The 110,484-nt window shown below is 63.2% G+C and carries 116 protein-coding genes, 1 tRNA gene and 1 pseudogene (1 of these 118 only partly in view); 59 read left to right on the top strand and 59 right to left on the bottom strand.

What is annotated here, in order from left to right:
- The 6 genes from NKJ20_RS17340 to lepA form a co-directional block, all read right to left on the bottom strand.
- On the bottom strand, positions 1 to 368 hold the beginning of the coding sequence (locus NKJ20_RS17340) for a malate synthase G (protein ID WP_352745629.1). Its footprint begins 1,804 nt before the window's first position; 368 of the gene's 2,172 nt are visible here — the first part of the coding sequence; the start codon lies at positions 366 to 368; its stop codon lies off the left edge, out of view.
- A gap of 137 nt (positions 369 to 505) precedes the next feature.
- Positions 506 to 2,533 (bottom strand): hydantoinase/oxoprolinase N-terminal domain-containing protein, encoded by a 2,028-nt coding sequence (locus NKJ20_RS17335; protein ID WP_352745626.1) that lies wholly within the window; start codon positions 2,531 to 2,533, stop codon positions 506 to 508.
- Positions 2,534 to 2,778: 245 nt separating this feature from the next.
- Positions 2,779 to 3,402, bottom strand: coding sequence for a CDGSH iron-sulfur domain-containing protein (locus NKJ20_RS17330; protein WP_352457281.1), 624 nt, complete (start codon positions 3,400 to 3,402; stop codon positions 2,779 to 2,781).
- A gap of 426 nt (positions 3,403 to 3,828) precedes the next feature.
- Positions 3,829 to 4,203 (bottom strand): hypothetical protein, encoded by a 375-nt coding sequence (locus tag NKJ20_RS17325; RefSeq protein ID WP_352745623.1) that lies wholly within the window; start codon positions 4,201 to 4,203, stop codon positions 3,829 to 3,831.
- Between the two features lie 284 nt (positions 4,204 to 4,487).
- Positions 4,488 to 5,000 carry a hypothetical protein gene (locus NKJ20_RS17320; protein ID WP_352745621.1) on the bottom strand — a complete coding sequence of 171 codons (513 nt, stop codon included), beginning with the start codon at positions 4,998 to 5,000 and terminating at the stop codon, positions 4,488 to 4,490.
- Between the two features lie 260 nt (positions 5,001 to 5,260).
- Positions 5,261 to 7,066 carry a translation elongation factor 4 gene (gene lepA, locus NKJ20_RS17315; RefSeq protein WP_352745618.1) on the bottom strand — a complete coding sequence of 602 codons (1,806 nt, stop codon included), beginning with the start codon at positions 7,064 to 7,066 and terminating at the stop codon, positions 5,261 to 5,263.
- Positions 7,067 to 7,224: 158 nt separating this feature from the next.
- Here lepA and NKJ20_RS17310 point away from each other — a divergent pair, with 158 nt between their 5' ends.
- The 4 genes from NKJ20_RS17310 to msrA all read left to right on the top strand — a co-directional run bounded on the left by NKJ20_RS17310 (position 7,225) and on the right by msrA (position 10,408).
- Positions 7,225 to 8,289: a TadE/TadG family type IV pilus assembly protein gene (locus NKJ20_RS17310; RefSeq protein WP_352745615.1), complete on the top strand. Its 1,065-nt coding sequence runs from the start codon at positions 7,225 to 7,227 to the stop codon at positions 8,287 to 8,289.
- A 213-nt stretch (positions 8,290 to 8,502) separates the two neighbouring features.
- Positions 8,503 to 9,213 (top strand): DUF1223 domain-containing protein, encoded by a 711-nt coding sequence (locus tag NKJ20_RS17305; RefSeq protein ID WP_352745613.1) that lies wholly within the window; start codon positions 8,503 to 8,505, stop codon positions 9,211 to 9,213.
- Positions 9,214 to 9,289: 76 nt separating this feature from the next.
- Positions 9,290 to 9,604, top strand: coding sequence for a hypothetical protein (locus NKJ20_RS17300; protein WP_352745610.1), 315 nt, complete (start codon positions 9,290 to 9,292; stop codon positions 9,602 to 9,604).
- Positions 9,605 to 9,679: 75 nt separating this feature from the next.
- Complete coding sequence (msrA, locus tag NKJ20_RS17295; RefSeq protein ID WP_352745607.1) at positions 9,680 to 10,408, top strand: peptide-methionine (S)-S-oxide reductase MsrA; 729 nt, start codon at positions 9,680 to 9,682, stop codon at positions 10,406 to 10,408.
- Between the two features lie 199 nt (positions 10,409 to 10,607).
- Here msrA and NKJ20_RS17290 read toward each other — a convergent pair whose 3' ends face one another.
- The 3 genes from NKJ20_RS17290 to NKJ20_RS17280 form a co-directional block, all read right to left on the bottom strand.
- A complete protein-coding gene (locus NKJ20_RS17290; RefSeq protein ID WP_352745604.1) occupies positions 10,608 to 13,142 on the bottom strand; it encodes a mechanosensitive ion channel family protein in 2,535 nt (844 codons plus the stop codon).
- A gap of 102 nt (positions 13,143 to 13,244) precedes the next feature.
- A complete protein-coding gene (locus NKJ20_RS17285) occupies positions 13,245 to 14,249 on the bottom strand; it encodes a cytochrome d ubiquinol oxidase subunit II (protein ID WP_352457875.1) in 1,005 nt (334 codons plus the stop codon).
- A complete protein-coding gene (locus NKJ20_RS17280; RefSeq protein WP_352457876.1) occupies positions 14,246 to 15,619 on the bottom strand; it encodes a cytochrome ubiquinol oxidase subunit I in 1,374 nt (457 codons plus the stop codon). The genes NKJ20_RS17285 and NKJ20_RS17280 overlap by 4 nt, the downstream gene beginning before the upstream one ends.
- Before the next feature lie 263 nt (positions 15,620 to 15,882).
- Here NKJ20_RS17280 and NKJ20_RS17275 point away from each other — a divergent pair, with 263 nt between their 5' ends.
- From NKJ20_RS17275 to NKJ20_RS17260, 4 genes are all read left to right on the top strand, one after another.
- Positions 15,883 to 16,809 (top strand): ABC transporter ATP-binding protein, encoded by a 927-nt coding sequence (locus NKJ20_RS17275; protein ID WP_352457877.1) that lies wholly within the window; start codon positions 15,883 to 15,885, stop codon positions 16,807 to 16,809.
- Between the two features lie 14 nt (positions 16,810 to 16,823).
- Entirely contained in the window at positions 16,824 to 17,585 is a 762-nt protein-coding gene (locus NKJ20_RS17270) for an ABC transporter permease (protein ID WP_352451914.1), read from the top strand.
- A gap of 170 nt (positions 17,586 to 17,755) precedes the next feature.
- Entirely contained in the window at positions 17,756 to 18,247 is a 492-nt protein-coding gene (locus NKJ20_RS17265) for a MarR family winged helix-turn-helix transcriptional regulator (protein WP_352451845.1), read from the top strand.
- Positions 18,244 to 18,924: a GNAT family N-acetyltransferase gene (locus NKJ20_RS17260; protein ID WP_352457878.1), complete on the top strand. Its 681-nt coding sequence runs from the start codon at positions 18,244 to 18,246 to the stop codon at positions 18,922 to 18,924. Before NKJ20_RS17265 ends, NKJ20_RS17260 begins: the two co-directional genes overlap by 4 nt.
- Before the next feature lie 104 nt (positions 18,925 to 19,028).
- On the opposite strand, the gene NKJ20_RS17255 is transcribed toward NKJ20_RS17260, so the two are convergent.
- Positions 19,029 to 21,020: a PhoX family protein gene (locus NKJ20_RS17255; RefSeq protein WP_352702101.1), complete on the bottom strand. Its 1,992-nt coding sequence runs from the start codon at positions 21,018 to 21,020 to the stop codon at positions 19,029 to 19,031.
- A gap of 200 nt (positions 21,021 to 21,220) precedes the next feature.
- Here NKJ20_RS17255 and NKJ20_RS17250 point away from each other — a divergent pair, with 200 nt between their 5' ends.
- The 3 genes and pseudogenes from NKJ20_RS17250 to NKJ20_RS17240 form a co-directional block, all read left to right on the top strand.
- Positions 21,221 to 21,559 carry a hypothetical protein gene (locus NKJ20_RS17250; RefSeq protein WP_023679017.1) on the top strand — a complete coding sequence of 113 codons (339 nt, stop codon included), beginning with the start codon at positions 21,221 to 21,223 and terminating at the stop codon, positions 21,557 to 21,559.
- Between the two features lie 14 nt (positions 21,560 to 21,573).
- Complete coding sequence (locus NKJ20_RS17245; RefSeq protein ID WP_352745599.1) at positions 21,574 to 22,275, top strand: phosphatase PAP2 family protein; 702 nt, start codon at positions 21,574 to 21,576, stop codon at positions 22,273 to 22,275.
- A gap of 259 nt (positions 22,276 to 22,534) precedes the next feature.
- Positions 22,535 to 22,759, top strand: a pseudogene (locus tag NKJ20_RS17240) (sodium-independent anion transporter); the annotation flags it as partial.
- Between the two features lie 36 nt (positions 22,760 to 22,795).
- Here the strand turns inward: NKJ20_RS17240 and NKJ20_RS17235 are convergent.
- Positions 22,796 to 23,656, bottom strand: a complete 861-nt coding sequence (locus NKJ20_RS17235; protein WP_352745596.1) for an SMP-30/gluconolactonase/LRE family protein — start codon at positions 23,654 to 23,656, stop codon at positions 22,796 to 22,798.
- Between the two features lie 115 nt (positions 23,657 to 23,771).
- On the opposite strand from NKJ20_RS17235, the gene NKJ20_RS17230 reads away from it, so the two are divergent.
- Positions 23,772 to 24,575 carry a helix-turn-helix domain-containing protein gene (locus tag NKJ20_RS17230; RefSeq protein WP_352745594.1) on the top strand — a complete coding sequence of 268 codons (804 nt, stop codon included), beginning with the start codon at positions 23,772 to 23,774 and terminating at the stop codon, positions 24,573 to 24,575.
- 98 nt (positions 24,576 to 24,673) lie between these two features.
- Here the strand turns inward: NKJ20_RS17230 and NKJ20_RS17225 are convergent, their stop codons facing one another.
- Genes NKJ20_RS17225 through NKJ20_RS17215 form a run of 3 tightly spaced genes read right to left on the bottom strand, consistent with a single transcriptional unit; the run spans position 24,674 to position 26,924 of the window.
- Complete coding sequence (locus NKJ20_RS17225; protein WP_352745591.1) at positions 24,674 to 25,471, bottom strand: C40 family peptidase; 798 nt, start codon at positions 25,469 to 25,471, stop codon at positions 24,674 to 24,676.
- 41 nt (positions 25,472 to 25,512) lie between these two features.
- Positions 25,513 to 26,454 (bottom strand): CHAD domain-containing protein, encoded by a 942-nt coding sequence (locus tag NKJ20_RS17220; RefSeq protein ID WP_352745588.1) that lies wholly within the window; start codon positions 26,452 to 26,454, stop codon positions 25,513 to 25,515.
- Positions 26,451 to 26,924, bottom strand: a complete 474-nt coding sequence (locus NKJ20_RS17215) for a CYTH domain-containing protein (protein WP_023679010.1) — start codon at positions 26,922 to 26,924, stop codon at positions 26,451 to 26,453. The genes NKJ20_RS17220 and NKJ20_RS17215 overlap by 4 nt, the downstream gene beginning before the upstream one ends.
- A gap of 88 nt (positions 26,925 to 27,012) precedes the next feature.
- Between NKJ20_RS17215 and NKJ20_RS17210 the strand changes: the two genes are divergently transcribed.
- From NKJ20_RS17210 to NKJ20_RS17195, 4 genes are read left to right on the top strand one after another with little or no spacing between them, the layout of a single operon-like run.
- Positions 27,013 to 27,729, top strand: coding sequence for a CerR family C-terminal domain-containing protein (locus NKJ20_RS17210; RefSeq protein ID WP_352451915.1), 717 nt, complete (start codon positions 27,013 to 27,015; stop codon positions 27,727 to 27,729).
- A complete protein-coding gene (locus NKJ20_RS17205) occupies positions 27,726 to 28,679 on the top strand; it encodes an HlyD family secretion protein (RefSeq protein ID WP_352702107.1) in 954 nt (317 codons plus the stop codon). Before NKJ20_RS17210 ends, NKJ20_RS17205 begins: the two co-directional genes overlap by 4 nt.
- Positions 28,676 to 29,596, top strand: coding sequence for an ABC transporter ATP-binding protein (locus NKJ20_RS17200; protein ID WP_352745585.1), 921 nt, complete (start codon positions 28,676 to 28,678; stop codon positions 29,594 to 29,596). Before NKJ20_RS17205 ends, NKJ20_RS17200 begins: the two co-directional genes overlap by 4 nt.
- A gap of 8 nt (positions 29,597 to 29,604) precedes the next feature.
- On the top strand, positions 29,605 to 30,741 hold the full coding sequence (locus NKJ20_RS17195; RefSeq protein WP_352702278.1) for an ABC transporter permease: 1,137 nt from the start codon (positions 29,605 to 29,607) through the stop codon (positions 30,739 to 30,741).
- Between the two features lie 36 nt (positions 30,742 to 30,777).
- Here NKJ20_RS17195 and NKJ20_RS17190 read toward each other — a convergent pair whose 3' ends face one another.
- The 3 genes from NKJ20_RS17190 to NKJ20_RS17180 all read right to left on the bottom strand — a co-directional run bounded on the left by NKJ20_RS17190 (position 30,778) and on the right by NKJ20_RS17180 (position 33,024).
- Positions 30,778 to 31,431 (bottom strand): glutathione S-transferase family protein, encoded by a 654-nt coding sequence (locus NKJ20_RS17190; RefSeq protein ID WP_352702109.1) that lies wholly within the window; start codon positions 31,429 to 31,431, stop codon positions 30,778 to 30,780.
- Positions 31,432 to 31,522: 91 nt separating this feature from the next.
- Positions 31,523 to 32,500 carry a threonine ammonia-lyase gene (locus NKJ20_RS17185; RefSeq protein WP_352457886.1) on the bottom strand — a complete coding sequence of 326 codons (978 nt, stop codon included), beginning with the start codon at positions 32,498 to 32,500 and terminating at the stop codon, positions 31,523 to 31,525.
- Between the two features lie 206 nt (positions 32,501 to 32,706).
- Positions 32,707 to 33,024 carry a hypothetical protein gene (locus NKJ20_RS17180; RefSeq protein ID WP_023679003.1) on the bottom strand — a complete coding sequence of 106 codons (318 nt, stop codon included), beginning with the start codon at positions 33,022 to 33,024 and terminating at the stop codon, positions 32,707 to 32,709.
- Between the two features lie 182 nt (positions 33,025 to 33,206).
- Here NKJ20_RS17180 and mbfA point away from each other — a divergent pair, with 182 nt between their 5' ends.
- Complete coding sequence (gene mbfA, locus NKJ20_RS17175; RefSeq protein ID WP_352745581.1) at positions 33,207 to 34,190, top strand: iron exporter MbfA; 984 nt, start codon at positions 33,207 to 33,209, stop codon at positions 34,188 to 34,190.
- 6 nt (positions 34,191 to 34,196) lie between these two features.
- Here mbfA and NKJ20_RS17170 read toward each other — a convergent pair whose 3' ends face one another.
- The 3 genes from NKJ20_RS17170 to NKJ20_RS17160 form a co-directional block, all read right to left on the bottom strand.
- Positions 34,197 to 34,541 carry an antibiotic biosynthesis monooxygenase family protein gene (locus tag NKJ20_RS17170; protein WP_023679001.1) on the bottom strand — a complete coding sequence of 115 codons (345 nt, stop codon included), beginning with the start codon at positions 34,539 to 34,541 and terminating at the stop codon, positions 34,197 to 34,199.
- Entirely contained in the window at positions 34,538 to 34,870 is a 333-nt protein-coding gene (locus NKJ20_RS17165) for an NIPSNAP family protein (RefSeq protein ID WP_352451858.1), read from the bottom strand. Before NKJ20_RS17165 ends, NKJ20_RS17170 begins: the two co-directional genes overlap by 4 nt.
- Before the next feature lie 96 nt (positions 34,871 to 34,966).
- Positions 34,967 to 35,182 carry a DUF1127 domain-containing protein gene (locus NKJ20_RS17160; protein ID WP_352451859.1) on the bottom strand — a complete coding sequence of 72 codons (216 nt, stop codon included), beginning with the start codon at positions 35,180 to 35,182 and terminating at the stop codon, positions 34,967 to 34,969.
- A gap of 69 nt (positions 35,183 to 35,251) precedes the next feature.
- On the opposite strand from NKJ20_RS17160, the gene NKJ20_RS17155 reads away from it, so the two are divergent.
- Positions 35,252 to 35,926: an ArsR/SmtB family transcription factor gene (locus NKJ20_RS17155; protein WP_352745578.1), complete on the top strand. Its 675-nt coding sequence runs from the start codon at positions 35,252 to 35,254 to the stop codon at positions 35,924 to 35,926.
- 119 nt (positions 35,927 to 36,045) lie between these two features.
- Here NKJ20_RS17155 and ligD read toward each other — a convergent pair whose 3' ends face one another.
- The 3 genes from ligD to NKJ20_RS17140 all read right to left on the bottom strand — a co-directional run bounded on the left by ligD (position 36,046) and on the right by NKJ20_RS17140 (position 40,036).
- On the bottom strand, positions 36,046 to 38,550 hold the full coding sequence (gene ligD, locus NKJ20_RS17150) for a DNA ligase D (protein WP_352745576.1): 2,505 nt from the start codon (positions 38,548 to 38,550) through the stop codon (positions 36,046 to 36,048).
- Positions 38,551 to 38,559: 9 nt separating this feature from the next.
- Complete coding sequence (gene ku, locus NKJ20_RS17145) at positions 38,560 to 39,411, bottom strand: non-homologous end joining protein Ku (protein ID WP_352539795.1); 852 nt, start codon at positions 39,409 to 39,411, stop codon at positions 38,560 to 38,562.
- Positions 39,412 to 39,529: 118 nt separating this feature from the next.
- Positions 39,530 to 40,036, bottom strand: coding sequence for a YciE/YciF ferroxidase family protein (locus NKJ20_RS17140; RefSeq protein ID WP_352473615.1), 507 nt, complete (start codon positions 40,034 to 40,036; stop codon positions 39,530 to 39,532).
- A 406-nt stretch (positions 40,037 to 40,442) separates the two neighbouring features.
- Here NKJ20_RS17140 and NKJ20_RS17135 point away from each other — a divergent pair, with 406 nt between their 5' ends.
- The 4 genes from NKJ20_RS17135 (at position 40,443) to NKJ20_RS17120 (ending at position 43,043) form a co-directional block, all read left to right on the top strand.
- Positions 40,443 to 40,589, top strand: coding sequence for a hypothetical protein (locus tag NKJ20_RS17135; protein WP_023718851.1), 147 nt, complete (start codon positions 40,443 to 40,445; stop codon positions 40,587 to 40,589).
- 257 nt (positions 40,590 to 40,846) lie between these two features.
- A complete protein-coding gene (locus tag NKJ20_RS17130) occupies positions 40,847 to 41,227 on the top strand; it encodes a thiol-disulfide oxidoreductase DCC family protein (protein WP_352745634.1) in 381 nt (126 codons plus the stop codon).
- 63 nt (positions 41,228 to 41,290) lie between these two features.
- Positions 41,291 to 42,502, top strand: coding sequence for a saccharopine dehydrogenase family protein (locus tag NKJ20_RS17125; protein ID WP_352745574.1), 1,212 nt, complete (start codon positions 41,291 to 41,293; stop codon positions 42,500 to 42,502).
- On the top strand, positions 42,495 to 43,043 hold the full coding sequence (locus NKJ20_RS17120; protein ID WP_352745571.1) for a DUF4166 domain-containing protein: 549 nt from the start codon (positions 42,495 to 42,497) through the stop codon (positions 43,041 to 43,043). Before NKJ20_RS17125 ends, NKJ20_RS17120 begins: the two co-directional genes overlap by 8 nt.
- Here NKJ20_RS17120 and NKJ20_RS17115 read toward each other — a convergent pair.
- The 3 genes from NKJ20_RS17115 to NKJ20_RS17105 all read right to left on the bottom strand — a co-directional run bounded on the left by NKJ20_RS17115 (position 42,932) and on the right by NKJ20_RS17105 (position 46,528).
- A complete protein-coding gene (locus NKJ20_RS17115) occupies positions 42,932 to 43,315 on the bottom strand; it encodes a DUF1850 domain-containing protein (protein WP_352451865.1) in 384 nt (127 codons plus the stop codon). The two genes, NKJ20_RS17120 and NKJ20_RS17115, sit on opposite strands and share 112 nt — an antisense overlap.
- The gene (locus NKJ20_RS17110) at positions 43,312 to 45,408 is read right to left on the bottom strand and encodes a TRAP transporter permease (protein ID WP_352745569.1); all 2,097 of its coding nucleotides are present in this window, start codon (positions 45,406 to 45,408) and stop codon (positions 43,312 to 43,314) included. Before NKJ20_RS17110 ends, NKJ20_RS17115 begins: the two co-directional genes overlap by 4 nt.
- 160 nt (positions 45,409 to 45,568) lie before the next feature.
- Entirely contained in the window at positions 45,569 to 46,528 is a 960-nt protein-coding gene (locus tag NKJ20_RS17105; protein ID WP_352457892.1) for a TAXI family TRAP transporter solute-binding subunit, read from the bottom strand.
- A 253-nt stretch (positions 46,529 to 46,781) separates the two neighbouring features.
- Between NKJ20_RS17105 and NKJ20_RS17100 the strand changes: the two genes are divergently transcribed.
- Positions 46,782 to 47,135, top strand: coding sequence for a YciI family protein (locus NKJ20_RS17100; RefSeq protein ID WP_352451868.1), 354 nt, complete (start codon positions 46,782 to 46,784; stop codon positions 47,133 to 47,135).
- Positions 47,135 to 48,391 (top strand): RNA polymerase sigma factor, encoded by a 1,257-nt coding sequence (locus NKJ20_RS17095; RefSeq protein ID WP_352745566.1) that lies wholly within the window; start codon positions 47,135 to 47,137, stop codon positions 48,389 to 48,391. Before NKJ20_RS17100 ends, NKJ20_RS17095 begins: the two co-directional genes overlap by 1 nt.
- Positions 48,392 to 48,406: 15 nt before the next feature.
- On the opposite strand, the gene NKJ20_RS17090 is transcribed toward NKJ20_RS17095, so the two are convergent.
- The 6 genes from NKJ20_RS17090 to hrcA all read right to left on the bottom strand — a co-directional run bounded on the left by NKJ20_RS17090 (position 48,407) and on the right by hrcA (position 53,815).
- Complete coding sequence (locus tag NKJ20_RS17090) at positions 48,407 to 49,027, bottom strand: glutathione S-transferase family protein (protein WP_352451870.1); 621 nt, start codon at positions 49,025 to 49,027, stop codon at positions 48,407 to 48,409.
- 134 nt (positions 49,028 to 49,161) lie between these two features.
- Complete coding sequence (gene cysK / locus NKJ20_RS17085) at positions 49,162 to 50,142, bottom strand: cysteine synthase A (RefSeq protein ID WP_352457895.1); 981 nt, start codon at positions 50,140 to 50,142, stop codon at positions 49,162 to 49,164.
- 166 nt (positions 50,143 to 50,308) lie between these two features.
- Positions 50,309 to 50,926, bottom strand: a complete 618-nt coding sequence (locus NKJ20_RS17080) for a LysE family translocator (protein WP_352451872.1) — start codon at positions 50,924 to 50,926, stop codon at positions 50,309 to 50,311.
- Between the two features lie 87 nt (positions 50,927 to 51,013).
- Positions 51,014 to 52,369: a PQQ-dependent sugar dehydrogenase gene (locus tag NKJ20_RS17075; RefSeq protein WP_352745562.1), complete on the bottom strand. Its 1,356-nt coding sequence runs from the start codon at positions 52,367 to 52,369 to the stop codon at positions 51,014 to 51,016.
- A gap of 99 nt (positions 52,370 to 52,468) precedes the next feature.
- On the bottom strand, positions 52,469 to 52,666 hold the full coding sequence (locus NKJ20_RS17070) for a hypothetical protein (RefSeq protein WP_023678983.1): 198 nt from the start codon (positions 52,664 to 52,666) through the stop codon (positions 52,469 to 52,471).
- 36 nt (positions 52,667 to 52,702) lie between these two features.
- Entirely contained in the window at positions 52,703 to 53,815 is a 1,113-nt protein-coding gene (gene hrcA / locus NKJ20_RS17065) for a heat-inducible transcriptional repressor HrcA (RefSeq protein ID WP_036239090.1), read from the bottom strand.
- 146 nt (positions 53,816 to 53,961) lie between these two features.
- Here hrcA and rph point away from each other — a divergent pair, with 146 nt between their 5' ends.
- From rph to NKJ20_RS17040, 5 genes are read left to right on the top strand one after another with little or no spacing between them, the layout of a single operon-like run.
- A complete protein-coding gene (rph, locus tag NKJ20_RS17060; RefSeq protein WP_023678981.1) occupies positions 53,962 to 54,678 on the top strand; it encodes a ribonuclease PH in 717 nt (238 codons plus the stop codon).
- A 32-nt stretch (positions 54,679 to 54,710) separates the two neighbouring features.
- Positions 54,711 to 55,121, top strand: a complete 411-nt coding sequence (locus NKJ20_RS17055) for a VOC family protein (RefSeq protein WP_352457897.1) — start codon at positions 54,711 to 54,713, stop codon at positions 55,119 to 55,121.
- The gene (gene rdgB, locus NKJ20_RS17050; protein WP_352457898.1) at positions 55,121 to 55,783 is read left to right on the top strand and encodes an RdgB/HAM1 family non-canonical purine NTP pyrophosphatase; all 663 of its coding nucleotides are present in this window, start codon (positions 55,121 to 55,123) and stop codon (positions 55,781 to 55,783) included. The genes NKJ20_RS17055 and rdgB overlap by 1 nt, the downstream gene beginning before the upstream one ends.
- On the top strand, positions 55,780 to 56,943 hold the full coding sequence (gene hemW / locus NKJ20_RS17045) for a radical SAM family heme chaperone HemW (protein WP_352451877.1): 1,164 nt from the start codon (positions 55,780 to 55,782) through the stop codon (positions 56,941 to 56,943). The genes rdgB and hemW overlap by 4 nt, the downstream gene beginning before the upstream one ends.
- A 4-nt stretch (positions 56,944 to 56,947) precedes the next feature.
- The gene (locus tag NKJ20_RS17040) at positions 56,948 to 57,271 is read left to right on the top strand and encodes a low molecular weight protein tyrosine phosphatase family protein (RefSeq protein WP_352745558.1); all 324 of its coding nucleotides are present in this window, start codon (positions 56,948 to 56,950) and stop codon (positions 57,269 to 57,271) included.
- A 263-nt stretch (positions 57,272 to 57,534) separates the two neighbouring features.
- On the opposite strand, the gene NKJ20_RS17035 is transcribed toward NKJ20_RS17040, so the two are convergent.
- Positions 57,535 to 57,720, bottom strand: a complete 186-nt coding sequence (locus NKJ20_RS17035) for a hypothetical protein (RefSeq protein ID WP_352745556.1) — start codon at positions 57,718 to 57,720, stop codon at positions 57,535 to 57,537.
- A gap of 176 nt (positions 57,721 to 57,896) precedes the next feature.
- On the opposite strand from NKJ20_RS17035, the gene rsmI reads away from it, so the two are divergent.
- The 4 genes from rsmI (at position 57,897) to NKJ20_RS17015 (ending at position 60,674) form a co-directional block, all read left to right on the top strand.
- Positions 57,897 to 58,823 (top strand): 16S rRNA (cytidine(1402)-2'-O)-methyltransferase, encoded by a 927-nt coding sequence (rsmI, locus tag NKJ20_RS17030; protein ID WP_352745553.1) that lies wholly within the window; start codon positions 57,897 to 57,899, stop codon positions 58,821 to 58,823.
- Positions 58,816 to 59,193: a YraN family protein gene (locus NKJ20_RS17025; RefSeq protein WP_352451879.1), complete on the top strand. Its 378-nt coding sequence runs from the start codon at positions 58,816 to 58,818 to the stop codon at positions 59,191 to 59,193. The genes rsmI and NKJ20_RS17025 overlap by 8 nt, the downstream gene beginning before the upstream one ends.
- 204 nt (positions 59,194 to 59,397) lie before the next feature.
- Complete coding sequence (locus tag NKJ20_RS17020; RefSeq protein ID WP_352745550.1) at positions 59,398 to 60,354, top strand: complex I NDUFA9 subunit family protein; 957 nt, start codon at positions 59,398 to 59,400, stop codon at positions 60,352 to 60,354.
- Between the two features lie 83 nt (positions 60,355 to 60,437).
- Complete coding sequence (locus NKJ20_RS17015) at positions 60,438 to 60,674, top strand: metallothionein (RefSeq protein ID WP_254817997.1); 237 nt, start codon at positions 60,438 to 60,440, stop codon at positions 60,672 to 60,674.
- Between the two features lie 322 nt (positions 60,675 to 60,996).
- On the opposite strand, the gene NKJ20_RS17010 is transcribed toward NKJ20_RS17015, so the two are convergent.
- Both NKJ20_RS17010 and NKJ20_RS17005 read right to left on the bottom strand, forming a co-directional pair.
- Positions 60,997 to 62,247: a flavin-containing monooxygenase gene (locus tag NKJ20_RS17010; protein ID WP_352745547.1), complete on the bottom strand. Its 1,251-nt coding sequence runs from the start codon at positions 62,245 to 62,247 to the stop codon at positions 60,997 to 60,999.
- Between the two features lie 94 nt (positions 62,248 to 62,341).
- Complete coding sequence (locus NKJ20_RS17005; RefSeq protein WP_352473563.1) at positions 62,342 to 63,148, bottom strand: undecaprenyl-diphosphate phosphatase; 807 nt, start codon at positions 63,146 to 63,148, stop codon at positions 62,342 to 62,344.
- 161 nt (positions 63,149 to 63,309) lie between these two features.
- On the opposite strand from NKJ20_RS17005, the gene NKJ20_RS17000 reads away from it, so the two are divergent.
- From NKJ20_RS17000 to NKJ20_RS16960, 9 genes are all read left to right on the top strand, one after another.
- Positions 63,310 to 64,002, top strand: a complete 693-nt coding sequence (locus NKJ20_RS17000) for a glutathione S-transferase family protein (RefSeq protein WP_023678968.1) — start codon at positions 63,310 to 63,312, stop codon at positions 64,000 to 64,002.
- Positions 63,983 to 65,143 carry a tRNA epoxyqueuosine(34) reductase QueG gene (gene queG / locus NKJ20_RS16995; RefSeq protein WP_352745544.1) on the top strand — a complete coding sequence of 387 codons (1,161 nt, stop codon included), beginning with the start codon at positions 63,983 to 63,985 and terminating at the stop codon, positions 65,141 to 65,143. Before NKJ20_RS17000 ends, queG begins: the two co-directional genes overlap by 20 nt.
- Complete coding sequence (locus NKJ20_RS16990) at positions 65,140 to 66,048, top strand: SDR family oxidoreductase (protein WP_352745541.1); 909 nt, start codon at positions 65,140 to 65,142, stop codon at positions 66,046 to 66,048. The genes queG and NKJ20_RS16990 overlap by 4 nt, the downstream gene beginning before the upstream one ends.
- A 56-nt stretch (positions 66,049 to 66,104) precedes the next feature.
- The gene (gene mepA, locus NKJ20_RS16985) at positions 66,105 to 67,202 is read left to right on the top strand and encodes a penicillin-insensitive murein endopeptidase (protein ID WP_502895015.1); all 1,098 of its coding nucleotides are present in this window, start codon (positions 66,105 to 66,107) and stop codon (positions 67,200 to 67,202) included.
- Between the two features lie 121 nt (positions 67,203 to 67,323).
- Positions 67,324 to 68,349, top strand: coding sequence for a glucokinase (locus NKJ20_RS16980; protein WP_352473558.1), 1,026 nt, complete (start codon positions 67,324 to 67,326; stop codon positions 68,347 to 68,349).
- 119 nt (positions 68,350 to 68,468) lie between these two features.
- On the top strand, positions 68,469 to 70,328 hold the full coding sequence (locus NKJ20_RS16975; RefSeq protein WP_352745538.1) for an ABC transporter ATP-binding protein: 1,860 nt from the start codon (positions 68,469 to 68,471) through the stop codon (positions 70,326 to 70,328).
- Positions 70,325 to 71,158 (top strand): 4-hydroxy-tetrahydrodipicolinate reductase, encoded by an 834-nt coding sequence (dapB, locus tag NKJ20_RS16970; protein ID WP_352473556.1) that lies wholly within the window; start codon positions 70,325 to 70,327, stop codon positions 71,156 to 71,158. The genes NKJ20_RS16975 and dapB overlap by 4 nt, the downstream gene beginning before the upstream one ends.
- 59 nt (positions 71,159 to 71,217) lie before the next feature.
- Positions 71,218 to 71,838, top strand: coding sequence for a 2,3-bisphosphoglycerate-dependent phosphoglycerate mutase (locus NKJ20_RS16965; RefSeq protein WP_352473555.1), 621 nt, complete (start codon positions 71,218 to 71,220; stop codon positions 71,836 to 71,838).
- A gap of 73 nt (positions 71,839 to 71,911) precedes the next feature.
- Positions 71,912 to 71,996 (top strand) — tRNA-Leu (locus tag NKJ20_RS16960).
- A 129-nt stretch (positions 71,997 to 72,125) separates the two neighbouring features.
- Here the strand turns inward: NKJ20_RS16960 and NKJ20_RS16955 are convergent.
- The 7 genes from NKJ20_RS16955 to NKJ20_RS16925 form a co-directional block, all read right to left on the bottom strand.
- Positions 72,126 to 72,563 (bottom strand): DUF4087 domain-containing protein, encoded by a 438-nt coding sequence (locus tag NKJ20_RS16955; RefSeq protein WP_352745533.1) that lies wholly within the window; start codon positions 72,561 to 72,563, stop codon positions 72,126 to 72,128.
- A 23-nt stretch (positions 72,564 to 72,586) separates the two neighbouring features.
- On the bottom strand, positions 72,587 to 73,087 hold the full coding sequence (locus tag NKJ20_RS16950) for a hypothetical protein (RefSeq protein ID WP_352745530.1): 501 nt from the start codon (positions 73,085 to 73,087) through the stop codon (positions 72,587 to 72,589).
- A 117-nt stretch (positions 73,088 to 73,204) separates the two neighbouring features.
- On the bottom strand, positions 73,205 to 73,612 hold the full coding sequence (locus NKJ20_RS16945) for a lysozyme inhibitor LprI family protein (protein ID WP_352745527.1): 408 nt from the start codon (positions 73,610 to 73,612) through the stop codon (positions 73,205 to 73,207).
- Positions 73,613 to 73,712: 100 nt separating this feature from the next.
- Positions 73,713 to 76,025: a lysozyme inhibitor LprI family protein gene (locus NKJ20_RS16940; RefSeq protein ID WP_352745525.1), complete on the bottom strand. Its 2,313-nt coding sequence runs from the start codon at positions 76,023 to 76,025 to the stop codon at positions 73,713 to 73,715.
- Between the two features lie 39 nt (positions 76,026 to 76,064).
- Positions 76,065 to 77,060 (bottom strand): Do family serine endopeptidase, encoded by a 996-nt coding sequence (locus NKJ20_RS16935; protein ID WP_352745522.1) that lies wholly within the window; start codon positions 77,058 to 77,060, stop codon positions 76,065 to 76,067.
- Between the two features lie 113 nt (positions 77,061 to 77,173).
- Entirely contained in the window at positions 77,174 to 77,614 is a 441-nt protein-coding gene (locus NKJ20_RS16930; RefSeq protein ID WP_352745519.1) for a hypothetical protein, read from the bottom strand.
- 37 nt (positions 77,615 to 77,651) lie between these two features.
- Positions 77,652 to 78,041 (bottom strand): hypothetical protein, encoded by a 390-nt coding sequence (locus NKJ20_RS16925; RefSeq protein ID WP_352745518.1) that lies wholly within the window; start codon positions 78,039 to 78,041, stop codon positions 77,652 to 77,654.
- A gap of 889 nt (positions 78,042 to 78,930) precedes the next feature.
- Here NKJ20_RS16925 and NKJ20_RS16920 point away from each other — a divergent pair.
- The 3 genes from NKJ20_RS16920 (at position 78,931) to NKJ20_RS16910 (ending at position 80,947) form a co-directional block, all read left to right on the top strand.
- The gene (locus NKJ20_RS16920; protein WP_352745517.1) at positions 78,931 to 79,902 is read left to right on the top strand and encodes an ABC transporter substrate-binding protein; all 972 of its coding nucleotides are present in this window, start codon (positions 78,931 to 78,933) and stop codon (positions 79,900 to 79,902) included.
- A complete protein-coding gene (locus NKJ20_RS16915) occupies positions 79,899 to 80,591 on the top strand; it encodes a L,D-transpeptidase (RefSeq protein WP_352745516.1) in 693 nt (230 codons plus the stop codon). Before NKJ20_RS16920 ends, NKJ20_RS16915 begins: the two co-directional genes overlap by 4 nt.
- A gap of 137 nt (positions 80,592 to 80,728) precedes the next feature.
- The gene (locus NKJ20_RS16910) at positions 80,729 to 80,947 is read left to right on the top strand and encodes a hypothetical protein (RefSeq protein ID WP_031212349.1); all 219 of its coding nucleotides are present in this window, start codon (positions 80,729 to 80,731) and stop codon (positions 80,945 to 80,947) included.
- A 122-nt stretch (positions 80,948 to 81,069) separates the two neighbouring features.
- Here the strand turns inward: NKJ20_RS16910 and NKJ20_RS16905 are convergent, their stop codons facing one another.
- On the bottom strand, positions 81,070 to 83,100 hold the full coding sequence (locus NKJ20_RS16905) for a transcriptional regulator (RefSeq protein ID WP_352745515.1): 2,031 nt from the start codon (positions 83,098 to 83,100) through the stop codon (positions 81,070 to 81,072).
- Positions 83,101 to 83,313: 213 nt separating this feature from the next.
- Between NKJ20_RS16905 and NKJ20_RS16900 the strand changes: the two genes are divergently transcribed.
- Positions 83,314 to 84,399 carry a PLP-dependent cysteine synthase family protein gene (locus tag NKJ20_RS16900; protein ID WP_352745513.1) on the top strand — a complete coding sequence of 362 codons (1,086 nt, stop codon included), beginning with the start codon at positions 83,314 to 83,316 and terminating at the stop codon, positions 84,397 to 84,399.
- Between the two features lie 25 nt (positions 84,400 to 84,424).
- A complete protein-coding gene (locus NKJ20_RS16895) occupies positions 84,425 to 85,957 on the top strand; it encodes a pyridoxal phosphate-dependent decarboxylase family protein (RefSeq protein ID WP_352745510.1) in 1,533 nt (510 codons plus the stop codon).
- 139 nt (positions 85,958 to 86,096) lie between these two features.
- Here the strand turns inward: NKJ20_RS16895 and NKJ20_RS16890 are convergent, their stop codons facing one another.
- The 7 genes from NKJ20_RS16890 to NKJ20_RS16860 all read right to left on the bottom strand — a co-directional run bounded on the left by NKJ20_RS16890 (position 86,097) and on the right by NKJ20_RS16860 (position 95,251).
- Entirely contained in the window at positions 86,097 to 87,737 is a 1,641-nt protein-coding gene (locus NKJ20_RS16890; protein WP_352745508.1) for an ABC transporter substrate-binding protein, read from the bottom strand.
- A 321-nt stretch (positions 87,738 to 88,058) separates the two neighbouring features.
- Positions 88,059 to 89,036, bottom strand: a complete 978-nt coding sequence (locus NKJ20_RS16885) for an alpha/beta hydrolase (RefSeq protein WP_352745505.1) — start codon at positions 89,034 to 89,036, stop codon at positions 88,059 to 88,061.
- Positions 89,037 to 89,052: 16 nt separating this feature from the next.
- Complete coding sequence (locus NKJ20_RS16880; protein ID WP_023678943.1) at positions 89,053 to 89,730, bottom strand: isochorismatase family protein; 678 nt, start codon at positions 89,728 to 89,730, stop codon at positions 89,053 to 89,055.
- 20 nt (positions 89,731 to 89,750) lie between these two features.
- On the bottom strand, positions 89,751 to 91,055 hold the full coding sequence (locus NKJ20_RS16875; RefSeq protein WP_352745502.1) for a M24 family metallopeptidase: 1,305 nt from the start codon (positions 91,053 to 91,055) through the stop codon (positions 89,751 to 89,753).
- A 291-nt stretch (positions 91,056 to 91,346) separates the two neighbouring features.
- The gene (locus tag NKJ20_RS16870) at positions 91,347 to 92,324 is read right to left on the bottom strand and encodes a GlxA family transcriptional regulator (RefSeq protein ID WP_352745501.1); all 978 of its coding nucleotides are present in this window, start codon (positions 92,322 to 92,324) and stop codon (positions 91,347 to 91,349) included.
- 324 nt (positions 92,325 to 92,648) lie between these two features.
- Positions 92,649 to 93,830: a cystathionine gamma-synthase gene (locus NKJ20_RS16865; protein WP_352745499.1), complete on the bottom strand. Its 1,182-nt coding sequence runs from the start codon at positions 93,828 to 93,830 to the stop codon at positions 92,649 to 92,651.
- Positions 93,827 to 95,251, bottom strand: a complete 1,425-nt coding sequence (locus NKJ20_RS16860) for a pyridoxal-phosphate dependent enzyme (protein WP_352745497.1) — start codon at positions 95,249 to 95,251, stop codon at positions 93,827 to 93,829. The genes NKJ20_RS16865 and NKJ20_RS16860 overlap by 4 nt, the downstream gene beginning before the upstream one ends.
- A 275-nt stretch (positions 95,252 to 95,526) precedes the next feature.
- Here NKJ20_RS16860 and NKJ20_RS16855 point away from each other — a divergent pair, with 275 nt between their 5' ends.
- Positions 95,527 to 95,856, top strand: coding sequence for a hypothetical protein (locus NKJ20_RS16855; protein WP_023718782.1), 330 nt, complete (start codon positions 95,527 to 95,529; stop codon positions 95,854 to 95,856).
- Positions 95,853 to 96,500, top strand: a complete 648-nt coding sequence (locus NKJ20_RS16850) for a cysteine hydrolase family protein (protein WP_352745495.1) — start codon at positions 95,853 to 95,855, stop codon at positions 96,498 to 96,500. The genes NKJ20_RS16855 and NKJ20_RS16850 overlap by 4 nt, the downstream gene beginning before the upstream one ends.
- Before the next feature lie 117 nt (positions 96,501 to 96,617).
- Here NKJ20_RS16850 and NKJ20_RS16845 read toward each other — a convergent pair whose 3' ends face one another.
- From NKJ20_RS16845 to NKJ20_RS16830, 4 genes are all read right to left on the bottom strand, one after another.
- Entirely contained in the window at positions 96,618 to 96,971 is a 354-nt protein-coding gene (locus NKJ20_RS16845; RefSeq protein WP_352745492.1) for a winged helix-turn-helix transcriptional regulator, read from the bottom strand.
- Positions 96,972 to 97,301: 330 nt separating this feature from the next.
- Complete coding sequence (locus NKJ20_RS16840; RefSeq protein WP_352745489.1) at positions 97,302 to 98,648, bottom strand: FAD/NAD(P)-binding protein; 1,347 nt, start codon at positions 98,646 to 98,648, stop codon at positions 97,302 to 97,304.
- Between the two features lie 49 nt (positions 98,649 to 98,697).
- Positions 98,698 to 99,150 (bottom strand): RrF2 family transcriptional regulator, encoded by a 453-nt coding sequence (locus NKJ20_RS16835; RefSeq protein ID WP_023675902.1) that lies wholly within the window; start codon positions 99,148 to 99,150, stop codon positions 98,698 to 98,700.
- A gap of 147 nt (positions 99,151 to 99,297) precedes the next feature.
- Complete coding sequence (locus NKJ20_RS16830) at positions 99,298 to 99,630, bottom strand: hypothetical protein (protein ID WP_352453655.1); 333 nt, start codon at positions 99,628 to 99,630, stop codon at positions 99,298 to 99,300.
- Between the two features lie 197 nt (positions 99,631 to 99,827).
- Between NKJ20_RS16830 and tauA the strand changes: the two genes are divergently transcribed.
- The 4 genes from tauA (at position 99,828) to NKJ20_RS16810 (ending at position 102,791) form a co-directional block, all read left to right on the top strand.
- Complete coding sequence (gene tauA, locus NKJ20_RS16825) at positions 99,828 to 100,841, top strand: taurine ABC transporter substrate-binding protein (RefSeq protein WP_352745486.1); 1,014 nt, start codon at positions 99,828 to 99,830, stop codon at positions 100,839 to 100,841.
- A 108-nt stretch (positions 100,842 to 100,949) separates the two neighbouring features.
- Positions 100,950 to 101,723, top strand: coding sequence for a taurine ABC transporter ATP-binding protein (locus NKJ20_RS16820; protein WP_352453653.1), 774 nt, complete (start codon positions 100,950 to 100,952; stop codon positions 101,721 to 101,723).
- Entirely contained in the window at positions 101,720 to 102,583 is an 864-nt protein-coding gene (locus tag NKJ20_RS16815; protein ID WP_352745483.1) for an ABC transporter permease subunit, read from the top strand. The genes NKJ20_RS16820 and NKJ20_RS16815 overlap by 4 nt, the downstream gene beginning before the upstream one ends.
- Positions 102,584 to 102,602: 19 nt before the next feature.
- A complete protein-coding gene (locus tag NKJ20_RS16810) occupies positions 102,603 to 102,791 on the top strand; it encodes a hypothetical protein (protein WP_352473982.1) in 189 nt (62 codons plus the stop codon).
- 59 nt (positions 102,792 to 102,850) lie between these two features.
- Here NKJ20_RS16810 and NKJ20_RS16805 read toward each other — a convergent pair whose 3' ends face one another.
- Complete coding sequence (locus NKJ20_RS16805; protein WP_352745480.1) at positions 102,851 to 103,036, bottom strand: hypothetical protein; 186 nt, start codon at positions 103,034 to 103,036, stop codon at positions 102,851 to 102,853.
- Between the two features lie 305 nt (positions 103,037 to 103,341).
- Between NKJ20_RS16805 and NKJ20_RS16800 the strand changes: the two genes are divergently transcribed.
- From NKJ20_RS16800 to NKJ20_RS16790, 3 genes are all read left to right on the top strand, one after another.
- Entirely contained in the window at positions 103,342 to 103,701 is a 360-nt protein-coding gene (locus tag NKJ20_RS16800) for a septal ring lytic transglycosylase RlpA family protein (RefSeq protein WP_352745478.1), read from the top strand.
- Positions 103,702 to 103,956: 255 nt separating this feature from the next.
- Entirely contained in the window at positions 103,957 to 105,234 is a 1,278-nt protein-coding gene (locus NKJ20_RS16795) for a polyhydroxyalkanoate depolymerase (protein ID WP_352473986.1), read from the top strand.
- A 215-nt stretch (positions 105,235 to 105,449) separates the two neighbouring features.
- Positions 105,450 to 106,067, top strand: coding sequence for a transglutaminase-like cysteine peptidase (locus NKJ20_RS16790; RefSeq protein ID WP_352453647.1), 618 nt, complete (start codon positions 105,450 to 105,452; stop codon positions 106,065 to 106,067).
- Positions 106,068 to 106,076: 9 nt separating this feature from the next.
- Here the strand turns inward: NKJ20_RS16790 and NKJ20_RS16785 are convergent, their stop codons facing one another.
- From NKJ20_RS16785 to NKJ20_RS16770, 4 genes are read right to left on the bottom strand one after another with little or no spacing between them, the layout of a single operon-like run.
- Positions 106,077 to 106,445: a helix-turn-helix domain-containing protein gene (locus NKJ20_RS16785; RefSeq protein WP_352453646.1), complete on the bottom strand. Its 369-nt coding sequence runs from the start codon at positions 106,443 to 106,445 to the stop codon at positions 106,077 to 106,079.
- Between the two features lie 53 nt (positions 106,446 to 106,498).
- Positions 106,499 to 107,032 (bottom strand): Smr/MutS family protein, encoded by a 534-nt coding sequence (locus NKJ20_RS16780; protein WP_352453645.1) that lies wholly within the window; start codon positions 107,030 to 107,032, stop codon positions 106,499 to 106,501.
- The gene (gene mltA / locus NKJ20_RS16775; protein ID WP_352453644.1) at positions 107,029 to 108,135 is read right to left on the bottom strand and encodes a murein transglycosylase A; all 1,107 of its coding nucleotides are present in this window, start codon (positions 108,133 to 108,135) and stop codon (positions 107,029 to 107,031) included. The genes NKJ20_RS16780 and mltA overlap by 4 nt, the downstream gene beginning before the upstream one ends.
- 23 nt (positions 108,136 to 108,158) lie before the next feature.
- Entirely contained in the window at positions 108,159 to 108,866 is a 708-nt protein-coding gene (locus tag NKJ20_RS16770) for a Tim44/TimA family putative adaptor protein (RefSeq protein WP_352745631.1), read from the bottom strand.
- A 199-nt stretch (positions 108,867 to 109,065) separates the two neighbouring features.
- Here NKJ20_RS16770 and NKJ20_RS16765 point away from each other — a divergent pair, with 199 nt between their 5' ends.
- The 3 genes from NKJ20_RS16765 to NKJ20_RS16755 all read left to right on the top strand — a co-directional run.
- Positions 109,066 to 109,557, top strand: a complete 492-nt coding sequence (locus NKJ20_RS16765) for an FxsA family protein (protein WP_023675916.1) — start codon at positions 109,066 to 109,068, stop codon at positions 109,555 to 109,557.
- A 113-nt stretch (positions 109,558 to 109,670) separates the two neighbouring features.
- Positions 109,671 to 110,174, top strand: coding sequence for a protein-export chaperone SecB (secB, locus tag NKJ20_RS16760; RefSeq protein WP_352453643.1), 504 nt, complete (start codon positions 109,671 to 109,673; stop codon positions 110,172 to 110,174).
- Between the two features lie 103 nt (positions 110,175 to 110,277).
- Positions 110,278 to 110,484 (top strand): hypothetical protein (locus tag NKJ20_RS16755; RefSeq protein ID WP_352745475.1); only part of this gene is annotated, 207 nt, incomplete at its 3' end.

The following is a 110,484-nucleotide window of genomic DNA, read 5'->3' as shown; positions in this document are numbered from 1 at the left end:
GCGTTCATCACCGGCACCACCAACTGCGGCCCGGCAACCAAAGCGATTTCCGGGTCGACATTTTCGGTGGTCACGCCGAACGCCGGCCCCTCGGGCAGCAGATAGCCGATCTCGCGGAGGAACGTCTTGTAGGCCTCCATGTCGACGGGCGCGCCATTGTCGCGATACCAGCGGTCGAGCTTGTCCTGCATGGCATCGCGCTTTTCGAGCAGCGCCCGGTTTTTTGGCGAGAGATCATGGACGATCGCCGAAAAACCGTTCCAGAATGCCTCCCCCTCGATGCCGGTGCCCGGCATCGCTTCGTTCACGACGAAATCATGAAGCTCGCGGGCAATCCGCAATCCGGCGATCTCGACGCGATCGGTCATCAGGGCTTCTCCAGGGCTTGGTCGGCTTGCCGGCCTCGGGCCTTTGACATGGCAAGGTTGTAGGGTCAACTCGGCCTAAGGTGAAGGTAGGGCGTTTTCGCTGCCGATCTCCCCCCTTGAGGGGGGCGATTACGCGCTCACACCGCAATCCTTGGCCGTCCCGACGCCACCGCCACGACATGCGCCTCGATGAACATGCGCTGGCCCTCTACGGTGGAGACGCGGAACTCGCTGGCGATTTCGATCTCGGCGCTGTCGGTGCCGGCGTCCTTAGCCCGCCCGGCGGCAATCGCCCGCACATCTTTCTCCGCTGCAGCCATCGCCGCTGCTTCGTCGTTGAAATCGCGCACGCTTTCACCGGAGGCGACGCGGAATAGCCCTTCCTTGGGCTGGCTGACCCGCGCCTTGGCCGATACCCGGACCTGGCCGACGACGGCGCCGAGCGCGTTGGCGACATCGGTATCCTGCGGCACCACGCATCGATTGCCGACCAGCTCGGTCAGGCCGGCATAATGCAGCGGCGCCGAGGCGCCGAGGCCGACCACCGGACGGTCGAGCGCGACGCTGAGCCGGGCGATGCCGGGATGCGCGTCGACGGCGCGCTGGACCAGGGCATGGGCGACGGTCGCAGCGCCATCCAGCCCGTCCTCGGCAAAGGCGGTCTCGAGGATGACTTCCGCCGACAGGCGGGTCAGCGCGGTCAGCACCCGTTCCGAGATCGCCTCCGGCGAGGCGGCGATGAACTGGCCGCGGCCGTCGCGCCTGCGCGCGAACAGCTCGGCACCCAGACGCGCCGCGGCCGCATCCCAATTGGCCTGCCTGCCCAGCACATGCGCGGCGTCCGACGGCGTGAAGCCGGCGACATGCACCAGCCCGCGCGACACCAGCCGGTTCAAGGTGGCGTTCTGGGCGTTCGAGGACAGCAATCTGTCGAGAGCCTGCGGCACGGCACCGATCAACTCGTAAAGCTTGGCTTCGGCACCGGTCAGTCCGGCCGCCAGCCGCTCCGGCACGCCGGTGCGCACAGCCAGCCGGCCATCCATGCGGCCGGGGTTGGGCGCGCGCAGCTGGCGTTCGAGCTCTGATGTGACGGCCTCGCCATGTATCATGCCGGCCAGCGCCAGCGGCACCAGGCGGCGCGGGCCGAGCAGGATTCTCGGATTGAGCACGCCGTCCTCCAGCGCCACTTCGGAATCGCCGCCGAGGCCAAAGGTGCGCATGGCGACGGCCTCGACCATGGTGCGGAACCCGCCGACGGTGGCGCCTTCCGGATCAAGCCGCGGCCGGCCCTTGTCGAGCACGGCAACGTCGGTGGTGGTGCCGCCGATGTCGGAGACCACCGCATTGTCGAGGCCGGTCATGTGGCGGGCGCCGACGAGGCTGGCGGCCGGGCCGGACAGGATGGTCTCGATCGGCCGCTGGCGGGCAAAGGCGGCCGAGACCAAAGCGCCGTCGCCGCGCACCACCATCAGCGGGGCGGCGATGTTGCGCGCGGCCAAAAAGCCTTCGGTTGCCGCGACCAGCCGGTCGATCATCGAGATCAGCCTGGCGTTGAGCAATGTCGTCAGCGCCCGGCGCGGGCCGCCGAGCTTGGCCGACAGTTCGTGGCTGGCGGTAACCGGCAGGCCGGTCCTGTCGCGGATCAGGTTCCGCGCGCTTAGCTCATGCGCCGGGTTGCGGGTGGCGAAATAGGCGCAGACGGCAAAGCCGGATACCGACTTTTCCAGTTCCGGCAAAGCTGCCTCCAGCCCGGAAAGATCGAGCGTTGCCGCATTGCCATGGACATCGTGGCCGCCGGGGCAGAACACCACCGGGTCGGTGCCGAGCGCCGCCTTCAGCCCGTCGCGGGCAAGGTCGCCTTCGGCAAAGCCAATCATCACCAGCGCCACGCGGCCGCCCTGGCCCTCGACCAGCGCATTGGTGGCTAGCGTCGTCGACATCGACACCAGTTTGATCGCTGCCGGGTCGGTGCCGGCCATTTCGAGCACCGCATCGACCGCGCCGGAGATGCCGACCGCCAGATCGTGCCGTGTCGTCAGCGCCTTGGCCTTTGCCAGCACCTTGCCGCTTGGCCCGCCGGCCTCCGACCACAGCACGGCGTCGGTATAGGTGCCGCCGGTGTCGATGCCGAGGAACAGGGGTGGCGATTTGGTCTTGGCGGTCATTGGCGGGTCCGGAGAATTCTCTTGCCCCGCCCCTTACCGGATATGAACGGGCCGATAAAGCCGCGATGGCTGGGCCAAGGCAGCGTAATCTCCCCCCTCGAGGGGGAGATGGCCGGCAGGCCAGAGGGGGTCGTCTCGCGTGGAGCCCCGGCATTCTCTGGCCGCGATGGCGTTGGCGTCAGGACGTACCGACCCCCTCTGTCGCCTTCGGCGACATCTCCCCCTCAAGGGGGGAGATCGCTAGGCTACCCCACAAACCCCACGCGCTTGTGCGAGCCATCGCAGAACGGCTTGTTGGCGGAGTGGCCGCAGCGGCAGAGGAAGGCGCGTTGCGTACGGTCGACCGTGTGGCCGGTGCCGGTGACGATTTCGACATTGCCTTCGAGCTTGAGCGGGCCGTTGGTCGTCGGCGTGACGGTGAGCGGGCCATCTCGCACTTCCAGCGCCGGCGTGTCCTTCAGCGCCGGCTCGCCGGTGGCGATGAAGCCCGTCTTGGCGTGGCTGCCGTCGCAGAACGGCTTGTTTTCCGAGGCGCCGCAGCGGCAGAGCGTGGCGCGGTAAGACGTTTCGCCGCCCAGCACGATCTCGGCATGCAGCGCCAGCGGACCGTTTTCCCTTATGCGCACAATGTTGACCACCGGCGGCTGTTCCTGCGGCCCGCCATCCTTGCGGATATAGGTGATGGCGCCGGACGGGCAGGCTTCGGCGAGCGCCACGATCTTCTCGACGCTGGCCGCCTCGGGGTGGATCCACTGGCCGGGCGCGTTGGGCACGAAAACATGCGGATCGCCAAGCACGCAGTTGCGCGAATGGATGCAACGTTTTCCCGAAAAGCCGATGTCGATGTTCTCGCCTTCGACCACTGCCATGGGTGGGTCTCCTGTCGGACTACGCTATGGCGACAGTCGGGACGACGTCAAGGCAGCATTCTCCCCCTCGTGAGGGCCGACCTCGGGCGCGGCGGTAAGGGAATTCGCATTTTTTGCTCGCAGCACCACATTTTGTTCTTGCTTTGTGCCGGCAGCTATGCTATTAATTTACGCATGGTGCCAATTGGCTCCAACGACCCGCCCGCCGAGGCGGGTTTTTTGTTTCAGCTTTGAATTCCGTTGCCGGCCTGCACTCGCGGGACGGCCCTCTCCCCCCTCGAGGGGGAGATGGTCGCGCAGCGGCCAGAGGGGGTCGGCACGACCGGACTCGGCCTACTACTGCAGAACAGGTTGGCGCTCTATGCGCGGCGACCCCCTCTGTCGCCTTTGGCGACATCTCCCCCTCAAGGGGGGAGATCTGCCACGTCACGGAACCAGATCGATTTCCTCGGTCTCGCCGCCACTGCAGGTGTAGCAGCAATCGTCGCACTTTTCCGTATTGCCGGGGCCGACGCCCCAATAGGTGTTCTCGTCGCCGTCGACCCAGGCGCCGTAGCAGATCGATTCGCCGTCACTGCAGGACAGCGGGATCGACTTGGTCTCGCCATCGTTGAGATAGTAATCCTGATTGTTGCCCGGCCAGACATGATCGCGGTCCTGGCTGTAGAGCTCGACGCGCATGGCGTTCGGATGGCTGTTCTTGATCTCGAAGGTGACATCGCCGGCATGCGCGACGGGCGCAAACAGCGTGACAATGAACAGCGACGCGGCGACGCGGCGCGCGAAAGCGTAGGACGACATGATGATTTCCCCCCGGAATGAAGCGGCCTGCCCGGCCGCGAGGGGGAACATGGCATGGCGGCGGGATGGGTGGAAGGGGGTGCGCCATTTGCACATCGCGAAAGGCGCAGCGTTGCCAAGGAAGACCCCTCTCCGGCCGCTTCGCGGCCACCTCTCCCCGCTTGCGGGGCGAGGAACCCAAGTCTAGCGAGGGCGCGGCTTCGCGGCTGGCGTTTCCTCGCCCCCACAAAGTGGGGGAGAGGTGGTTTGCGCAGCAAACCGGAGAGGGGGCGGTCCGACCGGACTCAACGCCCGGGCTTCAGCAGCGTCCAGATCCAGCCGATGAATGTGAGCACCAGGAAGGGATATCCGGCAGCGGGCAGCGGCTCCGAGGTCGGCAGCAACGGCGCCCCCCACAGGATCAGGCCCGCCGACGCAACAAACAGCAAGGCGGCGACGAGAGCCGTGAGCCGCATCCACAGCGCGAAGGTTTTCGGCGCGCTGACCATGACCAGCGCAGCCGCCCAAAGCGAGATACCGCCGACATAGGAGGGCACGCTGGCCTCAAGCCCGGCCGCATTGCCGGCCAGCAGCAGGCTTTCGCCGGCGAGAAAGGTCAAAAATCCAGCCGCCACCCAGTCATTGCCCTGCCGCTGATACTTCATCGTCAGCAGCGCGGTCGCCACCACGAGCGCCACGCCGTCGATCGTCCAGAGCGTTTCGCGAAGGGGCGCGCTCTCGACGAAGGTGCCGGCGAGTCCGAAAGCGCCGCCGATAGCGAGGCCGATCGCGGCGACGAGGTCCAGAGTGGAGCGCATGTGATGTCTCCCCCGAAGCCGCAAGGATACTTCAAGGCGGGACATTCTCCAATGATGGTCCGCTGTCCTGAAGGGGTCGCAATGGCCGGCGCGTATCCAGCTTGCTGACCGGTCGCACGCTTCTGCCCAATCTCCACCATGCAGCTTCAGCGCCGCGCTGGCGAGTGGCCCGCTGCTTCCGGCAGCTCCCCCGCTTTCGAAGCCAAGCCATCGATCCACTGGATCGATGGCCTGGCGCGCTGTGCGCGCCAACCGGCTTCTCAATCGCCCATCTTCAGCGCCTGGATAAACGCCTCCTGCGGGATGTCCACCTTGCCGAACTGGCGCATCCGCTTCTTGCCCTCTTTCTGCTTGTCGAGCAGCTTGCGTTTGCGTGAGACGTCGCCGCCGTAGCATTTGGCCGTGACGTCCTTGCGCAGCGCCGAGATGGTCTCTCGGGCGATGACCTTGCCGCCGATCGCCGCCTGGATCGGGATCTTGAACAGATGATGCGGGATCAGCTCCTTCAGCTTCTCGCACATCTGGCGGCCGCGCTTTTCCGCCGCCGTACGGTGGACCAGCATCGACAGCGCATCGACCGGCTCTTCGTTGACCAGGATCGACATCTTGACCAGGTCGCCTTCCTTGTAGTCGGTGAGGTGATAGTCGAAGGAGGCGTAGCCCTTGGAGATCGACTTCAGCCGGTCGTAGAAGTCGAAGACCACCTCGTTGAGCGGCAGATCGTAGATCAGCATGGCGCGTTTGCCGACATAGGAGAGGTCGGCCTGAATGCCGCGCCGGTCCTGGCAGAGCTTCAGGATGCCGCCGAGATAGTCGTCGGGGGTGAGGATGGTGGCGCGGATCCACGGCTCCTCGATGGCCGAAATCTTGACCACGTCGGGCATGTCGGCTGGGTTGTGCAGTTCCTTGACCGAGCCGTCGTTCAACAGCAGGCGGTAGACGACGCTAGGTGCGGTGGCGATGAGATCGAGATTGAACTCGCGCTCCAGCCGCTCCTGGATGATTTCGAGATGCAGCAGCCCGAGGAAGCCGCAGCGATAGCCGAAGCCGAGCGCGGCGCTGGTTTCCATTTCAAAGGAGAAGGAGGCGTCATTGAGGCGCAGCTTGCCGACAGCGGCGCGCAGATCCTCGAAATCGGCGGCGTCGACCGGGAACAGGCCGCAGAACACCACCGGCTGTGCCGGCTTGAAGCCGGGCAGGGCTTGCGCCGTCGGGCGCTTGTCCTCGGTGATGGTGTCGCCGACGCGGGTGTCGGCAACCTCCTTGATCGAGCCGGTGAAGAAACCGAACTCGCCGGGGCCGAGCTCGTCGACATTGATGCGGGCAGGCGTAAAGACGCCGGTGCGCTCGACCAGGTACCTGGCGCCAGTGCCCATCATGCGGATGGTCTGGCCCTTCTTCAGCACGCCGTCGATGATGCGGACCAGCACGATGACGCCGAGATAGGCGTCGTACCAGCTGTCGACCAGCATCGCCTTCAGCGGGGCCGTGATGTCGCCCTCGCGCGGCGGCGGCAGATCGTTGACGATCGCTTCCAGCACGTCGGGAATGCCTAGCCCGGTCTTGGCCGAGATCAGCACGGCGTTGGAGGCGTCGATGCCGATCACCTCCTCGACCTGTTCGCGGATGCGCTCGGGCTCGGCGGCGGGCAGGTCGACCTTGTTCAGCACCACGACGATCTCATGGTTGTTGTCGATCGCCTGGTAGACATTGGCCAGCGTCTGCGCCTCGACGCCTTGCGAGGCGTCGACGACCAGCAGTGAACCTTCGCAGGCAGCGAGCGAGCGCGACACTTCATAGGCGAAGTCGACATGGCCGGGCGTGTCGATCAGGTTGAGGATATAATCCTGGCCATTGTTGGCGTGGTACTTCAGCCGCACCGTCTGCGCCTTGATGGTGATGCCGCGCTCGCGCTCGATGTCCATCGAGTCCAGCACCTGCTCCTTCATGTCGCGCAGCTCCAGCCCGCCGGTCGACTGGATCAGCCGGTCGGCAAGCGTGGATTTGCCATGGTCGATATGGGCAACGATGGAGAAGTTGCGGATGTTTTTGATCGGCGTGGTCATGCGGCGCGCTTTAGCAGGGGCACGCTACATCGGCAAGCGGCGGGGCGCGGGTGCGGCGGCGGGGCGGCAAAGTCGTTAAACTTTGATCCATGAGATTAGAGCATAGTTCGCGCCCGGCGTGATAGCCCACCGGTCTATCGCCGTTCGGGGGGATCGGAATGCCGTTGTCAGCACGCAAATTTCTCAAATCGGTGAGCGGCTCGTTCGCGCCATTGCTCGCCATCATGCTTATCCCGATGGTTGCCGCATTGGGTTTTTCCATAGACTATACCTCTGCGGTTTCAACCAGGGTATCGATGCAGAACGCCCTCGATGCAGCGTCGCTGTCGATCACGACGCTTGCGACGGACACCTCACTGGCGGACCGCCAGGTAAAACTGCAGGAGGCATACCTGGCCAATGGCGGGCAAGGCACGGCCAAGCTCGACAGCTTCGTCGTCGCCACCGACGGCGCCGCCAGCATCAAGGCTTCGGCCGGCTTTGCCATGCCGACGAATTTCATGCAGATCGCCAGGATCAACACGGTGCAGGTCGGCGTTGCGTCGGCAGTGACAAAGCGGCCGGCATTGGTGCAAGCCACGTTCAAGGTGACCAAGATCTCGGGCTGGTGGGGCAAGACAATGACGCTCTACGGCACCAAATTCGGGGACACGGTGGCCAACAAGCTGATGAAGATCACCTACACATACAACGGTTATGGCGATCCGAAAGGCTATGGCACGGCGACCGTCTCCACCATCAACGGAGCGACGATCACTATGGTCCAACAGCAGGTGTGTACGACCACCACGGTGCTCAGCTTCTACGGCTTGCCTAGCACCACGATCGTCCAGACCGACTCATACGGCAGGAAATACGCGACCACCTGTGTCAACACAATGTATCCCGCGACCGGTGCCGGCGCGGTGATCGACGTCAGCCAGATGGACCAGCTATATCTGCAGATGGATGTCCCGTCAGGCAATCCAACGGTGCTCAAGTCGAACGATCCGGCAACATCGAACCGCCTCTACGCGAACGGCGTCGAGATCGCCAGTGGCCAAACGGTCGATATCTTCACGCTGGTGCCGTGCGGCCAGACCAGCACACAAGCGTGGGAAGACGGGGGATCATCGGTGCCGACATCTCCGACCATCACCGATTCCAACGCCGACTTTTTCTACACAGTAACCGGCAAGTGCGCCTTCAATCAGCGGGCATCGGAAACGCTGTTGACACAATAGGCCGCCGCAGCTGAGTGCGAGGGCAAGTCGCCCGCTTAGGCTGCAGTCCATCACACCGCCGCCCCGGTCACACCGGGTGGCGTGTTGGTTGCGAGCGACCGTCTTCCCTTCGCCCCCTGTGGGAGAGCTGCGAACGATCACGAAGCGGTGATGCTGTAACGAACCGTGTGTCGGCGGCGAAGTGTGGACATGGAACCGCACAGGAGAACAGCGATGACCGGATCGGAACGAAGCACAGCCCTGATGGGGCTCGCCGCGGCACTGTTTTCCGCGACTGTGCTGTCGGCAACCAGCGCGGCCGCCGGCCAGACGATGACCGTCGTCGAGCTGTTCACCAGCCAGGGCTGCTCGTCCTGTCCGCCGGCCAACGCCAATCTGATCAAGGTCAAGGACCGGCCCGGCGTGCTGGCGCTGTCCTTCAACGTCACCTACTGGGACTATCTCGGCTGGAAGGACACATTCGGCAAAGAAGAATTCACGCAGCGCCAGGTCCGCTATGAACCGTCGCTCGGCCGTTCCGGCCCGTTCACGCCGCAAGTGGTGGTCAACGGCAGGGCCGATGCCGTCGGCGCCAGGCCGGGCGAGATCGAGCAGCTGATTTCGAGCGGCGGCCACGATGACGGACCTTCGTTGTCGCTCGCCGGCGGGAAGGTCAGCATCGGCGCCGGTCCGGTGCCCGGCGGCAGGGCCGACGTCTGGCTGGTGCGTTATGGCAAGGGCGTCGTCGAGGTGCCGGTGGCGCGCGGCGAAAACACCGGCCGCACGCTGCCGCACGCCAATGTCGTGCATTCGCTGACCAGGCTGGGCAGTTGGACCGGCGACGCCACCGCACTGCCGCTGCCGGCGGCGACGGGCGGCCTCAGCACAGCGGTGCTGGTGCAGGTGCCGGGCGGCGGGCCGATCCTTGCTGCCGCTACGAACTAGAAACCCTGCCGAAATTTTCACAACGCGCAGCGGCGTCGCCGCATGCAGTCAACCTGCCAAACCCAAGGAGATCATCATGACCAATCGTTTGACCAATCGCCCGACTCTGGCGGCACTCGCCTTCGCACTTTGCTCGACGGCGCTGTTCGCAGGAGGCACGGCGCGGGCCGAAGATGCGATGAAGCCGGCGATGGCGACAAACGTCATGAAGCCGGCAACGGATGCCATGAAGCCGGCCGGCGCCATGGCGGCTGACGCGATGGCCACGACTGCGATGAGGGCGGGCGATCCGATGAAGGCCGACTGCATGAACAAGGCCGATGCCGAGACGGACGCCATGAAGAAGGCAGAGGCGACCAAGGCCTGCGATGCCATGGCTCCGGCCAAATAGGCGATGCGCACAGCAATGTGAGAGCCCGGCGGACCTATCCGTCGTATAATCCACCACCATCATGGGAGATCAGACATGACCGGAGCCCTGAAACGATCGTCGATTTTCGCAAAGGCAGCGCTTGCCGCGCTCATCCTCACGGCCGCCGCGGCCGTGTTCTGGCAGACGCCGGCAGTTTCGGCCGAAGACGCGGTGGTGATCCCGCCGCCGGCAATGGACGAGAAGGCCACCGCCGGCACCGAAAAGGCGGTCTTTGCCGGCGGCTGCTTCTGGGGCGTGCAAGGCGTGTTCCAGCACGTCAAGGGCGTCACCAGCGCCGTTTCCGGCTATGCCGGCGGCGACAAGGACACGGCCGTCTATGAAATGGTCGGCACCAGCCGGACGGGCCATGCCGAATCCGTCGAGATCACCTACGAGCCGTCCGAGGTGACCTACGGCCAGCTGCTGCAGGTGTATTTCTCGGTGGCGCACAACCCGACGCAACTGAACTACCAGGGTCCGGACAGCGGCACCCAGTACCGTTCGACGATCTTTGCCGAAAACGACGCACAGAAAAAGATCGCCGAAAGCTACATCGCCCAGCTCGACAAGGCCAAGGTGTTTCCCAAGCCGATCGTGACGACGCTGGAGACCGGCAAGACCTTCTATCCGGCCGAGGACTATCACCAGGACTTTCTGACGCTCAACCCGACCTATCCCTATATCGTCTACAACGATCTGCCCAAGGTCGAGAATCTGAAGCGGCTCTTCCCCAACCTCTACCGCGAAAAGCCGGTACTGGTGCTGGCCGCCAGCAAGAGCTGAGTTTTGCGGCGGGGCTTGCTGATCTCCCCCCTTGAGGGGGAGATGGCCGGCAGGCCAGAGGGGGTCGGTTCGGTTGGCGCGACGCGGTCCGGCATATCGAGGAAGACGAAGCTGGCACTCCACACGCGGCGACCCCCTCTGTCGCTTTCAGCGACATCTCCCCCTCAAGGGGGGAGATCAGCAGTTTCCGCGCTTCGCACTACTCCCCCTTTTTCCAGGGCAGGCTCCAGCGCACCTTCTCCAGCGTCGCCTTTGCCTCGGCCGAGTCCGGGTCGGGCTCTGTCTCGCGATAATGCGCCGAGCCCTCAGGCGGGTAGGCAAGTGTGTTGTTGAGGGCGAATTTGTCGATCTGGCTGAAGTCGGGGAAAGGCAGGTTTTGCGCCTCGCGCCAATCGCTGACCCTTTTCTCCGCGGCGATGCGTTTTTCGTCGTCGACCGGAAGGTCGGTGGCTCTGTATTCCAGTGACGAAGGGAAGGCGAACTGCGCGCCGGCATCATCCATGATGTTGATCATGGACAACAGGATGTCCTCGCGGATGGCTTGAAAATCGGCCACGTCGGCGGTTTTGATATAAGTGAACACGTCGATATCGAGCGAATAGGCGCCGAAGCCGACAAAGCGCACGCGGCACGGCTCGTCGATAACGCGCGGATGGGCGATCAGCAGCTTGCGCAGCTCGGCCAGGACGTAACGTAGCTGATCGGGCGTCGTCTCGTAGCGCAGCTGCAGCGTCGCCGCGAACCGGGTGCGGTCGCGATGGGCGTAGTTCTCGATCTGCATGCCGGCGAAATCCGAGTTCGGCACCGAGATGATCGTGCGGTCGAGCGACCGGATGCGCGTCGAGCGCATGCCGATATGCTCGATCGTGCCGGACTGGTCGCCGAACTTGCAGAAGTCGCCGACGCTGACCGGCCGGTCGGCATAAAGCGTCAGGCCGGAGAGGAAGTTCTGCAGCGTCGGCTGCGCGGCCAGCGCCACCGCCAGACCGCCGATGCCGAGACCGGCAATGACGCCTTCGTAGGGGATGGCGAGCACTTCGGCCAGCAGCAGGAAGGCGACGACCAGCACGGCGACGCGCGCCACGCCGGTGGACAGCGAAATCAGCGTGTCGTGATAGCCGGGCACCTGCCACAGTCCACGGTAATGGTCGGCGACCTTGCCGATCAGGTGCCAGACCACCGGCACGGCGCCAATCACGACCAGGCTCCAGGCGATTGCCTTGACCGGGGCGGCGACCACTTGCGGCAGACCGAGCGGGCGCAGCGTCAACAGCAGGAAGAAGCCAAGCACGATCGAGCGCACCGCCCATTCGACAATGCGGAAGAAGGCCGGGCTGTCCGTCCTTCGCACAAGCAAGGAAATCAGCGCATTGGCGATGAAGCCGAAGAGGATGCCGGCCAGTGCGGCAAGGCCGAGCATCGACCATTGCCAGCGCTCCATCGGGCCGGCGCGGGTAAGCAGGCCGGGGCTGATCTCGCGGGCGAGGCCACGGGCGATGAAGAACGGGTCGGTGCTGGCGAAGGCGGCGAATTCCGGCGCCACCGGCACGTCTTCGACATCGGCGTAGAGCGCGCGGATGTGGGCGAGCGTCTCGGGCGTGAACTGCCAGATCTTGCCCTTCTCAGTCTCGACCGGGCCGATGACGATGTTGCCGGCGGGATGCTCGAAATAGACGAAGGGGGTGTTGCTCTTCGGATCGTCGGGGATCTCCTGCCAATAGACGTAGCCGATGCGGTCGATGACCTTTTTGAGATAGCGCTCGAGCAGGAACGCCTCGTCGCCACGCACCGCCTGACTGTAGTTGCGCAGGTCGAGCGCCGCCTGGGCCGGGTCGCCGGCTTCGGTGAGGCCGCTCAACAGTACCTTGAACGTGTCGCGCGGCGAGGCGAGCCTGCTCGGATCGTCGACCATGTCGACGGCTTCGCCACGCGCTTCCTGGAATTCGGCGAGCTTGGCCTGGAGCTGGGCAAGTGGCGGCCCGACGATGAACCAGTCGCCATTCTTGCGACGAACAGTGACGTCGAAGGAGATCCTGGTTCCGTATTGCGGCAGCGTCGACGTCACCTCGTCTCCGGAAATCGCATCATGCGGCAGGCTCCACAGACGGAACGTCGCGTTGTCGATGACGGTGAACAGAAGCTTGGTGTAATCGGGCATGTTGAGGCCGCCGCGGTCGGCCTCGGTGACGTCGACGAGACCCGCTGCCAGACCGGCAAGACCCATGCCGCCGCCGGTGGCGCGCGGCACGTTGTCGGCGCCGCTCTCGTTCATCGTCTGCAGGAACGAGCGCATGGTGCTCATCGGGCTCGACTGGTCGACGCGGACGTCCTCGACGGCGCTGACGCGCACGCCTGTCCACCATTCGGCGGTGGCGGCGTCGAAGCGGCCCATGAAGCTGCCGCCGTCGGGCGATTGGACGAAGGTGAAGGCGCCCTGGCGGGCGCCTTCGAACCAGTGGCCGACAAGCTTGTCGCCTTCGGCCTTGGCCTCGATACGGCCGTTATAAAGCGGGTACATGCCCTTTACGTCAGTGCCCGTCTGCTCGAACTTGATCTGGGCGCCGCCGCCGCGCCACTTCGTGTCCCACACGCCCGTCCAGTTGGCCGCGTCCTGGGCATGCGCCTGCGGCATGGCCGGCAGCAGGCCGGCAAGCGCGAGTGCGCCGATCAGCGCGACCGTCCGGATCAGCAAAAGCAGCAGCCGATCCTGTCCTGCCGCAGAAAAGGGGGTCATTCTGTTGCCCTTCTTCTTGCCGGCGATTCTGCTGGGCCGGCCAGAGAAGGTTATTCCGCTTGAAGATGAATATTCTGTTTCAGGCGGCGGCGACGATGCCGGTCAGTCATAGGTCAGGTCCGTCGCCTTGCCGGCGAATACCCGGTAGGCAAAGAACGAATAGAAGATGATGATCGGCAACACGACGACCGTCCCGACCAGGATGACGGCCAGGCTTTCGGGTGCCGAAGCAGCCTGCCAGATGGTCAGCCGGTCGGGCACCACGAAGGGGTAGAACGACCAGGCGAGGCCGGCAAAGCCGAGCGTGAAGATCGCGGCCAATGTCAGGAACGGGAGCAGCGCGTGGCGGTCGCCGGGTTTCGGCAGATGGAAGGTCTGGCGCCACAGCCACAGGAACAGCACTGCCGACAGGATCGGGAGCGGCGACAAATAGAGCATGGCCGGCCAGACGAACCATTTGTCGAAGATGCGCGCGCTGGCAAAGGGCGTGGCCAGCGATACCGCGACCATGCCGAGCGCGGTCAGCACCAACGCCGTGCGCAGCCACAGCACCGCCTTCTTCTGCAGATCGCCTTCGGTCTTATAGATGACCCAGGCCGCGCCCATCGCCGCGTAGGCCGCGGCAAGGCAGAGCGCCACCAGTGCGCCGAAAGCGACGCCGCCAGGGCCGACGTCGAGGCCGAGCACATAGACGCCGAGCATATAACCTTGCGCCAGCGACGCGATGACCGAGCCGAGGAAAAAGATGCGGTTCCAGCGGTGCTTCCTGCCGGCAGGCACCTTGGCGCGGAAATCGAAGGCGACGCCGCGCAGGATCAAGCCGACCAGCAGCACGAAGACCGGAATGTAGAGCGCCGTCAGGATGGTGCCGTGCGCCAATGGGAAGGCGACCAGCAGCAAGCCGACCGCCAGCACCAGCCAGGTCTCGTTGGCGTCCCAGAACGGGCCGATGGCGGCGATCATCGTATCCTGCTCGGTGTCTTCGGCCGCGGCGAACAGGATGCCGATGCCGAGATCGAAGCCGTCGAGGATGACGTAGATCAGGATAGCGAGGCCCATCAGGCCGGCGAAGATCAGAGGCAGCAGGGTCGGCCAGTCGACGCTCATGATGTTTCTCCTGGTTGCGCAACCGGCTGCGACAGCGGCCTGTTCATGACGCCCGGCAGCGGCGAGGTGTCACCATCCTTCGCCGCCTTCAATGCCAGATGCACCAACACGCCGAGATAGGCGATCAAGAGCAGCACATAGAGGATGAGATAGACCGCGAGCGACAGCGCGACATGGCTGCCGGCGACGGGGCCGACGGCATCGGCGGTACGCAGCACGCCGGTGACCAGCCAGGGCTGGCGGCCGATCTCGGTGGTGTACCAGCCGGCCAGCGTCGCCAGCCAGCCGGACAGCGCCATCGGCACCATGATCAGCGCCAGCGGCTTTGGCAGGCTGTGGCGGCGCTTGAGGAAGAAGGCCGCCGACCAGGATACGCCGAGCATCAGGAGGCCGGTGCCGACCATGATGCGAAAGCCCCAGAACACCGGAAATACCGGGGGATGGTTGCCGGCATAATCGTTCAGCCCCGGTACGATGCCGCCGGCGCTGTGCCTGAGGATGAGGCTGGCGCCATCGGGAATGGTGAGCTCGAACCTGTTCTCCTTGGCCGCTTCATCGGGAAGCGCAAACAGCACCAGCGGCACGTTGGGACCGGTGTTCCAGTTGGCCTCCATCGCGGCGATCTTCTGCGGCTGGTGTTCCAGCGTGTTGAGGCCGTGCTGGTCGCCGGCAAAGATCTGGATGGGAATCAGGATCGCGGCGGTGAAGACGCCGGTGCGCAAGGCCTTCCACATCGATTCCGAGCGATCGCCGTAGAGATAGCGGAGCGCCGACAGGCCGGCGACCAGGAACGAGACGGTCAGCCCCGAAGCAAGCAGCATATGGACGAGCCGGTAGGGCATGGACGGATTGAAGACAACGGCCCACCAGTCGGTGGCGTGCGCTACACCATCGCGCATCTCGAAGCCGGCCGGCGTCTGCATCCACGAATTGAGTGCGATGATCCAGAAGGCGGACAAGGTGGTGCCGCCAGCCACCAGCACCGTCGCCAGCGTGTGGACGCGGTTCGAGACGCGGCGGAAGCCGAACAGCATGATGCCGAGGAACGCCGCCTCGAGGAAAAAGGCGGTCAGGATCTCGTAGGCCAGCAGCGGGCCGGCAATGTTGCCGACCGTCTCCATATAGCCCGGCCAGTTGGTGCCGAACTGAAAACTCATGGTGACGCCGGAAACCACGCCCATGGCGAAGGACAGCGCGAATACCTTAACCCAGGTGAAATAAGCGCGCATCCAGGCGGAATCGTTTGTCGCGTTGTAGCGGAGCTTGAAGAACAGCAGCACCCAGCCGAGCGCGATGGTGATCGCCGGGAACAGGATGTGGAACGAGATGTTCGCGCCGAACTGTATGCGCGACAGAATGAGCGGGTCCATGGCGGCTCCGGCTGCTGCTTGTTTGTTGAAGGATAGGCTTGATGCACCGGACGGTCAAAGCGGCGTCCCGCCGCGAGGCGGAACGCCGCAGTGCGGTTAATCTGCTTTTACGTGGAATTTGGCTGGACGACCGGGCAGGTGTTGCCTATTCCGGCGAACCTCGATGGTCCAGAACTGTCAGGAGCGCCATTGACATCCGGATTTGCGAACCGACATTCAGCGGATTAAATCAACAACTCTGTTTCAAGCAGTCGTTTTCAGCCATGCAGCCGATCATCTCGATTTCCGGGGTCACCAAGACCTACGCCACCGGCTTCAAGGCGCTGAAGGAGATCAATCTCGACATCGTGCGCGGCGAGATCTTTGCGCTGCTCGGGCCGAATGGCGCCGGCAAGACAACGCTGATCTCGATCGTCTGCGGCATCGTCAACCGCTCGTCGGGTTCCGTCACCGTCGACGGCCATGACATCAACCGCGACTACCGCGCCGCGCGCAGTCTGATCGGGCTGGTGCCGCAGGAACTGACCATCGACGCCTTCGAGAGCGTGTGGGCGACGGTCAACTACAGCCGCGGCCTGTTCGGCAAGCCGGCGGACAAGGCGTTCGTCGAAAAGGTGCTGCGCGACCTGTCGCTCTGGGACAAGAAGGACGCCAAGGCGATCACGCTGTCCGGCGGCATGAAGCGCCGGCTGATGATTGCCAAGGCGCTGTCGCACGAGCCGCGCATCCTGTTCCTCGACGAACCGACGGCAGGCGTCGATGTCGAGCTGCGCCAGGACATGTGGGCGATGGTGCGCCGGCTGCGCGAAGACGGCGTCACCATCATCCTGACCACGCATTACATCGAAGAAGCCGAGGCGATGGCCGACCGCGTCGGCGTCATCAACCGCGGCGAGATCGTGCTGGTGGAGGACAAGGCCGAGCTGATGCGCAAGCTTGGCCGCAAACGGCTTGTGCTGGAACTGCGCAGTCCCCTGGCCACCGTTCCCGATACTTTTTCGCACTACGCGCTGGAGCTTTCGCCGGATGGCGGACAGCTGACCTATACTTATGACAACCAGAGCGAACGGCCGGGCGTCGCCTCGCTGATCCGCGAGCTCGAGGCGGCCGGCATCCAGTTCCGCGACATCGATACGGAAAACAGCTCGCTCGAGGAGATCTTCGTCAATCTGGTGAGGAAACCGGCATGAACCCGCGCGCGGCCATGAATCTTCATGCGGTATGGGCGATCTATCGGGTGGAGATGGCGCGCGCCCTTCGCACTGTGCTGCAGAGCATCGTTTCGCCGGTCATTTCGACGTCGCTCTATTTCGTCGTCTTCGGTTCGGCCATCGGCTCGCGCATCACCGAGATCGACGGCATCAGCTACGGCGCCTTCATCGTACCGGGGCTGATCATGCTGTCGCTGCTGACGCAATCGATCTCCAACGCCTCTTTCGCCATCTATTTTCCGAAATTCGTCGGCTCGATCTACGAATTGCTGTCCGCGCCGGTGTCCTATCTGGAGATCGTCATCGCCTATGTCGGGGGCGCGGCGACAAAGTCGATCGTGCTTGGCCTGATCATCCTGGCGACGGCCTCGCTGTTCGTGCCGCTGACGATCGAGCATCCGTTCTGGATGCTCGCCTTCCTGGTGCTGACGGCGGTGACCTTCAGCCTGTTCGGCTTTATCATCGGCATCTGGGCGAAGAGCTTCGAGCAGCTGCAGCTCGTGCCGCTGCTGATCATCACGCCGCTGACCTTCCTCGGCGGCAGCTTCTATTCGATCAACATGCTGCCCGGCATCTGGCGCACGGTGACGCTGTTCAACCCGGTGGTCTACCTGGTCAGTGGGTTCCGCTGGAGCTTCTACGGCAAGTCCGACGTTTCAGTCGGCGTCAGCCTCGGCATGACGGTGGTCTTCCTGCTCATCTGCATAGCGATCGTCGCCTGGATCTTCAGGACCGGCTACCGGCTGCGCAACTGATCGAACGGGCCTCGTCCAGGCGAAGCAGCCTTATCGATCGACCTTTCCTTGCCGAAGGCGACATAGGCCTGCGCACGATGCCTGGAACTCGCGCTTGAACGCCTCGATCTTGCTTTTCATGCATTGTTATATATCATGTTATCGATGTTCACGGGGATGAAAATTGACCTATGGAAGACGTCATACGATCGCTTGGCTTCCTGTGCCTGGGCAGCAGGCTGAAGCGTATAGGCGAGCAACTGCAAGCGGAGGCGCAGCGCCTGCTCGACAGGCTGGATGTCCCGGTTCAGGCGAGCCAATACCCGCTGCTGGCCGCGCTCGACAGGCTGGGCCCACTGCCGGTCGGGGAACTGGCGCAATCCCTTGGGATCGCGCAGCCGGGTGTGACGCGAACCGTCTCGCTTCTGGCCGGATTGGGATTGCTCGAGGTCAGTCCGTCGAACGATGACCAGCGGCGCAGGATCGTCTCGCTTACTCGGGACGGCCGGCGGCTGGTCGATGTCGCAAAGCGCGACGTCTGGCCTTGCATCGAGAACGTGGTCGCGGATTTGTGCGCAGGTTTTTCGGGGCCGCTTCTTGAGCAGCTGGCTGCCATCGAGGACGGCCTCGCCGCTGCCCCTCTCGACCGTCGTGTAAATAAGCCTGAGGGTGCCGCGCAATGAGACATCTGCTCGACCGCCCTATCTGGAGCGCGCTTCAGACGCGACATCGGGCCTTCGCGGAGGGTGACAACCTCGCCATGCGATATCGGCCGTCGATCGTCCCTTTCGCCGCCACTGGCGCGGACGACCCGGAAAGCCTGCGGGCGCTCGAAAACCTTGTCTCCCCGGGCGAGAGTGTGATCCTGCTTCAAGCGGACGCGATTGCTCTGCCCACGGGGCTTTCCGCGACTTCGACCGCAGCCGGGGTTCAGATGATCGCCGAGCAGCCATTGCAGATCGTCTCCGACCCGCGCGTGCATCGTCTGACCCGAGACGATGCTGCTGAGATGCTCGCCCTGGCATTGCTCACCAAGCCTGGCCCATTCACGCTCGAAGCCTTGAGCCTGGGCGATTTTTGGGGTGTGAAAATCGAGGGCAGGCTTGCGGCAATGGCCGGCGAGCGCATGAAGCAACCTGGTTATACCGAACTCAGCGGGGTGTGCTCACATCCGGAATTTCGCGGCGGTGGCCTAGGAAAGCTGCTGTCCCTATTCGTGGCAAACCGGATAGTGGCGCGCGGCGAAGTTCCCTATCTCCACGCCTATGCCAGCAACGCCGCGGCCATAGCGTTATACGAGTCCATCGGCTTCAGGTTGCGAAGCACAATGAATGTCGCCGTGGTTCAGCGCAGCGAATGATTAGTCGGCGTATGATGCGCAGCATGGATGCATCCGCGCATCGGAAAAGGAAGGATTTCGTGTCGCCGAAATCCTTCCTTGAGACTGCAAGATCTTGCTGCGTGTCAGACCGCGATCTTGCCGCCGCCTTGCCTGGTGATGGCAACGACCGCCGGGCGCACCGGCATGTCCGGCTTGAAGTCGGGCCAGCGCGTCGACAAATCCTCATAATAGGACGGACGGCCGAAAGCCTCCCAGTCCTCGCCGCCGTCGCCCGGATGCTGGACGGCAACGAAGGCGGTCTGGTCGTCCGGCGCAAACAGGGGACCGCACATTTCGGCGCCGATCGGCACGCGGAAGAACAGCTTTGATGTCGCCCGTGCCGTCCCTTCCGTATCGACAGCCCACAGACCGTCGGTGCGGCCGGTGGCTTTCGGGCCCTGGCCGTCGGTGGCGACCCAGAGGCGGCCGGCCGAATCTACCGTGCAATTGTCCGGCATGCCGAACCAGCCATTGGCGGTGGTTGCGGTCGAGAAGGTGGCGCCGACGTCGGCCACAGCGGGATCGCCGCATTTCAGCAGGATTTCCCACCTACCCTTTGTCGCGGTGAAATCACCGCCGTCCTCGACGATCTCGATGATGTGGCCAAAGGCGTTCTCGGCACGCGGGTTGGCGGCGTCGACCTGGTCGGCCTTGCGCTTCGAATTGTTGGTCAGCATGACGTAGACCTTGCCGTTGGTGGCATTGGGCTGGATGTCTTCCGGGCGGTCCATCTTGGTGGCGCCGAGCAGGTCGGCGGCGCGGCGCGTCTCGATCAGCACGTCGGCCTGGCTGTCGAAGCCGTTCTCCGCCGTCAGCGGCCCCTGGCCGAAGACGATCGGCAGCCACTCGACCGAACCGTCGTCGGCAAACTTGGCGACATGCAAGGTGCCGTCGTCGAGCAAATCCATGTTGGCGGCGCGGTCGTCCGGATCGAACTTGCCTGTGGTGACGAACTTATAGACATAATCGAAGCGCTCGTCGTCGCCGAGATAGAAGACGACACGGCCATCCTTGGCGACGATCGATTCGGCGCCCTCATGCTTGAAGCGCCCCATCGCGGTGCGCTTCCTCGGCGCCGAAGTCGGATCCTGGACGTCGACCTCGACGATCCAGCCGAAGCGGTTCGGCTCGTTCGGCTCCTTGCCGATATCGAAACGGTCGTAATGCGCTGCCCATTCATAGGCACCTTCGGGAATGCCGAGGCGCTTGTAATTGGCGGCTTCCTTATGCCCCTGCGGCAGCTCGCCCGAGAAATAGCCGTGGATGTTCTCCTCGGCCATGACATAGGTGCCCCATGGCGTGACGCCGCCGGCGCAATTGTTGATGGTGCCGATGACTTTCGTGCCGGTCGGATCGGCGCTGGTCTTGACGCGGTCGTGGCCGGCGACCGGGCCGGAGAGCGCGATCTCGGTGTTGGAGGTGATGCGGCGGTTGAGCTTGCCGTCGCGAACGACCTGCCATTTGCCTGATACCTTGCGTATCTCGACGATAGTGCCGCCATGCGCCGTCATCTCGACGTCGACTTGTTCCTTGCTGAGGGGCGCCTGCTTGGCCTTGCCGTCGATGATGGTGACGAGGCCCGGAAACATCAGGTGCGGATTGGTGTATTCGTGGTTGACCACCAGCAGGCCGTGCTCGGCCGAGCCGTCGATCGGGATATAGCCGACATAGTCGTTGTTGTAGCCGAATTGTCTGGCCTGGGCTTCCGCCGACTGTTTTGTCGGATCGAATTCCGGCGAATCGGCGAACAGCGGATCGCCCCAGCGCAGCAGTACATCGGCGTCATAGCCGGGTGCGACGTGATGCTTGTCGTCGATGCCGGCCTCGAGCTCGTCAAAAGCGAAGGCGGAGCCTTCGGCGGCGCGGGCATTGTCGGCGGTGATCAGCGCCAGCGGGCTGACGGTAGCGGCTATGGCCGAGACGGCAAGCGAACCCTTGAGGAAGCCGCGGCGTGAGAACCGCGCGGCGATGATCTCACCCATGGTGCGGTTGTCGGTGGGATTGGCTCCTGGCCCATCGTTTTCCTCGAGCAGGCTGGTGCGGAAATGGGCGTCAGGGGTGCGATGTTCGGTCATAGGGCCTGCCTCTGGCTGGATGGATTGCTGGAGCGTGTTGCCTGGCCAATCCGGTATTACCGGCAGGTCACAGTTTGATGACATGCCGGCTAATTGCCACCTGCGATTTCGTATCCAACATCGGCCCCGCTTGACCGCGACCGGCGCTTCGGAAACAAGAGCTGCGGCAGGCGGTAGGGACCGCATCGGGAGGAACAAAAGTGAGTTTCTGGGGACTTGGGCAGCTCTGCGTTTCGACGGTGATCTTCCTGCTGGCGGCGATGGCCGCAAAACAGTGGGGGCTGGCGCCGAGCCTCGGCAAGATTGTGCTGACGTTGGCGCTCTATTCGCTGGGCAATCTGATCATGCTGAGGCTGATCCGTGAATTCGGCATGTCGGTGTCGTTCAGCCTGTCGGCGGTGATCCAGCTGGTGTCGGTGAATGTGGTGGCGCTGGTCTTCTTCGGCGAGCGCGTCAATGCCTTGCAGGCAACCGGCATCGTGCTTGCCATCGCAGCTGTGGCGCTGATCACGCTCGGGCCCTATCTGCAAAGGCTGTAACTGCGATCGGGCCGATGAAGAAGATTGCAAGCAGACTGCCCAACTGGCTGGAGTTCCCGGTTCTGCTGGCCGGGCTGGTCATTGCCGGCGGGCTGTGGGGGTTCGAGGAGCTGATGGAGCTGGCGCGGGCGACCACGCCGCATGCCTTCGACACCGAAATCCTGCTTGCCTTCCGCAAGGCCGGCCAGCCCGACAATCCGATCGGACCGGCGTGGCTGGAAGGGGCGATGCGCGACATCACCAGCCTCGGCAGCGCCAGCGTACTGCTGCTGATCACGGCAGCAATGATCGTCTATCTGCTTCTTATCCGCAGGCCAGGCGCGGCGCTTCTCATGTTCGTCGCGGTAGCGGGCGGCCAGCTCCTGTCAAGCGTGCTGAAATTCGACATCGACCGGCCGCGCCCTGATCTGGTCTCGCATCTCGCCGATGTGGCATCGCTTTCGTTTCCGAGCGGCCACGCCATGCTGTCGGCGGTGACATATTTGACGCTGGGCAGCATGGCGGCGCGGTTTTTGCCCGGGCGGACAACGAAGATCTATGTACTCGGGCTGGCGGTGCTGACGACGGTGGTGGTCGGCATCAGCCGCATCTATCTCGGCGTCCACTGGCCGTCCGACGTATTGGCCGGCTGGTGCGCCGGCTTTGCCTGGGCGATGCTGTGCTGGCTTGCGGCACGGTTCCTGCAGCGATGGCTTGGGCGGGCCGACGGCACCTGACTCAAATCAGCCTGTTGACCAGGCCATGACCGCAGCCTGCCAGCAGGAAAACCATCGACAGCAAGGCTGTCGAGGTCGCCAGCGCTTTGAATATCTTCACCCGCTCATCCTTTTGAAGTCGTGCCTGTGAAATCGGGATCGCAGTGGATGTCCCGGCAAACGATGCCGAGGTTTGTAGCATCACAGTGCATCGGCTGGCAAAGAGTGCTGCATGTTTGGAGGCAGACCATCAATCCTTGGTGCAGGAAGACGTCGCCGACCGCGCCAGCGCAGGAACTTCATCCTCGACTGTTCGGCGATGCCGTTCTTCGATTCAACGGCGGCCAATGTCATCGAGGGTGCGGCCCACAAGGCGAGCCGCGCCGGCGTTCGCTTCATTATATCAGGCGCTTCGCCGCAGATACGCCGCATGCTGATCAACCACGGCGTCAAGCGGCCGCTGGTGACTTATGCCGCCTCGATCACGGATCGCGGGCGCAGCTGAAGAAAGCCGCGCCCGCCGCCTGAGCCGATGGCTGGCTTAGTCGAGGCCCAATGCCGCGATCTCGCCGTCGTTCATCAGCGGCACGAAGATTGTCGACTTGCCGTCGGTGCCGATGTCCGCGCTGCCCGGCTTGAACGTCGCAACCGCTTGCGGCGTGCCGCCGGCTTTGTAGCGGTAGAGCGTGCCGGTCATATACGCGGTGGCGTAGATGCTGCCGCCGATGGCAACGACGCCATCGAGGTTGGCAAATTTTTCCGCGCCGGGCAGTGGCGAAACGGCCTTGGTGGCAAGATCGACCGAGAGCAGGCCGCCCGGCTCCGCGGTGCTGAAGTCGGGCTTGATGCCCTTGCCCCAGGAAGCGACGATCAGCCGGCCGCCATCGGCGAAGATGCCATTCGGCGAAGCAAGCGCCGCATCCCTGACGAACAGTTCGGGCCGGTCGCCGTCGATGCGATAGATCGTATCGGCAAGCATATCCGTGACATAGATCTTGCCGGACGCGTCGGCGGTCACGTCGTTGAGGAAGACCGCGTTCGGCACGTCGATCGTCGATGTTAGCTTGCCGCTTGCGAGATCGACGACGCGCACATGGGTGAGGTCGGCGACGTAGAGTTTGCCGCCGTCAATCGCCATGCCCTTGGGCGCGTCCATGCCGTCGGTCCAGTGTTGCGTGACTAGCTTGCCGTCCATCGACAGGATCGACAGATAGCCGTTGCCGTCGGCTTCGCCGGGATTGCCGACGATGTTCGAGACAACAACGCGCTGGCCGGCGGCGTCGAACAGCGCCGACTCAGGCTGCTCGAGGCCGCCGGTGCGCCAGAGTTCAGCGGCCTGAACTGCCGGCGCGGCTGCGATGCCGACCAGGGCGAGAAGTATCGAGGTGAAGAGGCTCTTCATGGCTAGTCTCCTGTAATGGACTGGCGGAGAGCTAGGCCTTTCGATACTTTTCGGGAAGAGCTATCAGGACTAGTACCGAAGGCTGATACCAAATCGTGCAAAAGAGGTGCATCCCATGAACGGCCTGATCTTCGAAGCGCAGAAGCGGACGCTTAAGACAAAGGGCATCACCTATCGCGTCCTTGCCGAGCGGATGGGTGTTTCCGAGCCGACGGTGAAGCGCATCTTCCACGAGCGCAACTGCAAGCTCGACCGGCTGATGGAGATCTGCACTGCCGCCGGCGTAGAGTTGGAGAACGTGCTCGGCTCTATGAACAGAGGACCAGGACCCGCCAACCAGATCGCGCCGGAGATCGAGCGCAAGCTCGCCGGGCGGCCGGCACTGCTGTTCGTCTTTGTCATGCTTTCCGAGAAATTCACGCCCGAAGGCATCATGCGCTCACAAGGGCTGAGCGAGGCTTCGATGTTCCTCTATCTGCGCGAGCTCGAGGAACTCGGCCTGGTCGCGCTCGGTCGCGGCCTGTCGGCAAGGCTGCTGATCGAGGCGCCGATCCAGTGGAATTTCGAGGGGCCATTGCGGCCGCTGTTCGAGACGACCAACAAGAATTTCATCGGCTGGGCCATCACCCATCTTGAGCGCGAGTCGACGTTCGTCAGCTTCTCCAGGCGGATGCGGCCGGAAACGGCGGAAATGGTCAGGCGCGAGGCGGAGGAATTGGCGGAGCGCGCCAAATTGCTTGCTCATCACGACCAGCACACGACGCCTGAAGACCGACTGGTCGGCTACAAATGGACGTTTGCGTTCGGCGCAACGCCGTTCCCGGTGATCATGCCGATCGGGCCGCATCCGCGCGACGCAGGCGCACGGACCGACGATCGAGTTGCGGCTGCCGCAAACGGACGACGTCTGCCGGCCTAGGTCAAAATGCAGAACGACCGAGTCCGGGCTGTTGGCGGCAGCCAGTCTGACTGAGCTTCTTACCCCTGAGTATCGGCCGCAAACACAAGATCGAGCGGCTATTCGGCGGTCTTGTTCGCCACCTTGTCATCCCAGACCATCTGCCGGTAGTCGAAGCCGTATTCCAGCGTCGGCTTGACAATACGGAAATAGGGCGACAGGTCGAAATCGCGCGGCGTGTAGAGCGAGTGATGGCGGATGTGCAGGATTTCCCTGCGCGAATAGCTCGACTGGGCCGAGGCACGGCCAGGCGCCCGGGTAATCTCCGGCAGGATCGGGTAGCGGATCAGGCCATACGCCTCGGCGATCAGCGACGAGCAGATGGCGCGCGTCGGGTCGCCGGAACCGAAAGCCAGCATGCGGCGGCGCCAGCGCACCGGCACCGGCGGCGTCGGCAAGAAGTAGCGCAGCATGTCGAATATGTTCTTGAGATCGTATCTGAAACCGAGCCTGCCGATCATGAACGCGACGACCGCTTCGCGGTCATCCGGAGCCAGGCCACTCGCACGGCAGATGCGGGTGTTGTAGCTGCGATAGCGCGACAGCGGCACGGCGATGCAGCCATCGCCGAGCGTGACCTCGATCAGGCGCCGCCGCTCCGATCCGTCCTCCGGCTCCGGCAATGCATCGCCGATATAGAAGGCGGCATGCGACCAGGTCGACTGGGTGAGGTATTTGATCGCCGCCGAGATCTTCTGGTTGCCTTCGATGAGCAGGATGTCGCCGGGCTCGAGCGTGCGGCGCAACGTTTCGGCGTCCGACGGCGTGTAAGGCTCGTAGCCGGACGATTCCTCCTGCAGCCGGCCGGCAAGCCAGCGGCCAAGTCGGTCCAGAAGCGTGTCGCCGGGCTCGGTCATGCCAGACGGCGATTACCACAGGGCGGCAAGTTAGACCATGATCAGCCCACGCCAGGCGTACCGGCGTCTTCGTGCGCAACTGTGAGATCTTCGCGCGCCTTACGGGCGAGCTTCCTCGTCGAGCGCTTCGGGCTGTCGCCGAAAAGCTCGACCGCCTCGGCGAGGCAGGTCTTTTTCAGGCTCTTTTCCGAACGCTTCAGCAGCTTGGCAAGCAACCGCGTCTCTTCAGCAGGACCGAGCGGCTGGTCCTCGGCATCTAGAAGCGCGCGCATGACGAACACATCGTGCAGCTCGCCAAGCCGCTCGCCCAACTCGTCGACGGCCTTGCGCCGCGTCTTGATCGGCGTCGGCCACAGCCTGCCGAGCAGCGACAGGTGCATGCCATGCGTCTTGGCCGCCTTGCGCAGATCGTGAAAGTCATCGGCTTCGCCGCGCGAAGCCGCCTTGTCCAGCGCTTTCCTGGCGCGGCGCAAAGTGGTGCGCGCGCCTTCGGCGAGCACGTCGGCAGCCTGCTCCGGCTGGTCGGGCAGAGCGAGCTTGTCGATCCGGGCGACACCTTCCTCGCAAACCGAAATCGCCGCGCCTATCGCAGCATCGAGGCCTGCTCCGCCATGCAGTTCATGCTGGCGCGCGACGAGCCTGTCACGCACGGCATCGAGGCCATCGCCGGCACTTTGCTCGGAAAAGCTTGCCGCCAGCCGGTCGATTGTTTCCACCAGTGCGGTCGCCTCGCGCGGGCCGGCAAGCAGGGCCGCCACCTGGCGGTAGCACTGATTCTCCGTCACGCAGAATGTTTCGTCTCCGGAACGGACAAGGCGCAGCAAGGCGCGGACGTTCTTCAGCCGTTTGCGGCATTTGTGCAGCCCCTGTTCGGGCCTGTCACGCGCGGCGTCCAGATGGACAAGCGCCTTGCCGATCTCCTCGGCGAGGATGCGCCTGACCTCTCCGGTCAGCGACATGCGCGGATCGATACGAAAGCTCATGCGACGATCTCCGGAATCCCCCCAAGGGCGAGCGACGCGTTGTAAAATCTTGGCTCGCCGGTGACTTCACGGCCGAGCCAATGTGGCAGCATTTCGTCCTGTACATCATCCGGCGTCTCGAGCTCGGCGATCACCAACCCCGCAAGCGTCCCGCCGAAGACATCGACTTCGTAGCGATAGCCGCGGTGTCTAACATGGTGGCGTGTCTTCTCGATGACATGTCCGATGGCAAAGGCCTGCATCTCCTGCGCCTCCGCCAAAGGTACCGGATATTCGAATTCATCGCGCTCGCGTGCCTGGCTGCCGAACTTGAGCGTCAGCTTGGCGGCCGCATCGTTGCTGATGCGCACACGCACCGTGCGGCTGGGTTCGGCGACTAGATAGAATTGACGGATATGAATGTCCGCCTCGACCATTGCCCGCCATTCCTCACCTGAGACCAGGAACTTACGCTCGATTTCCTTGCCCATGGCCAGGCACTAAAGCGCGCACGGCCAGAGTTGGCAAGCCGCTTGACCGCACTTGACTTTAATCATTCGATTGATTAAATTGTTGACCATGATCAAATCGCCCAGCGCCAGCGGCCTTCCTCATGAGGCGCCCAAGACCGCCGCGGATGTGACGCGGACGGCACTCGTGCGCGCGGCGCTGAAGCTGTTCGGACGCCAGGGTTTCGACGGCACGTCAACGCGCCAGATCGCGGCCGAGGCCAAGGCCAATATCGGCTCGATCGCCTATCATTTCGGCGGCAAGGAAGGGCTCCGCAACGCGGCGGCCGACTACATCGTCGACACCATCCAGATCGTTGCCGGCCAAGCGATCGGCAATCTGCAAGCGCCGGCCGCGGCATTGGCGGACACCGAGGCCGCGCGGGCGCATTTGGCCGTCGCACTGGAGCGGATGGTCGCCTTCATCGCGGCAAGGCCGGAAGCCGGCGAGATTGTACAGTTCGTCCTGCGTGAGCTGTCGCATCCAACCGCCGCGCTCGACCGTATCTATGATGGCGTGTTCGAACCGGCGCATCACCGACTCTGCCTGATCTGGGAACAGGCGACGGGCGAGCCGGCCGAGAGCGAGCGCACAAAACTCACTGTGTTCACGCTGATTGGCCAGGTCGTCTATTTCCGCATCGGCCGCGAGGCGGTTATGCGCCGGATGGGCTGGCGCGAGATCGGCAATGACGAGGCCGGAAAGATCGCGGCGGTGGTGACGGATAATCTCAGCGCGATTTTGGCTCGGCGCGATTTGGCTGCCCGAAAGGATCGTGGATCATGAGCCTGCTCTGTTCTTTGCCGCTTGCCGCCCAGCTTTTCAGCGCCTGCGCGCCGGCAGCACCGCTCGCCGTCGGCTACGTCGAGGGCGATTATGTCCTGCTGGCGCCGATCGAGGTGGCGCAGGTCGAGACGATTGCGGTCAAGCGCGGCGACCGCGTCGCGCCCGGCACGCCGGTGGTGACGCTGGAAAACGCCGACGCCAAGATCGCCATCGCACAAGCCGAGGCGGCCCTTGCGCAGGCCCAGGCGCAACTTGCCGACCTGCAGGTCGGCAAGCGGCCGGAAGAGATTGCGGTGCTCAAGGCGCAGGTGGACATGGCCAAGGCGCAAGCCGCCGACGCCAAACGCCGTTACATCCGCGCCAGCGATCTGTTCAAACGCGGCACCGGCACACAGGCCGACTACGACACGGCTTCCGCGACGCTGGAGACGGCCAACGCGCAGGTCGGCCAGGCGGAGGCCAATCTCGCCGTCGGTGGCCTGCCGGCACGGCCGGAGACGATCAAGGCCGCCGACAATCAGGTCAGGCAGGCGCAGTCGGCGCTGGAGCAAGCGCAATGGCGGCTGTCGAAGCGCGTGCTGACGGCGCCCTCGCCCGGCCGGGTCAACGATGTCATCCGCTATCCCGGCGACACGGCCGGGCCGACCGCGCCGGTCATCTCCATACTGCCGGATGGCGCGGTGAAGCTCAGCGTCTATGTGCCGGAAAGCGCGTTCTCCTCGGTCGATGTCGGCACGCTGCTCAACGTCCATTGCGACGGTTGCGGATCGGGCGTGAAGGCTCGCGTCAGCTACGTGTCGCCGGATCCGGAATTCACGCCGCCGGTGATCTACTCGCTCGAGACCCGGCAAAAGCTGGTCTATCTGGTCGAAGCGCGGCCGGAGGGCGACGCCAGCGCATTGCAGCCCGGGCAGATCGTCGACGTCGATCTGGCGGACATCGGAAAATGAACGTCATCGACGTGCACGGCCTGGTCAAGCGCTTCGGCGACAAGACCGTCGTCGACCATGTGACTATGGCTGTGGCCGAGGGCGAGATCGTCGGCTTCCTCGGGCCGAACGGCTCGGGCAAGACGACGACCATCCGCATCATGTGCGGCTTGCTGACGCCGGATGAGGGCGAAGGCACGGTTCTGGGCTTCGACATCCGCACCGACAGCCTGCGGATCAAACGCGAAGTCGGCTACATGACGCAGAGATTCTCGTTCTACGAAGATCTGACGATCGGCGAGAATCTCGAATTCGTGGCACGGCTGTACCGGCTGAAGCCGCTCGACGAGCACGTGGCTAAGACGCTTGAGGAGCTCGGCCTGACATCGCGCAGGAACCAGTTGGCCGGTACCCTGTCCGGCGGCTGGAAGCAGCGGCTGGCGCTGGCCGCCTGCATCATGCACAAGCCGAAACTGCTGCTGCTCGATGAACCGACGGCGGGCGTCGACCCGAAGGCCAGACGCGAATTCTGGGACGAGATCCACCGGCTGGCGAGCGGCGGCCTGACCGTGCTGGTCTCCACCCACTACATGGACGAAGCCGAGCGCTGCCACCGCATCAGCTACATCTCCTACGGCAAGATGCTGGCCACCGGCACGGTCGAGGACGTGGTGAGGAATGCCGGGTTGACCACCTTCGTCCTGCAAGGGCCGCGGCTCGATCAGATCGCTGCCGCACTTCATGGCCGCCCCGGCGTCGACCAGGTGGCGCCGTTCGGCGCGACGCTGCATGTCGTCGGCTCCGACAGTACGGCACTTCAGGCAGCGCTCGCCGATGTCGAGAAAGAGCACGAGGGCGTTACGGTGACGCCCGGCGAGACCAGCCTGGAGGATGTGTTCATCCAGTTCATGTCCGGTTCGAAGGACAACATGGGATGAAAAATGGGATAAACAGCATCTTTTCGTTCGCCAGGCTAGGCGCGCTGCTGATCAAGGAGTTCATCCAGATGCGGCGCGACCGCATCACCTTCGCCATGATGCTCGGCGTGCCGTTGATGCAGCTGGTGCTGTTCGGCTATGCCATCAACAACGATCCGAAGAGCCTGCCGGCAGCGCTGGTGGCGATGAGCAGCGATCCTTACACACGAGCCATGGTTTCGGCACTGCAGACCACCGGCTACTACCGCTTCGACCATGTCGCGCAAAGTGCCGTCGAAGCCGAATTCCTGATGGCGCGCGGCGATGTTGCCTTCGTCGTCACCATTCCCGCCGATTTTGCCCGGCGGGTCGAGCGCGGCGACAGCCCGCAGATCCTGATCGAGGCGGATGCGACCGACCCGGCCGTCGCCAGCGGCGCCATCTCGACGCTCGGCACCGTCGCCAACCAGGCGCTGCTCAGGGCACGCGGCATGCAGGAAACGGCGGCCGAGGCTGCCCGGGGCCAGCTCCAGGTGGTGGTGCACCGGCGCTACAATCCGGAAGCCGTCTCGCAATACAACATCGTGCCCGGCCTGCTCGGCGTCATCCTGCAGATGACGATGGTGATGATGACCTCGATCGCTCTGACACGCGAGACCGAGCGCGGCACGATGGAGAACCTTCTGGCGATGCCGTCAAGCCCGCTCGAGATCATGCTGGGCAAGGTGCTGCCCTATCTGGCGGTCGGCGCCGTGCAGGTGCTGGTGGTGCTGGCGGCCTCGAAGCTTCTGTTTGCCATCCCCTTCACCGGGTCGATGTCGCTGCTGTTGACGGCGGTCCTTATCTTCGTCTTGGCGCTGGTGCTGCTCGGCTACACGATCTCGACGATCGCCCGCACGCAAATGCAGGCCCTGCAGCTCACTTTCTTCTTCTTCTTGCCGTCGATCATGCTGTCCGGCTTCATGTTCCCCTATCGCGGCATGCCGGACTGGGCGCAGGTCTTTGGCGAGGTGCTGCCGCTGACCCACTTCCTGCGCATCATCCGCGCGGTGATGCTGAAGGGCGCCGAACTGCCGGCGGTGGCAACGGAAATCGGCTGGCTGGTGGTGTTCGTGGCGCTGTTCGCCGGTATTGCGCTGGTGCGGTTCCGCCGGACGCTGGATTAGGGTCGAACTCGATCCGCTTGTGCAAAAGATCGAGATTCACACGGACTTGGCCTGGCCCGGGACCGGTGTCAATTCAGGCGCATTGAGCCCTTCGAAGGGATCGCGCCAGGCGTCGATTTCTTCGAGTTGAAGATACCAGCGACTGACAGAGGGATAGTCATCGAGCGGCAATCGGGCGACATCGTTGAAGGGCAGAAACGTCGCCATTCGAAAGTCGGCATAGGAAACCGAAGCGCCGACCAGCCATTCTCGCTGGGAAAGCTCGGCATCAAGTATGGCAGCGGCCGTGCGGAAGTCGCTCAGGCCCTCCTCAACCCGCGCCTGATCTATCGGGCCGAGCCCATAGCGCTGTTTGGTCCCGCGTTCGAAATGCACGACATCGCAGGCTCTTGCGAAGTTCTCTTTCCCCCAACTCAGCCATCGGATCATCTCGGGCTCGTCGTCGCCAGCGCGCCAGAAATCCGAATGCATATCGCGCGAAAGCCGACAGGCTATGGCGTCGGCCTCCCAGAGGCTTTTTCCCGAACCTATAAGGATGGGCAATGAAAGATTTGGATTGAGCGGCCGAAATCGCTCGGCCTGGCCCGGAGCGAAGGGAGAGGCAAATTCAAACTCGACCTTGGCGTTGAGATACCGTGCCACCGCGACCGCGAGGCGAGGATTGGGATTGCGGCTGAAGAACAGTTTCATTGATCTCAGTCTTTGAAGGTACCGGTTCGACCGGGTGCAACGGACGCTTGAGCACCTCGAATCGGCACATGAGCTGGAACTGATTGCTATCCTAGCCGGCAGCAATAATCTCGGCATAGGTGCTGAGATCGACATTGCCGCCGGAGAGCACCACGGCAATGCATTTGCCGGCAAGGTCGATTTCGCCTGACGACAGCGCGGCCAAGCCGACGCAACCGCCAGGTTCGACCACCAGCTTCAGACAAGCCATCGCGTCGCGCATCGCCTGTGTCACCGCGCTGTCGGAAACGGCGATGGCGCCGGCGAGATTCTTGCGGTTGATTTCGAAAGTGATCGCGCCCGGCTCGGCGACGAGAAGGGCATCGCAGATCGAGGTGTGGCCGGGCGCGTTCGACACCCTGGCGCCTTTGATCAGCGAACGGCGTGTGTCGTCGAAATGCTCGGGTTCCACGGCCCAGACGGCGGTGCCCGGCGAGGCGTCCTTGACCGCGATCGAAATGCCGCTGCTCAACCCGCCGCCGCCGCAGGGAACCACCACCGCATCGAGGCTGACGCCAAGCGCTCTTGCTTGGCGCATCAATTCGAGGCCGATCGTGCCCTGGCCGGCGATGATAGCCGGATCGTCGTAGGGCGGCACCAGGACCATGCCGTTTTCCACGTAAGAACGGACGACGGCAGTGCGATCGTCGCGGACCCGGTCGAAGGTGATCACTTCGGCGCCCATCTTCCTGACATTGCCGACCTTCATCGCCGGCGCATCGGCGGGCATGGCGATGACGGCCTTGACGCCGAACATCGCCGCTGCGGCGGCAACGCCTTGCGCGTGATTACCCGACGAGAAGGCGACGACGCCGCGGGCGCGTTCTTCCGCCGAGAGCGAGGAGAGCTTGTTGTATGCACCGCGGAACTTGAACGAGCCGGTGCGCTGCAACGTCTCGGGCTTGAACAGGATCCTGGCGCCGAAGCGCTTGTTCAACTCCGGCGATTCGATCAGCGGCGTTTCGACGATCAGTCCGGACAATCGCGCTGCTGCGCTGTGAATATCGGCGATGCCGGGAGGGGTGGTCATGGCTAGGGTCCTGCAAGAGATGAGACCGCCTATGCTGCACGGAAAGGGAGGCGGCGCACCAATGAAAAAATGTGACCGTTACAATTCGTCCTTGGAGGCAGGAGAGTGGGGCGTGACTGTCCCCACCGCCTCCTCAGCCCTCTGCCATGCATTCGTCGCTTCAGTCGACAAATCGTTGTCGATTGACCGGCATAGCCTGCCGCTCCTCACCCCAACAGCGTCTTTTGCCGTTTGGGGCCGCCCATCTTGCGCCAGGTGTTGAAGCGGTGGGTGGCGGCGGCGAAGGAGATCTTCATCTGTTGGGCGACCGAATAGCGCGACTTGCCCTCGTCGAACAGCCGATAGCAGCACTCGACGCCCTCCTCGGTCAACTTGCCGTCGGGAGCCTTGTTGTGCGGATTGGCGGGATCAAATTTTTCGACCTGCTGCTCGACTAGGCCTTTCAGGCGCTGCAGATCCGCCTCAATATTAGCGATAAGGTCGAGAACCGGTTTGGGATCAAACAGCTGCTGTTTTTCCGGCATCTGCGGCGTTCCTTTCTCTTGGTTGAGATTCGGTTATATAAGTGAACGTTTGCCGATAGCAACGGCGATGTGTTCGGAATTTTTGAAGCCTGTACCTTTTGAGCATGAGTGGAGCGCACACGATTGACCGGCGACGTGCGAGGTCATAGTTTAGAACTATTCTAAACTAGGGTGAATTTCTCATGCTTTCCCGCGTTTTCGGCTTCGGCCGCCGTCCCTTTGAATCGCTCTCGGAACAGGAGATCCTGGCGCTCGCCATCTCCTCCGAGGAGGATGACGGGCGCATCTATCGCGCCTATGCCGACGGGCTGGCGGAGAGCTTTCCGCAATCGGCCAAGGTGTTCGAGGAGATGGCGGAGGAGGAGGACGGCCATCGCGATTCGCTGATCGAGCTTTACCGCAAGCGTTTCGGCGAGCGCATACCGCTGATCCGGCGCGAACATGTGAAGGGCTATTACGAACGCAAGCCGGACTGGCTGGTGAGGCCGCTCGGCATCGATCATGTGCGCAGCCAAGCCGAGGCCATGGAGCGGCAGGCCTACCTGTTCTATATCGAGGCGGCCAAACGCACAGGCGATGCGTCGACGCGAAAGCTGCTCGACGACCTGGCGATCGCAGAACAGGGCCACGAGACACTGGCGCAGCGGCTGGAGCAAAAGCATGTGCCGGGCGAGGTCAAGGACGAAGAAACAGCAGCCGAGCAGCGCCAGTTCATCCTGACCTATGTCCAACCGGGGCTGGCCGGGCTGATGGATGGCTCGGTGTCGACGCTGGCGCCGATCTTTGCCGCCGCCTTTGCCACGCATGATACGTTCCAGACCTTTCTGGTCGGGCTTGCCGCCTCGATCGGCGCTGGCATCTCGATGGGTTTCACCGAGGTGGCTTCCGACGACGGCAAATTATCGGGCCGCGGCTCGCCGGCAAAACGCGGGCTGACCGTCGGCGTCATGACGACGCTGGGCGGGCTCGGCCATGCGCTGCCCTATCTAATCCCGCTTTTTTGGACGGCGACCATTGTCGCCGCCGTGGTGGTTTTCTTCGAGCTGTGGGCGATCGCCTTCGTGCAGAACCGCTACATGCAGACGCCATTCTGGCGCGCCGCCTTCCAGGTGGTGCTGGGTGGCGCGCTGGTGTTTGCGGCAGGGGTGCTGATCGGGAATGCCTAACAGTCCTTAACCATTTACCGCCTGGCTGTCCTGAGGCGCCTCTGCGCGTTCGGTCAGGCCGTAATCGCGCACGACATGGGCGATGCGCAAACGATAGTCCGCAAAGATACCGCCGCGCCCGGCCTTCTGCGCCTGCCGATGTTCCTGCGTGTTGCGCCAGGTCTTCACCGCGTCCTCGTCGCGCCAGAAGGACAGCGACAGGATGCGGTTCGGATCGGCAAGGCTCTGGAAGCGCTCGATCGACAGGAAACCGTCGATGCCGTCGAGCAGTGGGCGTAGGTCGGCGGCGATGCCGAGATAGGCATCGCGCTTGCCCGCCGCCGGCTCGACCTCGAAGATGACGGCGATCATGGCTTCACCAAAGGAGCATGCGGCCCGGAGGCCAGCTTGAGGAAGATGCGGTCCTCCTTCAGAATGAATTTTTCCCGTCGGGCGAACTCGTAGTTCGCCTTGCCGGCGGGATCGGCGGCGAGCCGGGCGCGGTAGGCTTCGTAGGCCGCAAGACTGTCGATGTTGTAGGCGGCATAAGCCGTGGTGGCCGAGCCTTCGTGCGGCGCGAAATAGCCGACCAGATCGGCGCCGCAGCGCGGGATCGCCTGCCCCCAATTGCGTGCATATTCCTCGAATGCCGCCTTGCCGAACGGATCGATCTCGTAGCGGATGAAGCAGGTGATGGTCATTTTCGCCTCCTTGGCGGTGGATGTTTTCTTGCGGTCACAGTTCGAGCCGGATCGAAACGTTCCGAAGATCGATATGCTAGGCAAATCCCTCGCTGATCATGCCTGCCAGAACGATTTCGCGCATTCGCGGCGGACGTCTTCAGGTGTCAGGCCAAGGTCACGCAGCAGATGATCGTCGATCTCGGCGAGGTCGAGACGCTGCAAATGACGGTCGTACCACTGCTTCAGGAGCCGCAGCCGCAAGCGGCGCAAGACAATGAACGGGAACGGCCGGCGAGCAGGCGCGGCGCTGAGAATGGTCCTTGCAGGCATCGTTGTTTCCTTGATTTGCATCGAGACTAATGCTTTATCTGACGAGGATGCTTCGATGAGGAACGAACTATGCGCGAAGGACCTGACATAGCCCACATTGCCAGCCTGGTGGGCGATCCGGCGCGGGCAAACATGCTGTCCGTATTGATGGGCGGCACGGCACTGACGGCGAGCGAACTGGCACTCGAAGCCGGGGTGTCGCTTCCGACAGCGAGCTCGCATCTGTCGAAGCTGATGGAAGGCGGGCTGCTGACACTGGCGAGCCAGGGGCGGCACCGCTATTACGGCCTCGCCGGCCCGCAGGTGGCGGGAATGATCGAAGCCATCACCGGCGTTGCCGCTGCGGTCGGACCGCAGAGGGTGCGACCCGGCCCTCGCGACGCGGCCATGCGCGTGGCGCGGGTCTGCTACGATCACCTCGCCGGCGAGCGGGCGGTGGCGATGCTGGACCGTCTTGTGGCTCGACAAGTGCTCCTGCGCGACGACAAGGTGATCCAGCTTGGGCCGTCGGCCGCCTCGCATTTCGCCGCGATCGGCATCGACATCCATACCAAAGCGCGGCGACCGGTGTGCCGCGCCTGCCTCGACTGGAGCGTGCGGCGTTCGCACCTCGCCGGCACGCTGGGCGCCGCCATTCTCGACAAGATCCTCGCCGAGAAATGGGCGCGGCGCGAGAAGGACAGCCGTGCCGTGATCTTTTCACCGGTAGGCAAGCAGGCCTTCGAGACGACGTTTCTCGCCTGACGGCTCGCTTCAATGCGCTAGAACGGTTCGTCGTTTCACGGAAACGCCGAACCGCTGTATCTTTTTGTTTTGAAGCATGTCGTTGTCGCAAACCGCTGCACATTTTTGCGCGACATGCATTAGCCGCGCTTGAGCGGCTTAGCCTGCTTGAAAAAATCCGCCCAGGGATCGGCTTGCCCGAGCCGCTTCAGCGTCGTCTTGTCGCCGATCGGAAAGGCGTTCGGCGGCAATCCGGCCTCGATTTCCGCCCAGGTCACTGGCATCGATATCGTGGCGCCTTTTTTGGCGCGCGACGAATAAGGCGCAACCGTGGTGGCGCCGCGGCCGTTGCGCAGATAATCGACGAAAATCTTGCCGGTGCGCGCCCTCTTCGACAGCGTCGCCGTGTAGCGGTCGGGCGCGGCCTGTTCGAGCGCTCGGGCGAACTCATGGGCGAAGCCTTTGACCTCGTCCCAATCCGCCGACGGCTTCAGCGGCACGACGATGTGATAGCCCTTGCCGCCCGAGGTCTTGACGAAATTCGGCAGGGACAGTTCGTCGAGCCGGCCGCGGATATCGAGCCCCGCGGCACGCACCGCCTTTACGTCGACACCCTCGTCGGGATCGAGATCGAAGATGATCTGGTCGGGTTTTTCCAGTTCGTCCGTGGTCGAGCCCCAGATGTGGATCTCGACGACGCCGAGCTGCACCAGGGCCACGACACCGTCGAAATCGCGGATGAACAGGATTTCCTCGCCGTCCGTCGGATCCTTCATCACGGCTATTTTTTCACTCATGCCCGCTGAGGCATGCTTCTGGAAAAAGCGTGGGCCGCCGACGCCGTCCGGCGCCCGCACCAAGCTGAGCGGCCGATTGACGATGAACTGCTTCATGCGCGGCCAGACAAGCGCATAATGATCGACCAGATCCTGCTTCGATACCTTCTCCTGCGGCCACAGAAGCTTGTCCGGGCGAGACAGCGTAACCGACGTTTTCGCCGTCCCGGCGGGTTTGGCGGGCTTTGCCTTGGGCTGCTCTGCCGGCGCTGAGTGTGCTTTCGGTTTCTCCTGCACGACTTCCTCCGCCGGCTTGTCCTCGCGCAGTCCCTGGAACGACGCGTGGCGTATTATACGGTCCGACGTCCAACTGCGAAACTCCACCTCGCCGACAAGTTCGGGCTTGACCCAGACCAGCCCCTTGCCCCTTGGCACCGCCCCGTCGAAGGGCGAGGACGTCGTCTTTAGCGCATCAAGGCTCGTCTTCAGCTCGTTGGTGCTTTTGGCCGTGAAGCCGGTGCCGACGCGGCCGGCATAGCGCAGCTTGCCGCCCTCGTGATAGCCGACCAGCAACGAGCGCAGGCCGCGCCCGGTCTTGTCCGACGGCATATAGCCGCCGATGACGAACTCCTGGCGCGCCGTGCATTTCGACTTCACCCACGAGGGAACACGACCGCTGCGGTAGGGCGCATCGGCGCGCTTGGAGACGACGCCTTCGAGGCCCAGGCGGCAAGCGTGCTCCAGCATAATCTTGCCGGGCTCGGCAAAGTGGTCGCTGAAGCGCACGGCCTGATCCTCGACCTGTCCGGGGAGCAAGGTGCGCAGCCTTTCCTTGCGCTCGACCAGCGGCTCGGAACGGATATCCTCGCCGTTGAGACGCAACAGGTCGAAGACATAGTAGATGAAACGATCCGTACGGCCCGCCGACAGATCCTGCTGCAGCAGCGAGAATGACGAGACGCCATTATCCGCCAGCACGACGATTTCGCCGTCGATGATGGCGTCGGTGCATTTCAGGCCGCCAAGTGCGGCGACAATCGCGCCACCGAATTTGTCGGTCCAGTCGAGGCCGGTGCGTGTCAAAAGCCGCACCTCGGTGCCGGCAAGCTGCGCCTGCATGCGATAGCCGTCGAACTTCACCTCATGCAGCCAGTCCTTGCCGGGCGGGGCGTCCCGCTCCAGCGTTGCGAGCGCCGGTTCGATGAATTCCAGCCGCCTTGCCGCGACGGCCTTCGCTTTGCTGGCGGCCGGCCTGTCGGACTGCCAGACGCTTGGCTTCTTGCCGTCGGCGGTCTTGCCTTCGCCGACCTCCTCGATGGTCAGGCCGGATTTCACCGATTGTGGCGCCTCCTGCAAAATATCCTCGCCTGGGCGTGCGGCGGCATCGTCGGATTTGATCAGCAACCAGTTGTCACGCTTTTCGCCCGGACGCGGCTTCAGCCGCACCAGATGCCATGCGCCATGCAATTTGTGGCCATGCAGTTCGAAACTGATATGGCCTTTCTTCATCGCCTTTGCCGGGTCGCCATCGGGGACCCAAGTTCCCTCATCCCAGACAATGACCGAGCCGCCGCCATATTGGTCCTTCGGGATGGTGCCTTCAAACGGCGCATAGTCGATCGGGTGGTCCTCGACATGCACGGCGAGTCGCTTTTCGTGCGGGTCGAGGCTCGGGCCTCGCGTCACCGCCCAGCTCCACAGCACGCCGCCGTGCTCGAGACGAAGGTCGTAGTGAAGCCTGGTGGCGGCATGCTTGTGGATGACGAAGATGCCACCCGGCACGGCTTTCTTGCCGCGCGAAACCTTGCCGGCTGGTTCGGCCGTCTTCTTGAAATTGCGCTTGGCGTGATACTGCTCGAGGCTGGCCATGGGCGGATCCTAAGCAGATTTGCGCCGGGCGGCTTTGGACTTGGCGCCTTTTCCCGGGCGTCCGGTCTTTGCCGGCGCACCGGCTTCCGACGAAAGGCTCTTCTTCAGCGCATCGAAGAGGTTGACGACGTTGGAGGGCCGTGGTTCCGCCTTGGCCTTCGGTGCCTTCTTGCCGGCCTTCTTGGCGCGGACCAGCTCGATCAGGGCATTTTCGTATTTGTCCTCGAATTCGGAAGGATCGAACGCCGCCTGTTTCTCATCGACGATGTGTTCGGCCAGCCTGATCATCTCGGCGTCGGTCTTCACCGTCTTGATGTCGCCGAACACTATCTCGGGCCTGCGAACCGTATCGCCATAGCGCAAGGTCGTCAGCAGCAGACCCTTGCCCAACGGCTCGATGACCACCGGACGTTCGCGGCGATAGAGCACAATGCGGGCCAGCCCCGCCGTCTTCTTGGCGGCCATGGCGTCGCGGATGACGGCGAAGGCCTCTTCCGAGACCTCGTCCGCAGGCGTCACATAATAGGGCGCGTCGAGATAGATCTGCTGGATCGAGGATTTTTCGATGAAACCATCGAGGCTCATCGTGTGCGAGGATTCGATCTGCACGGCTTCGATCTCCTCCTCCTCGATTTGGACGAAGTCGCCGTCGCCGATTTCGTAGCCCTTGATCTCGTCGCCTTCATCGAGCGGCTTGCCGCTTGCCGAATCGACATAGACGCGCTTGACGGTATTGCCGGTCTTGCGGTTGAGCACGCGGAATGAGACTTTCTCCGCCTGGGTGACGACATTGGTCAGTTCGACGGCGCAAGTGACCAGCGAAAGCTTGAGATACCCTCTCCAGGCCGGGCGCGGCGCCATGACAAACTCCCTGCACGACAATGTTCAACCGAGAACGGGCAAAGTCCGTTCCGGTTCCGGCAGCGCAAAGGCAAGTCCGGGCTTTCAACCCAGCCTTGCCTTGTTCTCACTCACTGCGCTACTCGGCGGCTTGCAGGTTGACCTTGCTTTCCGCTATCTCGGTAAGCTTGCGGTCGGTTGCCTGCTCCTCCTTGAGGTTGTTGGCCAACACATTGGCGCAGTCGCTGCGGCCCAGTTGCTTGGCCCAAGCAATCAGGGTGCCGTAACGGGTCATCTCATAATGCTCGACCGCCTGGGCAGAGGCGATCAGCGCAGCGTCGAGGACCTCCTTGTCGGCGATGTCGCCGCTGACGTCGTCGGCTTCTTCGAGAATGCCGTCGATGGCTGGGCAGTCGACCTGCTTGGCCTTCACGCCGTGCAGTTCGAACACCTGCTCGACACGCTGGATATGACCCTTGGTCTGAGCGAGATGTTTCTCAAAGCCGGCTTTCAGCTGCGGATCACTCGCCTTGTCGATCATCTTCGGCAGCGATTTCTCGATCTGTTTTTCAGCGTAATAGATGTCGCGCAGCGTGTGCACGAAGAGGTCGTCGAGGGTTTTGATATCCTTCGAAAAGAAACCCATGGCCTTTGCCTTTCCATTGCTCTTGCGGTTTCGGATTTTTGGCTGCGGCCCACCCGAGCACCACAGCCTGTGGAGCCGGTTCGTCCCGGCACTGGGAAATCAACGTGCGGCTGACGGGCCGGTTCCTGGTTTTCCGGCCGCGTGCACGGAAATTTCGCGGTCCGGCAAAACCTGAAACAAAACCGCGCCTCTGCGACATTCAGGCGAAACATATGTGATGCAAAAGTCACACTGGACGAAATGCCGACGGACTGCATGGAAACACCGCGAATCAGCCGCATTCCAGCCATGAACAAAGGCATTTTCGACCAGAGATTAACATCGCGTTCACCGACTATTCACGCCTGGACGCTATGATCCCCGCAATTCGGAAGGGACATCCGAAACGGGACAGGGACCGAGTAAAATGAGCTTCTGGAATCAAATCGCCGGCTATGCCGCCGCCATCCGCGAATTCGTCGCTCCGACCTATCGGCCTGAGCGCTATTATATGCGCGGCCCAGGCCCCGCCTGCGCGCGCCGTGGCAACACGCTTGGGATCAGCGTGCACTAATGATGACCACGGAAAGCCGTCACGACAGCCGGATCTGCCGGCCCGACGCCGACAACCGGTCAACGACCTATCGCGCCGAGCGCCCTGCGCTGACCGACAGACGGCGTGCGACAACGCCAGGCCTCTAGCATTCCGGGCTTTGATCCAGCCGCCGGCAGGCCTAGTGTCGCCTGACACCAGCTGCCGGGCGTCACGTGATCGTCGAGCCGAACCATTCTCCTGAGCCGCCACAATTCGGTGCAAGTCGCCCGTTGATCGTGTTCGACGGTATTTGCGTGTTGTGCTCGGGCTTTGTGCGCATGGTGGTGAAGCTCGACCGCAAGGGCCGCTTCCATTTCGTAACGGCTCAGTCGCCGTTCGGCGAGGTGCTGTTCAAGAAATACGGGCTGCGGACGGATAGCTACGAGACCAATCTCGTCATCATCGATGGCGCCGCTTTCACCCGCCTGGACAGTTTCGTTGCCGTCATGGCCGAACTCGGCTGGCCGTGGCGGGCGGCGCGGGTGCTGCTGCTGTTGCCGTGCCAGCTTCGCGACTGGCTCTACGACCGCATCGCAAAGAACCGCTACGCCCTGTTTGGCAAAAAGGACAGCTGTGAAATCCCTTCCGCCGAGGTCAGGGCAAGGTTGATCGGCTAGGGTTCGTTGCCGTCGCCGGACGTAGCGAGCGGGCGGCGCGCCGGCACTTTGGGGGAACTGCGAATGAAGGTTCTTATAGTCGGCGGCTATGGCACCTTTGGTGGCCGTATCGTCGAGCTGCTTGACGACGAGCCGCGTCTGATCCTGATCGTCGCCGGGCGTTCGCTTGCCAGGGCCGATGCCTATTGCAAGAAGCGCGCCCCGACAGCAGCCCAGCTGGTGCCGGCACTGTTCGACCGTGACAGCGATCTCGCCGCGCAACTCGCTGCATTTGAGCCTGATATTGTAGTCGACGCGAGCGGTCCGTTCCAGGCCTATGGCGAGGGACGCTATCGCCTGATCGAGGCCTGCATCGCCCGGCGCATCAACTATCTCGATCTAGCCGACGGCTCGGATTTCGTCGCCGGTGTCTCTGCGTTCGACGAGGCGGCGCGAAACGCCGGCGTCTTCGTGCTGTCCGGCGTGTCGAGCTTTCCGGTGCTGACGGCGGCGGTGGTGCGTCGCCTGTCTTCGGACCTGACGCGGGTCGACGGCATTCGCGGCGGCATCGCGCCTTCGCCCTTTGCCGGCGTCGGCGGGAACGTCATCCGGGCTATCGCCGGTTATGCCGGTCGGCCGGTGCGGCTTGTTCGCAATGGCCGTCCCGAACAAGGCCGTCCGTTTACCGAGCAGCTGCGCTACACTATCGCGCCGCCGGGCCGGCTGCCGCTTCGAAACACGCTGTTTTCTCTGGTCGACGTTCCGGACCTGCGCGCTCTGGCCAAGCTTTGGCCGGAGGCGAAGACCATCTGGATGGGCGCCGGGCCGGTTCCCGAGACGCTGCACCGCGCCCTGATCGGCCTCGCCTGGCTGGTGCGCGCCGGATTGATCGGTTCGCTTTCGCCGCTGGCGCCGCTGATGCATCAGGCAACGAACCGGCTGTGCTGGGGCGAGCATCGCGGCGGCATGTTCGTCGAGGTGGAGGGATCGGACCGGGCGGGCGCCACCGTTAAGCGCTCGTGGCATCTCTTGGCGGAGGGCAATGACGGGCCGCTGATCCCGTCGATGGCGGTCGAAGCGTTGGTCCGCAAAGCATTGGCCGGAGATCAGCCCGCGCCGGGCGCACGGGCTGCCGTGCGCGATCTGGAACTCCGGGATTACGAAGCCCTGTTCGCTGGCAAAACGATCTGCACCGGGTTCAGGGACGAGCCCAGCGACGAGAGCGAGCCGCTTTATGCCGAGCTGCTCGGCAATGCCTGGCAAGACCCTGCCCGACGCAATTCGTTCAATGCATGACCGTACGATCACGGCGGCAGGCCGCGCGTGCGTCGAACGCGGGCGCAATGTTCTTGGCCGGCTAATGGCCTGGATGGTCGGCTTCCCCGGGGCAAGCGAGGGCATCCCGGTTCATGTCCGCTTCGACACCGACAAGGACGGCGAGACCTGGACGCGGACATTCGGCAAGCACAGTTTTTCGAGCGTACAGTCCGCGGGCCGGGGTCGATCGCAGCGCCTGCTGTGCGAACGCTTCGGCCCGCTGACCTTCGCGATGGCGCTGGTTGCAGAAGACGGCCGGCTGGCGCTGGTCTTGCGCCGCTGGAGTTTTTTTGGCCTGCCGCTTCCGATGTGGCTCGGTCCACGCTCGACTTCCTACGAAACGGTGAAGGATGGCCGCTTCCGCTTCCATGTCGAGATCTCGCATCCGCTTGCCGGCATGATCGTCCGCTACCGCGGCTGGCTGGAGCCCTCCGGCCCGCACGGCTCCAGCGAGATCGTGCCGCCTGCCAGTTTGGCCAGTTCGCGACAGTCCTGCGCCGTGCACAGCGTCCAGCCCTGACCCGTGGCACCCGAGGCGGCGAGCGCGAGGCGCCGCTGTGGCCCGACCTTGGGCGCATAGACCCACCAGCCGTTTCTCAGCACCGAGCCTTGCGGCGGCTCCATCCCGGCGCCCGATCCCTTGATGCGGGCCTCGACCAGCTGCAGGCCGGACGGCAGCACCTTCCAGTCTTCCTGCCACTGGGTCTTCTCCACCGAATGCACCCAGGAGAGCGTGAAGGCAGCGACCGCGAGCGTTACCGTCTTGCCGGCCGCGACGATGCAGAGGCTCATGCTGAATTAGCCAGCGAAGCCTGCCGCGCGCGCCAGCAGTGCCAGCCGATCCAGACAAGGGACAGCGCCCAGCCCGCCTCGTCAGTGAGCGGCAGCGCCGCAACCAGCAGCACGCCGGCGGCGAAGGCGACGAGGCGTTCCCACCAGGCCATGCGCCGCGCGAGAAATCCGACGGCCGCGGCGCCCCACAGGACGATACCCATGCAGGCTTTGATGACGATATAGGCGACCTCGACGGGATAGCCGAACTGGGCGGCGATCGGGCCGGGGTCCTGCAGCATCAGCGCCGGGGTATAGACCGCCATGAACGGCACAACGAAGCCGGCAATGGCAAGCTTGGTGGCCTGGACGCCGATCTTGAGGCCGCTTTCCTTGGCCATGGGCGCGGCGGCGAAGGCGGCCAGCGCCACAGGCGGGGTGAGATCGGCCATGATGCCGAAATAGAAGACGAACATATGGCTGACCACCAACGGCACGCCGAGCGACAGCAGCGCTGGCCCGGCCAGCGACGAAGTGATGATGTAGTTGGGAATGGTCGGTATGCCCATGCCGAGCACCAGGCAGGTGAGCATGGTCAAAAGCAGCGACAGGAACAGATTGTTCTCGCCGATCGAGATGATCCAGCCGATGAAGGTCGAGGCGATGCCGGTAAGCGTCAACGTGCCGATGACGATGCCGACAATGGCGCAGGCAATGCCGACCGGCAGCGCGTTCTTTGCTCCTTCGGCAAGCGAATCCACGCATATGCGCAGCGTCTCGCGCCCGCCCTTGAAGGTGAGGCAGGCGGCGACCAGCACGGCGATGACCAGGCTGAGGATGTTGACGCCGAATTTCATGAAGGAAGCCGCGGCAAGTCCGAGCGCCAGCCAGAAGACGATGCGGAAGGCGAGCGGCCCGATTGATGCTGCCAGCGGCGTGCCGAGGATAAGCACAATGGTCAACGCCAGGCCCATGGTGCCGGCGAACACCGGTGTGTAGCCGGCAAACAGCAGGTAGATCAGTGCTGCGAGAGGCAGTACCAGCGGCCAATGTTGTCTCACCGCATCCCACGGGTTGGGCAGGTCGGCCTTGGCCATGCCGTGCAGGCCGGCCTTGCCGGCTTCCAGGTGCACCTGCCAGAAACAGGCGCCGAAATAGAGCAGCGCCGGAATGATCGCCGCCTTGACCACAGCGGCATAGGGGATGTTCAGGGTCTCGGCCATGATAAAGGCAACCGCTCCCATCACCGGCGGCATGATCTGACCGCCCATCGACGAGGTCGCCTCGACGGCGCCGGCGAAAGCCGAGCGGAAACCGAAGCGCTTCATCAGCGGGATGGTGAACTGGCCGCTGGCCACCACATTGGCGACGCCGGAGCCGGAAATGGTGCCCATCAGCGCCGAGGACAGCACGCAGACTTGTGCCGGGCCGCCGCGCCATGAGCCGACCAGGCCAAGCGCAAAATCGTTGAACAGCGCGATCATGCCGGCGCGCTCAAGAAAGGCGGCGAAAACGACGAAGATGAAGATGTAGGCGGCCGAGACATAGATCGGCGTGCCGTAGATGCCTTCGGTACAGTAGGCGAAGGTGTCGACGAGCTGGGCGAAATCATAGCCGCGATGGATGAACGGCGGTGGCAGATGATTGCCGGCAAATGCGTAGGCGAGAAAGATGAAGGCAATGACGGCAAGCGGCAGCCCCATCAACCGCCGCGCCGCCTCGAAGACCAGCACGACCAGCACCGCGCCGACGATCAGGTCAGGCGTGGTGAGAAAGCCGGAGCGGCGGATGAGGTCGGCATAGAACACCCAATTGTACAGACCGGTGGCGAAACCAAGCAGGCCGAGCGTCCAGAACACTGCTTTCGCCGGGACGCTTTTGGCGCGCAGATTGGCGATTAGGGCAAAGCCGAGCAGCAGCAGGAAGCCGACATGCATGGCGCGTATGACCTGGCTCGGCAGGCTGCCATAGGCGGCGATGTAGATTTGGAAGATGGAGAAGGCGATGGCGATAAAAAAAGCCGCCTTGCCGGCGATGCCTTCGCCGAAGCCAGGCGGCAATCCTTCGACAGGAGCTTCCGCTGTGGGGGAAAGAACGGTCGGGGTTACGGTCATTAGCGGGGTTCCTGGCGGGGCGGTCCCCTCCTCGAGGGGAGGGTGCCGAGCGAAGCGAGGCGGGTGGGGTCGGTGCGGCAGTGCGCGGCCTCAACCGACCCTACCCGTCCATTCGCCTTCGGCAGCTGTTCACCTTCTCCTCAAGGGGAGGGATGGCTCCTTACTTCACCAATCCCTTTTCCTTGTAATACCTCTCGGCGCCTGGATGCAGCGGCACCGGCATGCCGTCGAGCGCCTTGGCCGGGTCGATCGCCTTGGCGGCGGCGTGGGCAGCGGTGAGCTGGTCGAGATGCTCGAACAGCAGTTTCGTCATCTGGTAGGCGGTCTCGTCGGAGACATCGGCGCTGGTGATCAGGAAATTGCCGACGGCGGCGGTCGCAACATCCTCGGTCTGGCCCTCGTAGGTGCCCTTGGGGATGACCACGGAAAGATAGGGCGAGCCGATCTTGGCGACGTCCTCCGCCGGCACGGCAACGATGTTTACCGGCACTGAGGTGGCGAGGTCACGGATCGACGCGACCCCAAGGCCAGCCGACTGCAGCGTGGCGTCGAGCTGGCGGTTCTTGATCAGCTCCACCGATTCGGCGAAGGGCAGATATTCGATCCGCCCGAGGTCTTCGTATTTCAGCCCGGCAGCGGCAAATATCGTGCGGGCGTTGAGCTCGGTGCCTGAGGCCGGCGCGCCGACCGAAAGGCTCTTGCCCTTGAGATCGGCGAGCGTCTTGATGCCGGATTCCTTGCTGGCGACGATCTGGATGTAATTGGGATAGATGGCGGCAATGCCGCGCAGCTTGTCGAGCTTGCCTGGGAAGCCTGCTTCGGTGTTGCCTTCGGCGGCCAGCTTGACGGAATCGCCGAGCGCAAAGGCGATCTCGCCCTTGCCCTGCTGCAGCAGGTTGAGGTTTTCGACCGACGCTTTCGTCGCCTGCACCTGGGTGCGCGCGCCTTCGATGCCCTTGCCGTAGATTTCCGACAGCGCGACGCCGAGCGGATAGTAGACGCCGGACGTGCCGCCGGTCAGCACGTTGATGAATTCCTGTGCCTTGACCGATACCGCGCCAAGGCCAAGCGACAGCGCCAGCACGCCGGCTGCAACAAATTTCGTCCTGAAATTGAGCATGCGATTTCCTCCCTGAAAATTCGCCGCCGTGCCCTCCTCGGCGGCACGAAGCGAGTTTAGACAGCGGGCGGGAAATGCCAACCCGCAATAGCAGCGATTAGACGAACGGCTAAGCAGTGCCGCAACACGTTGGCGCTTGCGCGAGGTCGCATCGCGGCAGAAAGATTTTTCCAGCGCTTGTCGAAATCCGGCAGGGCCGCGCGACATAAGTCCGGCTCGCAACGATGCGGCCTTCGAGAAACGGGAGAAGACCATGCGATACATGCTTTTGATCTATGGAAACGAAGCGGGGATGGCAGCCGCGCCAGCAGATGCGGTGACACAGATGTCGAGCGCGTACGTCGCCTACACCGAAGCGTTGAAGAAATCCGGAGCCTGGCTCGCCGGCGACCGGCTGAAGCCGACGCAATCCGCTACCTCGGTGCGGATGGCCAATGGCAAGTCCAACGTGCTCGACGGCCCCTATGCCGACACCAAGGAGCAGCTTGCCGGCTTCTATATGATCGAAGCGGAGGACGTCGACGCCGCCATTGCCTGGGCGGCGCGCTGCCCGGGCGCCAGCACCGGCACGGTAGAGGTGCGGCCGATCTGGGAACTCACCATGTGATGCCGGAATTGCCCGATACTGCGCGGGCGGCGGCGGAAGCGGCCGCCCGGCAAAGCTACGGCAAGCTGGTCGCTTATCTCGCCGCGCGCACGCGCGACGTGGCCGCTGCCGAGGACGCATTGGCCGATGCCTTTGCAGCGGCGCTCGAGCGTTGGCCACAGGCGGGCGTGCCCGATAAGCCGGAAGCCTGGCTGCTGGCGGTGGCACGCAAGCGCCGCGTCGACGCGGTCAGACGGCGGCTGACACGCGAGGCGGGCCGCGACCACCTCAGACTGATCGCCGAGGAGATGGAGGCGCGCATGGCCGAGGAAGACCTGCCGGACGAGCGGCTCAGGCTGATGTTTGCCTGCGCCCATCCCGCGATTGAGGCCGGCGTGCGAGCACCGCTGATCCTGCAGACGGTCCTGGGCTTCGACGCAGCGACCATCGCCTCGGCTTTTCTTGTCTCGCCAGCCACGATGAGCCAGCGCCTGGTGCGCGCCAAGACGCGAATTGGCGAGACAGGCATTCCGTTCCGCGTGCCGGAGCGGGCCGAGCTCGGCGAGCGGCTGGGCACCGTTCTGGAAGCGATCTACGCGGCGTTTGCCGAAGGTTGGTCCGACCCGGCCGGCACCGAAACGCGGCGCCGCAATCTCGCGACCGAAGGCATCTGGCTCGGCCGTCTGATCGCCTCGCTGATGCCGGATGAGCCGGAAGCACTCGGCCTGCTGGCGCTGATGCTGTTCGCCGAGGCGCGGCGTGCAGCCCGGCGCAATGCGGCGGGTGACTATGTGCCGCTGGCCGAGCAGGATCTTGCATTGTGGGACGACACCCTGATCGATGAAGCGGAGGCGCTGCTCGGGCGCGCGGCCGCCGAGGGTGTTGTCGGCCGCTACCAGCTCGAGGCCGCCGTGCAATCCGCCCATACGACACGGCGGCTGACCGGTTGTACCGACTGGGTCGCGATCAAGGAGCTCTACGACGCGCTGTCGGTGATTGCCGGCTCGCCGGTGGTGTCGATCAACCGTGCGGTGGCGATTGCCGAGGCCGAAGGTGCTTCAGCAGGATTGGGCGCGCTTGATCAACTCAGCGGCGACAAGCGGCTGTATGACTATCAACCTTACTGGGCCGCCCGCGCGGGCCTGCTGGCCAGACTCGGCAAAGTTCCGCAAGCGAGCGAGGCCTATGACCGGGCTATCGGCCTCGAACGCGATCCGGCCGTGCGCCGGTTCCTGCAGGAACGACGGGCATGGCTCGGCCACGCGGAAAGACACTGAGACAAGGCGGAGTGCTTAGGCCGGCCACATGTCGTGGGAAGCATTCAGCCTCTTTATCACTCGATGTTCCCGCAAATTGGCCCACAGGCGTTCGATATTCGGCCAAGCGGTTGGAACCTTCGCGACCTCCGGATGCCAGGCCACCAACATGACGAGATAGATGTCGGCCAGCGAGAGCCGGTCGCCGGCCAGCCAGTGATGGCCTGCGAGGGCGGCATCGAGAATGGCGAAGCTGCGATCCATTTCCGAGACCGCCGCCTGTTTGACAGCGTCCACGCCGCGGGGATCGGTCGTGTAGCGATGAGCGTAGAAGAACCGCAGGTCAGCCGAATAGATGGAGGACATGAAAAACATCCAGCGCAGGAAGTCGGCACGGTCAGCCGAACTTGCAGCGGGCGCCAGTCCTGCTTCCGGGTGGCGCTCGGCCAGCAGGATGCAGATCGCCGCCGATTCGGTCATCGAGCGTCCGTCCGGCAAGATCAGGACCGGCACCTGGTTCAAGGGGCTGATATCTAAAAAGGCCTGGTCGGGTCGGCCCTTCGGAACGTCGATCTGGTCGAAAGGCACGCCCGCCAAAGCGAGCGCCGCCTCGATGACAAAGCCGCCGGTATTGGCACGCGTATAGAGCTTGTACATGAAGTCCTCCACCTGCCGGGCAGCGACGATTTGATACGGAAGGGACCCGCCGCTCCAGCGAACGATGTCGCTACAGGTATTTTCAGCGGCCCGCCGGAGGGCAGCGCGAAGGGATCGCTACTCGTGTCCAGACCCTAAGTCCCCAACCCCTCGAACAGGATCGTCGAGAGATAGCGCTCGGCGAAGGAGGGGATGACGACGACGAGGTTCTTGCCCTTGTTCTCGGGCCGCGAGCCGACGACGATCGCTGCTTGCAGGGCGGCACCCGACGAGATGCCGACCGGCACACCTTCGAGCCGAGCGACGAGCCGTGCATTGGCAACCGAATCCTCGTTCGAGACCTTGACGATCTCGTCGTAGATCGTCGTATCGAGGATTTTTGGCGCGAAGCCGGCGCCAATGCCCTGGATCTTGTGCGGGCCTGGCTGACCGCCCGACAGCACCGGCGAGGCTTCCGGTTCGACCGCGACGACATGCACCGAGGGCTTGCGCTTCTTCAGCACCTGGCCGACGCCGGTGATGGTGCCGCCGGTTCCGATGCCGGCAACGAAGATATCGACTTCCCCATGGGTGTCGTTCCAGATTTCCTCGGCCGTGGTGCGGCGATGGATTTCCGGATTGGCCGGGTTTTCGAATTGCTGCGGAATGACAGCGTCGGGCAGCGTTGCCGCCAGCTCGTCCGCCTTGGCGATGGCGCCCTTCATGCCTTTCGGCCCTTCGGTCAGCACCAGTTCGGCACCGAGCAGAGCCAGCATCTTGCGGCGTTCGACGGACATGGTTTCCGGCATGGTCAGGATCAGCTTGTAGCCCTTGGCAGCGGCGGCAAAGGCGAGCGCGATGCCGGTATTGCCCGAGGTCGGCTCGATCAGGGTGGTCTTGCCGGGCGTAATCCTGCCCGAAGCCTCCAATGCCTCGATCATCGACACGCCGATGCGGTCCTTGACCGAGGCGATCGGGTTGAAGAATTCGAGCTTGGCCAGCAGATTGGCGACGACACCCTTCTCCCTGGCGAATTTATCAAGCCGCACCAGCGGCGTGTCGCCGATCGTCTCGGTGATCGAATTGTAGATGCGGCCGCGGCCGGGCACGTGTGCGGGGGTGGCGGGCTTGTTCATTGATTTCCTCCCAGAGGTCAAGCGGCAAGAGTCGGGCGGGGCCTAGGATAGAGCCATCCGCCGCGCAAGATAGGCTGTCGACCGAAAAATATCCGAGTGAAGTTCGTGCTGAGTACCCCCGCCCTTGCAAGGCGTGGCAATCCTTGGGCGGATTGGCGAAAGAGATCTATTGGCGGGCGGCAATTGCCGCCGCCGCACCGACCATGAAGCCCGCGGCGGTGCGGTTGAGTACCCTCAGCGCCCGCGGCGACTTCAGGAACCAGCGCGCCTTGGCCGCCAGCGCCAGATAGGGCACCAGCACCACGAGCAGGACGACGATGGTGAGCGCGACGAGGATGCCGTAATCGGCCAGCGTGATCGTCTTCAGATCGACGATGGTCGGGGTGATGGCAAGATAGAAGATCATCGTCTTCGGATTGCCGAGCGTGACGGCGAGGCCGGCTACAAAGCTGGATGCCAAGCCGCCCTTGCCTTTCTTCGCCTCCACCGTCTCCGGCGTGATGCCGCTCGTCCAGAAACGCCAGCCAAGAAAGGCGAGGTAGGCGACGCCCAGCCATTTGATGGCCAGGAAGACCATGCCGAAAGTTTGTGCGACGAAAGCCAGGCCGAGCACCACGGCAGTGAGATAGGTCAGGTCGCCGAGCATCAGCCCGAACGACATGGCCAGCGACGAGCGGAAGCCGGAACCCAGCGCACGCGCAACGAGCGCGGTGACGCCGGGGCCGGGGATGGCCGCGGCGATGCCGAGGGCGGCGCTATAGGCGAGAAACCCGGTGAGTGTCATGATTCGCGCTTGTCGCACAATGTTGAAGTTGGGTGAATTCCCTCGGCCCGGATTCGATTGCGCCAGCGCAGCAGGCGACACCGCCGTTCAGGAGCGGCCGTCTTCGTAGGTAACGCGCCAGATGGTGCCATTACCGTCCTCGGTGACGATCAGCGAGCCGTCCTTGGCCATCGCGACACCGACCGGGCGGCCCCAGACGGCGTCGTTCGAGATGACGAAGCCGGTCATGAAGTCCTCATATTCGCCGGTCGGCTTGCCATCCCTGAATTTGAGCCTTACCACCTTGTAGCCGGTCCTGGCGCCACGGTTCCACGAACCATGCATGGCGACGAAGGCGTCACCCTGATAATCCGCCGGGAAGTTCTTGCCGTCGTAGAAGGCTATATTCATCGGCGCCGAATGCGCCTGCATCAATACATCGGGGACAGTGGCCTTGCCGGCGAGGTCTGGCCGCTCGCCCTGATGGCGCGGATCCTCGTTATTGCCGATGTAGTACCAAGGCCAGCCATAGAATCCGCCGTCCTTGACCGCTGTTGCAAATTCGAACGGCACATTGTCGCCGAGCTCGTCGCGCTCATTGACGACGCACCACAATGCGCCGGTGGCGGGCTGCACGGTCATGCCCGTACAGTTGCGCAGGCCGGTGGCGACAGTTCGGGGATTTTTCCCATCCGGGTCAAAGGCGAGCACATCGGCACGGCCGTCCTCGGAGCCCCAGGCCGCCCCGAGCGGCTTTGATTTGGCCCAGGCGTCGAGGCCGCTATCCGGCTCCTTGCCTATATCCTCGGCGACGTTCGAGGCGGAGCCAACCGACAAATAAAGCGTTTTGCCGTCCTGCGAGAAGGCGATGTCGCGGGTCGTGTGACCACCCGACGGGATTTGGGCGACAATGGTTTCTGGTTTTCCGGATGTCTTCAAGTCGCCATCGCGATAGGGGAAGCGGACGATGCTGTCGCTGTTCGCGACATAGACCCATTGCGGTTTGTCTCCTGGCGGATAGAAGGCGATGCCGTAGGGATAATTGAGCCCCTTGGCGAAGATCGCTTTCTCGATGGGCTTGGCGCTGCCCTCGGCGAGACGATAGACGCGTATTTGGTCGGCATGGCTGTTGGCAACAAACAGGTCGCCATTCGGAGCGACGCGCACGACACGTGGATTGACGATGCCGGATGCGATCATTTCAGCCGAAAAGCCCGACGGCAATTCTGGCTTGGCGCTTTCGGGCCGTTCCGCCACACCGGCGCCGTTCGAAGCGGATTGGCCGGGGTCGGCTGCCGGCATGTCTCGCGGCCCAATCAGGCGTCGGACGCCAGGCCTGTCGGCTTGCCAATCGCCAAACGCGGCTTCGCCTTTGAGCACATTCTGGTCCGCCTGCTGGGCGGCTGCCGGTGTCGCAACAAGGAGGGCAGCGGCAACGGCCGCAAAGCCGCCAGATCGGATCATCAACGTCCTCCGGGATTCGCCTCGAACAGGGCAAACGGCATCAGGTATTGATCGTTCCAAGCGGCCGTCCAGCACACGAGGATTTGAAGCCGAACCCGTTCAGTTGCCAGAGGCGTAAAAGTCGTCGTCGAGGCGCTTTTCCAGCGCGACCAGATCGGCCGGCAGCGGCAAACCCATCGCCCGCATCTCTTGCAGCTTCTCGCGCAATTGCTCTTGCACCTCGTGCTGATCCTCTGGCTGGTTGATCATTTCTTCGAGCAGCAGACTGATCTGGGCCTTGAACGATTCCAGCGCCATTCTTTTCTCCTCCTTGCGGCAGGCCCGCGGCGGCTCCTAGCTCAGCATGCGCGAAATCAGCTGCGCGGTATAGTCGACCATCGGTACTATGCGCGCATAATTCAGCCGCGTCGGCCCGATGACGCCGAGCGCACCGACGACGCGCGCGTCCTTGTCGCGATAGGGTGCCACCACCAGCGAGGAGCCAGACAGCGAAAACAGCTTGTTTTCCGAACCGATGAATATGCGCACGCCTGGGCCTGCCTCGGCGAGGTCGAGAAGCTGGATCAGCCCATCCTGCGTCTCCAGATCCTCAAACAGATGCCGCAGCAATTCTATGTCGGCCTGGGCAGTGACGTTTTCCAGGAGATTGGCGCGGCCGCGCACGATAAGCCGCCCAGGCACGCCGCTTTCAGCGCCTGCCCAGACCGCCAGGCCCTTCTCGACCAGATCCTGCGACAGCGTGTCGAGGGCTGCCCTGGTCTCTTCCTTGATGCGGGCGATCTCGACCCGCGCCTCGGCCAGGGTGCGACCGCGGATATGGGCGTTGAGGAAGTTGGAGGCTTCGTGCAATTGCGAGATGGTGATGCCGGCGGGCAGATCGATGACGCGATTTTCGACGTCGCCGTTCTGCGAGACCAGCACGGCCAGCGCCTTGGTCGGCTCGAGCTGGATGAATTCGATGTGCTTAAGCGCCACCTCATTCTTGGCGGCGAGCACGAGGCCGGCGCCGCGCGACATGCCGGACAGCATCTGGCTGGCCTCGGTCAGCATATGCTCCAGCGTCGCGCCCGAGCCGGAGGCGCGCACCTGGGCCTCGATGGTGCGGCGCTCCTCGTCGGAGAGGTCACCAAGTTCCATGAAAGCATCGACGAAGAAGCGCAGGCCTGCCTGAGTCGGCAGCCGGCCAGCCGAAATGTGCGGCGCATAGATCAGGCCGAGATGCTCAAGGTCGCTCATCACGTTGCGGATGGTGGCCGGCGACAGCGACGACGGCAGGATGCGCGACAGGCTGCGCGAACCGACCGGCTCGCCATCCCTCAAATAGGAATCGACGATGCGCCGGAAGATGTCGCGCGAACGCATGTCGAGCGATTGAAGCGCGGGCGATTGCAGCGCGTGCGACGGGAGCACGTGCGACTGCAAACCGGGATCGACTGCCTTTGTCATTTCGAGCCAAAAACCTCCGCCCCGAAGATATAGACTTCCGCGGTGTCGGCGCAACCGGTCCATTTTCCTTTGCGCCTCACGCCCCGTGCGGCTACAAGCCGGCCAAGATTCCCCGGCCAAGATTCCGAAGAAAGAAAGAAGCCTGAATGCGCCCTTCCAAACGCCAATTCGACGAAATGCGCCCCATCTCCTTCGAGCGCGGCGTCTCCAAGCATGCGGAAGGCTCGTGCCTGGTGAAGTTCGGCGACACGCATGTGCTGTGTACGGCCAGCCTGGAGGAAAAGGTGCCGGGCTGGATGCGCAACTCCGGCAAGGGCTGGGTGACGGCGGAATACGGCATGCTGCCGCGTTCGACCGGCGAGCGCATGCGCCGCGAGGCTTCGGCCGGCAAACAAGGCGGCCGCACGCTGGAAATCCAGCGGCTGATCGGCCGCTCCCTGCGCGCCGTGGTCGATCTGCAGGCGCTCGGCGAGCAGCAGATCACCGTCGACTGCGACGTGATCCAGGCCGACGGCGGCACGCGCACCGCTTCGATCACCGGCGGCTGGGTGGCGCTCTACGACTGCCTGCGCTGGATGGAAACCCGCCAGATGGCGAGCCTGGGCAAGGTGCTGAAGGATCACGTTGCGGCGATCTCCTGCGGCATCCATGATGGCCAGCCGGTCATCGACCTCGACTATATCGAGGATTCCTCGGCCGGCACCGACGCCAATTTCGTCATGACCGGCAAGGGCGGCATCGTCGAGATCCAAGGCACGGCCGAGGGCGAGCCGTTCTCGGAAGAGCAGTTCGCGGCGCTGATGGGGCTCGCCAAGAAAGGTATTCAGCGCCTGGTCAGCTTGCAGCAAATGGCGGTGGCTTAGCTGCGGTCAATATTGATGAGATTGGCGATCCTGTGACTCCTTCTGCAATCCTGGAATCAGCACTCTACGTGACGGACCTTGCTGCCGCGGAACGGTTCTATTCGGGCGTGCTCGGGCTCGATCTGCTCGGCAAGGTCGATGGCAGGCATCTCTTCTTCCGCTGCGGCGACAGCGTGCTGCTTATGTTCAATGCCGAGGCGACCAAAGTGCCGCCGCCGGCCGACGCCAAGCTCAAAGTACCGCCGCATGGCGCGGTCGGCCAGGGCCATCTTTGCTTCGCCGCAAGCGCGGATGAAATCCCACGCTGGAAAGCGCATCTTGTGGCGAAGAAAATCGCCATCGAAAGCGAGTTCGAATGGCCGCAGGGCGGCCGCTCGATCTATATTCGCGACCCGTCGGGCAATTCGATCGAATTCGCCGAGCCAAGAATCTGGGGCATCTGATGCATTCGCCAACTGTTCATTCGCTTGACGGGCATAAGATCGTCGTCGCCAGCCATAACATCGGTAAATTGCGGGAATTCGCCGATCTGATGGCGCCATTCGGCATAGAAGCGAAGTCCGCAAAGGAATACGGCTTGCCGGAGCCAGACGAGACCGGCACCACTTTCGAGCAGAACGCCCTCATAAAAGCCTTGGCCGCCGCCAAGGCCACTGGATTGCCGGCGCTGTCGGACGATTCCGGCCTGTGTGTCGATGCGCTCGACGGCGCACCCGGCGTCTACACCGCCAACTGGGCCGAGACGCCGGACGGCTCCCGCGACTTCGGCATGGCCATGCAGCGCACGGAAGTGGCCTTGCAGGAAGTTGGCGCGATCACGCCTGCCCAGCGCAAGGGCCGCTTTGTCGCGGTCATCTGCCTGGCCTTCCCCGATGGCCAGGCGGAATATTTTCGCGGTGAGGTCGAGGGCACGCTGGTATGGCCGCCGCGCGGCGAGCTCGGCTTCGGCTACGATCCGGTGTTCTTGCCCGATGGGTTCGAAAAGACCTTCGGCGAGATGAGCGCGAAGGAAAAGCATGGCTGGAAGCCCGGCCAGCCAACCGCATTGTCGCACCGTGCCCGCGCCTTCCAGAAATTCGCGCAAGCCCGATTGGCCGCCGTATGACCATGCTGCTCGACCGCAGGCCTGGTTTCGGCGTCTACGTCCACTGGCCGTTCTGCGCGGCCAAATGCCCGTATTGCGACTTCAACAGCCATGTCCGCCACCAGCCGGTCGACCAAGAGCGTTTTGCCCGCGCTTTCGAGACCGAGCTGGCGACGATGCGCGGCCGCACCGGGCCGCGTGAGGTGACCAGTATCTTTCTTGGCGGCGGCACGCCATCGCTGATGAAACCGCAGACCGTGGCGGCGGTGCTGGATGCAGTGGCGAAGAACTGGACGGTGCCTGACGGCATCGAGGTGACACTGGAGGCCAATCCCTCCTCCGTCGAGGCCGAGCGCTTTCGCGGCTATCGCGCGGCCGGCGTCAACCGGGTATCGCTTGGCGTGCAGGCGCTGAACGACAAGGATCTGCGCTTCCTCGGCCGTTTGCACAATGTCGATGAGGCCCTGCATGCGATCGGCCTAGCGCGCGAGATTTTCCCACGGCTGTCGTTCGACCTGATCTACGCGCGGCCCGGTCAGACGCCGGAAGCGTGGCAGGCGGAGCTCGAGCAGGCGATCGGCCACGCCGCAGACCATCTGTCGCTCTATCAGCTGACCATCGAGGAAGGCACGCCGTTCCATGCACTGCATGCGGCAAGGAAATTCATCATTCCAGACAATGAGCTTGCCGCCGATCTCTACGCGTTAACGCAGGAGATCACCACCGCGCGCGGACTGCCGGCCTACGAGATTTCCAACCACGCCAGGCCCGGCGCCGAAAGCCGGCACAATCTCACCTACTGGCGCTATGGCGAATATGTCGGCGTCGGTCCCGGCGCGCATGGCCGGTTCGTCGAAAATGGCCGCCGCGTGGTGACGATCGCCGAGAAAATGCCGGAGACCTGGGCCAATCTGGTCGAGGCCAAGGGTCATGGCGTTACCGGCGGCGAGGTCCTGACGCGGTCGGAAGAGGCCGACGAGTTCCTGCTGATGGGGCTGAGGCTGGCGGAGGGCATCGACCTTTCCCGCTACGAGGCATTTTCAGGGCGTGGCCTGTCGACGGCACGGCTGTCGGTGCTGCAGGACGAAGGCCTGGTGGCGCCGATCGGCAATGCCCGCCTGCGCGCCACGCCGGCCGGCATGATCGTGCTCGATGCGGTCGTGGCGGATTTGGCCAGATAGCACGTTGAAGAACGTTCTCTTCATCTGCAGCCAGAATCGCTTGCGCAGCCCGACGGCGGAGCAGGTGTTTTCCAAGCGGCGGGACATCGAGGTCGCTTCGGCCGGCACTAATCACGATGCCGACATTCCGTTGACGCATGAACTCGTCGCCTGGGCCGACATCATCTTCGTGATGGAAAAAACGCACCGCGCCAAACTGCAGCAGAAATTCAAGACAAGCCTGAAAAAGGCTCGAGTAATCTGCCTCGATATTCCCGACGACTATGCATTCATGGACCGGGCTCTGGTGGGCCTGCTGGAGGCGCGTGTCTCGAAGTATCTGGGTTGAATGATACATCGCGGAGCATTCGCAACCGCGCTTCGAGAACTGTCTCGACCGATCGCTAAGGTTTGCGGGGTCAAGCCTCGTGCTTGTGGCGGTGTTTGGCGCGATCTTTTTCGCTGGTCTCTCCGGAACGGGCCGGCTTGATCTCGCTTTTGTCGCGTGAGGCGTGGTGCTGGTCGTCTGTGGAATGTGACGCTGCGCCATCGCGGGCGCTTTTTGTTTCGAGGCGGGTGATGAAAATGTCGAAGCGATTGGGCATCGTCCGGTCAGTGCTCCATCGTGCGGTCGGTTTCGTTTGCGGGCTTGCTCTCTGCCGTTCGCTGGCGTGCAAGCGGCTTCTTGGCTCTGCCATCTGCGGCTTCGGCAGGCAGGCCCTTGTCGCTTGGCGCGGCGAAGCGTTTGCGGCCGGCATAGTAGGGTTCGAAAACGTCCTGTATCGTCAGGCTGTTCATCCTGCTCCTCCCGAGATCAGGTGCAAAATTCGCCGGCAACGGTTTCGTTCCCTACTATGGCGAAGGCATGGCGGCTGGTTCACGTCGGCATCCCTTTTGGAACCAGGGCCTTTGCAACCCAGGCTTTTGCAACCAAGCGTGAGCCGTGCCAAACAGGGTCGAACGGAGTTGTGCAGGTGACCGGCGAATCGGCCAAACGCATTTATGTGGTCGGGCAGACCGAAATCGCCGCCCGGCCGCTCGAGCCGGCGCTCTACCTGGTGGCGACGCCTATCGGCAATCTCGCCGACATCACGCTGCGCGCGCTGGAAACGCTCGCCGCCGCCGATATCGTCGCTTGCGAGGACACACGTGTCAGCCGCGTGCTGCTCGACCGCTACGGCATCCGCCGCCGCACCACCGCCTACCACGAGCACAATGCCGGCGAGGCCGGACCGAAGCTGATCGCGGCGCTGCTGGCCGGCCAAAGCGTAGCGCTGATCTCGGAGGCCGGCACGCCGCTCATCTCCGACCCCGGCTACCGGCTGGTCGGTGAGGCGCTGGAACGCGGCATTCGTGTCGTGCCGATCCCCGGACCGTCGGCGCCACTTGCCGCTTTGACGGCATCCGGCCTGCCTTCGGACGCCTTTCTGTTTGCCGGCTTCCTGCCGGTGAAGACCGGGCAGCGGCTGACGCGGCTGGAAGCGCTGAAGGCGGTGCCGGCAACGCTGATCTTCTTCGAATCGCCACGCCGGCTGGCCGAGACGCTCAGTGCCATGGTCGAGGTGCTGGGCGGTGCCCGCAAGGCGGCGATCGGCCGCGAGCTGACCAAGACCTTCGAGGAAATGCGGACCGGCACCTTGCAGTCGCTTGCCAGCCACTACGCGGCAGCCGACACGCCGAAAGGCGAAATCGTCATCTGCGTCGGTCCGGCCGATGCGGTCGCTGATGAACCGGCCGACATCGACCGGCTTCTGCTTTCGCTCGCCGCCGAAATGCCGGCCTCCAAGGCAGCGGCGGAAGCCGCCAAGATGACGGGTAGCCAGAAGCAGGCGCTCTATCGTCGGCTGCTCGACCTCAAGAATGCCGGAAGAGACGGGGCCGGCGGAGACGGCGATGGCTGAACGGCCGAGCGCCAGCCGGCAAAAGGCCTACCGGCGCGGCCATCACGGCGAATGGCTGGCGGCGGCGGCGCTGATGCTGAAAGGCTACCGGATTCTGGCCCGCCGCCACCGCACCAGGTTCGGCGAAATAGACCTGATCGCGCGGCGCGGCGATCTGGTGCTGATCGTCGAGGTCAAGGCGCGCCGCACGCTGATGGAGGCAATGGAAGCAGTCGGCCGTGAATCGGAGCGCCGCATCGAAGGCGCCGCCGATTTCTGGCTGTCGCGCCAATCCGACTACGGAAAATTATCGGTGCGCTTCGACATGGTGGCGGTACTGCCGTGGCGCTGGCCGGTGCATGTCGAGAATGTGTTTTACGGGCGAAACTAGGCCATTCTCGAAGTGGGGCCGTTTTGCTGCGCCTGCGGTTCAGATCATGGTTTGCCGATCTGTCAAGCATCCGCCCAGCGCTGACTGGAACAAAAGCGTTCCTGCGTTGTTCCTCAATCGTCCTGATGTTCGACGGGCTGGTTCAAATGCCGGCCAGGGCAGTCCTCGTGGCAGCTATGCGAGGACAAAGGGATGGCGAGGCAAATGGATCCCGACGATCTCAACCCGGAACGGATCGTCACCGTGTTCGGCGGAACTGGTTTTCTCGGGCGCAGGATTGTGAAGCGGCTCCTGGAAAGAGGTTTCACGGTGCGCGCCGCATCTCGCCATCCGGCTCGCGTGCCCCTGGTCTTTTCCTCGATTACAAGGATGCCCGAAGCAGTCGAGGCGGATATTTTGGATGCGTCCTCGATCGGGTCGGCCATTACCGGATCACAGGCGGTCGTGAATGCTGTCAGTCTTTACGTCGAGCACGGCGTCCAGACCTTTGAACGCGTGCATGTGAAAGCCGCGGCCGATCTCGCTGCCGCGTCGCGCGACCGCGCGATCGATCAGTTCGTCCAGATTTCAGGGATCGGCTCCGATCCTCAATCGGATTCGAATTACATAAGGGCGCGTGGGCGCGGAGAAGGTGCCGTGGAAAGTGCATTTCCCGGCGCTTTCATTGTGCGTCCCGCCGTCATGACAGGACCTGACGACGCTTTCCTCACGACCATTGTGAGGATGATACGCCTCCTGCCGGTCTATCCGCTGTTCGGCGATGGTGGCACACGGCTTCAGCCGGTCTATGTGGCAGACGTCGCAGAAGCAGTGAGCCGGCTGATCGACGGGCGAACCCAGGGTTCATCCATATTCGAATTCGGTGGCCCGCGTATCTATACCTATAAGGAACTGCTTCGGGAGATCGCCCGACAGCTCGATACGCACGTCAAGCTGATGCCGGTGCCGTTTGCGGTATGGAACGCCTTGGCTGGCGTCACGGAACTCCTCCCGGCTGCCCCCATAACGCGCAACCAGATCGATCTTATGCGTCAGGACAATGTGGCAGCAATCGACGCGCCTGGCCTGAAGGAACTCGACATCGAGCCGCGGGATATTGACGAGGTGATCCGCGTGATCGAACAGCGCCGTCGCGTAGGCTCGCTCTCGTCTCCGGCTTAGGACGGCCCCCTGATCCTGGCGGGAACCTATCGCCGCGCGACAGGTTGGTCGAGCTTGAAGCCAGTGAAAGAAGGAAAAGAACTATGGCCAGATGCGATCAATGCGGGAATGACTACGACAAGGCTTTCAACGTGACGATGGCCGACGAGACCTACACGTTCGACAGCTTCGAATGCGCGGTCCAGAAACTTGCTCCGACGTGTCCGCATTGCGGATGCCGGATCATCGGACATGGCGTCGAACAGGATGACATCATCTACTGCTGCGCACATTGCGCCGCGGAGGAAGGCGCGAGCGCGCTGACCGATCGTGCGCCTTGACGCACCTCCTTTGGCGTCTCCAGGTCGACCATTCCGAACGACTGCGCCGGCTCATCCCATATTGCCAGTGCTGTCAGCACGACGACGACCAGCCGAGGTCAAGACGCCGAGGTCAAGGCCGTCGCACGTTGATGGAGGCAATGGATGCAGTCGGCCACGAATCGGAGCGCCGTATCGAAGGTGCCGGCGATTTCTGGCTGTCGCACCAATCGGACTACGGAAAATTGTCGGTGCGCTTCGACAAAAGGCAGCGTGCGTCGTCTTGATCGCGCCAGAGCTGTCATGTTCTTGCACGTTCAAGAACCCGCGTTCGACGGCTCGTTTAGACGTCGTTCCGTGGCAAGTCGGCTCCCGCTTGGACGAGTCGCTCCACGACGGCGGCCGCCTCCTCTGGAATGGCCGGTATGGTGCCCGACTTCCGCGTCGATCCGAAATCGAGGCCGGCGAAAAAGAGACCTGGAACAACGCCGACGCCATCCTCGTGGACGGGCTGGCCGGCTGCATCGAGCGCGCCGGGAAGCCGAACCCATGAGAAATCGCCGGTGAAGCCGGTGCACCAGATCACTGATCTGATGCCGCTCGCCGTCCAGTCGAGGGAGCGGATCGGAGGATCGGGCAAGCGCGGTTCAATCGTCTCGGCTGGATCATCCTCGGCCAGTGGCGCTTCGAGGCCGGCGCGCTCGATGTACTCGTCAACCAGGCGCTTGGCATTCGCGGAGACCTCGTCGGCAAATCGCATATGGTCGTCGAGCTCGTCGCCGAAGACGAGGTTGCCGTTCTCCACACCCCTGAAGCGGCCGAGCAGCACCACGCCCTGTGCACTCAGCGATTGCAGGCTGATCGTATGGGTCGCGCCGACCAGCGCGCGGGCCTGCAGCTTGCCGGAGGGGAGGACGAGTTCCTTGCGCGGAACGTCGAGAAAACCGGACAGCGTCAGCCATTTAAGTATGTTGCCCCCGCGGTAGCGCCGCACCCAACGGCCGTTGCGGCTGGTCGCCAAAAAGACCGCACGTCCGGCCAGCGCCAGATCCTCGGCGATCTGGCCGCCCGTCTGACCGCTGCCGACCACCAGCACCGCGCCACTCTCTAACTCGGCCGGGTTGCGATAAGCCGAGGAATCGACTTGGCGAATTGCGGTTGGCAAATCCGCCGACCCTGCTGGCCGGACCTGCCGATTCTGGTCGCCGGTGGCGATCACCACATTGCGCGCCAGAAATGCCCCGTCCGTCGTGGTGATGCGAAAGATCCCGTCGTCTCTCGTCAGCTCTTGCACCGGAGTTTGGGTGCTTACCGGCAGGCGGTGCCGCTCGGCATAGCCTTCGAGATACGCGACAAATTCGTGGTGGGTTATCGCGCCCCACGGCTCGGGCCCCTCGTAGGAATCACCGGGTAAGATGGAGCGAATGGTCGGCGAATTCAGTCGAAACGAGTTCCACCGCTGCGTTCGCCACGTTTCGCCGATCCGGCCCCGATCGAGTACACGGTGGTCGCGGCCCTGCCGTTTCAAGAAGTAGCTGACGCCGAGTCCCGCCGGACCGGCGCCAATAACGAGGGCGTCAAGAACTTCGCTCACGCATTCCCCCTGCCAACCATACGTCCACAAGATCGTATGGCTCGACTTCGGGCAAGAATAGAGTTCCGGCTGGGATTGCGCTATCCGCGCCGGCTCATCCCCAGATGGCCAGCCCCGCCAGGCCGACGATGCCGACGACCAGCCGCCACCAGCCGAACAGCGCGTAGCCATGGCGCGAGACGTAGTCGAGCAGGAAGCGCACGACGATTAGCGCGGTGACGAAGGCGGCGACGAAACCGACGGCGATGATGGGCAGGTCGGCGCTGCTCAGCACATTGCGGTTCTTGAACAGGTCGAAGGCGAAGGCGCCGACCATCGTCGGGATGGCAAGGAAGAAGGAGAATTCCGCCGCCGCCCGTTTGTCGACGCCGAGCAGCAGCGCGCCGACGATGGTCGAACCCGAGCGCGACGTGCCGGGGATCAGCGACAGGCACTGAAACAGCCCGATCTGCAGATAAAGCCTGGTCGGAAACCGCTCGACATCGTGGTAATAGGGCTTCGGCTTCATGCGATCGACCAGCAGCAGGATGACACCGCCGATGATCAGCATGATGCAGATCAGCCGCGGCGATTCGAACAGCACCGTCTTGATGAAATCGTGCGCCAGCGCGCCGATAATGGCCGCCGGCAGGAATGCGATGAGGATGCCAAGGACGAAATGCCGCGTCAGCCGATCGTAGGGCAGCTCGAGCAGCATCTTCCAGAGACGGCGGAAATAGACGCTGAGAATCGCCAATATGGCGCCGAGCTGGATCAGGATCTCGAAGGCCTTGCCGGTCGAATGAAAGCCGAGGAAATGGCCGGCAAGCAGGATATGACCGGTTGAAGACACCGGAATAAACTCGGTCAGGCCCTCGAGCATGCCGAGCAGCAGCGCTTCGACGACGGTCTGGCTTTCCATGGCAACCTCGGCGTTGGAGTGAGGGCGTGAGAAAAGGGCTTGCTTGTCACGGCGCGGAACTCCCCCTATAGGTCGCAGCACCCTGACAGCCCCTGAATCGGGCGGCCAAGACTTACCGGCGCAGCCGGCGATTTGCCAGTGCGCTCTATTATCGCGGGACCATGCTGACGCTTTTCCACCATCCGATGTTCGCCAGCTGCCGCTTCGTCCGCCTCGCCTTTGGCGAGTATGGCGAGGAACTGGCGCTGATCGAAGAGAAGCCGTGGACGCGGCGCAAGGAGTTCCTGGCGCTGAACCCGGCCGGCACGCTGCCGATCCTGCTCGCCGAAGGCGACGTGCCGATCGTTGGCGCAGTGGTCATTGCCGAATATCTCGACGAGACGCGCGGGGTACTCAAGCGCGACAAGCGGCTGTTCGCCGAGGATCCGATGGAGCGCGCCGAAATCCGACGGCTGACCGATTGGTACCTCAACAAGGCGGAAAGCGAGGTTACCCGGCACCTAGTGCGCGAGCGCGTCCTGAAGCCGGTCATGCCGGAAACGGCAGGCGGCGGCTCGCCCGATTCGGCGGCGATCCGCGCCGCCCGCGCCAATATCCGCCAGCACATGAAATACACCAACTGGCTGGCCGGCACCCGTCATTGGCTGGCCGGCAACAAGGTCACCTATGCCGATCTCGCGGCGGCGGCGGCACTGTCGGTGCTCGACTATCTCGGCGAGATCGACTGGCGCGAACACAGCGCCGCGCGCGAATGGTATACAAGGGTGAAATCACGGCCTTCGTTCCGGCCGCTTCTGTCCGACCGGGTGCGCGGCCTGTCGCCGGTGTCACATTATGCGGACCTCGATTTCTGATACGGCAAAGCTGCGCGCGCTGATCGACCGCGAGGCGCGGAATGCCGGCTTCGACGCCATTGCCGTCACCACGCCCGATGCGATTCCGCAGGCGCCGGAACGGCTGGCCGAATTCGTTGCCGACGGCTTTCACGGCTCGATGGGCTGGATTGCCGAAACGCTCGAGCGGCGAGGCAAACCGACGACGCTTTGGCCAGAGGTCCGCTCGATCATCGTGCTGGCGATGAATTACGGCCCCGACCACGACCCACGCGACATCCTGGCAAAGCGCGACCGCGGCGCGATCTCGGCCTATGCGCAGAACCGCGACTATCATGACGTGATGAAAGGCCGGCTGAAGGAGATCGCCGGCAAGATCGTGGCGCGCGCCGGCGGGGACGTGAAAGTGTTTGTCGACACCGCGCCGGTGATGGAAAAGCCGCTGGCCGAGGCGGCCGGCCTCGGCTGGCAAGGCAAGCACACCAACCTGGTCAGCCGCGCGCATGGCTCCTGGCTGTTCCTCGGCACCATCTTCACGACGGCCGAGCTGGTGCCGGACGCGCCTGAGAACGATCATTGCGGCTCCTGCCGGGCCTGCCTCGACGCCTGCCCGACGGACGCCTTTCCGGCGCCTTACCGGCTCGATGCGCGGCGCTGCATTTCATACCTCACCATCGAGAACAAAGGACCGATCCCGCATGAGTTCCGGGAAAAGATCGGCAATCGCATCTATGGCTGCGACGACTGCCTGGCCGCCTGCCCGTGGAACAAGTTCGCCCAAGCCGCTTCGGAGGCAAAGCTTGCCGCCCGCGCGGACTTGCGCGAACCGCCGCTCGCCGAGCTGCTGCGTCTCGACGACACTGCCTTCCGCACGCTTTTTTCGGGCTCGCCGATCAAGCGCATCGGCCGCGACCGTTTTATCCGAAACGTGCTGATAGCGGCCGGCAATTCCCAGGACTTGTCGCTGGCCGGCGCCGTTCGCGCGCTGCTCGACGACGCCTCGCCCCTGGTTCGCGGAGCTGCGGTATGGGCGCTGTCGCGGCTGGTGCCGGGTCGGGAGTTCGCCGAACGTGCCGCAGCCGCTTTGCAAGCAGAACATGACGAGGCGGTGAGAGGCGAATGGCTTCTGGCCCTGCCAAAGCCGATCGAGGCGCATACATGACAAAAAAGCAGATTTTCATCTTCGGCGCCGGTTATTCGGGCAGGGCCTTCGCCCGCGCCAACAGGGATGCCGACACAACGATCTTCGGTACAACACGGTCGCTGGAAAAATTCGCGGCGCTGCGGCAAGCCGGTATCGTGCCGCTGCGTTTCGATGGCACGCTGACCTCCGAAATCGGCGATGCCCTTGGGAAGACAACCCATCTCGTCGTCTCGGTCGCGCCGGACAAGGCCGGCGACCCGATGCTGGGCGCGGCACGCGAGGAGATCGCGGCCAACATGCCGGAGCTCGAATGGATCGCCTATCTCTCCACCGTCGGCGTCTATGGCGACCGTGGCGGCAATTGGGTGGACGAGGCCGCCGAATGCCGGCCGTTGTCGAAGCGGTCGGTGATGCGTGTTGCAGCCGAGCAGGATTGGCTACAATTGGGCCATGACATCCACCGGCCGGTGGCGATCCTGCGGCTTTCCGGCATTTACGGGCCGGGCCGCAACGCCCTGGTCAACCTGGAAAACGGCACTGCGCGGCGGCTGGTCAAGCCGGGCCAGGTGTTCAACCGCATCCATTGCGACGATATTGCCGGTGCGCTCAGGCATCTCGCCGAGGGCAATCGCGGCGGCATCTTCAACGTCACCGACGACCTGCCGGCGCCGCCGCAGGACGTCGTCGCCTATGCCGCCCAATTGATGGGCATCGAGCCGCCGCCCGAAATTCCGTTCGAGACCGCCCAACTTTCGCCCATGGCGCGGTCTTTCTACAGCGAGAACAAGCGTGTCGCCAACGCGGCAATCAAGGCGGCCGGTTATGGCTTTCGCTTTCCCGACTATCGCTCGGCGCTCGATGCCATGTGGGCGAGCGGCGACTGGCGCGACGGCGAGGCGCGCAGCCCGATGAAACGGTCATGATCGATACGTTGCGCGGGCTATGGTATGATGCGGTTCAAATCGCGGAGGGGTCCAGCTTGGGGAAGACGTTAGCGCGAGCCTTGCCGGGCAAAACGCTGCTGCTGACGGCAGTACTGGCCATCGCTGGCTTGGCGGCGCTTGCAACGCAGCCAGGGAGCGCCGAGCAACGGGCAAAGGACCTGTTCGGCGCCAAAAAGCTGCCGGCACTCGCAGCAGCGCAATCGATCGGCTTTTATTCCAAAGGCTGTTTTTCCGGCGGCGTCGCCCTACCCATGGACGGCCGGCACTGGGAGGTGATGCGACCGTCGCGCAATCGTCGCTGGGGCCATCCGGCAATGATCGCGCTGATCGAGAAACTGTCGCGCGATGCCGCTGCCGACGGCTGGCCGGGCTTGCTGATCGGCGACATCTCGCAACCGCGCGGCGGTCCGATGCTGACCGGCCATGCCTCGCACCAGATCGGCCTCGACGCCGACATCTGGCTGACGCCGATGCCCGACCGTAAGCTCTCGGCCGAAGAGCGCGAAAACATCAGCGCTACCTTGATGGTCGATGAAAAGACCCATTTGGTGAAGGACGGGCTGTGGACGCCGATGCACACGCGGTTGTTGAAGCGCGCCGCGAGCTATCCCGAAGTCGAGCGCATCCTGGTCAATCCCGGGATCAAGAAGAAGCTCTGCGACACGGTCAAAGGCGACCGTAGCTGGTTGCGCAAGGTCAGGCCGTTCTGGGGCCACGACTACCACTTCCACATTCGCATCGGCTGCCAGGCTGGATCACCCGACTGCAAGGCACAGGAAGCGACGGCGCCAGGCGATGGCTGCGACCAGGCGCTGGCCTGGTGGTTCACCGAGGAGCCGTGGCGCCCCAACAAGAACCCGGACAAGCCGAAGGCACGCGACCTGATGACGATGGCGAACCTGCCCAGGCAATGCCAATTCGTGCTCGACGCGCCAGCTCCGCCGTCGGCGGAAGCAGTCACCTACTATGGCGACGGCGTGCCGATCGCGGCCACCGCACCCGCTCTCGCAGCCGAGCCTGCGCCGCAGCCAACGGTCGCAGCCGGCGCGGCAGCGCTTCCGGCCTCGGCGAACGCCTTTGTGGCGACGCCCGAGATCGGCATTCCGCTGCCGCGGCCACGACCGGGGCACTGATGCGGGCAGCGTGTTCGCTGTCTGCATCCGTGCATCTCCACTTCGAAAACCGATTTCCCTTTTTGCGGTCATGCGCTAGTCAACGAGAGAACGGCGATACGCGTCGGGAACGGACGAGAGCATGCCAGGCGTAAGCGACGACGACACTCTGTTGCGATTTCCGATCCTGATCGGCGATATAGGCGGCACCAATGCGCGCTTCTCGATCGTACTAGACGCGAATTCCGAGGCCGGCGAGCCGACCATCGTCCAGACCGCCAACTTCAATACGATTGACGAGGCGATCCAGTCGGCCGTGCTCGACCGCTCGTCGGTCCGGCCGAATTCAGCTGTGCTGGCGGTAGCCGGTCCTGTCGAAAGCGACGAGATCCCGCTTACCAATTGCCCATGGATCGTCAAGCCGAGACAGATGTTCGCCAGTCTCGGTCTCAGCGACGTCGTGGTGCTCAACGACTTCGAGGCACAGGCGCTGGCTGTCGTCGCGCTCGGCGAAGAGCATATGGAAAAGATCGGCGGCGACGAGCCGGAACCGAATTCCGGGCGGGTGGTGCTCGGCCCGGGAACCGGGCTCGGTGTCGCCGGGCTGGTTTATGCGCTGCATCACTGGATACCGGTGCCCGGCGAGGGCGGCCATATGGATATCGGCCCGCGCTCACCGCGCGATTTCCAGGTGTTTCCGCATATCGAGAAGCTCGAGGGCCGCATCTCCGGCGAACAGATCCTGTCCGGACGCGGCCTGGTCAATGCCTACCGGGCGGTGGCCAAGGCGGACGGCAAGCCATCGCCCTTTACAACGCCTGCCGAGGTCACCGCCGCGGCGCTGGCAAAGAACGATCCGGTGGCCGAAGAGGCGCTGTCGATCTTCGTCACTTGCCTAGGGCGCACCGCCGGCGATCTCGCTCTGGTGTTCATGAGCCGCGGCGGCGTGTTTCTCACCGGCGGCATCGCGCAAAAAATCCTGCCGGCGCTGCGCACCGGCAATTTCCGCGCCGCCTTCGAGGACAAGGCGCCGCACAGCGCCCTGATGCGCGGCATGCCGGTCTACGTCATCACCCATCCGCTTGCGGCGCTTTTAGGGCTGGCCGCCTATGCCAGAAATCCGTCGCTGTTCGGCGTGCAGACGGCGGGGCGGCGCTGGCGGGTTTAGGACACAAGCTGCGCCGCGACGAAGTTTCGCCGTCCCCGGCCATAGGCAAGCCGCCATCGGGGCGTTAAGAGGTTGCCGAATTGCAGTCCGGCCGAACCGAAACCACAAAGCGCTCCAACGTGACAATTCCAGCACCAACCAAAGGGAAAGTCCGTCCCAGCGAGATCGTGGCGGTGATCCGCCGCATCATCGCCGAGAACAGCCGCGATTATCGCTGGTACTATGCTCTTGCCGTGCTGTGCCTGGTGACGATCGCGGCGACGACCGCCTTCACAGCCTGGATCATGAAGGATGTCATCGATCAGATCTTCTACCAACGGCGCGGCGATCTTATCGCGCTGATCAGCGTGTCGATCCTGGCCGCCTTTATGCTGCGCGGCCTGGCCAGCTACGGCCAGGCAGTGACGCTGGCCAAAATCGGCAACAATCTGGTGGCGCGCTATCAACGCCGCATCTTCGACCATCTGATGAAGCTCGGCGTCGGCTTCTTCAATGACACCCGCTCGGGCCGGCTCGCCGCGCAGATCAACGAGAACGTCAACGGCATCCGCGATCTCCTGTCGATGACGCTGACATCGCTGGCGCGCGATGCGGTATCGCTTGTCGCGCTAGTCGGCGTCATGATCTGGCAGGACCCGATGCTCTCGGCGATGTCGCTGCTGATCGGCCCGCCCTTGATCTACAGTGTCACCTATCTGATGCGCCGGGTGCGTCGCATCACCCGTGAATCGGTGCAGATCAACTCGCGGCTGATCGGCGCCATGCAGGAAGCGACGCAAGGCATCGCTATCGTCAAGGCCTTCACCCTGGAAGACGAGCTGTCGCGCCGCATCGGCGGCCTCGTCGCGGGCGCCGAGCAGCGGGCAAACAAGATCGCCCGCGTCTCGGAACGGCTGACGCCTATCTCCGACATGCTGGCCGGCTTCGCCGTCGCCGGCGTCATCGCCTATTCCGGCTACCGGGCGACCGTCGGCGGCCAGCCGCCGGGCGCGGTGTTTGCCTTCATCACCGCCCTGCTGCTTGCCTATGATCCGGCCAGGCGGCTGGCGCGTATGCAGGTTGGCATGGAAAAGTCGCTGGTCAATGCGCGCATGATCTACGAGCTTCTCGACCTCGAGCCGCAGCAAGGTGACGTGCCGGCAGCCGCCGAGGCGAAATTCACCTCTGGCGAAGTGCGCTTCAACAACGTGTCCTTCCGCTATGTCGAAGAGGCGCCGGTCCTGCAGGATCTGACCTTTGTCGCCGCCGCCGGCAAGGTGACCGCCATCGTCGGAGCCTCGGGCGCCGGCAAGACGACGCTGGTTGCGCTGCTGCAGCGCTTCTACGATGTCGAGTCGGGCAGGATCGAAATCGACGGCCAGGACATTTCAAAGGTCACCAAGCATTCGCTGCGCGGCTCGATCGCCTATGTATCGCAGCAGCCCTATCTGTTCGATGGCACCATCCGCGACAACATCCGCTACGGCAGGCTGAGCGCCACCGACGCAGAGATTGAACGCGCCGCCCAACAGGCCGCGGCACACGATTTCATTCGCCAGCAGCCGCAAGGCTACGACACGCCGGTCGGCGAGAATGGCGTGACGCTGTCGGGCGGCCAGCGCCAGCGCGTATCGATTGCACGCGCCATCGTTCGGCAGGCGCCGATCCTGCTGCTCGACGAAGCGACCTCGGCGCTCGACAACGAGGCCGAGGCCCGCGTCCAGGAAGCGCTGATCCATGTCATGGAGGGGCGCACCACCATTGTCATCGCGCACCGGCTGTCGACGGTGGTCAATGCCGACCATATCATCGTGCTGGAGCAGGGCCGGCTGGTCGAACAGGGCACGCATGCCTCGCTGATGGCCGACCCGCACAGCGTCTATGCCCGGTTCCATCGGGTGCAAGGCAGGAAAGGGCTGGGGCTTGTCGATGACGCCAAGCCAATCCAGACTGCGGCGCAAAATGATCACGCGAAAAAGGCGGTCGGGAGACATTCATGAGCGACACGCCGACCGTGAGTGAAATGGGCCTGGTGGTGGTGGGCGCGGCTGGCCGCATGGGCCAGGCGCTGATCCGCGCCATCCACACGATACCGGGCGCGCGTGTCGCCGGCGCCATCGCGCCGGCCGGTTCGCCACATCTCGGCAAGGATGCCGGCGAGCTGGCCGGCGTCGGCAGGCTCGGCGTGGCGATCGGCGACGATCCGCTGCCGGCCTTCGCCAAGGCCGACGGCGTGCTCGATTTCACCACGCCGGCAGCGACCGTCGAATTCGCCGGCTATGCGGCGCAGGCGCGCATCGCCCATATCATCGGCACCACCGGCTGCTCGGCTGAAGACAATGCCAGGATCGCGGCGGCGGCGCGGCACGCGACGGTGGTCAAGTCAGGCAATATGAGCCTCGGCGTCAATCTGCTGGCGGTGCTGGTTGAGCAGGCGGCGCGCGCGCTCGATGCCGACGATTTCGACATCGAGATCCTGGAAATGCACCACCGGCACAAGGTCGATGCGCCGTCGGGCACGGCGCTGCTGCTCGGCGAGGCCGCCGCTGCCGGGCGCGGCGTAGCACTTGCCGGCAACGATGTTCGCGTGCGCGACGGCCATACCGGCGTGCGCAAGGCAGGCTCGATCGGTTTCGCCAGCTTGCGCGGCGGCTCGGTGGTCGGCGACCACAGTGTGGTGCTGGCCGGTACCGGCGAGCGCATCACGCTTGCCCATCATGCCGAGGACCGGGCGATCTTTGCCCGCGGCGCGGTCAAGGCAGCCCTGTGGGCGCGCGGCCGCAAGCCGGGCCTCTATTCGATGCGGGACGTGCTCGGCCTGACAAGCTGATCCACAGATTTGGCTGATCCACAAGATTTGGCTGATCCACAAGATTTGAAGGAGCAAATATGTCGAGAACTCTCGTGCTCGTGCGCCACGGCCAGAGCGAATGGAACCTGAAGAACCTATTTACCGGCTGGCGCGACGTCGACCTGACCGAACTGGGCCATGCCGAGGCCAAGTCGGCCGGCGCCAAGCTCAGGGCGCGCGGCATGAAGTTCGACATCGCCTTCACGTCGTCGCTGATCCGGGCGCAGAAGACCTGCCAGCATATTCTCGACGCCGTTGGCCAGAGCGATCTCGAGACCATTCGCGACCAGGCGCTGAACGAGCGCGACTATGGCGATCTCTCCGGCCTCAACAAGGATGATGCGCGCAAGAAATGGGGCGAGGAGCAGGTGCATGTCTGGCGCCGCTCCTATGACGTGCCGCCGCCCGGCGGTGAAAGCCTGAAGGACACCGGCGCGCGCGTCTGGCCCTATTACCTGCACGATCTGCAACCGCATGTGCTGCGCGGCGGCACCGTGCTGGTGGCGGCGCACGGCAATTCGCTGCGCGCGCTGATCATGGCGCTGGACGGCAAATCGGGCGAGGAGATCGTCAAGCTCGAGCTCGGCACCGGTGTGCCGATCATCTACACGCTCAACGCCGATTCCACGGTGGCGTCGAAGGAAGTGCTGGAGCATTGAGCCGGAGAAGGAACGCGGCTTTCAAAAAAGCGCGTTGACACTCATCCCTCGCCCGCTTAATGAGCGCGCACCAGCCCAGATGGCGGAATTGGTAGACGCGCACGGTTCAGGTCCGTGTTCCGCAAGGAGTGGAGGTTCGAGTCCTCTTCTGGGCACCAAATTCCCGTTTCGAACCGATTGATGCGGTTTCAGAGACCCAAGAAAAAGCCCGGTTTGCCGGGCTTTTTCTTGATCCAATGCTCTAAGCTGCCTACCGTCAGCCATGGTATCCACAAGATATCCAACAATTATCCGTCCGGGTTAGGCAGCGATCCGTCGTTGCGACAGCGCAGCAGCGGAAGGATTTGGCCCGAGATCACTCTGGTGATCTTCTGTTGCTTGGCGTTGGTTACCACGTTCATACACGCACATCCGTAGCCGTGACCCGAACCGGGCACATTGGTCTCGACGAATTGCCGCTCGTCAAAGGCCGGCACATTGTCGATGCCTTTGGGATCCGGGCGTCCCTGCATCTGGATCCACCAATCCCCGTCACTGTCGGTCAGGACGAGGTTGCCGGGTGTCGGGCTGGAGTACCAGCCACAACGGCGCTCGGCATAGGCGGCGGCAGACAAGGACATGATGGTCAGGCAGAAACAGATTGCGAACAATGGACGCATGAGAATCTTCACCTCCCTTGAGCAAAGCAGGTAATGCCGCCGATAACCTGCGTTGACGCCGGTCACGAGGCGGCATGATTTTGTAAGCCTTATGGCCTCAACTTCGTGTCCACATTTTCTTCGATCAATCCGCAATGAAGCGTCACAGGCTTCCTTCGGACATCGCTTAGTGGACCGTCGATGAAATCGCAGTTGAGCAGATTGTCCGGACTGCTCTTGCGCGCCGACGCAACGTTGACGTTGACCTTGGCCGGCCCGGCAAGCCAGTCGAGACGCTTCGCGTCGACCTTTGTGCCGCTGACGTGGGCGTGGCCCGCTGTACCCGGTATCTCCACCTCTTCGTCCTGCGGCGTGAGATCGATCTGGCCGATTTCGTTTACGCGCTTCGCGGCGCTCCGCTTCGGGTCGCCGTAATAGGAGGCGAAGACAACGATCCCCTCCTTTTCAGCCGCGAGCTTGGCAGCTGCCTTTTTGGAAAGCGTGACGTTGACGTCGAAGCTCATGTCAGTCTGGGCTGTTGCCGGCACGACACATGCCAACAGTACAGATGCCGCAATCGTCATTGCGAGCGACGATCCATAGCGTTTCACAATCCACCTCCTTCAAGTCCCTCACGCAATGATGATGCCCCTCGCATCCTTTCATGTCTGGCGGCGACGTCACGCTCGCCGCCCGCTTCATCGTGATCCGATCAGCTGTGGCATGTGTCAGTTCGCGGCCGGAACAGGGCAACTCATGTCGCCTTCCTGGCATTTCAGATAGCCTTCGAAACCTTTGACACGGGATTGTGTCAGGCCGTCCATGCACTGCGCGATGAGCATTGGCATCATGCTTCCTCCGGCCGCGCCTGCGGTCTGGAAACTGCACTCCGCGTCGCGAAACTTGCCCCAATCCCGCTGTGCCTGAACAAGAAGCTTCTTGGTATCCACATCGTCCTTCAGGCGGGCTTCGATCTGCTTGTAAAGCTCATTGAGCTTCTTGTCGGATTTCTGGAACTCGGCACCGAAGCACTGATTCATGGTGGCCTGATCCTTGGCATCGGCGCACTTGTCCTTGGCAAGGGCGAATGTCGGCGCAGCCAGAACCACGGCAGCAGTCAATATCGCTATTTTCATCGATTTCCCTTTCCGGTTGCAGTCAAGCTCTTAAGTTGCTCAGCCCCGCCCTATGTTCTCGTCAGCTGTCCGTTATTGCCACGATCGGCCCATGGCCCGATTATCTGGTTTTCATTGGATCAGCTTTGCCACATTCGGCGACCGTGACGTTGCCGACCTTTCCTGAGCCGGTCAGCGTGCCGCCCTCCTTGACCATGACTTCGCCGGAGACCTCTCCGTCAACGACAAGCAGTCCCGAGACGGAAACGTCACCGGTCAAAGAGCCGGTCACGTGCAACTCCGCTCCCGCCACCACTTCCGTCATGCCCGAATACTTGTTCTTACCGCTCAGCGTCAGCTTGCCACCGGCAACAACGAGGCCGCCGCTGTCGCCGGCGTCATCAAAGTCCGCGATGGTTCCATCAAATTGCCCGTCGGCTGCTGTCAGGATCAGTCTGCCCGCACCCAGATAGACCTCGCCTTTACCGCCAAGGTTGCGAATGGCCGTATCGTTCAGGGAGTGCGCCACCCCCCAGGGCTTCAGGTGGTTTCCTTTCTGGTCGAGGTTGAGCACACCGTCGACCATGACGCGCGATGAATGCTCAATGCTGGCCGGACCGGCCAGGGTAAGATACCCATCGGCCGCAATATGGGTTGTGCCGGTATAGGTATTGGCCCCGGTCATGCGCACGTCCGCGTCCTTCTCGATCGTGAAGTCGCCGGCGCCGGAGACGATGCCGGCCAGTCCGAGCCATCCGTTGCTTCCAGTATCGCTGGTCGCGCGATTCAACTGCACTTGATCCTTGGCAGCCGCGTCTGTCGTAAAGTTAGCAGCGCTGACAAAATAGGGTGAATATGCGGTCGTCCTGTTTTCCAGATCATTCATTATGGAATTGGACTCGAAGAATGGCAGACCGAGAATGAGACCGCCGACTTTCATCTCATCGCTTTGGCGGAGAATGTCGACATCATCATATTCACGGTTATTTATACCATCATCGAATCCAAAAAACTTGAAGTCGACTATCTCATCACCGAATTCAGCAATATTAAATCCTCTCGACTGAAGCTTATTCAAACTAGATTCTGTTGTAATATAAATGAAGCTTGTCGTTCCTGTATCCAATAAAACAGGTCCACTGAAATCAACCGATTGCTTCTTTCCCTTATGATCAAAGGAAATTTTATAACGGTAAGACCCTTCGTACTGACTGGATGCATTCGCGCCTGATCGCGGGAATCGTCTCTGGAGGAATTCGTAATCCAGTTCGCCCCACGGTATCAGGGCCGTAAACTGGGATCTCAGACTGGGGGACAAATTCAGCGTCAGGCAGGGAGCGCAGCCCGGTGTCGTCCTCTTTCCAAGATTTGCATTGGCGGAGACCACATAGCCGCTTTGCGTCTGACTGCCAGGAGCGGCGGTCTGGTCCCCCTTATCGATAAAATCGCCGGCTCCAAAGACGCCGTAAAACGGCGCCTCGTTACCGGGTTCGCCATTCTTCATGCTCTTGCGCGCATCAAGATCCGCATAAACCGGCGTATCGCCATGGTGGCCCACGGGCTTTTGCGTCACATTCGCATCCTCGAAGTCGCCGAAATCCTTGGTGAAGACGTAATCCACCACCCGACCTACGCTAAAGCCGCCGTCAAAGGTTACGGCAGGCTCCGAGAGATCATCTGGATCGTAATAGGACAGGCTGTCGACCCGGGCCTGTTGTACCCAACCTCCATAGGTGCCGTTTCCATAGGGGTACATTTCGGGCTTGCTGCCGCGCACCGGCTCTACGCCAGGGACACTCGAATCGATCTCAGCGTTGAACTCATCCGACCCGGTGTCGAATTCGAACAGACGAGGCTTGGCACCATTGATGCCCAACGCAATCCCGAGTTTGTGGTAGATGACTTCATCGCTGCCGGTTCCGAGGTGCCCAACAACATGTTGCAATGGAATGGGTATCGGGTCGGCAGCCTGGGCAAGGCCGGTCTGGCCGTTCTCCTCGGCCACGGCAGGTACGGCATGTGATGTGTTCGCTGCCGGAACGGGGCAGCTCGCATCGCCTTTCTGGCAATTCAGGTATCCCTCGAAATCTTTGACACGGGATTGCGTCAGGCTGTCCATGCACTCCGCGATGAGCGTTGGAATTGCGCTTTCTCCGGCCGCTCCTGCGGTCTGGAAACTGCACTCTGCGTCGCGAAATTTGACCCAATCCCGCTGTGCTTGAACGAGAAGCGTCCTGATATCCGCGTCGTCGTTCAGCCGGGTTTCGATCTGCTTGTAAAGCTCGTTGAGCTTCTTGTCGGATTTCTTGGACGCGGCATCGGCGCACTCGTTCGGGTCGGCCTGGTCCTTGGCGGCGTCGTAGCATTTGTCCTGGGCAAATGCGAAAGCCGGCATGGCCAGAACGATGGCAGCGGTCAGCATCGCGGTTTTCATCGATTGTCCTCGGTCTAGAACTGCCGGCACGGTCGGCCGTTAGTTGGCATCGTCATCGTCCGATCCGTCAGCGTCGTTACTGTCATCCGACGCATCGTCATTACTGTCGGTGCTGTTTTCGTCTTCACCATCTGTCGACAGGTCGTCATCGTCATTCTGATCGCTGGAATCGTCCAGATCATCGGAATCATTGTTGTCAGTGCTGTCATCCGACGCATCGTCATCCGTGCTATCGTCGTCGGTGTCGGTGCTGTTCTTGTCATCATCACCGTCTGTTGAGTTTTCATCGTCGTTCTGATCGCTCGAATCGTCCTGATCGGAACTGTTGTCGTCGGTACCGTCGGCCGGGTTATTGTCGTCAGTGTCGGTGCTGGAATCGTCGTCGTCAGCATCGGGAGAAGACACATTTGCGTCCGGATTGGCGTCGCCAGGCTGCGAGTCGTCCTCGCGATAGCTCGTGTCATTGAGGCCCGTCTCCATCTCGTCGTCATACTCGTCGACGATCTGCGTCCACTCCTCTCGATTGTCGACGCTCGTCCATTGGGAGATATTGTTGACCGAGATGTTGGTGTTGAAGTTGTTGACGGTGATGTTGGTGTTGACCTCGACGACATCTGCGACTTCTGTCCCGCGATTCACGCCAAACAGGAAACTGGTGGCGCTCACGGCAAGGGCGGCCCAAACGAACCTATCGACATCGCGCGGCGTCGAAATCGGCTGATGCCGCACCGTGGCAAGCACGTCACCCGGTCGGATGCCTTGCCGCGCGGCAACGCCATGGGGTGCAACGGCCAAGACATACACGCCGCGAAGCTTGGGCGGGATCTGGTAGCGGTGCCGAGAGGCGTGATTGATGGGTATCAAAACCGCGTTAAGAGCCCGGGAAACATAGGGTTTCGGCAGATCATACTTGCTGGCATACGCAACATTGATCGTGTGCGGGACAGCTACACTCACAACAGCCGTCATTTTCACTGAAGTTGCCAATGCACGGGCGAACTGCATTATCAGTCTGGATTTTCGAACGGTTTGCATTTTGCACGTCCTGCAGCTGATGATTGGAGTCGATCTCAGAGCCCCGGCGCCCCGGAGCGCTCACCAATCATTCTCCCCCTGCACCAACGGTCAGCGGCAATTTCCAGCGATCATCACCGTCGTTCCGTAACTTCCTCGGCAAAACACTTTGCCAGGTCTTGCGGCGCTCCGAGCTTCTTCGCCCAGGACACCAGTTCAGGTTTCTCCGACGGCTCGGCATAGCCGCCCCATACGTCGCGAAACTGCTTCTTTCCGTCGACTGTCTGGAAGAACATCACGCCGTCGTCGCTCACCGGCGTGGAGACGTAGGCGGCGCTCCAGCTGCCGCTCTCCATGATCGAGAAGAATTTTGCCTGAGCGGGCTTGAACTTATTGGTCATCGCCGAGACGACGAGAGGGGCATATTCCTGCTTGCGCGCCTTCGTCACTTCGACCTTTATACCGTCACAGGCGTTATTCGCAGCGAAAGCGGACGTCAGCGCCACTCCCAACCCCGCAAGGCCGACCATGACGATTTTGACACGTCGACGGATGAGACCGTTCAATTCAGACATGAGTGGCTATCCTCTTCGTTGTTCGCTGCAGGGGCCATTAATCGGAATCGTCGTCGTCTGATGAATTGTCATCGTCCGGTGTATCGACCTCGCAGCCGACGCCGCGGCAGCCTTGGTAGTTGCCTTGCGTATCGAAGTTGGGATTGCCTTCTCTGTCGTACTGCGGTCTGTCGTCGATACTTTGATCCCCGTCATCAGGATCGTCGACTTTACATCCGAGCCCATGGCAGCCGATGTAACGGCCCCTGGTATCGAAGTTGGGATTGCCGTTCCTGTCGAACTGCGGCCGGTCGTCTATCTTCCGGCTCCCTTTATGGGACCGATCAACCAGGCAGCCCTTTCCGCGACAACCATCGTAGTCGTCGGTGGTACAACCGACGATCGCCATCAAAGCAGTGGCCAAGGCCGCACAGATTACGAGTTTCATGATTCATTCCTCCGACTGGCTGGCGGCGGACATCGTCCATATCGGAAGGCCATTGCAGGCGGCGATCCCCGCTTTTGCCGCGAAGGCTGGCGCCAATCGGAGGAGTGCAAAGCTTCGCCGGCCATCAAACGAGAGCCAGGCTGTGGGCGATGCATTCGACGACTTAGCCGACGGTTGCCGTAATCTCTTACATGGGAGGGAACGCTCCCAGCGGGGGCCGCCGCATTAGCGAGTGTCAATATTCCTCTCCATGCTTAGTGCCCCGTCCGCCCAAGCATGTTTCAACGATCCGCTGACGCGGCTGTGCTTCCAAGAAATGCATCCGAGTCAGCCTACGACAAGGACAAATCCCAATATCGCAGGATTGAATTTTGCAAATGCTTAATAATTCGGAATCAGCACGGGCTATCTTAGCAGATACTGAAATGTGACCAGCAGCAAGATTCCGGAATGCTCCCTTAGTTTTGTTCTCATTAAGCCGAGTTAGTACAAGTAATATTCTATGTTGTTGTGAATTTTGCGCCATCTCTACAAAAAAGGCGCGACGATACCGCATCTTATACGATCGCCCTAATCGCGATCTATTGTGGTATTTTTTCGAACCCAGCCAACCGTTGCGAGGGCCAAAAGAAACGCGCCCCTTTGCCCGACTTTTCAACGCTGCGGCGTGCCAAATAGGGGCGCAGTGGGGGCGCCGCGGCCGCGTTGTGAGCATCTTCCCAGTCGGATTGTCATCGGGTAGCGTGCAGGGGCGGCACGCGAAGGCGCTCTCTTTGGCGAACGCACTGCCGCAGCTTCAGCAGTTGCCCGTCAGAAGATGGGTCCGGTGCTTGCCGCGACAGATTGTTCCGGTCGCGGTTCATTTCAGCACCGAAGCGAGGGGGAAGAGATGCACAACCGATTTCGGCAGTGCCTGCGGAAAGTGTCGCTGGCGGCATTGACGATGCTGGCGCTAAACATCCCGGTCCACGCGGCTGATCTCGTCATTGCAATGCCGAACTGGCCGTCGGGCCAGGCGACGGCAAATATCCTCAAGGTCAGCCTGAAGGAAAATTTCGGGCTCGATGCCGATGTGCGCGAGATGGGGACGCTGATTGCCTTTGCCGGTCTCAATTCGGGTGAGGTGGATATTCATCCCGAAATCTGGCTGCCCAACCTGGACAATCTGGTGAAGAAGTATGTGGACGGTGCCGGCACGGTGGCCATCAGCCCTATCGGTGTGCCGGCATGGCAAGGCATATGCGCTACGCGTGAGGCAGCCGACAAATTTGGAATTCACGACGTTTCCGACCTCAGCGATACGAAGAAAACGGCCGCGCTGGATACCGATGGCGACGGACGCGGCGAACTCTGGATCGGCGCTGAGGGTTGGTCCTCAACCGCTATCGAGCGCGTCCGCGCCAACAGCTATGGTTATGCCAAGACAATGACCTTGCTGGAGACGCCGGAGGATGCCGGAATGGCGGCTGTCGATGCCGCCGTCGCCACGGATCATCCAATGGTGTTTGCCTGCTACGCGCCGCACTATGTATTTGAGCTGCACGACATTGTCCGGCTTACCGAGCCGCCCTTTGATCCGACAAAGTGGAAGATCGTACTGCCGTCAGAGGACCCGCTCTGGGTCTCGAAGTCCAGCGCGCCGGTATCATGGGATACCGCACATTTCCATATCGCCTACGCCACCTCGCTGCGCAATAAATATCCGAAGGTGGTGGCGTTCCTGGAACGGTTCGAGCTGAAGCCCGAGGAAATCACCAAGATGAGTTATGCGTTCCAGGTAGAGCGTCAGGATCCTTACGAATACGCCAAACAATGGGTTGCCGCACAAGGCGCACGGGTGCACGGGTGGGCAAATCCATGAGCGCAAATCCTATGTTCGCGGAACGCGGCACCGTCCGGCGGCGCTCCCTCACGGCAGTTGTCGCCGCGGCGTTCGGTCTTGTCGCGGTGGCGGCGCTGGCTGCGGGAACACAGGTTTTCGACCCGAAAAGCCACAAATGGGTGGACTACGATCGCACCAAGGCGCGCAAATACTACGCCGCGCATAATGAGGTGCCCGAGGCATTTCGTCCGCAGATGGTCAAATTCCGCACCGCGGAAGTGCCAGGCACGATCATTATCGATGGCAATCAGCACTTTCTCTATCTTGTGCAGCCGGGTCAGCGGGCCATGCGCTACGGCATCGGCGTGGGCCGGGAAGGGTTTGGATGGGCCGGTATCGTGCGCGTCGGCCGCATGGCGGAGTGGCCGACCTGGACACCTCCGGCCGAAATGGTCGCTCGCGATCCGAAGGCGGTGAAATACGCCGGAGGCATGGAGGGAGGGCCCGACAACCCGCTCGGCGCAAGGGCGCTCTATCTCTATGAGCGCGACCAGGACACGATCTACCGGATACACGGCACCCCGGAGCCTTGGACGATCGGGCTCGACGTGTCATCGGGGTGCATCCGTATGAGGAACGACGACATCGTCGATCTCGCATCCCGCGTCAAGGTTGGGGCCAAGGTCATCGTTCTCATGCAGGGGGCGGCACTTTACAAGGGTGTGTGAAGCGGCATTCGGAGAGGGACAAGCAATGTCGGCAAAAGATGCAGTGAGAACTTCGATCCTGGTGACGGCAATCGGATTCCTGGCTGAAAGCCTTTAGCGCTTGCGTCAGCGCGCCGCCGCCGCCTCCTCAGGACCAGATGTCCAGGACCAAGGTCGAGACTGCCCCGGCGGACCTTCAACTGCTTTGCGCCAATGCGGTCGCCAAGGCGAGCGGTGTCGACAGCACGAAGATACTTCCGGTTTCATCGAGCAAGCTCGATTCCAAGACCTATCAGGTCGAACTCGATGCCAGTGGCAAGAAGACAAGCTGCCTCGTGGATACCGACGGCAACGTCAAATCGGTTGAGCCCGTCTGATCCGCTCTGGTCGACGAATTCGCAACCAACCTGACGATGCGCCCTGGCTGCAGACATGACGATGTTTGGGGCGGCCAGCCGCGATGAGCGGTTTGGAGAGCCTGGCAAACCGCGCGCCTGCCTCACCCCAGCCCGATCCGCTTAGCGCCTTGCCGGAACAGGGCCTCGGCGGCCGGCTCGAAGCGGAAGGTGCCGATGAAATCATCGGCGCAGTAGTTCGGCAGCACCTTTCGCAGCGCGGCGGCGAAACTTCGTGCCTCGTCCAGCCGCCCCGCCAGAGCAAGGCAATGGGCAGCAATCGCCAGGATGATGGCGTGGGCGTTGGGACGCGCGGCTGCCTTCAGCGCCCATTCGGCGGCTTCGTCGAACTGGCCGAGCCGGACATGCGACATCGCCCTGGCGCCCAACATACCGAACAGCAGCGGATCGAAGGGGCTCAGATGCCTGGAATGGTCGGATGAGCCGATCGCAGCCTGCGGGTCGCCGGACTGCGAATGGACGAAAGATAACGCATAGTGGCCGAGCGCGAAATTCGGGCTGAGGTCTACGGCGCGTTCCAGCTCGATGAGGGAGCCGTCCTGCTCGCCGCGCAGCCACAGCGCCCGCCCCATGGCCCAGTGAGCGGCCGGATTGTGATCGTCGACGAGCAGGCTCTGGCCGGCTGCCTCGAAGGCCAGGGCGCTTTCGTGGTCGCGGTCGCCCCAGCGCTGGAAGGCATTTTGCCAATGGGTGAAGGAGAGGCCGGCATAGGCGCGGGCGAACGTCGGATCGAGCTTCAAGGCTATGTCGAAGAAATGCCGGGCCTGCTCGTTTTCCGCGCGGGTGAAGCGATACATGTGCCAGAGACCGCGGTGGTAGGCTTCCCAGGCGTTCAGCGAATTGGGCGCCTTCAACATGGCGCGGTTGCGCTCGACCGTCTCGATCTCGGCCGAGATCGACGAGACGATGCTGTTGCCGATGTCGTCGAGCACGGCAAAGATGTCGTTCGGCTTGCGCTCGAACGTCTCGGCCCAGACGATCCTGGCCGTGCGCACTTCGACCAGCTCGACCGCGACGGTGACGCGGCCGGCCTGGCTGCGTACCGTGCCGGTGGCGACATAATCGACATTGAGCCGACGGCCGGCATCCTCCGGCCCAATGTTTTTTTCGGCGAGCGCAAACACCGAACCGCGCGCGATGACGAAGAAATCCCTGAGCTTGGCCAGCTGGGTGATGATATCGTGGGTCAGGCCATCGGCGATGCCTCCGCGTGGGCCGCCGTCAGCCGTCTCTTCGGCAAACGGCATCACCGCAAGCGAAGCCTTCTGCGATGCAGCAGTGTCGGAATTGGGAAGCACAATTGACCCGTGAGGGGCCGCGGGTACGAGTGACGGTCGCGCCCGGAGCGTAGCGGCAGGTCGTTCGTTGCGGATCGTGCGCCATGCCTCACGAACGGGTCCGAAATCCAGATCCTCCGAAGCAAACAACTGCGCTGCGGAAGCGAGATGTTCCTCGCAGGCGTCAAACTGGCCGCGCTGCGCCAGCGCTTTCAGAAGAGCCACATGCGCGCGCCCGTCGAACGGAGCGAGTTCCAGCCATTTGTCCAGATGCGAAGACATTCTGTCGGCATCCACCGGAAGCTTGTTGACGAGATGTTCCAGGATTGCGGCGTGCCAAGAGCCGAAGCGGCGGCGCTGAGCGATCAGCCAGCTGTTGAAATGCGGGCTGCGGTCGATCTCCAGCCCATCGAGAAAGTCGCCGGCGAACATTCCGGAAAGAGCCTGCAGCCGCTCTAGACCGAGCGTCTCAACGCCCTTGGCGGCGGCCGAGGCTATGTCGACAGCGTCGACGGAAGCACCTCTCAGATCAAGCGCGATCGTGTCGCCTAGTGTCTCGACCCTGCGATGATGCGGTTCATCGAGGATGCCTCTGAGCTTGCTCAGGCACCAGCGAAGCTCGCCGCGCGGGTCGTTCGGCACATCCCACAAAAGCTCGCAGAGGCGGCTGCGGCCGACCGGATGCGGCGCCAGCGCCAGATAGGCGAGCAGCGCACACAGCTTGCGCGATTTTGGGAGCTGGATGATGATGCCGTTGCGTGCGATCGTCAGTGGTCCGAGCAGACGCACGGAAAAGCCGGCCACCTCGCCGTGGAGGCTCGATCGGGCGGATTCCACGTGCGTTTCCACGCCTGCTCCCACGCTGGCCAGTCGGCCTTTGTTTTATCACCAAACGCGACACGGTGCATCCGGCAGCGAATTCCCGCTCCGGATGCTGGCATTGCCGGAGGCAAATGTAGCACGGCAAGGTCTCGAAACCTCGCCGCCCAAGCCACCGGTCTGTAACCGGCCCGTGACGACAAGAGACAACGACAAGGCGAAGAGATCGATATGTTGCATCAACAGAAAATCAGAACCACCGCCGGGCGCGGCCGTCTGTTCGACAGCATTCTCGACACGGTCGGCGATACGCCGGTGATCCGCATCAATAATCTCGGACCGGACCATGCCACGATCTATGTGAAGGCCGAGTTCTTCAATCCCGCCGCCTCGGTGAAGGACCGGCTGGCGCTCAACATCATCGAGGAAGGCGAGCGCAGCGGCGCTCTAAAGCCTGGCCAGACCGTGGTCGAGGCGACCAGCGGCAACACCGGCATCGGCCTTGCCATGGTCTGCGCCCAGAAGGGCTATCCGCTGGTGGTGACGATGGCCGACAGCTTTTCTATCGAACGCCGCAAGCTGATGCGCATGCTGGGCGCCAAGGTGGTGCTGACGCCGCGCGTCCAGAAGGGTTTCGGCATGTACAAGAAGGCGGTGGAGCTCGCCGAAGCCAATGGCTGGTTCCTGGCCCGCCAGTTCGAAACCAAGGCCAACGCCGCCATTCACGAAGCGACGACGGCGCGCGAGATCATCAACGATTTCGCCGGCTCGCGGCTCGACTGCTTCGTCACCGGCTACGGCACGGGCGGCACCGTCGCCGGTGTCGGACGCGTGCTGCGCCGCGAGCGGCCGGAGACCCGGATCGTGCTCGCCGAACCGGCCAATGCGCAGCTTATCGGCAGCGGCAAGCCGCAGCAGCGCGGCACCGGCGGCGCGCCTGCCGCCAGCCATCCGGCGTTCGAGCCGCATCCGATCCAGGGCTGGACGCCCGACTTCATTCCGGACGTGCTGCAGGAGGCGATAGACGCAAGCCTCTATGACGAGGTGGTGCCGATTGCCGGGCCCGAGGGCATGAAATGGGCCAAGGCGCTGGCGCAGAAGGAAGGGATTTTCACCGGCATCTCCGGCGGAGCGACCTTCGCGGTGGCGCGGCAGATCGCGGAAAAGGCGGCACCCGGCTCGGTGATCCTGTGCATGCTGCCCGATACCGGCGAACGCTACATGACGACACCGCTGTTCGACGGCATCGAGGCAGAGATGGACGCCGAGGAGACTGCGCTTTCGCAGTCGACGCCCGGCTGCCAGTTTCCGGCGTGACGGCGGCACATCGGGAGCGGCCTGCATGGACACGAAGCCTGGACTGGCCGTCACGGCCACCGAGGAAACGCTTGACCCCTCGAACTGGGCCGACGTGCAGGCCCTGTCGCATCGGATCGTCGACGATGCCGTCGCTTACCTGCGCGATGTCAGAGAGCGTCCGGTGTGGCAGGAGATGCCGGTTGATGTGAGGACCTTCTTCACATCGCCGCTGCCGCGTTCGCCGGCGCCGCTGGCAGAAATCTATGGCGACGTCACCAGGAGTTTGATGCCCTATCCGATGGGCAACGTCCATCCGCGCTTCTGGTCCTGGTATATGGGCTCGAGCAATTTCACCGGCGCGCTCGGCGATTTCCTGGCGGCGATCCAGGGCTCCAACCTCGGCGGCGGCAACCATGCCGCCGCGCTGATGGACAACCAGGTCGTCGACTGGTGCAAGCAGATGATGGGCTTTCCGCAATCGGCCAGCGGCACGCTGGTCAGCGGCGGCTCGATGGCCAACATCATCGGGCTGACCGTGGCGCGCAACGCCATGGCCGGCATCGACATACGCGAGCACGGCGTTGCCGGCATCGACAAGCCGCTGCGTTTCTACGGCTCCGACCAGCTTCACTCCTGTCACCGCAAGGCGATGGAAGTGCTCGGCCTCGGCAACCGGGCGCTGCGTCGCATCCCGAGCGATGCCGGGCTGCGGATCGACATCGCTGCGTTACGGGCGGCGATCGCCGAGGACCGCGACGCCGGCTTCAAGCCAGCCTGCGTAATCGGTACGGCCGGCACGGTGAACACCGGCGCAATCGACGATCTGCAAGCGCTGGCTGATCTGGCGGCAAAAGAGGATCTGTGGTTTCACGTCGATGGCTGCATCGGCGCCTTGCTTGCGATTGCGCCGGACAATTCGCATCGCGTTGCCGGCATCGAGCACGCCCACTCGATCGCGCTCGATCCGCATAAATGGCTGCACGCGCCATTCGAGGTCGGCTGCGCGCTGATCCGGGATGCCACCGTGCATCGCGGCACGTTCGCGGTGACGCCGGAATATCTGGAATCGACGCCGCGCGGCCTGGCCTCCGGCCAATGGCTGCACGATTACGGCCTGCAGACGACGCGCGGCTTTCGCGCTCTGAAGGTGTGGATGGCGTTGCGAGAGCACGGCATCGAAAAGTTCGGCCGGCTGATCGACCAGAACATCGCGCAAGGGCATTATCTCGGCGCGCTGATCGCGGCCGAACCGGCACTCGAACTGGTAGCGCCGGTGAGCATCAACATCGTCTGCTTTCGCTACCGCGCGGACGGACTGGGCGGGGAGCGCCTGAAAGCGCTCAATACCGAGATCATGCTGAGGCTGCAGGAAGAAGGCATCGCCGCCATTTCCGACACGACGGTGCATGGCCAGCATAGCCTCAGGGTGGCGATCAACAACCACCGCACCCGGCGCGACGATCTGGACCTGCTGGTGCGGGAAACGGTGCGGCTTGGACTGGAGATTTCAAGGCCTGGCGTGGCTCTTCCTTCTTCCCTTCTTGTGGGAGAAGGTGGACGCGAAGCGGCCGGATGAGAGGCGTTCCAGCTTGATACTGACGGCACTCCGTCCGCACCCCTCAACCGTCTTGGCGCTGCGCGCCAATCCACCTTCTCCCACAAGGGGAGAAGGAAGAAGGAGCGGCGCTGGCCCCGACAATTGGTCGTCTGCAAGGCTACGCCTCGAGCCAAACCTTCTCGAAGTGCTGCTCGAGCGACTGGTGCTGCTCGCAGCCATGCACGCCCTTGCGGTAGGTGCGGTAGACCGAGCGCCAGTAGGGCTGGATGATGATGCCGGAATCGCGCAGATTCTGCTCGATCTTGGCCATGAGCTCCTTGCGGGCGCCGGGATCGGGCATCGCCAGCGCCTTGTCGAGCAGACTGTCGAATTCCGGATCGGCGTAGGCGCTCTCGTTCCATGCGGCGCCAGACTTATAAGCGAGCGCCAGCACCTGGACGCCGAGCGGCCGGCCGAGCCACTCCGTGCAGGAGAAAGGATATTTGCTCCAGTCGTTCCAGAAGGTCGCGGCCGGCAGCACGGTGCGCTTGATCTTCAGCCCGGCCTCGCGCATCTGCGCGGCGATGGCGTCGCCGGTGCTCTTCTGCCAGTCGACGTCGACGGAGATGAGTTCGTATTCGTGGTCGGCCTTGCCGGCCTCGGCGAGCAGGGCCTTGGCTTGATCAATGTTGCGGACGGCAGGGCCGATATCGGCATATTCGGGATGCATCGGCCCGACATGATGGTTCTCGGCAGGCTTGCCGCGGTTGTCCATGCCGATCTTCAGCACGGCGGCGTTGTCGACGGCGAGCTGGGCGGCGCGGCGCACCTTGATGTCGTCATAGGGCGGATTGCCGATATTGAACCGCGCGACGATGGTCGAGCCGGTGGCAATTTCCGAATTGCTCAGGCCCATGGAGTCGGTCTGCGCAACCGTGTCGGAGGCGGTTTCGTGGTCGGTGTCGATCTCGCCCGATTCGAAGGCCGACAGCATCGCATTGGGGTCGGAGCCGTAGTCCACCCATTTGATGCCGTCGAGGTAGAACTCGCCCTTCCACCATGGCTTGTCTTTGCGGCGGACTTCGGCGCCGACCTCGGCGTCCCATGCCACGAGTTCGCAAGGCCCGGTGGTGATCGCCAATGCCTTCAGCGGATCGCCGTCGCCTTCATAGCTGCGGTGCATGATCAGCGCCGGGTAGTCGGCCATGCCGGCGATCAGCGAAATGTCGGGCTTGGGCAAATTGAGCCGCACGGTGACGTCGTCGACGCGTTCGATGCCGCCGTCGACGGCTTTCTTGGTGTCGGCGTTGACCAGCGCGCCCATGCGCGCGGCGACCGAATTGCCGGCGACGGACGCATCGCACCAGCGCGTCAGATTGTGGATCACGTCGTCGGCGTTGAAGGTGTCGCCGTTCGACCAGGTGATGCCCTTGCGGACATGCAGCGTCAGCACGCGGGCGTCGTCGCTGGTTTCCCAGCTCTCGAGCAGCCATGGCTCGAAGGTGAAGTCGCGCTTCCAGCGCACCAAATATTCGTTGCACTGGCGGGCGACGTTGGACATCTCGACGCCGTCGAAGGTGCGCGGATCCTTCCAGCCCTTGACGTTCATGGCGACACGCAAGATGCCGCCGCGCTTCGGCTCCTCGGCCCTGGCCGGTGACGGCGCAAGCCCGCCGAGCGCCAGCGCGCCGGTAGCGCTGACGCCGAGCGCAGCCATGGTGGCGAGATATTCGCGCCGGTTCATCTGGCGTTTCTTGAAGCCATCGGCGACGGGCTCGGCCTGCGGATGCAGTTTTCGATCGGTCAGCATGAACTTCATTGTCGTCATTCCCCTGTTGTTGGGCACCTCTGCCGATCGCCAAACGCGGGGGACGGATGCGATCGCCGGAGCGCCATTGCCTCGGGGATGATAGGGCGAGCTCCCGTGGGGGAGTTGTTCGGACTTCCGCAGTTCTTGTGCGCTATTCCGCAAACGGAAGGTCCCCCTCACCCGGATTGCCAACCGAATTACGAAGAGCAATTCGGGGCAATCCGACCTCTCCCCCGGGGGAGAGGAGGTCGCCAGCGTTGATGCCAGCCTCTTCTCCCCAGCGGGGAGAAGGTGGACGCGAAGCGGCCGGATGAGGGGGCCTTCGCAACCTCAGTAAGGCCAGTCGCCTTTGCCGAGCGCGGCGATGGCCGCAATGATGCGCCCGAAGGCTTCGCCGGCTCGCGGCACGGTCTTGCGGGCGCGTAGAAAGCTATGCACGAGGCGCGGCTCCTCATGCCACCAGGCGCGACCGCCGGCGGCGAGGATGCGGTCGCCATAGGCCTCGCCGTCCGACGACAGCGGATCGCATTGCGCGGTGACGATGACCGTCGGCGGCAGGCCGGAGAAGTCGGTATCGCTGAGCGGCGAAAAGGTCGGGTCGTCCAGAGACTGTCCCTTCCCTGATCGGATATGGCGATAGAATTCGATGTCGCGCAATGTCAGCAGCGGCGCTTCGGCGTGCTCGACATAGGAGCCGGCGTTCTCGTCACCGCCCAGCTCGGGATAGATCAGCACCTGGCCGATCGCGCAGCGGAGGTTACTACGCGATGCCTGCGCCACCGCGGCGGCAAGGTTGCCGCCGGCGCTTTCGCCGCAGAGCACGGTCGGCAGGCCGGCCGTCGCCGCCGCCCATTCGAACACCGCCAGCGCATCCTCGAAGGCCGCTGGATGCAGATGTTCGGGCGCCAGCCTGTAGTCGGCGGACAGAACGGCAAAACCGGTGCCGGCGCAGATCTCGGCGCAGATGTCGTCATGGCTGTCGAGCCCGCCAAGCACGAAGCCGCCGCCGTGATAATAGACGACCGCTGCCTGCGGCGCCGTGCCCGCCATATGGTGGCGCCGGACCGGGATCGCACGGTCGCCGGCAGGAACCGCGCTGTCGCTGGCCTTGACGCCGGGTGGATAGGGCTCGCGAAACGCCCGGCACATGGAGTCATAGACCGCCCGCTGCCTTTCGATCGGCATGAAAGCGATTTCGGGCGGATACCAGTCGTTGACCCGGTCGATATAGGCCCACAGCTCCGGATCGAGCAGCGTCTGGTATTTTCCGCGGTCTTTTATTTCGGGTCGATCGGCCTCGGTGACCATCGCTGCGCGATCCCGCTCAGAGCTCGGCATAGAGGCGGGCGGCGTTTTCATAGCTGAAACGCAGCGGCACCGAGCCCTCGACCTGCCAGGCTTCGACCGTCTCGCCTGCCAGCAGCCGGCAGGCGCCGTCGGTGGTGGTGACGGCACCGCCATAGAGCCGGTTGGCAAGGTTGAGGATGGCCGTCTGGTGCATCGCCGTGCTGCCGCTGCCGCAGGCATCCTTGACCAGCAGCACTCGAAACCCGAGCGCCACCGCATCCTTGACGGTGGCATCGATGCAGGCCTCGGTCCAGACGCCGGCAACGACCAGCCACTCGATGCCGTCGGCCTTCAGCCGCTCGGCGGCAGGCCCCGCGCGGAAGGCGCTGGCATCGGTCTTGACCAGCATCATCTCGCCTGTCGCCGGGCCCACTTCCGCGCAGATCGCAGTCAGCGGATCGTCCTTGTCGGAAAACGCCGACTTGCCGCTGGCCTCGACCGGGTGGAACGGCCGCGCCGTGGCGAGATCGACGATATAGGCCCAGTGGTAAAGGGGCACATTGTTGGCCCGCGCCGCCTCCTGCAGCCGCTGGACGTTGGCGAGGATGTCGCCATAGCCTTCGACCAGATAGCGCTTGTCCCGCCGATGCTCCTCCTGGAGATCGATGAACACCGCCGCCACCTTGCCGCGCTTGATCGAGATCGGGCTTTTCATGCAAAACTGCCTGTCAACACTCAAACATGCCTGTCAAGGAAATCATCCTCATAGGGGAAGCGCGACAGGAGCTCGGTGCCGGTCTCGGTGATCAGGATCTCGTCCTCCAGCTTGACGCCCTCGCGGCCGCCCTTCTCGCCGATATAGCTTTCGACGCTGACCACCATGCCGGGCACGATGACACCGTCGCGGCCATAGGTCTCGTAGTCCATGGCGTGCGCTATGAACGGCGTTTCGCCATGCATGCCGACGCCGTGCATGACCGAGGTATAACGCTGGTCGACGAAGCGGTCCGGTATCTTCCAGGCCCTTTCGGCAATCTCGCGAAACGCCATGCCCGGCTTGACGACCCCGATATTGTGCTGAACCTGGTCGTGCGCCATGCGGTAGAGCGACTTCTGATAATCCGTCGGCTTGCCCGGTCCGCAACGGAAGGTGCGCGAAAAGTCCGAATAATAGCCGTAGCAGCCGATCGTATCGGTATCGAGCGCCAAGAGTTCGCCCGGCCTGATCTTGCGGCCGCTCGCCTCGTTGAACCACGGATTGGTGCGCTGGCCCGAGGTCAGCAGCCGGGTCTCGATGAACTCGCCGCCTTGCCGGATCACCTCACCATACATGATGGCGAACAGCTCGTTTTCGGAAACGCCAGGCTTGATCGCCTCGCGCACCGCATAGACCGCAGCCTCGGCACCAGCCATCGACACCTGCAGGCATTTTATTTCCTCGGGCGTCTTGACCGCGCGCACCGCCAAAATCTCGCCCTGGCAATCCCGCACCTCGCAGCCGCGCTTTTCCAGCGCCAGTGCCTGCAGATGGCTGCAGCGGTCAAGGCCGAGCTTCATCGAGCCGCCGCCATGCGCCTTGAGCAATTCGGCGATCTCATCGGCGAACGGGCCGGCGGTCTCGTCGTCGCGGCCTGACACCGATGACCAGACCAGCTTGGACGGACGCGCCTCGTCGATCGTGTCGAGCACCATCGAGACATGGTAGCTCTGCGGATATTCGAACAACACGATCGGCCCTTCGGTGGGGATGAAGAAGTAGCGCGTCGAGTTGCGCAGGAAATAGCCGAACATGTTGCGCGAGCCGGTGGCGTAGCGCTGGTTGTAGGGGTCGAACAAAACGATGCCGCCATAGCCGGCCTCGCGCATCCAGGCGCGCAGCCTGGCCAGCCGGCCCTTGCGCAGCGCGTCGGCGTCGATGAAGGACGGCTCGGTGTCCGACAGCCACATGCCGCCGGCCGGATCCGCCGCCGCCGGGTGGCGCATGCGGTCTTTGAAGTCGACGTCCTCGGTGCTGTCGGGGTCAAAAACGACAATGCTCATGGGTGCCTCCTGAAGCGGGGAAGATGAGCCATACGTCGTTCAGAGGCTGTGCGCGATACCGCAGATGTTGTGCGAAATACCGCTTGAAGTCGTTCCGTAGCGTTCTACGGCGCCCCCCTCTGTCCTGCCGGACATCTCCCCCTTAAGGGGGAGATCGGCTCGTCATCGCCGCTTTCGTGAATTTCCACCGTCGCAGGAGGAGCGGAGCATCGAAGCTGCCAATCTCCCCCCTCGTGGGGGAGATGTCCGGCAGGACAGAGGGGGGCGCTGTCCCGCCAACATCCGAAATACCTAATGCCTCCGCATCACCTTCGGCGCATGGCCATGCTCCTCCCGAAACGCCCGCGCAAAGCTCGACATCGAGGCGAAACCGCAGGCCAGCGCGACATCGCGCACCATCAGCGTCGAATGCGCCAAGAGGTCGGCGGCACGCTTCAGCCGCAGGCGGCGGTAATAGCCGTTGGGCGAGATACTGAGTTCGGAGCGGAAATTGCGTTCGAGCTTATCGGAGGAGACACCAAGTCGCCCCGCCAGTTCCGCCATGCCGAGCCGCTCCTCCACCGCATCCTCCATGATGGCGATGGCCGACAGCACCAGTTCGTTCTGCACGCCGGTCCGCAGCCTGAGCGGCATCAGCTTGCGGTCGACGCTGGAGCGCAGCGGACTGTGCACGAACCATTCGGCGACGCCGGCCGCGAGCTCGGCGCCATAGTCGTTGGTGATGATCTCCAGCATCATGTCGAGGCTGCCGACGCCACCGGCCGAGGTGAAGCGCTTGCGGTCGATGACGTAGAGATCGCGTCTCAGCTCGATGTCCGGAAACGCCTCGGTGAAGGCGGCTTGGCTGGTCCAGTGCAAGGTGCAGGCATGGCCGTCGAGTAGGCCGGCCCGCGCCAGAAAGAAGGCGGCATCCGCCACAGCACCGATATGGGCGCCACCGCGCAGACTCTTGCGGATCCAGCTCACGGCATCGTACGCGACGAGATGATCGGCATCGCCGCCTGAGCAGACGACGATGCGATCGACCTTCGGCGCGTCATGGGCGGAAAAGCCGGGCTGGATGATGACGCCGTTCGAGGCCCCCACCGGGCCTTCGGCGGCGCCGACGATGATCCAGCGATAGCAGTCCCGCTTCGCCAGCACGTTGGCGGCGCGGAGCGGCTCGATCACTGAACTGAACGCCATCATCGGAAAGCCGGGGAAGACGAGGATGGCGAAGGTGAGCGGGGTATCGCTTGCCGTCGGTTGGTTGCGTTGTCGGTTGTTCATAGCTTCCGGAGCTAGGCAGCAAGGTGGATCAGGAAGCTACAATTCTGCCAGATGGCGCCAAGGTCAACGGAATAGAATGTAAGACGCATGGATATGGATGCAGAATAAGCGCCGCTCGTTGGCGATCCTTCACGCCCCCTCTGTCCTGCCGGACATCTCCCCCACAAGCGGGAAGATCGGCAGCTTCGCCTTCCCGTCCGTGTTTCAGCGTTGGAGGTTGGCGAAAGCGCAAGATGACGGCCAATCTCCCCCCTCGTGGCCGAGATGCCGGGTAGGGCAGAGGGCACTGTCCTGCCGACGTCTCGCAGGTTCTTGTTGCCGGGCTCAGCTCGCCAGCGCCTGATCCAGATCCGCGATCAGATCGTCGCCGTCCTCGATCCCGGCCGACAACCGCACCAGCGAATCCGAAATCCCGATCTCGGCGCGTTTTTTCGCCGGGATCGAGCCGTGCGTCATCAGCGCCGGGTGCTCGATCAGGCTTTCGACGCCGCCGAGGCTTTCGGCCAGCGTGAACAGTTGCGTATGTTCGAGGAAGCGTTTGGTGCCGGCGAGGTCGCGGTCGAGCTCGACCGTGATCATGCCGCCGAAGGCGTGCATCTGCCGCCTGGCGATGGCGTGCTGCGGGTGGCTGGGCAGGCCGGGATAGATGACACGGCGGATGTCGGGACGGCTTTCCAGCCAGTGCGCGATCTTCTGGCCATTCGACGAATGGCGCTCCATCCTGAGCGCCAGCGTCTTCAGTCCGCGCAGCGCCAGGAAACTGTCGAACGGCCCTGAAATGGCGCCGATGGCGTTCTGCAGGAATTTCAGCCGGTCGGCGAGATCCTTGTTGTCGCCGACTACGGCGACGCCGCCGACCATGTCGGAATGGCCGTTGAGGTATTTCGTCGTCGAATGGACCACGATGTCGATGCCGAGCTCCAGCGGCCGCTGCAGATAGGGGCTGCAGAAAGTGTTGTCGGCGACTGAGAGCACGCCTTTGCGCCTGGCAAGTGCTGCGACGCCTTCGAGGTCGACGACACGCAGCAGCGGGTTGGTCGGCGTCTCGACCCAGAGCATATTGGTTTCCGGGCGGATCGCCGCCTCGACCGCGGCAAGGACGGTGAAGTCGACGAAGTCGACCTGCAAATCGGCCGAGCGCTTGCGCACCCGTTCCAGCAGCCGGAACGTGCCGCCATAGATGTCGTCGGTCGCGACGATATGCGCGCCTGAATCGAGCAATTCGAAAATGGTTGCGATCGCCGCCAGCCCCGAAGCGAAGGCGAAGGCGGCTGTGCCGCTTTCGAGGTCGGCCACCGCGCGCTCGAAGGCGAAGCGGGTCGGGTTCTGGCTGCGGGCATATTCAAAGCCCTTGTGCACGCCCGGGCTCTGCTGACCGTAGGTCGAAGTGGCATAGATCGGTACCATCACCGCGCCCGTCGTCGGGTCGTGGCTCTGGCCGCCATGGATGGTGCGCGTCGAAAAGGCGAGGCGGTTTTTGCCCGATACGGTGGCTTTGACGGTCATCGGGCGCGCCTCAGATGGTTGATCAGGTCGATGCGTGTTATCAGGCCGATGAATTCGTCGCCGTCGAAGACGATGGCGACCTCGTTGCGATCGAAGACCGGCAGCAACGCGTCCAGCGTCTGGCTGGCTTGCAGCGTGTGCAGGGTAGAGGTCATAGCCGTACTGACCGGGGCCTTGAAGCGGTCCCAGCGGCTGTCATAGGGGCCTTCGACCTTGGCGAGGATATCGCTTTCGTCGATGATGCCGACGAGCTTGCCCTCGTCCAGCACCGGCAGCTGCGAGACATCCGATCGGCGCATGCGGCCATAGGCGTTGAGCAGGCTTTCGTCCGGGCCGACGGACACGACATCGCCGGTGCGGAGCGTGCGCATGACCAGGTCGCGCAGATCGCCATGCTGCTCCTGCTCGGCCAGGCCCTGCTCGACCAGCCAGAAATCGTCGAAGACTTTCGACAGGTACTTGTTGCCGCTGTCGCAGACGAAGGTAACGACGCGCTTCGGCACGGTCTGCTCGCGGCAATAGCGAAGCGCTGCCGAAAGCAGCGTGCCCGACGACGAGCCGGCGAGAATGCCTTCCTTCGAAAGCAGGTCGCGCACCGCAAGCATGCTCTGCTTGTCGGGGATGGAATAGGCCTTCCTGACCAGCGACAGATCGGCATTGGGCGGCACGAAATCCTCGCCGATACCTTCGACGGTCCAGCTCCCGGCCTCTATCATCTTGCCGGTCTTGATCAACGGCGCCAGCACCGAGCCGACCGGATCGGCCAAAATCATCTCGGTCTTCGGCGAGACCTTTGCGAAATAGCGGCCAAGCCCGGTCAGCGTGCCGCCGGAGCCGACACCGACGACAACTGCATCGACGTCGCCTTCGAGCTGTTGGAAGATTTCCGGTCCGGTCGTGGTTTCATGAGCCAGCGGATTGGCCGGATTGGCAAACTGGTTGGCATAGAAGGCGCCGGGCAACTCGGCCGCGATCTTTTCGGCCATGTCCTGATAATATTCGGCATGGCCCTTGCCGACATCGGAACGCGTCATCCGCACCTCCGCGCCGAGCGCCCGCAGATGCTGGATCTTTTCGCGCGACATCTTGTCGGGGACGACGAGGATGATGCGGTAGCCCTTGGGGATGCCGACCTGGGCGAGACCAAGACCGGTATTGCCGGCGGTCGCCTCCACGATCGTCCCGCCGCGTTTCAGTTTGCCCTGTTTTTCGGCGGCGGCAATCATCGACAGCGCGATGCGGTCCTTGATCGAGCCGCCGGGATTCTGGCTTTCGAGCTTGATGAACAGCCGGCACTTGCCGATGTCGAATTTGGTCAGCTCGACGACCGGCGTCTGCCCGATCAGGTCGAGAACCGAGGCATAGGGCGGGCGCAGGCGGGACGATGCATCATCCGGTGCCACGATCTTGTGCTTGCTCATGTCAGATGCTCCGCTGCCAGAATGAGCAACCGCCCTGGAAGACGGCAACCTACCGTCTTTTCCAACCGTTTGCAGTTGGAAAGAAGATAGATCGTGCCAATCCGGCCGCCAGCAGGGGAATGGAATTTCGCGAACGCTTCGCCGGGCGGGGCCTCTAGGTAGGGCAAAGGATTTGCAGAACCTGCCTGGGACTAAACGCACCATCTCGTTCGTTGCGGCCGCCGATTCCGCCATGCTAGCCGACGTTGGGCGAACAGCAATTCAAGGAACGGCCGATGAAGATTCTTGCCTATGACAATTTCAAGCCCGGCGTCACGCTCGACGATTTGCGGCCTTATCTGCGCGACGAAGTGTCGAATGTCTGGCGGCTCTGGAAGGCGGGGATCGTGCGCGAGAATTATGCGCGCGGCGATATTGGCGGCGTCATCATCGTCTTCGAGCTCGACAGCGTCGCGGAAGCGAGGCGATACACCGAGGACTTCCCGCTGTCCAAGGCCGGGCTGCTGGAATGGCACTTCATCGCCTTCGACGCGCCATTGCCGCTGGAATTCCTGTTCGACCCGACCGTCGATATCGCCAAGCCATGGGACCGGACTGCGGCATGATCCGGGCGAGCGACGGGATCGAAATCCCGGCCGGCCTGGCTGAGTGGTGCGATCCGCGCCGCACGGCGCTGGTGGTCTACGACATGCAGGTCGGCATCTGTCGCCAGGTGGCCGGAGCCGCCACCCTCGTCGAGCGCACCGGCACGGTGCTGGAAGCGGCGCGCGGGGCCGGAATGCGGGTGGCGTTCACGCGCCATCTGTCGCTGCCGCGCAAATGGATGGGCGCGACGCAGCTGCGCACCGCCATGGCCTGGCAGCGGCGCGACAGCCCCGACACGGTCGAGCCGTGGTTCCCGCGCGACGCCGAAGCGACGCGGATCGTGCCCGAGCTGGAGCCCCGCGCGGACGAGGCGGTATTCGACAAGCTCACGATGTCGGCGTTCGATTCCACCGCGCTCGGCTTTGCCTTGCGCGATTGCGGCGTGCGCACGATAGCGCTCGCAGGCATCGCCATGGAGATCGGCATCGAGCCGACCGTTCGCCAGGCGACCGACAATGGCTTTGTCGCCGTGGTAATCGAGGATGCCTGTGGCTTCGGCAACCGCGAAGCGCGCGACCGCTCGATGGCGACGCTACGCTTCCTCGGCGAAGCCGTCGTCACCGACGTCGCAAGCTTCTGCAGCGCGCTTGCCGGTGCGGGTTGAGGGCAGTCGGCTTGCTGGAGCGAATTCACCGTTTCACGCAAACGCCGAACCGCTCCATCGCTTTGTCTTCACGCAATTGCGGACGGAAAACCGCTCCGCGCTTTTCCCGGAATTGATCTAGGTGGTGGCTGCGCTGTCGGTGCGAAAGCGCACACCCTCGGCGCGGCCATGCACGCTGCCCCAGTCGTAGAGCGCCTGGAGCGTGGCGGCGAGATCTTCACCGCGCCCGGTCAAGGCATAGCGTCCCTTGCCGTCGGGCGACGTCTCGAGCGTGACGAAGCCAATCTCGACAAGCTCGGCCAGGCGCTGCGTCAGCATCTTGTCCGAGAGTGAGGGGATCAGCCGGCGCAGGTCGGAATAGCGCATCGGCTGTTCCTTGATGCGCGCCAGGATCACCGTCTTCCATTTGCCGCCGAGCGCGTCGAGCGCGAACTCGACCGGACAGCCGTACAGTCTTCCGCGTTGGGTCATGCGCCAATGCTAGGCAAGGCACGGTGACAACGGAAGCAGAATTTGCCCGGTCATCTGGCCAGGGTCGCGGCTCACGGCCTCGCCGACTACAAAATCCATGGAGGAGAACGAAGACGAGCGTGCGCGACACCAATCCTCAATGCGAGACGGCCGAAACGTGTGGCGTCATCGCCTGGCTGTCTCGACCACCACGGGCTGGCTGGTCGGCTTCTGGTGGAGCGAGCTCCCGCACCCCTGGTTCGCCTTCACCGAACGCGGCTATGCGGTCGAGATCTTTTCACCCGACGGCAGCGGTCTTGCATCCGAGATCGCGTCAAGACAGAGGCGCCCTCATCCGAGCAAGCGCTTGCTCAGCCGCGCGCACTGCACGCGAATATCGGGAATGGCGTCGATTTCGAAGAAGGTGCCGCGCGTCAGTGGCCCGACGGCGAGGATCTTGGCGGATACCGTGCCGTCGCCGGCGATGACCTCGCAGTTCGCGGTCACGTCGAGGCCGAGGCGCAGCGGATCCGGCCGTGCCAGCCCACGCTCGACCAGCGACCGCACCACGCTGTTCGAGGTGGTCGAGATGTCCCTGGCGATGCCTGTGCAATCATAGATGCGAGCAAAGTCGAACCTTTCGAGGTGCTGCGTGTGGCGCGACTGGACCTGTACGCTGAAACCGTCGCCGGCGGCGATCTCGACGACGCGCCCGGCGACAAGGCGGATGCGGCCCGCTTGCACCGCCTCGGCAACGCGGGCGTAGACTTCCGGCGCCATGCGATGGCGGTGGATGTCCCACCAGGCCTTGGTGTGCTCGACGAAGCGGCGCTTGGCCGAGGACGGCCAGTTCTGCCAGATCTTCTGGTTGAAGGGTCTCAGACCGTCGACGACGTCGCGCCAGTCGATGCCGGCCTTCTGGTTTTCCCGGATCAGGTCGCGGAACCAGCCGACGAAATAGGAAAGCTGGGTGCCGAGCGGAATGTCGGCAACGTCGAGCTTGATCGGATTGCCCTTGCGATGCGGCGAAGGCAGCAGGCCGCGCCGAGACACCGCGACGATCGCGCCGCGGTGGCCGCGCTGCTCGAGCGACAGGAAGGCATCGACCATGCTCAAGCCCGTGCCCAGCACCAGGACTCGGGCTTCGGGGTCGAGCGCAGTGTCCGCGTCGGATCCCATCCTGATCGCATGCCCCTGCCCCGCCCCCGGCTCTTCGTCGTGGCCGGTGGCGAGCACGGCAAGATGCGCAACCACGCTGGTGCCGTTGGCCAGCGCCACTTCGACACCTGACGCGGTCGGCGAGATCGACAGGCTCTCCTCGCGGATCAGGCGCAGCCGGCCCGTCTGCTGCTCACGCGCCTCGAGCTCGTCGAGCAACTCCTTGAGATAGCGGGCGTAGACGCTGCGCGGCGCATAGACCGGCGCCTGTTCCGGCGTTGCCAGGCCGCGTTCAAGCAGCCAGCGCGAGAAATTGCCGGGATCGTCGGCATAGGCGCTCATGCCCGACGCGCTGACATTCAGCACGTGCGCCGACAGCAGGGTTGAATAGGCCATGCCTTGCCCAAAATGCGGGCGTTTTTCGATCAGGCTGACACGTAGATCGGGATTGGGCGACTTCAGCAGATGCGCGGCAAGCACGACGCCGCTGGCACCGCCGCCGACAATGATGATCGAACTTGGCGTAGCGCGCCCGGTCATACGCAAACCAGCTGTCCTGGCGATCGTCGCCAGCTCAGGAGAGATTGGTTCAGGCCTGGATTTTCAATGCCGCCGAAAAATCCTCGTCGCCGGCGATGTCGCGCATTTCGGCGAGGCTGCGCTGGTCCAGCACCTCGGCGATGGCCTGCCGGACCTCGAGCATCAGGTGTCGGACTTGGCATGTCGCCTCGTTGCAGTCTTCGCAGCGCTGATACTGGGTGCGGCTGGCGCAAGGAATGGGGGCAAGCGGTCCGTCGAGCACGCGCACGACGTGGCCGACCTTGATCTCGTCCGCCGGGCGTGCCAGCCGGTAGCCGCCCTCCTTGCCCTTGCGGCTCTGAACGAAACCGGCATTGCGCAATTCGCCAAGAATGGCATCGAGGAACTTCTTCGGAATATTGTTTCCTGTGGCGATGTCGTTGACGAAGGCGAGCTGTCCAACCGGCAGGCGCGCCAGATGGACGAGCGCCTTGAGGCCGTATTTACCTTTTTTCGTGAGCATAACCCGCACGTTTCTCTGTCATGCGATGACGCAAGGCCACCGGTTGCGAAACGCCTGGCGTGCCTCCCCGCCGCGTCCAAGCTGTCACTACAGATAAATTCTAGTGACATGATATACAAGCCGAGAAACGTTGATTTTGCTTCGTTTTCACGCCGCAATGGCCATTTTGGCCGGGGCTTGTGCTCTTGGAAGCACAGAAGCCGCCGCGAATGGCGCACCGGCAAACGGGCCGGCGGCAGGAATGTCCCGATCGGCGAGAATACCGACAGCAGCTTCTGCCCCTGAATTTGAAGGCCAAAGCATGCCGCGCGCGGCAACAAGGAGGGTGGCGTCGCTCATCGTCCTCTCCAATCCTTCAATGTCGATAAGGATACTAGACTTAACCGCGAACACAGGGAACTTGATTCCAATTTCCTGGCCATCCACAGCATGGATTTGCCGATGCAGGGGCGAAAACGGGAAAATCGTTGTTGCGCGCATGGACGACGTGGAAGAGGTTCTCGGGCAAGGACGATGGTTCTCACCCGGGCCGTCACCCAGAAGCGCGGGAACTGCCATAGCCAGATGACTTTTTCTAACAAGACCGCACCGATTGGAAGGATTTAACTCTACAAGAACGATAGAGTTAGATGACTATGAAACGCAATCCGGGTTTTTCTCGTTTCCAGGAGCCTTTCATGTCCACCATTTCGCGACGTATCGTTCTCTTGTCCTCGGCGGCTCTGGCGGGCGCCGCCTTCCTCGGCCCGGCCGATGCGCGGGACCTCAAGATCACTATCGGCTACCAGACGGTGGTCGAACCCTCGAAGGTGCCGCAGGCCGACGGCGCCTATGAGAGCGCGACCAAGGCGACAATCGACTGGCGGAAATTCGATTCCGGCGCCGACGTGATCGCGGCGATCGCTTCCGGTTCGGTCGACATCGGTTATGTCGGCTCGAGCCCGCTGGCGGCGGCGGCGAGCCGCGAGCTTCCAATCCAGACAATCTTCGTTGTCGGGCTGATCGGCGAATCCGAGGCCCTTGTCGCCCGCAACGGCGCCGGCATCGAGAAGGCCGCCGACCTTGCCGGCAAGAAGGTGGCGGTGCCCTTCGTTTCGACGACGCATTACAGCCTGCTTGCCGCGCTGAAGCATGAGGGTGTCGACCCGAAGTGGGTCGATATTCTCAATCTGCGGCCACCGGAGATCGCGGCGGCATGGGCGCGCGGCGACATCGACGCCGCCTATGTATGGGATCCGGCACTCGGCCAGATCAAGACGACGGGCAAGGTCGTGCTGGATTCCTCCCAGGTCGCCGCCTGGGGCGCGCCGACCTTCGACGCCTGGATCGTGCGCACCGACTTCGCCGAAAGGAACCCGGAAGCGGTGCGCGACTTCGTCAAAGTAACGGGCGCGGCCTATGCCGAGTTCCTGGCCAAGCCGGACGCCTGGTCGGTGACGTCGCCGCAAGCGGCGAAGATCGCCACGATCACCGGGGCCAAGCTGGAGGACGTGCCGCAACTATTGAGGGGCTATGTCTTCCCGACGCTCGAGGAGCAAGCCTCGGACAAGTTCCTCGGTGGCGGCACGGTCAAAGCGGTCGAGGCGACATCGGCCTTCCTCAAGGAGCAGGGCAAGATCGACGCCGTGCTGCCGGATTATTCGGAATACGTGTCGTCGAAATATGTCAGCGAAGCGCTTGCCTCGAACTGACGCCAACGCGCGCGGTTCTCCTTCCCTGACGCCGCGTGCTCCCTGCCCCGAACCGCTTGCGAGGAGCGGCTTCGGGGCAGACAGATTCGGAATATCGGCGAGGTTCCCATGACGCATCTCGTGCTCGACAAGGTCTCGGTCCACTATGACGGTCAGCCGGCGCCGGCGGTCGAAAATGTGTCGATTGAGATCGCCAAGGATGACTTCGTCGTCCTGGTCGGCCGCTCCGGCTGCGGCAAGACGTCGTTGCTCAATGTCGCTGCGGGCCTGGTCCAGCCTGTGCGCGGACGCGCCACGATTGGCGGCAGGCCGATCACGGCGCCAAGCTCTGAGCGCGCCGTCGTGTTCCAGAACGACGCGCTGTTTCCGTGGCTGACCGCGCGGGAAAATGTCGCCTTTGCGCTCAGGCTGCGCGGTGTCAGGGCGGCTGAACGGGCGCGGCGCGCCGACAAGCTTCTGGCGCTGGTGAAGCTCGACGGCGCCGGCGACAAGCGCATCTGGGAGCTTTCCGGCGGCATGCGCCAGCGGGTCGGCCTGGCCCGGGCGCTGGCGGCCGAGCCGCAATTCCTGCTGCTCGACGAGCCGCTGGGCGCGCTCGATGCGCTGACACGCGAACGCATGCAGACAACGCTGCTCGATCTGTGGACGGCAAGCCAGGTCGGCGTGCTGATGGTCACGCACGGCATCGAGGAAGCCCTGGTGCTGGCAACCCGTATCATTGTGCTCGCTCCCGGCCCTGGCCGGGTGGTGTGGAGCTTCGAGACCGGCTTCAGCCGGCGCTATGCAGCCGGCGAGGCCATTCGCAGCATCAAGGCCGATCCCGCCTTCGCCGCAGCGCGCGGCGAGCTGACCGACGCGATCTTCGAAGGGGAGGCAGCATGACCGTTACCTCCTATACCGAGCGGCCGCAGCGCAAGGTCGACGACGGAGCCGACGCGCTGTCGGTGCCATGGTCGCGGCCGCGGCCGAGACGCAGCCGCGTTTCGGCCCGCGTGGTTAGCGCGATCACCATTCTGATGATGCTGGCGGCGTGGACGGCATCGGCCCGTCTGCAATTGGTGTCGCCGGTTTTCCTGCCGTCGCCTGTGGCAGTCTGGAACAAATTTGTCGTCGTCGCCCGTGACGGCTTTGTCGACGCGACGCTGCTCCAGCATATCGCCGCCAGCCTGTGGCGGGTGTTTGCGGCGCTGATCGCGGCCGTTTTCGTCGGCGTTCCCATCGGGCTGGCTATCGGCATCAGCACGATCGGGCGCGGCATCTTCGATCCGCTGCTCGAATTCCTGCGGCCGATCCCGCCGCTCGCCTATCTGCCGCTGATCATTATCTGGTTCGGCATTGGCGAGCCGTCCAAGATCCTGGTGATTGCCATTGCCATGCTGGCGCCGGTTGCGCTGTCGACGGCATCGGGTGTTCGCGGCGTCTCGCAGGAGCGCATCAATGCAGCGCGCTCGCTTGGCGCCACGCAGCGCCAGGTGATCTGGCACGTCATCCTGCCCAGCGCGCTGCCCTCGATCCTGACGGGGCTGCGCATCGCGCTTGGCGCCGGCTGGTCGACGCTGGTCGCCGCCGAGCTGGTGGCCGCGACGCGCGGGCTCGGATTCATGATCCAGTCCGCTGCCCAGTTCCTCGTCACCGACGTGGTAGTGATGGGCATACTGGTGATCGCGGCCATTGCCTTCGTGCTCGAATTCATCATCCGCAGGATCGAGTGGGTGCTCGTCCCGTGGGCGGGGCGGGAGTAACCGGACCGGAGACGTGACGATGCCCCATTCCACCGCTGTACTGTTTGCGCATTTCGGCCATTGGCTCCGCCTGATCAAGGCCGGAGACAAACAGCCGCCTGAAGACGAACGCAAAACGCCGACACCGGTGCATCTGGACGCCGAGCGCAACCGCCTGCCGCCGCGCGACGAAAGTTTCTACTGGGGCTGGCAGTACTGGTCGCGGTGAGCGGCCGCCACGGGTCCGCTGTGTGCTGCTCCGGCGGGCGCCTGAGGATCGACGCCTGTTCAACCACGCGAGCGGTTTGTCCAGGCCAGGCCGACCAAGCCGACCAGCACGGTCACGATGCCGGCATAGAGCCATTGCGACTGGCCGGTCATGAAGCTGCCCTGGACCCAACCGATGCCTTGCAATGACCACAGCACGCCGATGGCGAGCACAATCAAGGCCAGCAGATTTTTGATCAATCTCATCGCTAGAACTCCTCTCCAAGTCGATCATCAGCCGCATTCCGGCCGAAATGGAACAGCTAAAAGAAGCAGCCCAATCACGCCAACTTCTACTTAGATGCTAACCTCTGATCCTGCGCAAGACATGCGGAGATCGGTGGAAAGATCATCAAGGAAGCTGTGCCGCGCTGCGGGAAATCTCTGACAAATTGTTTCGCGTCGACTCCAAACGTGTAACATTGCCATGGAACCGACAGATCATTGCCGCATTTGCTGCCTCATTCGTCCCTAACCGCTGCGGGTCTGTCAACGGAGCCAGTCCCCAACACATGAACAAAAGCAACCAGACCGCGCTTGTCGCGGCCACGATCGCGGCTGGCCTGATGGTCGGCGCATCCACTGCCAGCGCCGCCGCGCAGTGCGGCCGTGCCTCCTGGTACTCACTGCATTCCAGAACCGCTTCCAGCGAACGCATGAACCCGTCGGCGCTGACCGCCGCGCACCGCAGCCTGCCGTTCGGCACCAAGCTGAAGGTGACCAATCGCAACAATGGCCGCAGTGTCGTCGTGCGCATCAACGACCGCGGCCCGTTCATCAAGGGGCGGATGCTCGATCTGTCGAAGGGCGCCGCCAGTCAGCTTGGCTTCATCAGCTCGGGCCATACGGCCGTCTGCATGGCACGGGTCTAACGGCCGCCACGGCCGGACACCGCCTCCGACGCTCGTCCCCAATAGCCGTGCTGCATGCCAGGCCTTCGCAGGTGCACATTGAGCCGGCTGTTGCCGTTCCAGGCGGATTCTCAATGCCTTGGACGAAAGAACGAGCCTAAATCACTCAAGTTGACGTATTGCATCGCAGCAGATTGTTGCTAACTTCCCCGCAAGGCATTCAAGGCTCGGCGCTGCTCGTCGGCCCTTCGATCGCAGTCGGCAGCGGGGTTCTCGATGTTCTACCAGCTCTACGAACTGAACCACGCCGCCTTGCAGCCGGCGCGCCTCTATGCCGATGCGGTGCGCCTGTTCTACTCCAATCCGCTCAACCCGGTCTCACACACGTCCTGGGGTCGCTCGGTTGCGGCAACGGCCGAACTGTTCGAGCGCACGACGCGCCGCTACGGCAAGCCGCAATTCGGCCTGACCAAGACCGTGGTCGACTGGAAAACCGTCGAGGTCAGCGAACATACCGTCTGGTCGCGGCCGTTCTGCAACCTGGTCCGTTTCGAGCGGGCGGTTCCTGCTGGGCGCCGACCGGATCCGAAACTGTTGATCGTCGCGCCGATGTCTGGCCACTACGCGACGCTGCTGCGCGGCACGGTTGAGGCGATGCTGCCCTATGCCGACGTGCATATCACCGACTGGGTCGACGCCCGCATGGTGCCGCTGGCCGACGGCAGCTTCGATCTTGACGACTATATCGACTACATCGTCGACATGCTGCATGCGCTGGGTCCCGACACCCATGTGATGGCGGTGTGCCAGCCTTCGGTGCCGGTGCTGGCGGCGGCGGCGCTGATGGAAGCCAAGGGTGATCCGTTCGTGCCCTCGACGATGACGCTGATGGGCGGGCCGATCGACACGCGCCGCAATCCGACGGCGGTCAATCTGCTGGCGCAAGAAAAGGGCATCGACTGGTTCCGCGACAACGTCATCATGCGCGCGCCCTGGCCGGTGCCGGGCTTCGGCCGCGAGGTCTATCCTGGCTTCCTGCAGCTTTCGGGGTTCATGAGCATGAACCTCGACCGCCACATCATCGCCCACAAGGACTTTTTCATGCATCTGGTGAAGCATGACGGCGACAATGCCGAGAAGCACCGCGAGTTCTACGATGAATATCTGGCGGTGATGGATCTGACGGCGGAATTCTACCTGCAGACCGTCGACACCGTGTTTGTCCGCCAGGCCTTGCCCAAGGGCACGATGACGCATCGCGGCGTGGCGGTCGACCCTTCGGCGATCCGCAATGTCGCCCTGTTCACGGTCGAGGGCGAGAACGACGACATCTCCGGCCTCGGCCAGACCAAGGCTGCGCACGACCTGTGCATCAACATCCCGGCCGACAGGCACGCCCATTACATGCAGCCGGCGGTCGGCCATTATGGTGTGTTCAACGGCTCGCGCTTCCGCTCCGAAATCGTGCCGCGCATCGTTGATTTCATTACCAGCTATGGCCGTCAGAACCGCGTTGCGGTGAAGCCGAAACTGGTCCGGACCGGCAAGAAATAGGCGACCAGCGATGATGCCGCGCCCGCGACCTCGCATCAGGTCGGCCAACGCTAAAATTACCGGTTGGAATCGGTGTAGTCCATCCGAGCTGTTGCACAATAGTCGCGTTGGCGCCACGCGGGTAACCATGCCGCAAAATCAATCCATCCTCATAATTGACACGGACTGTAAATACCCCTTAACGTTTCGTTAACAACAAGGGACAAGCGGGGACAATGATTTCCTCACCAATGGCGAGAACGCTGCGCCTGTGCGCGCTGGCTGGACTTACTGTGGCGGCAGGTTGGGCCGGTTCGGCCTCGGCAGCCAGCCCAATGATAACAGGTGGCCCGACCTCGCAGCCGATCGGCCATTATGATTTCTGCAAGAGCTACGCGTCCGAATGCTCGATCCGCCCGAAGGATCTGTCGCCCGCCAGCCTGACAGGCTCGCTGTGGCGCAAGCTGCTCAGCGTCACGGCAAAGGTCAACGCCGCCGTCAAGCCGGAGAGCGACTTCGACATCTACGGCAAGGATGAGGTCTGGGCCTATCCCGACAAGGGCGTTGGCGATTGCGAGGACTATGTCCTGGAAAAGCGCCGTGAGCTGAACCGGCTTGGCGTCTCGTTTGCCGATCTGCTGATGACTGTCGTGCGCAAGCCCGACGGTGAGGGCCACGCCGTGCTGACGGTGCGCACCGACAAGGGCGACTACATCCTCGACAATCTGACCGACCAGGTCCGTTCCTGGGACCAGACCGGCTATCGTTTCCTCAAGCGGCAGGCGATCGACAATACCGGCCGCTGGGTCTCGATCCGCGGCGGCCAGCAGGTGCTGGTCGGCTCGGTCCAGTAACCAAGCAACTCATTTCGGCCGTGCCAGCGCGGCGCGGATCGACGCAATGATGCGGCGAAGCTCGGCGTCGTCGAGCTTTTCAATGTTGTCGGCCAGGAGATTGGCAAGCTCGGTCGCCGCCGGGCTAAGGCCCGACGTGTCGAGCTTGACGCGCGGATGCGAGGTTTCGGCCAGCCGCGCCAGTTCCTCGGCGTCATCCCAAATGATGTTGAAATAGCCGATGATCTTCTGGATCAGCGTCCAGCTCGGCGCACCGCGGCGGCCATGTTCCAGCGCCGAGAGATAGGCTGCGCTGACGCCGATCGCCTTGGCCATGTCCTTCTGGCTGACGCCGCGCTCGTTTCGCAGCACGCGAAGCTTTTCGCCGAATGGGGTCACAAGCGCACCTTCATGGGTGCATCCTCATAGGTGCGTCCCTCATGGGCATGTCCTCATGAGCGCGCCCGCCGCAAGCGGATATAGAGCGCACCCGAGCCGCCATGTTTGCGGGCGGCATGGTCGTGGCTGGAGACGAGGGGCCGGAAGGCGGGTGTCGACAGCCATGACGGCACGGCGCGCCGCAAGACGCCATCGCCGCCCGACGAGGAACCCTTGCCGGTGATCACCAGGACATAGCGGATGCCGCCGGCATGCGCCCGGTGCAGAAAGGAAAACAGCAGCGAATAGGCTTCGTCCTGGGTCAGGCCATGCAGGTCGACGCGGCCTTCGATCGGCAGCCGGCCCTTCGACAGCTTGTCCAGCGTCGGTTCGTCGAGTGCGTGGGAGACATGCTGCGCCTTCTGCTTTGCGGCCGTGGCAGCATTGCCCGCGACCTGTGCCGGCGGCGGCTGCCTGGTCTCGTCGATCTCCGGCCCAACGTGCGGAATTTCGACGGCGGTTTTGCCCTTGAGCGGCTTTGCCGTGCGCGCCACCAGGTTCCACAGCACCCGGTCGTCCTCGCTCAGCCTGTCGATGCGCCGGGTCATCGGCCTGCTCCTGAAACCAGCGACCGGGGGATCAGCGCATAAAAATCTGCGGCGTTGCGGATAACGCCGGCGATCTCGCCGGCCGCATCGCCCGACCCGGCAAACAGATCACCGCGAGCCGGCCCGGTGATCGCCGAGCCGGTGTCCTGCGCGATCATCAGCCGCCGGAACGGTTTTCCGTCGAAGACGGTCAGCGACGGTGCATCGATATGGAAGGGCGTGCCGAACGTGTGCAGCAGCCGGTCGACGGCGATCGAGCGGCCGGGTGTCAGCGCCACCTTGGCGGCAGCGATCGGGCCGAGCTCTGGGTCGTCGACGCCCATCTCGCGGAAGAAAATGTAGGAGCGGTTGCGCCAAAGGATCTCGTCGACGCGTTCCGGATGCGCCTTGAACCAGGCACGGATCGACTGCATCGTCACTTTCTGCAGCGGGATCTCGCCTTCCTCGCTCAAGATCTTGCCCGGTCCGGTAAAGCGCTGGCCGGATTTGGCGGCATAGGTGATGCGGCGAAGCCTGCCGTCGGTCATCTTGAGCCGCGCCGCACCCTGCACGTGGATGAAGAAGGCGTCGACCTTATCGGCGAGCCAGGCGATTTCCAGCCTTTTTCCGGCAAGCGCGCCGCATTCGATCTCGCCGCGGTCGAAATATTCGACCGGGCCGTTCGGCGCCGCACGTGCGAAGGCGAGATAAGGATCCATGCCGGAAGGACGATTGCCGTCGTCGACGTCGACAAGATCGGCCGGGCGCGACAGCAACGGCACCGAAAACCGTTGCGTGCGTACCGGCGAGGCTTCGACCTCCGGCTCGTAAAAGCCGGTGACCAGGCCCGGACCACCATCTTCGGCATCGATACGGGCCGGCACGAAGTGGCGCTCGAAAAAGCTTCGGGCCTGCAACCGATTCGCCGGCGAAACGGTGCGCGCTTCGGCATAGGCGTCGGCAAAGCCATTGTAATCGACGCCGAGCGCGCCGGAGCGGTAGGGTTTGGTCAGGATATGAAAGGCCGAGCGGCGAAAGGCCTCAAAGGCAGGGAAATGGTCGTCCTCGCCCCAGCCCGGCAATTCGCCAAAGGATTTTTCGCTGAAGGCTCGAGAAAGCGACACGACAGCCTCCGCCGCCGTCCAGTTCAGTCTTCTTCTTCGGTGGCGACGAGCTTCCAGTTCGGATCGCGCGAGCGCGCGTCACGAGCGAAGGTCCAGACATCCTTGACCTCGGCGACGGTTTCGGGATCGCCGTCGATGACGGCGCCGGCCTTGTCGCGGGTCGCCGAAATCAGTTCGCTGACGATGCGCAGCGTGATGTGCGCCTCGCTGCCCTTCATCTCGGCCGAAACGATGTCGGCCTTGTCGATGCCGACGAAGGAGGACTGGATCTTTTCGGCTTTCGCCTCACGGTCACCGATGGCCGCGACGAAGCCGTCATAGACCTCGCGCGACAAAAGGTTCTTCAGCGTTTTGCGGTCGCCATCGGCGTAGGCCATGACGATCATCTCGTAGGCGATCTTGGCGCCGTCGACGAAGGTCTTCGGGTCGAAGGTCGGATCATTGTCCTTGATCGCCCGCAGGCCCCGGTTGAGATCGGTGTCCGGCTTGGCAAAGGCATCGATCGCCACATAGGCATCGGCGGCCGGCTCTCCCGCCAGCCGCTTGCGCGGCAGCGAAACCACGTTCTCGGGTTTCTGGGCGGCATCCTTGTCGTTTTTGCGCGCTGCCGTATATGGATCGAAGGGTGGGCGCTCGTTGCCCGTGCGTCGGCCAAGCACGTTGCGCAGCTGGAAGAAGATCACCACCGCCGCAATCAGAAAGAAAATCGTGCCGAAGTCGAAGAAGCCCATATCTTGCGCCAATCAATCCCTGCTTTGGCCGGACCAGCGGCCAAGCAAGGGCCGCGATCACATAGCGTTCAGTATCCAAAGCATATAGAACGCATGGCGCAATCATTCAAATCAAAGGCAGCCATACCTATCTAACAGCTCTGGTGCCAGCGGCGATTGCTCGCCGGCCGGCAAAACATCGAAAACGATCGGTCAAGATTTGCGTATTTCGCTGCTTCCCCTGTTCATTCTCGCGCTTCCGCTGCTGGAGATAGCCGGTTTCGTTATTGTCGGCCGCCAGGTCGGCGCGCTGGCGACAGTCGGCTTGGTGCTGGCCTCGAGTGTCGCCGGCGCCCTGCTGCTGCGGCACCAGGGTTTTGGCGTGATGGCCAGGGTACGTGCCGAAATGGATGCCGGGCGTGATCCGAGCGGCCAGCTTGCGCATGGCGCCATGATCGTGCTGGCCGCGATCCTTTTGATCATCCCCGGCTTCATCTCGGATATTTTCGGCCTTCTGCTGTTCCTGCCGCCGGTGCGCGATCTTGCCTGGCGGATGCTGAAAGGCCGCATCGTGCTGGCAACCGATTTCAGCAGTGGTTTGCGGGCAAGGCAACGCGGCAAGACCATCGATCTCGACGACGGCGACTATTCGCGGGCCGACGACCATACGCGCGGACCGGGTTCTCCCTGGCGCCGCCTCAAGGACGAGTAGCTGCAAGGCAACCGGCGTCTTTTGCAAACTTGTCTTGTCGGGCCGGTCATGATAGCGAACGCCCGAATTTCAATCCGGTCAGCAACGCTGCCCAGGCAAAAGGACCACAGCTTATGGCCAGCAACGACGACGCGCCGACCGGCGCAGCCAACGGTAATGGAAATGCGGCGCAGCCTTCGCTCAACGTGCTTGCGCAATATGTGAAGGACCTGTCCTTCGAAAGCCCCGGCGCACCGAACTCGTTGCGCGGCCGCGACAAGGCTCCGGGCATCGCCATCAACGTCAACGTCAACGCCAATCCGCTTTCGGACAAGCAGTTCGACGTCAATTTGACGCTGAACGCCAAAGCGTCGTTCGACCAGGAAGTGCTGTTCAACGTCGAGCTGGTCTATGGCGGCGTCTTCTCCATCAGCGGCTTCCCGCAGGAGCACATGCTGCCGATCCTGTTCATCGAATGCCCGCGGCTGCTGTTCCCGTTCGCCCGGCAGATCATCGCCGAGGCAACACGCAATGGCGGCTTCCCGCCGCTGATGCTAGACCCGATCGATTTCGCGCAGATGTTCCAGCAGAAGTTGGCCGAAGACCAGGCTGCCGCCGCCAAGGTCAAGGTGAGCTGAGCGCGGCTGTCTTGCTAGCGTTTGGAAAAACCCGGCGCGAAGCCGGGTTTTTTATAATGATGTCCCGCCCGACAGGCTGAAGGCCAATCGGACGCAAGCGTCGATGGTTCTCTTCAGCGGCAAGTCGAATATCTTCGAGATTAGCCGAATATCACTGCGCCTTCGTCATCCCAGGGCGGAGCAGGAGCGAAGCGACGTCGCGGAGACCCTGGGATCCATGCCGTCACGTCAGCCGAAGAATACAGCGGCTCAGAACGGCGCTTGTATCCGCAACTGTGCCAGCTACCCTTCAGCCATGACCGGCTATACC

The sequence above is a fragment of the Mesorhizobium sp. M0185 genome, from assembly GCF_040322175.1.
Classification (GTDB): Bacteria; Pseudomonadota; Alphaproteobacteria; order Rhizobiales; family Rhizobiaceae; genus Mesorhizobium.
Note: the sequence above shows the minus strand (reverse complement) of the source record. Positions and strands in the feature narration are given on the sequence as shown.

Coding starts and splice junctions, on each gene's coding strand:
- NKJ20_RS16875 (WP_352745502.1), bottom strand. CDS start 91,055: ATGAGCATTGTCGTTTTTGACCCCGACAGCACCGAGGACGTCGACTTC.
- NKJ20_RS17095 (WP_352745566.1), top strand. CDS start 47,135: ATGCCGGAATTGCCCGATACTGCGCGGGCGGCGGCGGAAGCGGCCGCC.
- NKJ20_RS16920 (WP_352745517.1), top strand. CDS start 78,931: ATGCACAACCGATTTCGGCAGTGCCTGCGGAAAGTGTCGCTGGCGGCA.
- NKJ20_RS16805 (WP_352745480.1), bottom strand. CDS start 103,036: ATGAGATTGATCAAAAATCTGCTGGCCTTGATTGTGCTCGCCATCGGC.
- NKJ20_RS17125 (WP_352745574.1), top strand. CDS start 41,291: ATGAAGGTTCTTATAGTCGGCGGCTATGGCACCTTTGGTGGCCGTATC.
- NKJ20_RS16860 (WP_352745497.1), bottom strand. CDS start 95,251: ATGAGCAAGCACAAGATCGTGGCACCGGATGATGCATCGTCCCGCCTG.
- NKJ20_RS17005 (WP_352473563.1), bottom strand. CDS start 63,148: ATGGAAAGCCAGACCGTCGTCGAAGCGCTGCTGCTCGGCATGCTCGAG.
- secB (WP_352453643.1), top strand. CDS start 109,671: ATGGCCAGCAACGACGACGCGCCGACCGGCGCAGCCAACGGTAATGGA.
- NKJ20_RS17100 (WP_352451868.1), top strand. CDS start 46,782: ATGCGATACATGCTTTTGATCTATGGAAACGAAGCGGGGATGGCAGCC.
- NKJ20_RS17190 (WP_352702109.1), bottom strand. CDS start 31,431: ATGAAACTGTTCTTCAGCCGCAATCCCAATCCTCGCCTCGCGGTCGCG.
- NKJ20_RS17255 (WP_352702101.1), bottom strand. CDS start 21,020: ATGACCGAACATCGCACCCCTGACGCCCATTTCCGCACCAGCCTGCTC.
- NKJ20_RS17070 (WP_023678983.1), bottom strand. CDS start 52,666: ATGGCGCTGGAATCGTTCAAGGCCCAGATCAGTCTGCTGCTCGAAGAA.
- dapB (WP_352473556.1), top strand. CDS start 70,325: ATGAGCGACACGCCGACCGTGAGTGAAATGGGCCTGGTGGTGGTGGGC.
- NKJ20_RS17335 (WP_352745626.1), bottom strand. CDS start 2,533: ATGACCGCCAAGACCAAATCGCCACCCCTGTTCCTCGGCATCGACACC.
- NKJ20_RS17015 (WP_254817997.1), top strand. CDS start 60,438: ATGGCCAGATGCGATCAATGCGGGAATGACTACGACAAGGCTTTCAAC.
- ku (WP_352539795.1), bottom strand. CDS start 39,411: ATGGCGCCGCGCCCGGCCTGGAGAGGGTATCTCAAGCTTTCGCTGGTC.
- NKJ20_RS16855 (WP_023718782.1), top strand. CDS start 95,527: ATGAAGATTCTTGCCTATGACAATTTCAAGCCCGGCGTCACGCTCGAC.
- NKJ20_RS17090 (WP_352451870.1), bottom strand. CDS start 49,027: ATGTACAAGCTCTATACGCGTGCCAATACCGGCGGCTTTGTCATCGAG.
- NKJ20_RS16895 (WP_352745510.1), top strand. CDS start 84,425: ATGGACACGAAGCCTGGACTGGCCGTCACGGCCACCGAGGAAACGCTT.
- lepA (WP_352745618.1), bottom strand. CDS start 7,066: ATGACCACGCCGATCAAAAACATCCGCAACTTCTCCATCGTTGCCCAT.
- NKJ20_RS17205 (WP_352702107.1), top strand. CDS start 27,726: ATGAGCCTGCTCTGTTCTTTGCCGCTTGCCGCCCAGCTTTTCAGCGCC.
- NKJ20_RS17165 (WP_352451858.1), bottom strand. CDS start 34,870: ATGACCATCACCTGCTTCATCCGCTACGAGATCGATCCGTTCGGCAAG.
- NKJ20_RS16830 (WP_352453655.1), bottom strand. CDS start 99,630: ATGCGCGCAACAACGATTTTCCCGTTTTCGCCCCTGCATCGGCAAATC.
- NKJ20_RS16965 (WP_352473555.1), top strand. CDS start 71,218: ATGTCGAGAACTCTCGTGCTCGTGCGCCACGGCCAGAGCGAATGGAAC.
- NKJ20_RS17155 (WP_352745578.1), top strand. CDS start 35,252: ATGCGCGAAGGACCTGACATAGCCCACATTGCCAGCCTGGTGGGCGAT.
- NKJ20_RS17115 (WP_352451865.1), bottom strand. CDS start 43,315: ATGAGCCTCTGCATCGTCGCGGCCGGCAAGACGGTAACGCTCGCGGTC.
- mbfA (WP_352745581.1), top strand. CDS start 33,207: ATGCTTTCCCGCGTTTTCGGCTTCGGCCGCCGTCCCTTTGAATCGCTC.
- rph (WP_023678981.1), top strand. CDS start 53,962: ATGCGCCCTTCCAAACGCCAATTCGACGAAATGCGCCCCATCTCCTTC.
- NKJ20_RS16840 (WP_352745489.1), bottom strand. CDS start 98,648: ATGACCGGGCGCGCTACGCCAAGTTCGATCATCATTGTCGGCGGCGGT.
- NKJ20_RS17075 (WP_352745562.1), bottom strand. CDS start 52,369: ATGATCCGATCTGGCGGCTTTGCGGCCGTTGCCGCTGCCCTCCTTGTT.
- NKJ20_RS16935 (WP_352745522.1), bottom strand. CDS start 77,060: ATGCAAACCGTTCGAAAATCCAGACTGATAATGCAGTTCGCCCGTGCA.
- NKJ20_RS17320 (WP_352745621.1), bottom strand. CDS start 5,000: ATGCGCTCCACTCTGGACCTCGTCGCCGCGATCGGCCTCGCTATCGGC.
- NKJ20_RS16890 (WP_352745508.1), bottom strand. CDS start 87,737: ATGAAGTTCATGCTGACCGATCGAAAACTGCATCCGCAGGCCGAGCCC.
- NKJ20_RS16795 (WP_352473986.1), top strand. CDS start 103,957: ATGTTCTACCAGCTCTACGAACTGAACCACGCCGCCTTGCAGCCGGCG.
- NKJ20_RS17135 (WP_023718851.1), top strand. CDS start 40,443: ATGAGCTTCTGGAATCAAATCGCCGGCTATGCCGCCGCCATCCGCGAA.
- NKJ20_RS17185 (WP_352457886.1), bottom strand. CDS start 32,500: ATGACCACCCCTCCCGGCATCGCCGATATTCACAGCGCAGCAGCGCGA.
- NKJ20_RS16980 (WP_352473558.1), top strand. CDS start 67,324: ATGCCAGGCGTAAGCGACGACGACACTCTGTTGCGATTTCCGATCCTG.
- NKJ20_RS16865 (WP_352745499.1), bottom strand. CDS start 93,830: ATGACCGTCAAAGCCACCGTATCGGGCAAAAACCGCCTCGCCTTTTCG.
- NKJ20_RS17230 (WP_352745594.1), top strand. CDS start 23,772: ATGAACGGCCTGATCTTCGAAGCGCAGAAGCGGACGCTTAAGACAAAG.
- NKJ20_RS17310 (WP_352745615.1), top strand. CDS start 7,225: ATGCCGTTGTCAGCACGCAAATTTCTCAAATCGGTGAGCGGCTCGTTC.
- NKJ20_RS17225 (WP_352745591.1), bottom strand. CDS start 25,471: ATGACCGAGCCCGGCGACACGCTTCTGGACCGACTTGGCCGCTGGCTT.
- NKJ20_RS16870 (WP_352745501.1), bottom strand. CDS start 92,324: ATGAACAACCGACAACGCAACCAACCGACGGCAAGCGATACCCCGCTC.
- tauA (WP_352745486.1), top strand. CDS start 99,828: ATGTCCACCATTTCGCGACGTATCGTTCTCTTGTCCTCGGCGGCTCTG.
- NKJ20_RS16990 (WP_352745541.1), top strand. CDS start 65,140: ATGACAAAAAAGCAGATTTTCATCTTCGGCGCCGGTTATTCGGGCAGG.
- NKJ20_RS17235 (WP_352745596.1), bottom strand. CDS start 23,656: ATGAAGAGCCTCTTCACCTCGATACTTCTCGCCCTGGTCGGCATCGCA.
- NKJ20_RS17285 (WP_352457875.1), bottom strand. CDS start 14,249: ATGAGCGTCGACTGGCCGACCCTGCTGCCTCTGATCTTCGCCGGCCTG.
- ligD (WP_352745576.1), bottom strand. CDS start 38,550: ATGGCCAGCCTCGAGCAGTATCACGCCAAGCGCAATTTCAAGAAGACG.
- NKJ20_RS17325 (WP_352745623.1), bottom strand. CDS start 4,203: ATGTCGTCCTACGCTTTCGCGCGCCGCGTCGCCGCGTCGCTGTTCATT.
- NKJ20_RS16770 (WP_352745631.1), bottom strand. CDS start 108,866: ATGGGCTTCTTCGACTTCGGCACGATTTTCTTTCTGATTGCGGCGGTG.
- NKJ20_RS17110 (WP_352745569.1), bottom strand. CDS start 45,408: ATGACCGTAACCCCGACCGTTCTTTCCCCCACAGCGGAAGCTCCTGTC.
- NKJ20_RS17220 (WP_352745588.1), bottom strand. CDS start 26,454: ATGAGCTTTCGTATCGATCCGCGCATGTCGCTGACCGGAGAGGTCAGG.
- NKJ20_RS17120 (WP_352745571.1), top strand. CDS start 42,495: ATGCATGACCGTACGATCACGGCGGCAGGCCGCGCGTGCGTCGAACGC.
- NKJ20_RS17080 (WP_352451872.1), bottom strand. CDS start 50,926: ATGACACTCACCGGGTTTCTCGCCTATAGCGCCGCCCTCGGCATCGCC.
- NKJ20_RS17160 (WP_352451859.1), bottom strand. CDS start 35,182: ATGCCTGCAAGGACCATTCTCAGCGCCGCGCCTGCTCGCCGGCCGTTC.
- NKJ20_RS16915 (WP_352745516.1), top strand. CDS start 79,899: ATGAGCGCAAATCCTATGTTCGCGGAACGCGGCACCGTCCGGCGGCGC.
- NKJ20_RS16910 (WP_031212349.1), top strand. CDS start 80,729: ATGTCCAGGACCAAGGTCGAGACTGCCCCGGCGGACCTTCAACTGCTT.
- NKJ20_RS17245 (WP_352745599.1), top strand. CDS start 21,574: ATGAAGAAGATTGCAAGCAGACTGCCCAACTGGCTGGAGTTCCCGGTT.
- NKJ20_RS17180 (WP_023679003.1), bottom strand. CDS start 33,024: ATGCCGGAAAAACAGCAGCTGTTTGATCCCAAACCGGTTCTCGACCTT.
- cysK (WP_352457895.1), bottom strand. CDS start 50,142: ATGAACAAGCCCGCCACCCCCGCACACGTGCCCGGCCGCGGCCGCATC.
- NKJ20_RS17280 (WP_352457876.1), bottom strand. CDS start 15,619: ATGGACCCGCTCATTCTGTCGCGCATACAGTTCGGCGCGAACATCTCG.
- NKJ20_RS16835 (WP_023675902.1), bottom strand. CDS start 99,150: ATGCTCACGAAAAAAGGTAAATACGGCCTCAAGGCGCTCGTCCATCTG.
- NKJ20_RS16820 (WP_352453653.1), top strand. CDS start 100,950: ATGACGCATCTCGTGCTCGACAAGGTCTCGGTCCACTATGACGGTCAG.
- queG (WP_352745544.1), top strand. CDS start 63,983: ATGCGGACCTCGATTTCTGATACGGCAAAGCTGCGCGCGCTGATCGAC.
- NKJ20_RS16940 (WP_352745525.1), bottom strand. CDS start 76,025: ATGAAAACCGCGATGCTGACCGCTGCCATCGTTCTGGCCATGCCGGCT.
- NKJ20_RS17290 (WP_352745604.1), bottom strand. CDS start 13,142: ATGACCCCCTTTTCTGCGGCAGGACAGGATCGGCTGCTGCTTTTGCTG.
- NKJ20_RS16945 (WP_352745527.1), bottom strand. CDS start 73,612: ATGAAAATAGCGATATTGACTGCTGCCGTGGTTCTGGCTGCGCCGACA.
- NKJ20_RS17025 (WP_352451879.1), top strand. CDS start 58,816: ATGGCTGAACGGCCGAGCGCCAGCCGGCAAAAGGCCTACCGGCGCGGC.
- NKJ20_RS17330 (WP_352457281.1), bottom strand. CDS start 3,402: ATGGCAGTGGTCGAAGGCGAGAACATCGACATCGGCTTTTCGGGAAAA.
- NKJ20_RS16790 (WP_352453647.1), top strand. CDS start 105,450: ATGATTTCCTCACCAATGGCGAGAACGCTGCGCCTGTGCGCGCTGGCT.
- NKJ20_RS16885 (WP_352745505.1), bottom strand. CDS start 89,036: ATGGTCACCGAGGCCGATCGACCCGAAATAAAAGACCGCGGAAAATAC.
- msrA (WP_352745607.1), top strand. CDS start 9,680: ATGACCGGAGCCCTGAAACGATCGTCGATTTTCGCAAAGGCAGCGCTT.
- NKJ20_RS17210 (WP_352451915.1), top strand. CDS start 27,013: ATGATCAAATCGCCCAGCGCCAGCGGCCTTCCTCATGAGGCGCCCAAG.
- NKJ20_RS16810 (WP_352473982.1), top strand. CDS start 102,603: ATGCCCCATTCCACCGCTGTACTGTTTGCGCATTTCGGCCATTGGCTC.
- NKJ20_RS17300 (WP_352745610.1), top strand. CDS start 9,290: ATGACCAATCGTTTGACCAATCGCCCGACTCTGGCGGCACTCGCCTTC.
- NKJ20_RS16900 (WP_352745513.1), top strand. CDS start 83,314: ATGTTGCATCAACAGAAAATCAGAACCACCGCCGGGCGCGGCCGTCTG.
- NKJ20_RS17105 (WP_352457892.1), bottom strand. CDS start 46,528: ATGCTCAATTTCAGGACGAAATTTGTTGCAGCCGGCGTGCTGGCGCTG.
- NKJ20_RS16780 (WP_352453645.1), bottom strand. CDS start 107,032: ATGACCCGGCGCATCGACAGGCTGAGCGAGGACGACCGGGTGCTGTGG.
- hemW (WP_352451877.1), top strand. CDS start 55,780: ATGACCATGCTGCTCGACCGCAGGCCTGGTTTCGGCGTCTACGTCCAC.
- NKJ20_RS17020 (WP_352745550.1), top strand. CDS start 59,398: ATGGATCCCGACGATCTCAACCCGGAACGGATCGTCACCGTGTTCGGC.
- NKJ20_RS16800 (WP_352745478.1), top strand. CDS start 103,342: ATGAACAAAAGCAACCAGACCGCGCTTGTCGCGGCCACGATCGCGGCT.
- NKJ20_RS17260 (WP_352457878.1), top strand. CDS start 18,244: ATGAGACATCTGCTCGACCGCCCTATCTGGAGCGCGCTTCAGACGCGA.
- rdgB (WP_352457898.1), top strand. CDS start 55,121: ATGCATTCGCCAACTGTTCATTCGCTTGACGGGCATAAGATCGTCGTC.
- NKJ20_RS17215 (WP_023679010.1), bottom strand. CDS start 26,924: ATGGGCAAGGAAATCGAGCGTAAGTTCCTGGTCTCAGGTGAGGAATGG.
- NKJ20_RS17170 (WP_023679001.1), bottom strand. CDS start 34,541: ATGATCGCCGTCATCTTCGAGGTCGAGCCGGCGGCGGGCAAGCGCGAT.
- NKJ20_RS16815 (WP_352745483.1), top strand. CDS start 101,720: ATGACCGTTACCTCCTATACCGAGCGGCCGCAGCGCAAGGTCGACGAC.
- NKJ20_RS17265 (WP_352451845.1), top strand. CDS start 17,756: ATGGAAGACGTCATACGATCGCTTGGCTTCCTGTGCCTGGGCAGCAGG.
- NKJ20_RS17305 (WP_352745613.1), top strand. CDS start 8,503: ATGACCGGATCGGAACGAAGCACAGCCCTGATGGGGCTCGCCGCGGCA.
- NKJ20_RS17270 (WP_352451914.1), top strand. CDS start 16,824: ATGAATCTTCATGCGGTATGGGCGATCTATCGGGTGGAGATGGCGCGC.
- hrcA (WP_036239090.1), bottom strand. CDS start 53,815: ATGACAAAGGCAGTCGATCCCGGTTTGCAGTCGCACGTGCTCCCGTCG.
- NKJ20_RS17035 (WP_352745556.1), bottom strand. CDS start 57,720: ATGAACAGCCTGACGATACAGGACGTTTTCGAACCCTACTATGCCGGC.
- NKJ20_RS17275 (WP_352457877.1), top strand. CDS start 15,883: ATGCAGCCGATCATCTCGATTTCCGGGGTCACCAAGACCTACGCCACC.
- NKJ20_RS16930 (WP_352745519.1), bottom strand. CDS start 77,614: ATGTCTGAATTGAACGGTCTCATCCGTCGACGTGTCAAAATCGTCATG.
- NKJ20_RS17140 (WP_352473615.1), bottom strand. CDS start 40,036: ATGGGTTTCTTTTCGAAGGATATCAAAACCCTCGACGACCTCTTCGTG.
- NKJ20_RS16845 (WP_352745492.1), bottom strand. CDS start 96,971: ATGACCCAACGCGGAAGACTGTACGGCTGTCCGGTCGAGTTCGCGCTC.
- NKJ20_RS17200 (WP_352745585.1), top strand. CDS start 28,676: ATGAACGTCATCGACGTGCACGGCCTGGTCAAGCGCTTCGGCGACAAG.
- NKJ20_RS17000 (WP_023678968.1), top strand. CDS start 63,310: ATGCTGACGCTTTTCCACCATCCGATGTTCGCCAGCTGCCGCTTCGTC.
- NKJ20_RS16880 (WP_023678943.1), bottom strand. CDS start 89,730: ATGAAAAGCCCGATCTCGATCAAGCGCGGCAAGGTGGCGGCGGTGTTC.
- NKJ20_RS16850 (WP_352745495.1), top strand. CDS start 95,853: ATGATCCGGGCGAGCGACGGGATCGAAATCCCGGCCGGCCTGGCTGAG.
- NKJ20_RS16925 (WP_352745518.1), bottom strand. CDS start 78,041: ATGAAACTCGTAATCTGTGCGGCCTTGGCCACTGCTTTGATGGCGATC.